We start from the raw sequence: 115343 nt of genomic DNA, 5'->3' as shown, positions 1-115343 counted from the left end.
ACTAGTCGAATAATCTACAATCTCATTGGGGTTTTCTATAGCTACTTCGCTATCTTCATTTGAGCTGGCGGCAGTTGTAGACGAGTTTGAAGATGAACAGGCAGAGAGAATCAGTAAAAGGGATACAGTCATTCCAAGAAAATAGAATTTCTTCATTGATGATATTCCTCCCTTAGTTAATGGTTTCGAAATCTTTAATGATTGTTTCATTAGGCACATGGCCAATTGTTGTCTTGGCAAGAATTCCATCAGATCCAATGAAGTATGAAGTAGGATAGGCAAGAATACCAAATTGCTTTGCCCATTTACCATCCATATCTAGTAAAACAGTGAGATTGTCGGCTGATAATTTCGGATACCACTTACTGAATTTAGATGCTGATTTCTCACCTTTGAAATCCGGGCTCACAATCGTGAGTATTTTAAAATCATTCTCTTGAGCTGCTAATGTGTTAAGTTCATCAAGGCCAGCCAGACATATCGAACACCAGGAAGCCCAATATTTTATATATACTTTTTCGCCTGCAAGATCTTCAAGGGCGATTTGGTTACCAGCTAAATCTTCAATTACAAACATAGGTGCTTGGTCACCTTTGTTTGTAATTGAAGAATTGGAATTTCCACAAGCAAAAAGGAATACGACGGAGATTAAAGTAAATAAAAATAATGTTAGTTTGTTTTTCTTCATACTTTCCATCTCCCATCTATTGTTAATTCAGTATATAAAAAATAGAGAGACTAGAGCAAGTACATAGGCTCTGTCCCTCTAACAGTTAATTTCGTTTAAACCGACTTTTCTTAGTCGATTTCAATCGTTCCATACGATTACCAATTTCTTGTTCCATTAAATTAGTTTTACTCGAGTCGATTGTGATGTTAGTTATTATATCATTATGTATTTCCACCAAAAACCACGTACCAACAACACTTTCAGATGGAAGTTGTGATTTATCCAATAAAAGTTCTTTTTTGAGCTCTTCAATAAGTAGAAGAGCCCTATTGTTATCAGTGAATCGATCTAAATATGCAGAATGCATCTTTTAACCTCCTGTGCACGCAAAGCCTTGCGCAATAATGTCTTTAATACGTGCAGGTCCAATTCCCTTAATTTTAGAAAGGTCATCAACAGAATTAAAAGGACGTAAGTTTATTAAATCCAAATGGCGGGAAGTTCCAATATGGATAATAGATTGAATCTCTGCATCAGAAGCTGTGTTTATGTCTATACATGAACTTGTGGGTTTTGTCTCTGTGTAAGTAATATCTTCTGCCTCATTATCTTCATCTGAACCGGTTGGAGAATGATGTTGAATTGTTCCTTGTTTACTCGTAAGGACAGTATACGTTTTTCCATCTGTTTCTACTAGTATCGTTCCATGAACATCGGTCCCATATAGGTGTGTACCACTTGCTTCGATACGTTCAATTGTTTCAAGATTTGGGTGTCCGTATGAATTTCCAGCACCAGCCGAATAAATAGCAGTTTCGGGGTCAACAGCTTGCAGAAACCTCTCCGTTGAAGAAGTACTTGATCCATGATGACCTACTTGTAAAATATGTGCCTTTAAGTTGACACCTATACTAACCATTTCATTTTCAGCTTGTCGTTCGGCATCTCCTGTAAATAAAAATATGATTTCTCCGTATTGTATTCTAAGAACAAGAGAGTTGTCATTTGTACTACGTAATAAAGTGTTTGGATGAAGGATTGAAACTTCAACGGGTCCAATGTCAAAGACGTCATCTACCTGAGGCTCGTAGTAATCCACATCATTGATTTTAATAGCAGCGATTGACGCGGCGAAAATTTGTGAATTTACTACTTCTCCATTCATCCATACTTCATCCACATTAAACTCATTGATAACTTGATCTAATTGTCCTATATGATCCGCATGAGGATGTGTGATAGCGATAATATCGATGTCTTTAATGTTTTGTGTGTGAAGATAAGAAACGACATCAGAGGAGCTCCAATTTCCAGTGTCTATAAGCATTTTATACTCTTCATTTCCATCGTTAAATTCAAGTAATGTGGCATCGGCCTGTCCTACGTCAATGTAATGTACTGTCATTTTTGAAAGTAGCGGGTCTATTTCAAGTACTTCTACTTTATCATCCTTAGAGGGATTTTCTATGATTTCTGGAGACTCCAAATTAGTGGTTATCTCGTCTTTGGAGGATGCATCAGTTTCTATAGTAGTTTCAATGTTTCCAGTGCCGCATCCAGATAAAAATAAAAGTCCTACCAATATGTATAAATAGGTGAATAATTTGTACCGCATTTTTATGCTCCTAACTCTAAATAGTTTCTATGAATCTGCAAGAATAACTTGTAATTAAATACTAACATGGGTAAAATAAAAGGTGTGGTATTCTGAATTATTAGTCTTCTGTTTCGGGATTGGAAAAAGAGGAACAGTGAAGTTTACCTAGAATTATAAAAGTCGGGGAGGGAAATAATGTTTAAATCAAAGGGGAAATTTCAACTACTTTTTATAATAGCACTAGTGCTACAACTCATTACTGTTCCTTTATATTCACTAGCAGATGAAACTGTATCGAACTCAATTCAAGTTGATTATTTGGCACTTGGAGATTCGCTTGCTTATGGCATTAACTCGGATAACACACCTGGGAAGAGCTATGCGGATTTTTTAGCAGAGTCATTGAAATCGGAAAACGCATTGTTGTCATTTAACAAGGGTTTCTCATTTCCGGGTTATACAGTAGCAGAAGTATTAACAGATATACAAGACAATGCAGTAAAGCCGGTCATGGGCGAAGGATATGAAGAGCTGAATGTCGAACTTCACGCATCTATTGAATCTGCAGAAATTATTACAATTACAGCGGGTGCAAACGATGTATTAAAACATCTTAATATCAATACGGAAACACAAGCGCTTGAAATTGATGAGGCAAATCTTAAAGCATCGATTGTACAAGTCGGAAAGGATTATTATTCAATCCTAACTGAAATTCGAAAAATCAACCCTACTGCACAAGTATATGTTATGGGGTATTACAATTCATTTCCATATCTAGCTGATAAGGTTCAGCCACAAATAAATCAATTGCTTATAGGTTTAAATGGATCTATCAATCAAGGGAGTGCTGATGCAAACACATTTTTTATACCAACTGCAGATGCAATCGCAGCGGATTTTAAAGTGAACCTGCCGAACCCTCAAAATATTCATTTAAGTGAAGCCGGATATAAAGTAATAGGCGAATTATTTATTCAATCGGTTTTAAAAAATTATCCATGGATTCCTGTCACTGAACCAGAGTATCCAGAAGAAAGTCCCGTACCTTTCAATGATATTGAGTCGAGTGAATTTAAAGATTTCATCTTGATGTCTGCAGAAATGGGGTTAGTGAACGGATACAAAGATGGAACGTTTAAACCAAATGCAAAATTGACACGTGTTCAAGCGGCGTCTATCATTGTGCGAGCACTTGAACTAGAAACGGACAAACAAGCCAACTTTACGGATATTTCAAATTACGCAAAAGAAACGCAAGCTGAAATTGCGGCTGCGGTAGAATTTGGAATTGTAAAACCAAATGATCAATTCAATCCAAGTAAAAGCGTAACACGTGCACAACTTGCATTGATGATGAAACGGACATATGAATTTATTTTAGGTCATCAATATACAGCTGGAGAACATGCACCATTCTCGGATATTGATCAATACGATGCAGAAACAAAGAATGCCATCACATTTGTTTATGAGTACAAAATTGCAAATGGTTCTAATGGAATGTATATGCCAAGTAAAGCAGCAACACGTGGGCAAGCCGCAAAAATGTTCGTGAATTTTGTACTTGTTGATTAAAATCATACTTTAAAAACAGCTTTGTACTTCTGAAATAGAAGTACAAAGCTGTTTTTCTATAAATAAAGATCGGAAATTGTAATGGATTAATTACAAATGTATAAATAATTGATTTGTTTCTATATAAAAGGTATTTTTCACAAAAAACAATAGAGCTTGTTCTTATAAACGTACTACTCACATATTTATATTATATGATTTACTCCGAATATACTGTTCTACGAAAGGGCAGCCCTATTTGGAAATAATATAAAATGCGAGGGGGATGAATATGGACCAAATGCTTGAAACGATTGTTGGGTGGTTATGGGGGTTGCCGCTGATTTTTACCGTACTGTTTGTAGGTTTGTATTTTACAATCGGAAGTAAATTATTTCAATTCGGCTTTTTACCGCATATCTTTAAAGAAACCTTCGGAAAGGTTTTTGCGAAAAAAGATAAAAATGCAAATACGAAAGGTATCTTAACACCCTTTCAAGCCGTAAGTACTGCAATTGGTGGAAGTGTTGGGGTTGGTAATATTGGCGGTGTTGCAACGGCAATTGCAATCGGGGGACCAGGTGCTGTCTTATGGATGTGGATTACAGCTCTTCTTAGTATGATGACGAAGACTGTAGAAGTGACATTATCTGTTTATTATCGAAATACTGATGAAAAAGGCGATCCATATGGTGGCCCGACGTACTATATGGAAAAAGGGCTTGGAGAAGAAAAGAATTTTAAGTTTTGGAAAGTACCTGCAATTCTATTTGGATTTGGTATATTTACTACATTTTTTATTACATTGCAAAACTATACAATTTCTGAATCGATAAGCTCCACATTTAATATTGGAATGATTCCAGCTTCTTTAATGTTCTTAACAGTTATATATATTATCATCTATGGTGGAATTAAGAGAATTGGGGAGATTGCTTCAAGACTCGTACCGTTTATGTGCATATTTTACGTACTCGCAGGATTATTTATTATCTTCAAAAACTACACTGAAATCATTCCTGCTTTCGCTTTGATTTTCAATAGTGCATTTGGAGGAATGGCAGCTGTTGGCGGATTTACTGGGGCAGTTATTGCGCAGGTAATTCGGATGGGTGTCGCTCGTGCAGTATATAGTAACGAAGCAGGTTGGGGAACTTCACCTATGATTCACTCAACAGCTCAAACGACTCATCCCATTAAACAAGGCATGTGGGGTACGGTCGAGGTGTTTGTGGATACAATGATTGTTTGTACGATTACTGCTTTAACAATTATTATTACGGGTGCATGGTCTTCGGGACTTGACGGTGCAACATTAACATTATCCGCATTTGAAATCGGAATTGGTCAATTTGGAAGATATATTATTACAATATCCATTTTCCTTTTTGGACTTACAACCTCTACCGGATGGTATACGTATTATGAAATTTTGTTGAGGCATATGTTTAATAATGAAAAGAAAATCACCCTGAAATATAAAATTCTTACATTATTTAAGTGGCTATATCCGATACCAGGTTCATTGATGGTAATTTATGCAGTATACTATGATCTTCCAGGAAAAGCAGTTTGGTATTTTGCAGACATCACGACAGCTATTCCGACATTCGTGAACTTAGTTGTATTACTATTTTTAAGCAAAAAGTTTTTTGAACTACTTCGCGATTACAAAGCGCGCTACATGAATATTGGAACAGTCGATCCCAATTTCAGCGTTTTTTATGAAGATAAATTAAAAAAGGATAAATTAAAATAAACTAATCTAAAATCAACTCCATTTATATCTGGAGTTGATTTTTTTACTGTGTCAAAATCATTAGCTTGAAAAAGAACTTTTAATGATGAATAATTGACAGTACAAACAAATATAGATATACCTTTTATGGGGATGTCTTTATTCAGTGAAACTCTCCGAAGGAATAGGTGTTAGCAATGAAACAATACATTATTATTGGTGCTGGGATATTAGGAACATCTGCGGCATATCAATTGGCGAAGTCTGGGGTAAGCGTCACAGTTATAGATAGAGAAGAACCAGGAAGAGCAACGGATGCAGCAGCAGGAATCATATGTCCGTGGTTGTCTCAGCGAAGAAACAAAGCTTGGTATGCACTTGCAAAAAGTGGAGCTGCTTACTATACTTCACTAATCGAACAGCTAAAAGAGGATGGAGAAACCGAAACAGGGTATCGGCAAGTAGGTGCGATCAGTGTGCAAAAGGATGCAGGAAAACTTGAGAAGATGAAAGAGCGAGCGATAACAAGACGCTTAGATGCACCCGAAATAGGTGTTATTGAAAAGCTCACTTCAACTGACACATCTGCATTATTTCCGCCATTATTAAATGATTTCGAATCTGTTTATATCAGCGGAGCAGCACGTGTGAATGGTCGTGCATTACGGCAGGCTTTAGTAAATGCAGCTGAAAAGCATGGCGCGCTCTTTGTAAAGGGGTCTGCTGAGTTAGAGTATGAGGATAGTATCGTAACGGGTGTACGACTAGAAAAAGAGTTTTATCCAGCGGATTGTGTTCTAGTAACTGCGGGTGCTTGGGCTTCCGAATTATTGAAACCACTCGGTATACATCTGGAAGTTAGTGGACAGAAAGCCCAGATAGTCCACCTTCAATTAAGCGATGAAGTGACAGAGGAATGGCCTGTCGTAATCCCACCGAACGATCAATATATTTTGGCATTCGATGATGGAAAAGTAATCGTTGGAGCAACACATGAAGATGGTATGGAGTTTGATGGAAGAGTTACAGCGGGTGGGTTACATGAGGTTCTAGATAAAGCACTAGCTGTGGCGCCAGGGTTAGTGGATAGTGAATTTATTGAAACGCGCGTTGGTTTTCGACCAATCACTCCAAACTTTCTACCGATTATTGGTGAGGTTCCAAATGTTAAAGGGATGCTCCTTGCTAACGGACTTGGTGCATCCGGATTGACAGTAGGTCCATTTTTGGGTGAACAACTAGCGAAACTTGTGTTAGGTCAACAAGTTGAAATTGATTTAGATCTTTATCCAGTTTCCGGCGCAATTCGACAGGATTAAGAATCTTAATTTTATAAATTAAAAAATGCCTACTTTTAAAATCATTATTTTTAAAAGTATGCATTTTTATTTACTATTTTAGATTTTTTATAAGGTTCACTATTGTGTGAAAGTTAACTCTACAACAATTACAATCTTATGATATGATAGAAGTCCCCATCTTGTCTGGAAGTTATCGGTATAATTTACAGTAAAATGTTTTGTAGAATGAATAAAGGTATAACAGTTGTTATGAAAAATATGAATAGAAGGAGTTTTTTTATGCGTAATTATGTATACATCACATTTGTTCTAGTCCTAAGTGTCGTTCTTAGTGCATGTAGTAATAACGATGAAAAAGTTACATTATATTCACATAACACTCAAGAAGAGATGCAAACATTTGTGGATGCATTGAAAGCGGATACAGGTATTGAGGCGGAATTTCTAACAATGTCGAGTGAAGAGATATGGAGTCGTATTAAGGCGGAGAAACCGAACGTTGGTGCTAGTGCACAATGGGGAATGTTACATAGTTTAGCATTTCTGGCGGATCAAGAAGATTTACTAGAACCATATGACTCGCCAGAATGGGAAGATGTTCCTGAACAATTTAAAGACCCAGAGGGAAAATGGTACGGTTGGTCATTTTGGTTTAATATTCTAGCTGTAAACACCGATTTATTGGAAGAGTTAGGACTAGATAAGCCTACTTCATGGGAAGATTTAATTGACCCTCAGTATAAAGGTGAAATTGTTATGCCTAACCCCGGTAACTCTGGAACGGGATTTTTAATTGTTTCTACTTTAATTCAACTCTTGGGCGAGGAAGAAGCATGGGCTTATTTAACAGAATTAGATAAAAACGTTGCTCTTTACACCCAATCTGGTACGCAACCTGCACAAATGGCAGCACAAGGCGAATTTGCAATTAGCATTACTTGGGATCAAGCTGCATTCGACCGAGCCGATGAAGGGTATCCAATTGAAGCAATCGTACCTGAAGAAGGTGTTGGATTCGACTTAGATGTTGCTTGGATTTACAAAGATGCAAAAAATATGGAACAAGCAAAAAAAGTGATAGATTATATTGGATCCGAAAAAGGAATGCAAGCCGCTGGAAAGCACCGTTCCATGGTAACGAAACCTGGAGTTGAAGGCGCAATTGATTTTGAACCAAATTTAATCGACTATGACGCAGTTTGGGCTGCAGAGAATAGAGATCGAATTATGGACAAATGGAGTGAAACATTTGATAAGTAAAGGGTGATCACGTGATCTCGGAGAATAATGAAAACGTTTTAATTGAACGTTTTAAAAATAGATGGAAGCAGTTTTGGTCTGAACCGGCATTTGCAATTGCGGCAATCATCATAGCTGTTTTACTCATCTTGTTTATATTAGCACCGGTAGTAGCTGTATTTTTAAAAAGTTTTGGTATTGGCTCTGGGGGATTTACACTTCAATATTATGAACGTTTTTTTCAGACACCAAACTATTTTCGTGCACTTAAAAACAGTGTTTCGGTCGGGTTGATTTCAACTTTAATTATTATACTTATAAGTTTACCTTTTGCATTGTATGTAACAAGATCTAAGAGTGTTGTATCGAAAGCATATCGAGGGATTGCGTTATTACCCCTTGTCGCTCCTCCATTTATATTTTCCTTAGCACTAATCATTTTATTTGGAAGAAGAGGGATTGTTTCTAGCTTTTTGAACGATACATTTGGAATCGAATTTAGTATTTATGGATTTTGGGGTGTTGTTATCGCCCAAGTCTTAGGTTATTTTCCAATAGCCTATATGATGATCGAAAGTTCACTTCGCTCAATCAACGCTAACTTGGAGGATGCTTCTCATGATTTAGGGGCGGGACAAGGACGTACGATACAGAAAATAACATTTCCGTTAGCAAGTGGTGGTATTTTGAAAGCCGCTTTGCTCGTATTTGTAATGGCTTTAGCTGATTTCTCAAACCCTCTTGTGATTGGTGGAAATGAACCCTTTTTGGCTTCAGAAGCATTTGCATTGGTAACCGGTAGACAAAATTTAGAAATGGCTGCGGTCTTAGGGATCTTCCTAATCGTTCCGAGTCTTTTGATATTCCTCTACCAAACTTATTTTATGTCTGCAATAGATACAACTTCAATTGATAGCACTTCTGGCAGTGAAAACTTGCCGTTAAATACTAAAATCAAATCAGTTACATTTGTTATTAGTTCTTTAATGGTGTTTTTTATAGTTACAATGTTTTTCATGGTAATAGCAGGTGCATTTGTAAAAATTATTGGCGTGAATAATACATTTACTTTGGAACATTTCTCAGATCGTTCAGGATGGAAATACATGTATAACAGTGTTATTGTATCTTTCTTTGCAGCAATATTAGCTGCAGGATTAGGTATGTTGCAAGGTTATTTAACAGCGAGAAAAAATATTCCTGCTATGAAGTTTCTTGAATTCATCGCACTGTTTGGACTAGCTGTTCCTGGAACAGTTATTGGTATAGGCTATATTTTAATATTTAACGGTCCGCCGTTCTTTTTAACCGGAACAGTGCTGTTACTCGTTATGAATATGACTTTCCGTAAAATAGGAGTTGGGCTAGAAGCGGGGATTAGTAAACTCGGTCAGATGGATGTAACGATGGAAGAAGCATCATCAGATTTAGGTGCAAGTCGTTTTTACACATTTAGAAAAGTTGTATTGCCACTACTAAGCCCAGCATTTATGGTCGGTTTTGTTTATACATTTATGACATCAATGATTTCAGTGAGTTCCGTTATCTTTCTCATTTCTCCGGGAACGAATTTGGCTTCCGTGTATATTTTAAATTTAGCAAACCAAGCCGCAATTGGTCGAGCATCCTCAATGTCCTTCATACTCATCTTAATTGTTGTGGCTTGTATGGGACTCACAAAATGGATAGAAAAGCGGAGTAATATAGGTATCTAAACAATGGAAAACGGAATGAGGGTGATATGTATGTTGGAAGAAAAAAAACCACTTCTTCAGTTGAAAAACATTAGTAAATCCTTCGGGGATGTCTCTGTAATAAAAAATATTTCACTAACGATTAATCAGGGAGAATTAATTACGTTTATTGGTCCTAGTGGGTGTGGAAAAACCACTTTGCTTCGAATTATTGGAGGATTTCATCCCCAAGACTCGGGTCAAGTATTATTAGAGGGAGAATCAATTGATCACCTGCCAACAGAGAAGCGTGCGACAGGAATGGTTTTTCAGAATTATGCTCTTTTTCCACATATGACAATATATGAAAATGTTGCTTACGGCTTAAACTTTCAAAAGAAGTCGAAAAATGAAAAAGAGGCTTTAGTCAAAGAAGTACTCGCGCAAGTTCGGTTGTCCGGGTATGAAAATCGTAAACCAAATGAATTAAGTGGTGGTCAACAGCAAAGGGTCGCAATTGCTAGGTGTTTGGTTCTTAAACCAAAAGTGTTGTTATTAGACGAACCTCTTTCTAATTTAGATGCAAATTTAAGAACAATAATGCGAGATGAAATTCGTCGTTTAAAAGAAGAGCTCAATTTAACAATTATATTCGTTACGCACGATCAAGAAGAAGCGTTAAGTATTTCCGATCGTGTTCTTGTTCTAAACGATGGTTCTTTGCAACAATTAAATATACCAAGTGTTATTTATCAAAATCCTGCAAATGAATTTGTTGCAAATTTTGTCGGTCATGCAAATTTATTAACGGGTCGAGCACATACGGAGAAAAATGAGTCTTTTTTTAGTACCGCTGATTTTCAATTTCCAATAGATCCTTCGATGGCAAGCAGCAGTGAGGAATTGCAATTATTGGTTCGTCCAGAAATGATCCAAATAGACCCAAACAGTAACATAAAAGGGGAAATTGTAAATGCCGTCTATCATGGAAGTTATATAAGGTACCAGATACAGGTTGGAAACCAACAATTGATTTTAGATGATCATAATGGTTTTGATGGTAGACTATTATCAAAAGGTGATAATATAGGATTAAGAATTCCAAAAAGACTTCATATTATTGAACGCGAAAAAGAATTGAGTATGACTTGAAAATTGTTTAGATATAATAGTACAGGAGGACGATAGAAATGGAATTAAAACGAATGGAAGATACGATGATGGGCGCTTTGGGAATAGAGATCATCGAATTATCCGCCGAACGTGCAGTGGCTACAATGCCGGTTCATGCGGCAACTCATCAACCTTTTGGATTGTTACATGGAGGAGCTTCTGTAGCGCTTGCTGAAACAATCGCAAGTGTAGCGACCTGGAATTTAGTTGACCAAGAAAATGAATTAGCGGTAGGACTTGAAATTAACGCTAACCATCTACGTGGGAAGAAAGACGGCATTGTAACTGCTATTGCAACACCACTTCATAAAGGTCGTACAACGATGGTATGGGATATAAAGATTGTTGATGAAGAAGAAAATCTTATATGCATTTCCAGATGTACGATGGCTATTGTGAAAAAGAATAGATAAAAAGTATATTGAGACATGTAAGTGATTTATTTCGCTTATGTGTTTTTTCTTTGAATTTGGAGTAATAAAATAAAGTAAAGGTGAATTGCTCATTCAGTTCTCTATAAGTATTCGAAGTAATGGAATCCATAAACGAAGAAATAAGTAATTATTCGGTTTATCTTCGGAGCTCTTTCATACTGACGGCTTCATGTGTTAAAGTAGGTTGAATATCCGAATAAAAGAGCGTGTAACGCTGTACTTATGAAAGGTTCTATACTCATTTATTCAGCCACTTATGGGTATAGGCTTAACTCGATTTTAGTAATAAATACGGATCTGACATTCCACTTCTTCATCTAGGTTTTTAGACACTAGCGGTTGGAGTTCTATTGAAAGATCCCCTCCATTTAGTAATTGAACTGAAAGCTTTAATTTAAATTGGGAAAATAGATATCTTATATCCAGTTCTCGCTTAAGTTGTTTAAGCTCTGTACTTGACTATGTACTCTTCTATTTTAAGAATCATCTCTGGTGGACCGGTTTTTACGACGATGGAGACATTCATAGTACCTTTCGTTTCCATTACATTAGCATCTCGGAATTACAATCGGTTTACCGCTCATTATTTTGAGCTCAGTTTTAATGAATTTACATACCTTTAAATTTAGAAATCAGATAAATCTAGGTAACCAAGTTGGATAGAGGAGTGAAATTAATGATTCTAGCTGAGAACAATAAGATTCGTAAAGAGTTGTTCCGCACAATCGAAGGAATAACAGATGAAGAGTTCAATAAAATCCCAGAAACAGGCGGTTGGTCTCCAAAACAAATTTTTGAACATCTAGCACGAATGGAAGTTGTCATTGCGACTAATATTTTAAAAGAATTGAAAAATCCCAACAGCCCAAAAGCGTTTAAAAAACCAGTTTTTATTTCAACAAACCGAATAATAAAAGTAGACGCACCTGGATATACTTTGCCAACTGACGAATTTAAAACGAAAATGGATATGAAAAAAGAACTGTATGATTCACGAATATTTTTATTGGATATATTTGAATCGGGTACAGATGAGATATTTCGTAACAAGTCGTTTAAACACCCCATATTCGGAAACATCCCTTTAGTTCAGTGGTTTCCGTTTGTTGGTCTTCATGAAAAGCGCCATTTAAAACAACTGAAAAAAACATTGAAATAGATTATTAAGATTTAAATTAGGACCTACGTGAATTTGAAGGCTACTGAAAAGCTCGCTTTAAGCTGTTGGTTTTCGCTGCAGGTGGACGCTTTCCACTAGCGAAGAATAAAATCCATTCTTCTTTGGGCCGGGCGTTGAGCCTCCTCGGTCGCTATCGCTCCACTGCGGGGTCTCAACTGTCCCGCTTATTGAGGCCACTGAAAAAGTCCAATTCTAAATTAAATCTTTAAAAAGTCCGATTTCTATCAGACTTTTTAAGGATTTTTTTGTCTAATAAATTTATTACATAACTTCGAGATGAGTACGAATGATTTCAATTCAAGATGAATTCAATTTAAGTCCACTCAGTGTGATTTACGATTTAATTGTTCCCGAAAACAATTTGTGGAGCAAATCAGAGATGGATGCCTTTGCGGCAAAAAATTATGTTAGTTTGAACTTTCACGATAGTTTCTTAAACAGGCACTTGTCACCAAAGTTAATAGAATATTAGAAAGCATGTGTGGTGTAATAGTGGTTCAATAGAATAGGTAACTCAAGGGTGGTCGGCTCACTCCTCTTTGAAAGGGGGTGACGCCAATGTCAGTATTCGAAGCATTAATGTTTGCGGTAACTTTTGCAGCATTAATTGTGGCAATATTGTCATTTAAAAAAAACAAAAATAACCCATCCTTGAGTTAGCGCTCAGATGGGTTATTCGACTTATTACAGCCGCCCCCTTGTAGGGACCTGCTATTGGTTTGACCGTCGATTTGGTAGATCGGCGGTCTTTTAGTCTATTCAGTATCTACATATATTATACAATTCAAGGATTGTTATTGTAAGAGGCACAATCTATTATGTCCGTCACTCACTCACACAACTTGTAAACTATTCCTACCTATAAACAAACAAAAGATTATTCCTGCGTGAGCACTACTGGCGCAAATTAAAATTTTGTTGTATTAAAATACATCAAGTGTTATAATTATAAGCATTATTGTAATTGTAGGAGGAAATAGAAATGAAGAGAAAAAACGTTATTATTATAGGTGCTGCAGGAAGAGATTTTCATAATTTTAATACGGTTTATAGAGATAATGAAGAGTATAATGTCGTTGCATTTACAGCAACGCAAATACCTGACATAGATGGTCGTAAGTATCCAAGTGAATTAGCTGGTGAGTTGTATCCTGAAGGAATTCAGATTTATCCACAAGATCAATTATCTGATTTAATTAAAGAGTTGGATGTTGATGAATGTGTATTTTCCTATAGTGATATCGGTTATGAGGATGTAATGGGTGTGGGTGCAATTGTGAATGCAGCAGGTGCTAACTTTACATTACTAGGACATAAAAGCACGATGTTGAAGAGTAACAAACCCGTTATTTCCGTTTGTGCTGTACGAACTGGAACAGGTAAAAGCCAAACGTCACGAAAAATTGTTGAGACGTTACTTCAGCAAGGTTTAAAAGTTATTGCTGTTAGACATCCAATGCCTTATGGGGATTTAAATGCGCAGCGTGTTCAACGTTTTGCTACAGTGGAAGATTTAAAAAGTCACAACTGTACAATCGAAGAAATGGAAGAGTATGAGCCACATGTTCAACGTGGAAATATCGTTTATGCTGGAGTAGATTATGCAGACATTCTAGCGGCAGCTGAAAATGATCCAGAAGGTTGCGACGTTATTTTATGGGATGGTGGAAATAATGACTTTTCTTTCTTTGAGCCGGATTTAGCGGTTACTGTTTTGGACCCACACCGACCGGGCCATGAACTGAAATACTATCCTGGAGAAGTTTGTTTAAGAACAGCTGATGTAGCAATCATAAACAAGATTGATAGTGCAACAGCTGAAGCGATTCAAATTGTAGAAAATAATATTAAGCTTGTAAGTCCAAACAGCACTCTTATTAAAGCTGAATCTAAGATTACGGTCGATCATCCTGAACTGATTGCTGGAAAGCGTGTGTTAGTTGTGGAAGACGGTCCTACGTTGACTCATGGTGAAATGAAGATTGGTGCGGGATCGGTTGCAGCTGAACGTCTGGGTGCTAAGGAAATCATTGATGCACGTCCATTTGCAGTGGGCACATTAGTAGATACGTTTAAAAAATACGATCATATTAAAAACGTACTTCCAGCGATGGGCTACGGAGAGCAACAATTGAGAGATCTTGAAGAAACAATAAACAATGCGGATTGTGATTCCGTGATAATTGGAACGCCGATGGATTTAACTCGAATCATTTCCATTAACAAACCAACTACACGTGTACATTATGATTTAGAAGAAGTGGGCACACCTGATTTAAGTACTATTTTAAAAGAATTTATTCAAAAGCATAATTTGGTTTAATAGATAACCAACTAATACTACTGTCCCAATTGTTTAAATTGGGACAGTAGTATTTATTTATCCTTTTTAAAAGGAAGTATACTTCATTCACTACAACACAATCCAAAGTTGTATACTGAATTATACATACCTATTTTCTGAAGGGGAAATTATGAATGAAAACAAAGTCGTTTTCATTACGGGAGCGGTACGGTAGACTGGATGTATTGGTGAATAATGCAGGTATGCATCAAGGCGCATTAATTGAAGACATTCCTACAGAAAGATTTGAGCTGATGACGAAAATTTTACTAGTCGTACCCTTTATGGCAACTAAACTTGCTCCTAATCGAAACGAATCCTAGGAGAATGCATTATAGGAGTCATTTATCCCTTGGTACCTCAAAAGAGACAACTGTCTGTCCAAGAAATTGCTGAAATTGCATTATTTATCGCAAGTGATAAAGGAAAAGGGATGACAGGTCAATCGATTATAATCGATGGTGGAAATGCTGCACAGTAAAATGAATAACTGATTTTTGGAACTGTAATTACAGAAACAATGGAACTACAACTAGGAGGAATAGACATGGAAACAAATAAAATTACAATGATGGAAGCATATAGAATCGAAGCACTTCGTAGTAATGATATATCGAATGACGAGATAATCGAACAACTTAATAGTAAAGAGGTAGATTTTGGAGACCGTGTCGAACCCGATATGGATTTCAGTGGAATTATTTCACTTTACGAACAAAATCCTCAGACATTTAAGTCGATTTTAGAGGACGGTTATACAGTGAAATTTATTACAATGAATGGGCTACAAAACTTACTGAAAATGAAATTTGATATCATTAAAGACCGTGATTATGAACTAGTAGAACATGGCATCTCTCAGTTATCCATTGACGAGAAGACATATACTGCACTAAAACAGATGCTTGGGAAAAATTGTAGAATTGAAGAACTTTCCAAGGATAATGATAAACAATTGTTAAATATTCTTTTCGTATAACTCATTTGAATAGAATAGGCGGTCGTTACTTCTCTTGTATGGAGATGATGATCGTCTGTTTTTGTTGAGTAGGAAACTCACTCGAAAGAATTATTCGACGCTCTCTAAAATCATTGTTAAGCTAAATTATCAATCCGTGTAATTTTTATTGTTTGGAGGAGAAGAAGAATTGAACTTTATTGCAATTGATTTTGAGACAGCAAACGATTCAAGAGCCAGCATTTGCTCAATCGGCCTTGTGAAAGTAGTAAATGGTTTAATAATTGAAGAAATACATACGTATATAGATCCACAGGATGAATTTACTTATCGCAACACAGAAATACACGGCATTACTGAAGAAATGGTAATAGGCGCGCCAACATTTGAAGAGTATTGGCCTACATTTAAAGGATTGATTGAAAATGAAATATTAATGGCACATAATGCGAGTTTTGATATGAGTGCACTTCGCTATGCCTTAAATGAATTCAATGAACCTTATGCTGTCTTTACATACGGTTGCTCATATGTGTTCTCCAAAAAGGTTTGGCCTTCATTATACAATCACAAGCTTTCCACAATGGCGGACCATCTAGGTATCCGTTTCAAACATCATGATGCTCTAGAAGATGCAAGAGTTTCGGCGTTTGTGACATTAGCTGCATTAAAAGCAAGTGAAGTACAATCACTCGAGGACTTATCGGAAATGTACAACTTGCAATTAGGTGTTCAAAAAAGCGATGGTTATACACCTGCGGGCGTAAAGAAGCGTAAGAAATCTACTAGGACGACAGCTCCCAAAAAAACGACAGTACAAATTAATAAATCTCATCGTTTTTATAATAAAACCGTTGTATTTACAGGAAAATTACAATCTATGACTCGGGCGGAAGCATCAGAAAAAGTGATGAATTCTGGTGGGAATTGTGCAAATCACATAACGATAAGCACCGACTTTTTAGTTATTGGAGATTATGACTTAACGAGCTATTCGGAAATATTTAACAGTACGAAAATGCAAAAAGTTGAGGAACTCGTTAATAAGGGATATTCTATAGAAATTTTAGGTGAGAGTGATTTTCTTAGAATAATTCGTAAGTAGCATGAAAGAAATACACGTTACAATCTTTTTTTATACAAGGAAGTTATTTAATTATCCCATGAGCCCTGAAACTTTTAAAATTGTCTCATATTCTATAAAGAGCAATTGGAAAGGGGGGGATAAGATGTCTTCAGAAAGATGTGAAGAGAAGAACGTTGGTAACGGAGTTGGTTTTACGTTAATTGTTGTATTATTTATCCTACTTATCATTGTTGGAGCTGCTTTTGCTGGAAACGGCTATGATGAAGGATATGGCCATGGTTATGGTGGCGGCGGCTGCTATTAGTGACCAATAACTATCTGGATTTACTAGCGAATTTTGGAATTGGCGGTGCACATCCAGGTGGATTTTTTCTAACGCAGTCCATATTGAATAAGGAACAAATTCAACAATTTGAAACTGTCCTAGATATAGGTTGTGGGACCGGACAGACAGCGGAATATTTGACTAAACGTTACGGATGTACTGTTACAGCAGTTGATAATCATCCTTTAATGTTGGAAAAAGCAAATACTCGATTTTTGAAAAGTGATTCTCCCGTTATTGTTATAGAGGGAGATATTCAACAATTGAATTTCCAGGAAAGATCCTATGATTTAATACTGGCTGAGTCTGTTATTATATTCACTACTATTTTTAGTACCCTAAAAAAACTCGCGGGGGTGCTGAAAATTGGTGGTCGAATGATATTAATAGAAATGGTAGCTGAACAATCACTAACCGAAGATTTGTATGAGAAAGCTTGTAGTTTATATGGTATTAAAGAAATTCTAGATGAAGCTGAATGGAAAGTGAAGCTGGGCCAAGCTGGTTTTACACAAATTGAAATAATTGATACACCACACGCACTTACGCAAACCGAAATTAAGGATATTAATCCATCTGACACAATAACTTTGGATTACTTTGAATTATGGGATGAACACAATCGTTTCATAACAGAGAACTCTGGAGTACTAGGCTATCGAGTATTTCGTTGTATTTTATAATAATATCAAAAGATTTTTCTTCTAAGGAACGAACTAGAAGAAAAATCTTTTTTCGTTATTAGAGTTGTCCTTAAGTAGGAAAGTCAGACCCCTTAATAAGTTCCTCAGAAGACATTTGAAGTAACTCTAGTGTAGTAAAGGGACCACAATTATTTTGGTAGGTATCTACAATTTGATAACCTATTGAATAGCCAATCCATTCAGGCAACGGGCTTTTCTTTTCACCATATAAAAATTTTCGATGATTTTTCAAACCTTTCAAATGTATTGAATGAATAAAAACAGTAAGCCATATGTTCAAAGCTTTTTCATAAGAATATAGATTATTCCATGGTCCAAGCCATCTTTCACCGTATAAATCCCTCACTGCGTATTCTGCTAGCCCTTCAATAATAAGTGAATCCATCAAAGGCATCCTATTTGGTTCCATAGCTAGAAAATGTAATCGACATATGTGATTGTATTCATGTGCAAATAATGCTCTTATTTCTTCTGATGAAAGGTTTTCAGACAAAAATAAAAACAAAGCGTTTTTATATGCAACGCCGTTTTTAGTCGGTGTGGCTCCAACAAAATCTAGGTTAGTAATAGGGAAGATGTAAATGGATACTTCTGGACCTTGCCAGACATTTTTTAAGAGCTGATATTCTAAATTAATAAACTCCCAAAACTTTCTACTTTTCATTTTCATCACACGCTTTTCTAAACCTTCCGATTCGGACGGATTAAATAAACCATAGTTTAAAAATTCATATTGCAATTCTTCGGAATTGTAATCAGGAAATTTATTTACGATAGGTGCACATAGTAGAGCGCACTGAAGAGTATAGGGGCTTTTAGTTAATTGTTGGTCATATGCTATTGAAAATTTAGAGAGCCATAAATACGTATCTATAACTGGCATATATACCTACCTTTCCAAGGGATTCGGCTAACGTTTTGGCAAGTAACTAGAGAATGTGAATAGGCTTAGACGGTTAGCTGTTGTCAAGTACTCCTATCATCATATGCTAGGAGTACATGCTTTTAGGATAGGAGGATAATAATGTCTCAAACGAATATGTTTAACTTATGTCATAGATATCATGGAAGAAATGTTCGGATTACATGTCATGATGGAAAGATTCATACAGGAGAAATTACTAGAGTGGAACGTGATACGGTTTGGATTCGACCTGAAAGTGATTTGGGAGGATATGGCTTTGGATATTGGGGATATCGTAGAAGAAGAAGTTTTGGAATAGGAATTGCGATTGGTACGATTGCAGGAATTGTTTTAGCTTCAGCATTTTTTTGGTAATAAGTCGCAAAAATAAACCGTGAGTCCTTTAAACTATAGGATTCCGGTTTATTTTTTTAAGACATTAATCCTACTACGATGACAGCTCCGATTAGAACCAGTGTTGTAAATAGGGCTCCCCATTGCTTACTGTCTGGTTGATCATTTCTGCTGTCGGCTTTATTAAGTTTCAAAATATCGCCCCTTTTCTTTGCTCTATTATACCCTTCTTAATTAATAATAATCAATTTTAAATTAAATGATAATTGGTCAGATAGTTCGTTTTTTGTGATAATATGAAGGTGTGGAAATAGTTAGAGTTATTAGAGGAATGAAAAATAGTATTGACATAGTGCTTACTTCGGAGGAACTTTATATGAATCGGAAAGCTTTTATTCTTGCATTGTTTACAGTTATTATTTGGGGTTCCGGATTTGCAGCGATACGGGCGAGTCTAATAGGGGGTTATGCTCCAGGACATTTGGTACTTACCAGATTCCTAATTGCATCCAGCGTGTTTGTTATTTATGCACTTTGGCCTGGAACGAATTTTAGACTGCCTAGGAAAGAAGATTTAGTGCAAATCATTCTACTCGGCTGGATAGGCATCAGTGTTTATCATTTGGGAGTTACTTTTGGGGAAGAGACGATCTCCGCTGGAACAGCGGGTATGTTAATTGGATCATCACCTATTTTCACAGCGCTAATTGCAGTTATTGTATTAAAAGAGCGTTTAAGTTCCTTGGAATGGTTTGGAATGCTCATTGGAATTATAGGAATCCTTTTAATTACAATTGGATCCGAAGGAGCATCATTTACTATTTCTAAAGGGGCATTGTTGGTTTTGATGGCATCTGTAGCTACTTCTCTATTCTTTGTTTTCCAAAAGCCGCTCCTTATAAAATATACCCCAATTGAATTAACCGCCTATTTTACATGGGCAGGCACATTGCCTTTTTTTATTTATTCTCCAGGTCTTCTGGAAGGTATTCAGGGTGCTTCTTTAGAAGCGAACTTATCTGCGGTATACATGGGTATATTTCCTGCAGCAGTTGCCTATGTTACTTGGGCTACAGCGCTCTCTATGGGGGCGACAGGACCCGTCGCAAGCATGTTGTATTTTGAACCGGTCGTTGCGATACTCATTGCTTGGATATGGTTAAAAGAATTTCCAAGCATATTATCGATCATTGGTGGGATTGTTGCGATTTTGGGAGTGGTAATTGTAAGTTGGATAGGGTCTAGATATCGTTTGAAAAAAGATAGGGAAATGGGTTTATTATAAAATGATTGTGTTTTGCGGCGCCTATCCAATTTTTGGATAGGATAATAAAATTCAAATTTGTTGAAATTGAGATGAAAAGGAGGTTATTTTATGAGCAACTGTAAAATTGATCATTCTTTAGAAGATGTATATTTGAAGTTGAAGGAACAAAAATCTTTTCTTCCGGAATCTTTATATTTGAGTAGCGGTAGATTACTAACAGAAAATCCGAATCAAGAAGTATTAAATGAACTCTTTCATTTGTTGAAAAAGTACGATTTATCTTCGAAAGAAATTAGAAACGAACGAAATATAAAACTAAAAGAATTGACTAGGGTGGAGCAATAAATACCTTGGTCAATTCTTTTGTTACGTATTTACCTAGGTAAATACGTAGTAAGCATAGATACTCTTTCCGTAGTTCTGGTGATTTTATAAAGTTTAATCGGAATGTCTAATCCATTAGAAAATAATTTCATATACATACCACAAAGAGAAAGTGGTGAGATTTATGAGACAACCGATTTTTCAAGATCAAACAGGAAAGCGTTGGAGAAGGATAAAAACTATATTCTTTTCTTCATTATTAGTAATAGGGGCGATTCTTTCTATTGATGTTCTTAATCATTATCAAATAATAGATGTTCAAATGATAAGTAATGTAAATTCAAGTATATTTTTAATTATAAAAAAGATGTTTATCTATTATTTAATCTTTGCTTTAATAATTGGAGTTTTACGGTTACTAATACTATTTTATTTTAGTTTCCGACATTGGCGGAAATACAAAAGGGGAAAGAAACTCGATTTTGATAATCAAAGACTAACTGTAACCGTTGTTATTCCAGCTTCTAATGAAGAGGTCGTCATTAGAAAAACAGTGGAAGCCGTTTTGCGTAGTAATTATCCTATTGAAGAGATTCTTGTAATTGATGATGGGTCAAAGGATTTTACAGCTGCAAGAGTCAAGCAGAACTTTTCGGATGAACCTAAAGTTAAGCTAATTCGAAAAAAAAATGGAGGAAAAGCGTCCGCATTGAACATAGGTTTTCAAAAGGCAGTCGGAGATATTGTAATTACTATTGATGCAGATACAGTAGTTCGACAAACCACAATATTTCATCTTGTGAGCCATTTTGGTAATCCAAAAATTGCGGCTGTTTCAGGGAATTGTAAAATTGGGAATATCAAAAACCAATTGACTTTATGGCAACACATTGAATATGTCACCGCAAACAACTTGGAAAAACGTGCTCTCCATGAACTCGATTGTATAACTGTTGTGCCCGGTTCAAATAGTGCTTGGAGAAAACAAGTCGTCGAAGAGGCTGGTTTTTTTCATAACGATACATTAGCTGAAGATACGGATTTGACTTTAAGAATCCTAAATGCGGGATATAGAATTGTTTTTGATGCGGAGGCTATTTCATATGAGGAATGTCCAGAAACAGCTCAAGAATTTCTTAAACAACGATTTCGTTGGTCGTATGGAATCGTACAAAGTCTTTGGAAAAACAGATGGGAAATCATTAAATCGGAAAATAAGAAGTTAAAATACTTTGCAATTCCAAGCATGCTCTTTTCGTATTTACTTTATTTAACATCTCCTATAATAGATGTATTATTTATTATTGCATTAGTGTTGGGAGTGAAATCCATTTATATATATGTCTTGTTTTTTTATCTAATTGATTTCTTAAGTTCTTTTTATGCATTTAAACTTGAAAGAGAAAATTTGAAGCCACTTAGATGGGTAATTGTGCAACGAATTGCTTATCGATATTTAATAGCTTACGTTACTTGGAAAAGTTTTATTGTGGTACTAAAAGGAAACGGTGTAGGTTGGGTTAAGTCGAATCGTTCTGGAAATAACAATTACCCATTATAGAGTTTTCTATAAAGGAAAACTTGTAATCGTTGGATTGTTCACCTAGACAAGCAACTAAATGTTTCATATATTGTAAAGATCGTCGAATCTAAACAGTAACTGTTGTTTTGTTTAAAAAGCGAGGTGTAAAAAAAAACTTTATGAAAATCGCAATTCATCAACCGAATTATTTACCATGGATCGGTTATTTTGATAAATTGGACCAAGTAGATAAATTTGTATTATTAGATACTGCAATTCATTCTAAAAGTGGATTTATTAACCGGAATAAAATAAAAACACCCCAAGGAGAATTATGGTTAACTGTTCCGTTAAAAAACAAAGAAATGCCGATAAATGAATTGCAAATAGCAAACGATCTTAATTGGCAAAGCAGACATTGGAAAGCGATTGAAAGTAATTATCGAAAAAGTTCGTTCTGGGCATTATATTCGGAGGGATTTGAACAAATCTATAACGAGAAATGGGACACTATTTCACTTTTAAATCTGGCGTTAATTATGCACATTAAAAGTTTACTGAATATAAAGACTGAACTGTTAATGGTCTCAGATTTTAAACGGGATTTTGGGAGTGGCAACACTAGGAATATGAACATCGTAAACTATTTAGATGGCACTATTTACGTTTCAGGTATTGGTGCTCGAAATTATAATAATGAAACCGAGTTTACAGAGAATGATATTAAACTTATCTACCAAGATTTCAATCATCCAAATTACGAACAACGTTTTGGAGAATTCCGTCCTAACCTTTCAATTATTGACATGCTCTTTAACTGCGGACCGGAAACGATGGAAATAGTCCGAAAGCAAAGAAATTATACAGAATAAGCGTAATAAAATAAATATACCAAAAGGAGGGGAGACGATGATCACTTCTGGCATGGAGCGGATATTAATCATTGCTCCTCATGCGGATGATGAAGTTCTTGGTTGTGGAGGCTTAATTGAAAAAGCATGTAGGTTTAATAATCATGTGAAAGTAGTTGTTATGACAGTTGGAGATGTAAAACATCCCCATAGTACGGAGATAGTAACTGGAGAAACCCGGAAAAAAGAATTGAAAGATGCAATGGGATTTCTAGGATGCACTGATTTTGGCGTAGTGTACAACGATAAAGATTCGATTTTGGATACCGTTCCCAGATTAGAAATCATCTCAAAATTAGATGAGATAATTACAAATTATCTTCCTACTATGATATTTATACCTCTACCGAGTTATCATCAAGACCATAACATTCTATTTGAATCGTGCTTTGCTGCTCTAAGACCAAAACCAAACCAACTTATAAAGTTAATAGCGATGTATGAATATCCACTGATTTCATGGCAATATCAAAAGTTTTGGAATACAGGTGAGTTATATGTTGATATTACGGATACAATCCAGAAGAAAATTGGAGCATTTCAGATGCACAAATCTCAGATGCGGCCCCCAAATCATTTAATTTCACCTGAGAATGTAAAAAAGTGGGCAGAAATGCGCGGAATGGAAATTGGAGTGGCCTATGCAGAAAAGTACTATATATTACGTTCACAAATTTTATGATTAAGAAGGGATAGATAGGAAAAAGAAAAGGTGGATGTCAGTGATGAATAATAATAAAATGTCATCCAATCTGAAACATATACCACATAATCGACCAACAATTGGTCATGTGGAAGAGATGATGGCATTAAAAGTTTTGAAATCGGGTTGGCTTGCACAAGGGTGTGAAGTGGAAAAGTTTGAAAATGAGTTTTGCGATTATCTAATGATTCCGAGAGGTTCTGCTGTTGCTGTCTCAAGTGGGAGTGCTGCACTATTTTTGGCATTATTAGCATTAAAGGCAAAAGGAAAAAATGTTTCCCTTCCAACGTATTCCTGTTCTGCACTAAGGAATGCAATTTGCTTAGCTGGTGGTAACCCCGTTTTTGTGGATAGTATGCTTGAATCTCCCAATATTGATCTTGCGAGGATAGACCATTCCACACGTATAGCAATTGTTCCACATATGTTCGGTATGCCGCAAAATATATTAAATAATAAATCTGCGATTAGTGTAATTGAAGATTGTGCACAGGCGTTAGGGGCTTTAAATAATAAAATCCCGATTGGTTTACAAGGAGATGTTGGTATATTCTCCTTTTATGCCACAAAATTAATGACAACTGGTGGACAAGGTGGAATGGTTGTCTCAAGAAAGTCTCCAATTATTGATTATGTAAGAGACTATCGATTGTTCGATGGAAGAAAGGACGAAAAAAATCGATTTAATTTTCAAATGACGGATATACAAGCGGCAATTGGAAGGGCACAACTTATAAAACTTCCAATGTTTTTAGATAGACGTTCAGAAATTTACAATCAATATAAAGAAGCAGGATTTCAACTTCTAGACTCGGAGGTAGGACTTCAACCTGTTCGATTCCGCTCTATTATACGAACAGAAAAACAAGTGGAATTAATAAAAGCTTTAAGTTTGGAAAACATTTCAGCCACTATTCCGGTTCAAACTGATGAGTTACTAAGTTCTAACATACAATTTCCAAATGCATTATATTGGACAGAAAACACTGTTTCTTTACCTATTTATCCTTCATTAACAGATGAGGAAGTAAAACGAATTATAAAAGTAGTTAAAACAGTTTTGTGATCCCTAGTTAAATAAAAACGATTGCCAACACAATTTACTATTCTGTTGGCAATCGTTTTTTTGAGTAGAGTTAGTTCTAAACCACCTACTTTGCACCTAAAGTAAACGACTACTTAGAAAAAGGAGATTATAGAGGATGCTGATCGATGGTGTTTTTTCAGGAGGGGGTTTGAAAGGATTTGCGTTAGTAGGGGCATTGCAGGTTTTGGAAGAAAAGGGTTTTCGGTTTAAAAGAGTTGTAGGTACGAGTGCTGGTGCAATATTGGCTTGTTTCATTGCTGCTGGATATACAGGTAAGGAAATCGAAGAAATGTTAAGTGAACAAAACTTCGAAGAACTGCTGGATCCACGGAAAACGATTATACCTATACCATTCATGAAATGGATACGACTCTATTGGCAGTTAGGATTATACCAAGGAATAGCATTAGAGAGTTGGTTTATGGAAAAACTTGCTCACAAAGGAATATACACATTTTCCGATTTGCCTGCTGGAACCTTAAAATTCATTGCTTCCGACTTAACAAACGGGAGAATAATTGTCTTACCAGATGATTTGGAACGATACGATATATCAGCCGGCTCATTTCCTGTATCTCGAGCATTGCGTATGAGTTGTGGAATTCCATTTTTCTTTGAGCCTGTAAGATTGAAGACGGGTTCCGGTGAGACGATTGTTGTCGATGGTGGTGTTTTAAGTAATTTCCCAATGTGGCTATTTGAGGATATGAACGGCAAGAAGGAACGTCCAATTCTAGGTGTGAAGTTAAGCCGTCAAGACGAGGAAATACCTGGTCATAAAATTGATAATGCACTGCATTTATTTGAAGCACTTTTTTCTACAATGAAAAACGCCCATGATGAAAAATACATTTCACGAACACACGAGAAGAATATCATATTCATTCCAGTAGATGATACAAGTTCTACGCAATTTGATATCGATGAAGCAACAAAAAATGATCTGTTGGAAAGAGGACGTTTTCGTACAACTCAATTTCTGAAAATGTGGTAGTTATTATGTATGGTTCAAATGAAAGTAGGACAATGTGCATAAAAAAAGATTGTGTTGTCGTGTGACTAACCCATGCAGTTGAGGCAGACAACAGTTGAAATAAAGTGTCAAATATCATCAAATATGAATAACAATTAGCATCGCATATTTTTAGCGATGCTTTTATTGATTTAATAAACGTAATAAGAGTCTAGTTTTAATGGATACCTATAGTTAGAGTAACTGAGAGGATGAAATAAGAAAGTCGAAACATAAATACTTGGATTTACAACCTTCGGAGGAATGAAACCTTTCGCACATTATGAACGTGTAATATAGTAGAATTATGCTCGTACCGCAATCGGGCCAAAAACGAATGTAGAAAAACTGTTGCTTTGCGTTCCGGTGGAGAAGAATAAAAACCATTCTTCTTTGGGCGTGGCTTGAGCCAAGTGAACAGCGAAGTGTTCGCTTTGCCGTATTTCTGTGGTTTTGCAGAAATTAAGGCAGACTTAATGTTCCTGCGCTACGGTCCAGGGTCTCAAAGCGAGTGCAAAGATATGCTCGAAAAGCTAACGCTTTATCTCGCAAAAGCCGTTCTTCGTAACGACTTTCGCTGATTCTCTCGGAGTCGACGCCTGCACTCCAAGCAACGGAGTGTGTTATCTAAAAAAGCATCTTATGCTAACGGGCCATTATCTGGATAGAGGTGTATTTTAATGGGGACTAAAAAGGTATCCAAAAACGAAAAAAAGAAAGTTTATAAAACGGTTTTTATGACGATTTGAACTGAACTCCAATGGTAGACACTTTTAAAAAGTTATCTGAAAAGAGGAGGAATTATAATCAATAATATTATCAAAAAAGAACGCGGACTGAAAATCATTTTATTATCTTTAATCACATTTTTACTTTTCTCTGTCGTAACTCCGGGACTAGTACAAGCAGATTCTGTAGACAAAAATGCAAGTCAATCCAATTTTATTATCGTTGAAAATGAAGAGTTTACTACATCAGAAATAGAAGAAATCGAGAATTCATTAGGACAATTTTCTTTTAACAACGATGAAAAGTTAAAGCCTGGTGACATAACCACTTATTCATTACCTAGTTATGCTGTAAAAAAAGGTCTAAAGTGGGCAGTAAATAATACAACTACAATCACAAATCTCATAGGAAAAACTCTTGGTAAAAAAACTGCCGCGAAATTTGGAAATGTCATGCATGGTACTGTAAAACCACTACTTAGAAAATTAGAGAAGATGGACAATGTAACTTATGGTAAAGTTCAAACAGAACTCACAAAAGCACTTACAAAACCATTAGGTAATAAGTCAACAGCTAGTAAAGTCTCAAGCTTTATTGTAGAGTTAATGAAAGTATTCGGACCTTAAACTATACAAAAAAATATAGAACCCCGAGGTGATTAATAAAATGGAAAAAAGAATTCTTTTTTTAGAAAAAGAAAGAGAAGAATTAATTAATACAATTGAAATTATGGATAAAAACCTTTTTGAAATACAAGAAACAGTATCAAAATTAGAACATGTACTAATTAAAATAGTAGAGAATTCTTATACCGAAGAATTCAATTCGGATTTAGAATATATTTTATTAAAACACGATGTTAATACCGAGGATTCTTATAACGCTAAAATGTTACCTTTACGAATGCAAAAAGCTTATAAGGAAACAGGTATAGCTCCTACGTTCCAAGAATTTCATAATGAACTTCTTGAAATTATAGGTATTGAAGCGGATGACAAAGAAAACATACCGACTACGTTAACTACTAAACTACTTAAAAGTTATCATGATGATAAAGATGTCAGTGATTTATTAACAGTGATACCTGCAATACTGTTAAATAAATGAAAAAAGGCGCCACTCAATTGGCATAGTAGGATTGCTTTTTAACGAATTACTTGGTTACGGCGTATATTGGGCATTTTTTGATATGAATAGGTAACCGAAGGGTGAATATCTCACGGAAGAAAGTTCACCTGATGGTAAGTTTACGGTAAAAGCATATGTTGCTAACGGTGGAGCTACAACGTCTTATACAGTTCGTGGTGAGTTGGTTTTCAATAAAAAAAATAAAAAAATAAAAAAACTAAGAATGTTTACTGGAATCCCAAGGAAGATGGTTCTGATAAAAAGTGGTTTGATAATGACACGGTAATAATTAATGGGCATTCTCTAGACGTGCCAGAGGATAAGTTTGATTTTAGGGATCAGTAATTCACTGCACTGTTAACGGGTGCGATTAATGCATAAGAGTTACGCTATAATCGGGCTATTTAAGAAGTTAAGGAGCTGACAATGTGGTGTTCTTCAAAAAGATGAGCGATAAAGAATCATTCAACTCGAGAAAAGGAATGATTTTCGGTTTTTATACTTACATGCTAGTGTCAGCAGTGAACTTTTTTTATTATTTATCTACAGAAAGCGTCTTGTTCTCTCCGAGTTATATTTTTTGGAGTGGTTTATTAGCTTTCTTTTTGTTTGAGTTTATTTTAAATCTTAAAGACAAATTCATTAGAAAAAATATAGATAATTGAGTTGATCCTTTTTATTCTAGAATAGTGCGCAATTGTTGCACAGGGCTTGCACCTTATAACAAACGGGCCAAAGAATTGAAGAAGAATGATTATATAAAGTAATGACCTTATCAACTTACTTGATAAGGCAAAGGTTCACTCTATTTCAGACTTTTCACGTTCATTTCTTTGTTTTGTCTGCAACCAAAAATCGGGTGATTCATAACGAATTAAAGAATAATCAAGTTCTTCTTCATTAGTTGCTACCTGAACTAACAAAAGCTTCTCTTTATTACTCGGGTGTATATCTGCTGTTTTAATGTTTATAACCTCTACTCCTGTTCGTTTAGGTGTTCCAACAACAACAACTTGATTTCCTTTTGTATAAACATCTGTGATATTTGTTTGAAACACAACTATATACAGGTCAAGGTCAGTTTCATTCATTGCAGTATTAGCAGCAATACCTACATTCTGTGTAAAATGTAATTCTTCTGAAATCCCAATGGAATAATAAGGGAACATTCGGTGGAGAGAATAGTGTATTCGAGAAGGAATATAGCTCCATCTTCCAGTCGTGCTATGCCAGTGTTCTTCGTAAATTGGTCTAATATAGTTTGGTTCGCTTTTTATTACTTTGAAAGGGATTTTTATTCCTTCTTTTAACACTTCTGAAATAGGGATGGCATCGGTAGGATAATTCACATCGGTTCCCTCTTCAAAAGGGAAAGGTGAATCAAGAATGGTGGTAGGTTCAGGTGGTTCAAGGCTGTCTAAACGTTGTTCCAATTCCTCAATCCGTTTGTGTTCACTTTTAATATTATTCGGTTGCGAGATGGATAACTCCGTTAGTTTTGTATTTAAGGACTTACTATAAACAAATAAGCTTAAAATAATTAAAAAACAAATAATATAACCAATCCTTGTTTTTAACATGATCTGATCACCTCAGCATATTATCTGCTTTTATGAGGGATTTATGCGGAAGATTAGTTATTTTAGCAGTCTTGGCGATAATATCAATTAACAAATTGATTGTAGCAATCAAAAGTTAAATACAATCGAGTATCTTCAGTATTAGGATGTTTTAATCGTTTAGCATTGTGCAAAAAAAGGGGTGCGTCCGTCTGGAACGGAAATCAACGTGTGAAGAAATCTCCACTTGGGTGCGTTTGCCGACAAAAATTACTTCCAGACACTTAGTTGATTAGAGTACCAATAGCCTATCTAAAGCCTGTTGTGTATAAATACTAAAGTTTATTACATTAGAAAAATGAAGAGTCCCAATTCATAATCGAATTAGGACTCTTTTTTGTATTTAATTTCGTTTATTATACCGGTTCCCTTTATAAGCTACACCATTTTCAATAAGGCATCTTTACCAATCATACCTGCATGAATCCCGAGACTTTCTGCTTCAGTTGTAACCATTTCGAGTGGGGCATTAAGCAATTGGTCAATTGTTTTAACGCCAACTGCTCTGCCCGCTATAATTTTGCGGTCACTCAAATGCCTATTCAATAGGCCTACATCTAGTGCACCACACATTATATACCCATTTTCGTTTGAAACAGTTAACAATGTAGTCTTTGGTAAATGAACCGTTACTGCAGTAAATGAATACCCATCAATAATAACAGTCGTCAATGACACCATTTAATCTACCCCTTTCACTTATATATATTTAGGGGAGTAGCAATGGGTTACTCTTCTTCAGAAACGACAGTAGCATTTTCCAGATGTTTATCTAAATCAGCAGTAAAGTCCTTTTTTTGCTCAATACTCCATTCGAGTTTTTCAGACATTAAATCGATTACAAGTTCTTTCCACTTATGTACCCAAGCGATATCAAACAGAAGAGCTCCGGTACGTCTCCAAAAGAAATCGACAGGAGTACAAGTGAATTCATCTTCAATCGAATAGACGACCTGAGCATAGATATCTACAGGCATTCCAAACTCTTCTGCGTCGGTTTTATAGTTCTCGATTAACGCGAAAATACGATCGATGTTGGAACCGTAATTTTGAACAAGAGAATAGGCGACTTCTTTTGATAAACCATGATCCATACCTAGGCGAACTTTGGAATACTTGTATGCTTCAAAACGCTTAGAACCACCTACGTGACCGCCCGAAATGGGCATGTTTTTTGTATTGCATGGAGAATATATTTTATCGTCCTCTTTTTGGTATTCGGATGTTATTAAGTCTACAATCGTTTCCGCCATTTTTCGGTAACCTGTTAGTTTTCCACCAGCTATCGTTATGAGTCCGGTTTTCGATTTCCAGATTTCATCTTTCCTTGAAATTTCGGAAGCATCTTTTCCTTCTTCTTGGATTAAAGGTCTCAGTCCTGCCCAACTAGATTCAATATCAGATTGCGAAATCTCTAAATCCGGGAAAATAAAATGAATAGCATCCAGTAAGTAGTTTTGATCCTGTTCAGTGGTTTTGGGGTTTTTTAAATCGCCGGCATAATCAGTGTCTGTTGTTCCGATATATGTTTTACCATCTCTTGGAATTGCCAAAACCATTCGGCCATCAGGAGTATCAAAGTAAATGGTCTGCTTCAATGGAAATACACTTTGATCGAAGACAATATGCACACCTTTTGTTAAGTGTAATTTTTTATTGTCCAAAGGAAGGTCTTTTTCTCTTACTGTATTAACCCATGGACCGGCAGCATTCACAATCTTTTTGCCATGTATTTCATAAGACTCGCCGTTCAACTGATCCACAACTTTTATTCCAACAATTTTTTCGTCTGTATAAAGAAACTCTTCAACTTTAGTGTAATTGAGTACTGTTGCTCCTTGTGTTTTTGCCTCTTTCATAACTTCTATTGTTAACCTGGCATCATCTGAACGGTATTCAACGAAACGCCCTGCACCTAATAATCCTTCCTGCTTGAACTTGGGCTCAGCTTGCAGCGTTTCCTTTACAGTAAGCATGCTTTTTCTTTCATCTTTCTTAACACGCGCAAGCATGTCATAAACTCTCAAACCGATTGATGAACTGAACTTTCCAAATGTACCATTTTTGTAAATAGGTAAAATAAGCCACTGTGGAGTGGTAACATGCGGACCATTTTCGTAGACGATAGCTCGTTCTCTTCCAACCTGCGACACGATTTTTATTTCAAAACTTTTTAAATAGCGCAAACCACCGTGAATCATTTTTGTTGAACGACTGGAAGTACCACCAGAAAAATCTTGCATTTCTACGAGAGCCGTTTTCAATCCCCGGCTTGCTGCATCCATTGCAATACCGGCCCCGGTTACTCCGCCACCAATGATTAATACATCAAATTCTTCTGTTTGCATTTTTGCAATCGTTTCATGCCTATGAGAATTAGAAGTTTGTTTATTCATAAGATGTGTGCACCTCCGTTGATAATTTCTGTGATTTACTTAAATGATACTATAATACCGTGGGCTATACCTATTGAAATTACTTGAATAACCAGATATAGTTAAGCAATATGTATGTATTTATACTATTTAACAGGTTGCTAATATATTGACAATATTAATCTTTCATGAAATAATTCAAGTACTATTTTTATAGACAAAAAAATCACATATACTCTTATCCAGAGCAGGCGGAGGGAAAAGCCCAATGAAGCCCGGCAACCGACTCATTTTGAGCACGGTGCTAATTCTTCTAGCTAATAGAGCTAAAAGATAAGAAGTTGTTTGAAAAGACCTCTTCTTAATTGATAGGGTCTTTTTTAGCGTTATGGTAAACAGATAGATAGTGTTAGAGGTGAAATTAAGTTTAACTCTAGATTGAAACAGTTCAAAATCTATGAAAGAGTTATAGAGTAAACATTTTCAACCGAACTAATTATTAGATTTATCGAGGAGGATGCAATATGGGTTTAACAGCTACTTATTTATTTCCAACAGATGCAAATCAACAAAAGATTGCTGAGCAACATGCGCTTGGACTGACAATTGGATCTTGGACGGACATTCCACATCTTGAACAGGAGCAATTGAAAAAACATAAAGGTGAAGTAATTTCAGTGGAAAAGGGCGAATTAAAAGATACGGTGAAAATATTTTATCCTTCCGCAAATTTTTCTGCAGACTTACCAGCAATTTTAACCACAGTTTATGGTAAATTATCTTTCTTTGAGGGATATGAGTTAATCGATATGGATTTCGATGCAGATTTACTTGGTAAGTTCCCAGGTCCCAGATTTGGTACAAAAGGTATTCGTGAACAATTAGGTGTATACGATCGTCCTTTGTTAAAAGCCATTTTCAAAGGTGTCATGGGTAAAGATTTAAAGTTTTTCTCTTCACAATTGGAAGATTTACTGGCTGGCGGCATTGATTTAATAAAAGATGATGAGATTTTATTTGAAAATGAATTGACGCCATTTTTGAAAAGAATTACGACTGCAAAAGAAATTATTCATAATCATTATGAAAATACCGGAGCACGAGCACTGTATGCCGTTAATTTATCTGGAAGAACGCATGAATTGCATGAAAAAGCGGAGCAAGCTGCTGAATTAGGAGCAAATGCATTATTATTTAATGTGCATGCGTATGGTTTAGATGCACTGCAAGGATTGCGTGAAAATAATAATGTTGGGTTGCCAATATTGGCACATTCTGCTTTATCCGGCGTTCTTGCTGGACAAGCAGGACATGGATATTCGTACTCGTTGCTCGTTGGAAAGCTTACACGTCTTATAGGTGGGGATCTTTCCTTGTATCCAAGTCCGTATGGTAATGTTGCTATACCGCTCTCAGATGCTTTGGCTATTAATCAAGCACTAACGGAGGAGAATGGATTTGAACAAACGTTTTCCGTACCATCTGCTGGAATTCATCCCGGAATGGTACCCCAATTAGTGAATGATTTTGGTGATAATCTTGTAGTCAATGCAGGTGGGGGTATTTTTGGTCATTCTGATGGTCCAACTGCTGGAGCACAAGCCTTTAGAGCTGCAATCGATGCAAGCGTTCAAAAGATATCTTTACAAGAAGCTGCAAAAACATCTAAACCATTGCAACAGGCAATTACCCAATGGGGCGTAATTGAACCGAATTAAAGTAGCATTCTCAAATTCACAATTGAGTAGTGATTATGACAAACATATCTTCAAGTACTGATTGTAATTTGATTATTATAGTTAGAACTATGAATTATCGGTGATCGGTAATATGTAGAAGGGGGTTGAGAAAATTGGGTACATCAATAAGACCCGTTATCTTTTGTGATTTTGACGGGACCATTACAATGAAAGATAACATCGTTAATATAATGGAGAAGTTTGGACCACCTGGTTGGGAAACAATTAAAGACGCGATATTAGCACAAGAAATTTCCATTCAAAAAGGTGTTAAGGAAATGTTTTCTTTGCTCGCGACATCTCAAAAAGAAGAAATCATTTCATTTGTATTGGAAGATGCAAAAATTAGAGATGGCTTTGCTGAATTTGTACAGTTTACAAAAGATCAAGACATTCCTCTTTATATAGTAAGTGGCGGCATCGATTTTTTCGTTTATCCACTGATTGAACCATTTGGTCCTTTCGATAAAGTCTATTGTAATGAAAGTGACTTTTTGGGTGAGAATATTAAAATTGAATTTCCACATTCATGTGATGCGAATTGTACAAACCAAGGATGTGGCTGTTGTAAACCAACAATTATTCGCAACTTAACAAACGAACAACAAACGAGTATTGTCATTGGAGATTCTGTGACAGACTTTGAAGCGGCGAAACTTGCTGATGTTGTGATTGCAAGGGACTACTTAATCGAAAAGTGTAAGAAGTTAGGAATTCCTTACCACCCTTTTGAAACGTTTTACGATTGTATACGAATCGTAGAAACAGAATTTAATAGTAAGCAATAACTTAAATTAGAGAGGAAGATGAAAATGGCGACGATTACAATTCAAGGAACGGACATAGTAATTGAATCAGAAAAAGAGGTTGCAGCATTTTTAGAACAGCAAGAAGTTATCTATGAACACTGGGATATAAACAAGGTTCCTGAAAATCTTCGAGAAAAGTTCGACTTATCTGATGAAGATAAACAAGGTATTTTAAATGCATTTAAAACTGAAATTGACACGATTTCAGAGCTGCGCGGCTATAAAACTGCAGATATCATTTCTCTGTCGGAAACGACACCTAATTTGGACGAGTTGCTTGTAAATTTCCAAAAGGAACACCACCATACGGACGATGAAGTACGACTTATCGTGAGTGGACACGGCGTATTTGTAATCCAAGGAAAAGACGAACAATTTTTTGAAGTACATCTCGTTCCTGGAGATTTAATTTCCGTGCCGGAAAACATTCGCCATTATTTCACTCTCGCGGAAGATCGCAAAGTAGTAGCCGTTCGTATTTTTGTTACACCTGAAGGTTGGGTAGCAGTCTATTAATAGTTCGTTTCAAAACAAAACCGACATCCTTTAAGGAATGTCGGTTTTGTTATGGAAAAATTTAAGCAAAGGATGAGTATTTGCAAATTAAAATTAATGTACACCCTTCATAAATCTTGAAATTATAGGGGAGATAAGGAACAAAATGATACTAAGAACAATCGCAGTTCCACCAATAATTCCAAAATACAGCAATTCAGTTTCTTCAGAATAGAGTTTTACAATTTGTGCGTTTAACCCTTGTGCTGCAGCATTGGATAAGAACCAAAGGCTCATTGTCTGTGCCGAAAAAGCAGCAGGTGCAAGTTTTGTTGTCGCGGATAGTCCGACGGGTGATAAGCAAAGTTCACCGAGAACAACTATAAATATACTGAGTATAAGCCAAAATGGACTTACAAGTGTATTTGCATCTCCGAAATATCCAGGAATTAATATAACAATAAAGGATAGACCGGCAAAGAGTAATCCTAAAGAAAACTTCCTAGGAATGGATGGCTGACGATCTCCTAGCTTCATCCACATCCATGCAAACATTGGAGCAAGAACGATTATGAATAATGGATTTACAGATTGGAACCAAGCAGGGGATATCTGCATACCCATTATATTCAAATCAGTTCTTGTATCCGCGTATAGTGCAAGAATTGTTGACCCTTGTTCCGCAATTGCCCAAAACATAATAGATGCAATGAATAATGGGATATAGGCAATAATTCGAGATTGTTCTACCGGAGTTGTTTTTGGACTTCTGTACATTACAATAAAATAGGCAGTTGGAATTAGGAATCCAAGAACCCCGACAGCTGCAATGAACGACTCAAATGTGAGCCAACCTTTTGGAATAGCATACGCAATGAAACCGGCAAGCACGACGGCCGTCACGGTAAAGATTGAAAATGTTTTCTTTTTTTCTGCAGGTGAAAGTGGGTTTGCAATTTGTGTACCTGCAAGTCCAAGATTTTTCTTCTTAGTAAATACAAATACTAATAAACCTATAAACATACCAAGTGCAGCAACACCGAATCCAAGATGGAAACTTGTCTTCATCAATTCACCGACGATAAGTGGTGAAATAAATCCACCCATGTTAATACCCATGTAGAAAATACTGAATCCAGAGTCACGTCGATTGTCACCTTCAGCATATATATCACCGACAACACTAGAAACGTTAGGTTTCAATAACCCTGTTCCAATTACAATTAAAACCATTGAGACAAAGAATAACGTAATGCTTCCTGGAATAGCTAGAGCAATATGCCCGAACATAATAAATATTCCACCAAAGAATACCGCCCTAGAGGTACCAAGTATTCTATCCGCTAACCATCCACCGATGATTCCAGACATATATACAAGAGAACCATATATAGACATGATTGAAAGGGCCAAGGTTTTATCAAGCCCGAGTCCGCCTTGTGATAATTCATAATACATATAGAAGACGAGAATGGCTCTCATACCATAGTAGGAAAAGCGCTCCCAAAATTCAGTGAAGAATAATGTGAATAACCCTTTTGGGTGTCCAAAAAATCCTTTTTGTGGCACGCTTTTTACAATTTGTTCTTTGGTTAAGTTTGACACTATGAAACCTCCTCGTTCTGATTTCGGATACTAAAGAATTATACGTCTAATTAATACCCTATTATTTTTAATTTACACAAATAAAAATGTCTGAACAATAAAAATAGACTATCTCAATATAATACGTAAAATCCAAAGATGCAACAAGAAATGACTGAAAAAAAGGGATATCCCTATAGTAGGAATACCCCTTTTATTGCAACAATTCTGTTACCTAACCCATCTTTGAATTCACTGCAGTTATTAATGATGAATTATAATGTCGAATCAATACAAGTTTAATATAATTTTAATTATTGAAAATACTATTAATTAAATAGTGAAATTTAGTATATAGTGGTGATAATTAGTTTTGCAAAAGCTCTTCTAAGAAGATGTTACATCTTCTTAGAAGAGCTTTTGTGAGCTGTTATTAAACTTACAATATATATAACAACAAGTGCTGTTAACGCTCCTAGCATATCGAGAAAAACATCTTGTAAAGACGGTGTCCTACCACCCGTTAAGTATTGATGAAATTCATCTAGAAAGGCTAAAACTAATGTAATGACTGCTGCAATTTGTAAACGAAATCGAAGTTTTGGTAAAACAGCGTATACTGCGGTAGCGATAAAGGCAAAGATGAAAAAATGAGCACTCTTTCGAATTAAGAATTCGATGAAGTAATAATATCCTCTCTCTTCAATGGAAACTTTTATTCCCCAATATGGAAATTCAAGTTTCATGAGCAAGGATTCAAATGGTTTGTTTGGAAGCCATTTTTGAAGAGTGGGTATGATTGATTGTTGTTCATACGTTTGACCTGAAGATATAAACAGAACACTTAGCAATAGTAAAAGTACGATTAGTTTTCTCATAAGAAAATTTTAACATATAAAATGCGACTTTTCATTAAATAAGCAGGTGCACTAAGGTATAATTTGAAGTAACAATATACTATAGAAAGTGGGAAAACTAATGATGCTATCTAGATTACCAAGAAGAAGTTACACATATGCTGAAACGCCGATAGAAAGGCTGGATCGACTTACGGACTTATTGGATGGACCAAACATTTATATTAAACGGGATGATTTATTGGGATTAGCTGGCGGAGGTAATAAAACAAGGAAATTGGAATTTCTTATTGCAGATGCTCTCGAAAAAGGAGCGGATACAATTGTAACTTGTGGTGCGCTACAATCGAACCATTGTCGTTTAACATTAGCGGCAGCGGTGAAGGAAGGCTTAAAGTGTCAACTTGTTTTGGAGGAAGGGCCATCCACTTCTTATGATGCCGATGCAAACGGGAATAATCTATTATATAATTTACTCGGGGTAGAACATATTAAAGTTGTGGAAAACGGTACGAATGTCATCGAGGAAATGAATATCTTAGGTGAAGAACTAATTGCTTCTGGAAGAAAACCGTATTTAATTCCAATTGGTGGGTCGAATGTTTTGGGGTCTGTTGGTTATGCCGCTTGTGCACAGGAGATTCTACACCAAACATTTAAGAGTGGCTTAGTTATTGATCACGTAGTAGTCGCGAGTGGTAGTGGTGGCACGCAGGCAGGTTTAATTGCAGGTTTTCATGGCAACAGTGCATCCGTTAAAGTAAGCGGGATAAATGTGTCTCGGTCTAACGAACATCAAATTCCAGTAATTCAAGATTTGGTTCAAAAAACAGCTAAATTTTTGAATGTGCCATTTACTATTTCTGAGGACAGTGTCAATTGTTATGATGATTACGTCGGCGGGGGTTATACAATACCTACGGATGGAATGATTGAAGCGGTACAAATGTTAGCGAGAACAGAAGGTATTCTTTTAGATGCAGTTTATACAGGAAAAGTAATGGCGGGGTTGATTGACTTAGTTCGACAAGGAAAATTCGCAAAAGATGAAAATGTTTTATTTATTCACACCGGTGGATCGCCTTCATTATATGCCAATCATACTTTGTTCAATAAGGACTTATTTAAAATATAAATAGGAAGTTATTTCTTATACTACACGAAATGAAAAGACGATAATTAGTCGTCTTTTCGATTTTTAGACATGGCATCATTCCGAAGAAGTTTAATGGATTGCGGATTTAAACTTACCTCCATGGGTTTCTTGAGTGTTCATAATTGTTACGAAAGCTGTAGGATCAATATCGTGTGTAATTAGTTTCAACTTAGAAATTTCAAGACGTGTGACTACGACGTAAATTACATCTTTTTCACTATCGTTGAATCCGCCTTTTCCATGGAGTTTCGTTACGCTCCTTCCTAAACGTTCATTAATTGCAGTTGATAATTCTTCATATTCATCCGAAACAATAATTACTGCTTTAGTTTCATCTAAACCTTGGATAACTGCATCAATTGCTTTTGAAGCGATATAGTATGTAATGATTGAATACATCGCCTTTTCCCAAGTTAAAACAAAACCGGCCCAGGTAAAAATAAATATATTGAAAAACATTACAAATTCTCCTACTGAAAAGGGGATTTTTTTTGTAAGTAAAATACCTAAGATTTCAGTACCGTCTAAAGCGCCGCCGTGACGTATGACAAGTCCGACACCTGCACCAAGTATTAGTCCGCCAAAAACAGTAGCAAGTAAAGGGTCGGTTACAAATGGTCCTACAGACTTCAGTGGAAACTCAATGATTGCCAATAATGTAATTGCATAAGAGGAAGAGATGAAAAAGTTTTTGCCGATATGCTTGTAGCCAAAAAACAGAAAAGGCAAATTGATAATTAGGATGAGGACACCAAAGGGAATACCAGTCATAAAATTTAAGATTAAAGAAACACCAATAATACCTCCGTCGATTACAGAGTTGGGAATAAGAAACAGCTCAAGTGATACCGCTGCAAGTGCGGCTCCTATTGAAATGAGTATATAGCGACCAATAAAATGCCGAATCGATTCTTTTTTATGAATTTTTTTCAATGCACCAGTATACCTCCTTTTATTAAAGTATAGGAATAGCCGATTTATTCAAACAAGAAAAAAGTTGGGTCATTCCAATACTTAATGTATCTAATTGTACTTTAATATAAAAAGCGCTCATGTGAAAGTTTTAGTTATATATATAATACTGTCTATTGAACATATAGATAGATTGTAGTCACCATTAATAACGATTTAGTAAGTGGTTTTAGTATAATCAATCGTAATGTAGTAAAGTGTGAAGTGAAGGAACATTTTGAAAGGGGATATATAAATGAAGTTCAAAAATACAGAGGTAACTGAAATGCCAAAAATGAAAGTAAATGATATCGATAAAAAAATAATAGAAATTCTTATAGAAGACGCTCGGATATCCTATACCGATCTTGCAAAAGAGGTAGGCCTTTCTCGTGTAGCTGTGCAAGCGCGGATTAATACGTTGCTTAAAGATGGTGTCATTGAGCGATTTACTGCTGTTATTAACCCAGTGAAAGTAGGTATTCATGTTTCAACATTCTTCAATATTGATGTTGAACCGAAACAGTTAAATGAAGTTGCTGAGAAATTAGCACTGCATCCTGTTGTTACGAATCTTTATCATATGACGGGACCAAGTACTTTACATATGCATGCGGTTTTTACAAGTATGACGGAAATGGAGCGTTTTCTTATGGAGACTGTTTATCCAACGTCCGGAATAACAAGTGTAGCATCCGAAGTGTTAATAAAGAGATATAAAAGCCGTACGGGAATGAAACTTTAAATCTGGAAAGAATCTTGTCAATAAGAAAGAAAAACTGTTTTTCATAATAAATGGATTAGTAATGAGAAACTGTGATTACAATAGTAGTAATTGTAGTTCTTTTAGTCGGCACAGGATTCTGTCCATTCAGAAAGTAATAAAGGGTTTTAAATACGAATTGTCGAATCATAGCTGAACATACAAATACATAATAATCAGGAGGAGAAGAGATGGAATTTAAAATTGAGCAAGTAAAGGATTTACAATCAATCGACGTTTCTCATTTGGTAAAAGAGAGCGAGACAGAAGGGTATCGATTTTTAACTCGTTTAGTGAATGATTATCAAGATGGAACGAATACTTTCAGTGAGGACGGGGAAGCCCTGTTCTGTGTTCGAAACAAAGCAAATGACGAAGTTGTAGCCATTGGCGGCGTTAACCAATCTCCTTTTTCAGATGATGTGAAAACTGCTCGGTTGCAAAGGTTTTATGTATTGGATGAAGCAAGACGTAAAGGTGTAGGTTCGCTTTTACTCGAGAAAATTACAGAACATTCAAAAGGTACATTCGATGAATTAACTGTAAGAACGGAATCTTCAAAAGCGGATGCGTTTTATCTTTCAAATGGATTTAAGTTTGATGACTCCGTATCCGAGACAACTCACGTGAAGAAGTTGAATTGAAGAAACTAAACATCGTGTAGATTTTTAGTTAATATCATTGTCTGGTTCCACCACTTATAGGCATGGATGCCAAAGTGATGGGGCCTTTTTATCATCAAATAGTAATTTTATAAAAGAGTAAGAGTAGCGAGCCTGTAGTTCAGGTTAGGAATAATATAAAAAGTCTTATTTGCTTTATGCGAATAGAGTAGGAAGGTTTTGTGTGAGATTGAAAGAAAAAGAGAAAGTTACAAGCAAAGGAAACTATTTAATTGAAATACTACCTGGAATTATTATTTGTTTAATTGTCATTTTTATTGGTATTTATTTAGCTGAACTCATTGGAGTCGTCTTAGTGATGTTGAACGTTTTACCGGAGGGCAGTTCAAGTCCGGTTTCAGGTATATTTGTAGCGATACTCATTGGAATACTTATACGAAATTCAGTGGGATTACATAAAATGTTTTTCAAAGGGGTAACATTTTCCGTAAAATATGCACTACGGGCGGGTATTATTTTACTGGGATTACGTCTAAGTCTCACGGAGGCATTAAAACTAGGGGCATGGGGACTTCCACTTATTATAGCTTGTATTTCTTGTGGATTAGCCGTAACCCTTTATTTCACGAAAAAACTAAACCAATCGAATCGTCTGGGAACATTAATTGCATGTGGGACTGGGATTTGTGGAGTAACGGCCATAATGGCTACGGCCCCAGTGGTGAAAGCAAAAGATAATGAAATATCTTACGCGGTTGCAAATATTACGATTTTTGGTTTAGTAGGTATGCTCTTTTATCCTTATCTAGCGCACACTTTCTTCGCGAGTGATCCAGTAAAGGCAGGTCTGTTTTTAGGAACCGCTATCCACGATACAGCACAGGTCACTGGTGCGGCTCTAATTTACAATCAGATGTATGATATGGAAAAAGTAATTGATGTCGCGACTGTAACGAAGCTAACTAGAAATCTTTTTATTATTGCAGTTATTCCGTTTGTGTCTTATCTATTCTTTAAAACAGAAGGTAAAAGAGAGGGAGAAATAGCAAACGCCCTTCCAAAATGGTATAAACTAATTCCTCTTTTTGTTATAGGTTTCTTACTCCTGGCTCTTTTAAGAACAATTGGGGATATGACCGTGGCGAATACTGGTTCAGCTTTTGGATTTCTAGCACCTTCTACGTGGAAAAGTTTTTATGAATCTTGGAGTTCATTCGGATCTACTTACATGCTTGGATTGGCTATGGCAGGGGTCGGATTATCTACTAATTTTAAAATGTTTAAAGGTCTTGGACTAAAGCCGTTTTATATCGGATTTATAGCAGCCATATCTGTTGGAATCGTAAGTCTTACACTGATTTCGTTATTTGGTCATTTAATTACGATTTAAGAGTAGATAATACTTTTTATCAAAAAGTATCCAACCATGGAACATTAGTTGGATACTTCAGGTGGAATAGATGAAGTTGTTATTTAACCGGTATGCACTTGGTCGTAAGGAAATTTATAGGATTCTTTTTTAGGTTTCAACAGCAAATAGAATAAAGTTAATGGACCGATTCGTCCCATGAACATAACTAAGCACACTATTAACTTTCCGATACTACTCAGATCTCCAGTTATTCCCATCGATAAACCTACAGTACCAAAAGCAGAAAACACTTCAAATGCTAGTGGGAAAAGTGGAATTGACTCAGTAATTGTGAGTAAAAACAACGAGCTAATGATAGTACTGAGACTAACGGTAGTAATTGCTAAAGATCTAAGAAGTATTTCCGTTTTAATAGTTCTACCAAATAAATGTGGTTCGGAAATTCCCCTGAAATATGCAATCGTTGCATAAACAATGACCATGAAAGTTGTTAGTTTAATGCCCGAAGCAGTCGAAGCAGTTCCTCCGCCTATAAACATTAAAAGCATCGTAAATAATAAGGAGGGTTCTTCCATGTTTCCAGTTGGAATCGTATTGAATCCAGCAGTTCGGGGGGACACCGCTTGGAAATAAGAGGCTAGTATTTTATTACCAACTGAAAAATCCCCAATAGTATTCACATTATTGTATTCAAGCAAGAACAGGGTAATCGTAGCAATTACATTTAACAATAAAGTTCCGGTAATCATCATTTTCGTATGAAGTGTCCAGTGATGAAAAGATTTTTTATTCCATATATCCATTACAACAAAGAAGCCGAGCCCTCCAATTACGAATAAAGAGGATAAAATAATAGTAACAATTGGATCACCAACAAACGGAATGAGATTCTCAGGGAATATTGAAAATCCCGCATTATTAAAAGCGGATATAACATGGAAGGTGCTGTAATAAATTCCATCACGCCAACCAAAAATAGGTATCCAATGAATGGATAGCAGTGTAATTGCTAAGGTCTCAATGCTCAGGACAAATAGTAAGATGAGTCGGACATATTTCACCATTCCACCAACCGTTTGTTGGTTATAGGAATCACGAATATAAATGCGGTTTTGGATTCCAATCTTCTTACCAAAAAGCATTAGAATTGCAACGGCAAACGTCATTATTCCCAATCCACCAAGTTGAATCAAGGTTAATAATATAATTTCACCAAAAGTTGTTAATGTAGAGCCGATATCAAAAACTCCAAGTCCGGTCACTGTCGAAGCAGATGTAGCGGTAAAGAACGCATCCGTCCACGAAATTGAGTGTTCTGTTGCAATCGGTAACTTTAGTAGCAATGTGCCGAAAATGATTAGTAAAAGAAAGTTTCCTGAAATAATGATCGGTGGAGACAAACGCCTTCTGAAAAACCTTGATTTTTTCATCATCATCCCCACAATTCTTGAAAAATAGTGTACTACTATTTGGAAAATCTATTTAATAAGATATGTCGACATAACGTTTTTATTCTATATATTAATAATATTCCTATTTCAAGAATATATCAATTTAATCTGTTGAATTGTCGCAAGGGTCAGAGTACTTTCTCAAAGTCTTTTAAGTTTTACCGCGAATTAATTTATAAGCGTATAGAAAGTGTATTTAGGGAATTATCTTCTTCTACTTATTGGCATAGAATCTATTGAACTACAGACAAAGTTAAGAAAGGCGGAAGGAAATGTATTATCCATATGTTCAACAAATACCTAAACAAGACCGTCGTGTTATGACGGTCACAGGAATTGGGAACCAATCCATTGCACCGGATACCGCTAATATCCAGTTTGAGGTACGTACCGAAAATATGGTGCTCACTCAGGCGCAACAGGAAAATGCATATGTCATGAATCAGGTAATTGAGTCTCTTTTAAATCTTGGTATCAGCGCGGAAAATATAAAAACAGTCTCTTATACTGTTTTTCCACAGTATGACTATGTTGAAGGCAAACAAGTATTCAGAGGTTACGAAGTAATAAATGCGATTTCTGTCAAAGTGCCTAGCATCGAACAAGTTGGAAAAGTAATTGATGTAGCTGTACAAAACGGTGCAAATAGTGTGTCGAATATTCAGTTCACCGTAGATAATGAGGAACTATATTATGAAAAAGCATTAAGCTTGGCACTTGGAAATGCTGTATCCAAAGCGCAAGCAATTGCGAATACAATGCAACTGCAACTAGACCCAACCCCCACCACCATTACTGAAGCTCATAGAGATGAACCTATTGGACCCCGACCTTTTATGGCCAAAGAAATGGCAGCATCTACGCCGATTGAACCGGGACAAATAGAAATTACCGCAACAGTAAAAGTACAATTTCAATATTGAAAGTTAAGTCAAAATGAATTGTATAATAGTGCACCAAAATTATTTGAAAAAGTTGAGGAGTAGAATAATTATGGAAATCGAAAAACCACCAGTGTATCAATCACCTATTGGAAGGATTTTTGATAAATTTTCACGTCATAAAGATATCACTTTGATATATGGAGATCTAATTGAGTTCGAAAACAAAAAAGTACTGCCCGTTGCTAAAGTGAAATATATAGTTGGAGGTGGAGGAGGGTATTCCGGAGAAACAGCCAATACTCCAGTAGGCCAGGGTGAAGGTGGCGGAGGTTATATCTCCGTAAGACCAATAGGCGTTTATGAGATAAATACTAAGATAGTGAAGTTCAAACCTGCTTTTGATTTAAAATTTATTTCAACTCTATCTCTAATTTTTACATTCGGCTTGATTTTGCTGTTTAAGAAAAATAAATGAAGTTTTAAAGAAAGCACTTGCAGTATATGTCCTCAATTGCTTATGTGGATTTGTAACGAAACGTGAAGTCAACGCAAAACAACACAGAATATCCACCGCCTCAGCTTTAAAAAGACTGTTATAATTAAAACTGAAATGATGATAAGGTGCGGAACATGCCTTCGAGGCGAGAGAGCGGCAATGGCCAGCTCAATGAAACGAAAAACATATTTAGTATGTATCAGCTTGAGTAGAGCCCTTTAGTGAACTTAAAGGGCTCTACTTATGTAGATGCTCGGCAATTCATTGCCGTGAGGTTTACAAGAGGTTAATAATTAGGAGGAACATTTCATGAAGAATTTATTTCATCTTTGTGTGCAAGGTGATGTGAATGATATTTATAAAAAAATCACTGGTTTGAGTCATAAAACAGAGGTGCAAGTAAAGCTAGAGAAACAATATTATAATCGGTTTTTCAAAGGAAATCCGGACTATAAGACTTCAAATGAAGATTCATGGATAGAAGATATCATAAATACATATCGTTCTTATTTTGTGGATGTATTAACAAATAAGGTGGATCGTTCTGTTGCAGAATCCACATTATTAGAGAAATTAAACAACCACTTACCTTTTGATTTGAAAGGAACAAACATGTTTACTACAGAAGAAAACATCAAAGAGATTTTTAAGAAAAAAGGATTTAAATTTATAGGTGGGAGGGTTGCACCGCACTACGGTCCTTTTATTTGGGGGAAATCGAATACTGAGACTTACACTGTTGAAATCCCTGATTTTAATGGGAAAGTTCAAGTCTGTTTTTTGGATGATTTCCTTATGTTAAGTTGGCTACACTTCGCTACATTTGGTGAATTATATGCTGGTGGTTGGGCTAAGAAAGATGTTATATATTGTGTACTATCTAATTATCGTGACAAATTAGATACGGATGTTTTTCAAGTATCCTTCCTTAAACACGAGGCACAACATATCAGTGATTATAAGAAATTTCCCAATTTAATAGGTACAGATTTAGAGTATCGAGCAAAACTTGTAGAGCTTATTTATTATTCGGATTTTGGTTTCTTTGAAAAGCTAATTGTTCAAGCAATAAATAATACGAATCCACATAATCATTCGGCATTTATCATTTTAAAGAAATTTTCTAATCATTTTTTTAATAAAGAAGCAGATAAAGATATAATAAATTGGAAAAAATTCCATTATGATGAGATCAGTCAATTTGCTTTAAAACTTTTTAATGAACATACCGCTAAACTTAAGTCATTAGGTGCGGCTACAGTGAAGAGTGTTATTTAGTTGAATTGCTTGAAACAATGTTTTCTGCTTCCCAAGACAAAACAGTTATTTGGCTGACACATCACTTAGCTGGGATTGAACAAATGGATGAAATTATCTTTTTGGAAGACGGAGGCATACAACTTCAAGGAAGTCATGAAGAACTGTTTGCTACATCGGAAAAATACCGGGCTCTATATGAAATGGATAAAGGAATTTAAAAACAGCGTCTAAGTGGGAAGCCCCAATCTTAGACGCTGTTTTTTTATGTTTTTTCCGCCACATTTGCACTTGCAAACGTGGCCATTTCTTTTATCATATTCACAGCAGACAGTAGAATTGGATAGGCTACTGCCGCGCCTGTACCTTCGCCAAGGCGCATATTCAAATTCAATAAAGGTTCTATTTGTAAATGCTGGATCGCAACGAGATGACCTGGTTCAGCCGACTGATGCGACAACGTCATATAATTTTCGACTCCGGGTGCAAGTAACTTGGCGACACAAGCCGATACCGTAGAAATAAAACCATCTAATAGAATAGGAGTTTGTTTTTGAGCTGCAGCAATCATTGCACCAACCATGGCGGCCATTTCCAATCCGCCAACTTTCGAAAGGATATCAATTGCGTCCTTTGAATTTGGCTGATGGAAGGCAATCGCTTTTTGAACAACTGCTATTTTGTTTTCATGTTGTTCCTTAGAAATACCTGTACCAAATCCAACAATTGAAGCTGGATCCGCACCTGTAATAGCTGCTAGAACAGCACTACTTGCAGTCGTATTTCCAATGCCAACTTCACCAATAATTAAACACTTTACACCACTTTCCATAAACAGGGTGGCTTCTTCAAATCCAATTTGCACTGCTTTTTCGACTTCTTCTTTTGTCATGGCTAATTCAACTGCGAAATTACCAGTGCTTTGTCGGATCTTCCTATTAATCACTTCTTTTTCACTAACATCCGTTACTACACCGATGTCCACGATTCTGAATTCAGCTCCAATTTGCCTACCGAACACATTAATCGCTGCTCCGCCATCCACCATATTTGTAACCATTTGTTTCGTTACGTCTTGTGGGTAGGCGGAAACACCCTCATTTACAATTCCGTGATCTGCCGCAAATACAAGGATGCCAGGGGGCGTAATATTTGGAAACTCATTCCCAGTCATTTTTGCAAGGTCGATTGCAATTTGCTCCAGTCTACCTAAACTTCCTGAAGGTTTTGTTAAAGTTTCGATATAGTTTGCTGCTGATTCTCCTACATTTTTATGTACTGACGGAATTTGTAAATCTATCAATAAAATCTCCTACTCTCTATTTTGTATTCGATCATTTCACAACACCTTATATTTGAATCCCAAAAGTACTCCGTAATATCTGATCTTTTTCATCTGAAGATAAATCCTTTTTTTGCTGAACACCATTTTCCGTAATGATGAACTGTGCGTCGGATATTGTTTTTCTGCCTAAGGGAGTTGCAACAGTAATAATATCGGTATGTGTGAAAGAGGATTCTTTTGCAACTTGGTTAAAGACACAGCCTTCATGAAAATCAATCAGCTTTTTAGGCTGTGTAGTGAAACGATATAAAATTCTCTCTACATCATTTCTTTTTTGAATCAAATCATAAAAATCATTTTCTTGTTTTTCAATTTTATACGCACCACTCACATCTGTGCGTTCCAATCCGCTAAGTGGTATCGGTAATATTGTGGAATCACCAAATCCAACATCTACTAAATAAGGTTTATCGAGCTGTACGATAATTGCTGCATGAGTATCTTTTTTTGCCCACACTCCATTCATTCTTCGAACAGTTGCAGATACTAACGAAGCTTCATAGCCTAGCTCTGTTAATAACCAGTGGAAGAGACCGTTTAATTCGTAACAATAACCACCACGATTCCTAGAAACCAGTTTGTCATATATTGTATCCAAGTTCAGATAAATGGGGACTTTTCTGATGACATCTAAGTTTTCAAAAGGAATATGTTGCATATGTAACGATTGGAGTTCTTCCAAATTCTGAAGTGAGCAGGTCGTATAATGCGATGCACTAATTCGTTTTAAGTAATTCTTCATGTTTAACATAAATAGATTCCCTTCCACAGCAATTGTATTGGTGATTCTAGTTTAGCATGTATGATTATCTTTTGTATTTCTATAAAAAAACACCGTAATCTAATGAATTAGATTACAGCATATATATTGATTTTTGAAAAGAATGTTTTCATATTGAAGGGTCTTGTATTGGTAGGAACACCTTTCGATTATTTAAGACAGACGACAATTGTTTGTTAATCTCATCTACTGGAATAGGTCTACCAAAATAATATCCTTGCATATCTAAACAGCCCAGCTCTTTTAATCTCTCGCTCTGGAGTTTAGTCTCTACACCCTCGGCAATTAATTGCAAGCCGAGTCTGTTTCCAAGCTCAATAATGGTTCTAACAATCGCTTCACTTTTAGGGTCTTCGTTTATCCCGGAAATAAATTGTTGATCTATTTTAATTTGTTGAACTGAGAAATGTTGTAAGTAAATAAAAGCAGAATATCCAGTTCCAAAATCATCAATTGAAATCTCAAAACCTAAACAATTAAGCTCGTTCATTCGTTTTTTCACTGCCTGAAAGTCTTCTAATGCAACATTTTCAGTAATTTCCAAAACTAACTTTTCTGTATCGACACCTGTTTCTTGAGCACATTTAATTAAGTATGAAGGAAGGTCGGGATGAAGGAAGTGTCTTGGCGATAAGTTAATAGAAATAGTCAAATGGCTTTCAAATATCAATTCCCATCTTTTAAGTTGAGTAAAAGCTTCTTTAATTACCCATTCACCTAAGGGTATGATAAGACCTGTTGACTCGGCAAGCTCAATAAAATCTCCTGGGAAAATTAAGCCCCGTTCAGGATGTTGCCAACGAATTAAGGCTTCAAAACCTACAAGTTCCCCTAACAATCCATTTACTTGAGGTTGGTAATAAAGATGGAACTCATTTTGATTGAGTCCATTTCGTAAGTTCATCTCCGAAAACATTGTTTTCTCCATATTAACTTGCATATCAGGATTAAATATACCTTGTGCTTCTCGTGAAGAATTTCTTGAACTTGTTTCAAGTGCAACTTGTGAGGTTTGAATACCTTCTCTTGCAGAGGTAAAGTTATCGGGATAAAAAGATATCCCATAACTGTAGGTTACAAAAATTTCTTGCCCACAAATATCCATAGGTTGTTTTAGAACATTCAACAATTGAGTCATATACAAATCTTCGGTAACGTTGTGAAATTCAACAGGTGAAAAGATAATGAAATGATCGAATCCTAACCTTGCAGTAATCGCTGGTTTAGGAAATAAATTCCGCAAACGCTGTGCAGTTACTTTTAGAACCTGTTCTCCAATTTCGTGGCCAAGAACACCTTGTATATGTGTGAATTGGTCAATTTTAAAATAAATAATAACTCCTTGATCAGAGTGCTTAAAATCGTTGATTTGTTGATTTACTAGATTTGTGTAAGAATACTGATTATGTAGTTCGGTTAATGTATCCGTAAAAGCGAGTGCATAAATATGTTTATCCATTTCAATCCTATGCAATCGATTAAAAACGAACGCAATCATGTCTGTTATGGATGCAATAATAATTTTGTCTAAAGATGACCATGTTCTATCCTTCTTAGTTTCACAGCAAAGCATACCTCCAATGCCTCTACTTAAAATAATAGATGCATCCAACATCGAGTGGATACCTTCATCTTGAAAATAATGTTTTTTAAGTTCCCGAACAACTGAGTTTGTATGCACATTTTCAACAGCTAGCGTGCGTTCTTGCTGAATGGCTTTAAAATAACTCGGAAAATCGCTCGAATTCAGCTTTTGTCCATGTTTATGACTTCTTGTTCGGGTACTGAAAATATTTTGTGCTGTGAGAACAGTCCAATCTTCATTAAATAGCCATATACTAACTCTTTCACAATCCATAATTGTGGAAATTCGTTCACATAAATCTTCTAAAACAGACTTCATTGAATCAACGGATAAATGCAATTGCTTTGCGTGAGAAAAGAGTAGTTCTTGTTGAACTAACATATTTTCAAGCATAATAGTATCCATATTCAACTTTTCTTTCATATATAGTTTGACCCCTTTATTCTATATTTATATTTGGAACAACCCCTACAATTTAATATCGGTTGAAGAATAGTAATTTCAATAGATTTTTAGTCATTAGAACTTTAAAGAGAGCTAAATTTTTAAATGAAAAATAGCTAGAGTTCTATAAAAAAGAATCCTTCCGTAATGAATTACTTTATTACATTCAATGTAAGCGCTTAACCCTTAGTGTTATTAAAATCTGAGTTGACTAACTATTGTTGCCGGTGTAACATTACGATAAATTATTAATTGAAATGGATTATTTCAAAAAATAGTTCTTTTAAATATAAGGGGGAAATCGAATGAAGAACAAATGGAAGAAGTTCGCAATTATTGTTTTTAGCTCTGCATTAATCCTTGCTGCATGTGGAGGAGATAAGGAGAAAGAAGAGTCTTCATCTACAGCAACAGGAGATGAAAAAACGTATAAAATTGGTATTACACAAATTGTTGAGCATCCATCTCTAAACGCAGCTACGGATGGCTTTAAAAAAGCACTAGAAGACGCTGGATTGAAAGTGGAGTATGATACTCAAATTGCGCAAGGGGATAATAGTGTTAATACGACAATTGCTGAAAACTTAGTTGGTGCAAATGTAGATTTAGTATTCGCAAACTCGACTCCTAGTGCACAAGCGGCAGCTAGTAAGACAACTGATATACCAATCGTTTTCACTTCAGTAACGGATGCAGTTGGAGCTGAACTCGTTAAATCTAACGAAAGTCCCGGAGGCAACATCACGGGTACGATCGATGCTCATCCGGATGCAATTCCGAACACGATGAAATTCCTAAAAGAAGAATTAGGAGCGAAAAATGTTGGGATGGTTTTTAATGCAGGTGAACAAAACTCAGTAGCACAAGTAAATGCTGTTAAAGAAATGTTGAAAGACATGGATATGACTGTTGTGGAAGCTGCAGTAGCAACTTCAGCGGATGTTAAGCAGGCAACAGAGTCATTAATAGGAAAAGTAGATTCATTGTATATCATTACTGATAATACTGTTGTATCTGCACTTGAGTCGGTTATCGATGTTGCAAATGCAAACAAATTACCAATGATGGTCGGTGAGTTCGACTCTGTTAAACGAGGCGGTCTTGCAGCATACGGATTTGAATACTTCGACATTGGATATGAAGCGGGGGAAATGGCTGTTAAAATTTTGAAAGACGGCAAAAAACCAGCGGATATTTCAGTTCAAGTTCCACAGAAATTATTGTTTGTAATGAATAAAGATACGGCAACTACAATTGATCTTGAAATTAAAGATGAGTGGAATGCCGATTTAATTGAATAATTAGGAGATGATTCTATATGTTTTCAGCTGTTTTTGGCTCCGTGGAGCAAGGAATCATCTATGCAATTATGGCGCTCGGAGTGTATTTATCATTCCGGGTGCTTGATTTTCCAGATCTAACAGTTGATGGAAGTTTCGTTACAGGTGCGGGTGTTGCCGCTACAATGATTATATTCGGATATCATCCAATACTTGCAACAATAGTTGCTATTGTAATAGGTTTTCTTGCTGGTTGTGTAACGGGGTTACTGCATACAAAAGGGAAAATTAATGCCCTTCTTTCAGGAATCTTAATGATGATCGCCTTGTATTCCATTAATCTACGTATTATGGGACTGACCTCCGAAAATTCGATTGGGCGTCCAAATATTCCACTTCTAAATGCGGAGACTTTATTTACAAAGTTTCATACGTTTTGGGGATCTTTAGGTATCGACGAATCCATCAATAAGTTCTTTAGTATGCTTGGGTTCGAACATTTACCTTCTACATGGGGTACCTTAATCATTATGGCGATTATTGTGCTACTTATTAAGTTTGTTGTGGATTGGTTCTTAAAAACGGAAATAGGGTTAGCAATAAGGGCAACTGGTGACAATAAGAAAATGATTCGAAGTCTGTCCGCAAATACGGATAATCTAGTAATTATTGGGCTAGGTTTTTCAAATGCTCTCGTAGCATTCGCCGGTGCATTAATTGCCCAATATAGTAAGTTCGCAGACATTGGTATGGGAATTGGTATGATTATTATCGGTCTTGCTTCGGTCATTATTGGAGAAGCTATTTTCGGTACAAAAACAATTATGAGAACAACGCTTGCAGTAATTGCCGGTGCAATTATTTATCGAATCGTACTTGGACTAGCTCTTAGAGTGAAGTTTTTAGATACTGGCGATATGAAACTAATTACCGCTATTATTGTAATTGCTGCACTTGTATTACCGCAGTTCTTTGATAAAAGACGAGAAAAGAAACGAAAAGCAAGGCGGCATGCTGAGCGTTTAGCTGAACTTCAACATTCACTGAAGAAGGAGGGGAATACCCTTGCTTAAGCTCAATCAGATTAATAAAGTTTTCAATGAAGCGACACCTGATGAAAAAGTTGCATTAGATCAAATCAATTTAGAATTAAAAATGGGCGATTTCGTAACAGTGATTGGAAGTAACGGAGCTGGAAAATCGACGATGTTGAACATGATTTCAGGCACACTTACCCCAGATTTTGGTGATATTATAATTGCCGAAAAAGATGTTACAAAATTACCGGAATATAAACGTTCGCAAATGATTGGTCGTGTGTTTCAAGATCCGATGGCAGGAACTGCACCAACAATGACTATTGAGGAAAATCTAGCAATGGCCTATTCTCGCGATAAAAAACGATCCTTCAGACGAGGTGTGGATAAGAAGCGTCGGGAACTTTTTCGCGCATCTCTTGAAACACTTCATTTGAATCTTGAAAACAGATTGAATGCGAAAGTAGGCATGCTTTCAGGAGGAGAAAGGCAAGCTCTATCGTTACTGATGGCGACTTTTACACAGCCATCGATTTTACTTTTAGATGAGCATACAGCTGCCCTAGACCCTTCACGAGCGGAATTAATCACAAATATAACGAAACAACTCGTTGAAAAAGACAAGTTAACAACATTAATGATTACTCATAATATGCAACAAGCTTTAGACCTTGGAAATCGTTTAATCATGATGGATAAAGGCCAAATTATATTAGAAATCGAAGCAGAAGAGAAAAAAGGGTTAACAATTCCAAAGCTAATGGATGAGTTCGAAAGAATCCGAGGTGAAAAGTTAACAAGCGACAAGGCTTTGTTAGGAGTGTAGTCTAAGATATTAATATCAAAAAGGCGTAATCAGTGAATTTAACAGAGCTGGTCACGCCTTTTTTCGCAAGGTGTGTGAAAAGACTATGGCTGATAAAAAGAAGAAAAGATATGAAATCGATTTATATAATCCGATTAAAGAGCATTTCACAAATCTTGGTTTTGTCGTGAATGCAGAAGTGATGGATTGCGACGTGACTGCATTAAAAGATGATGAGTTGATCATTATAGAGCTGAAACTATCGTTATCAATTGAACTTCTTATTCAGGCATCAAAAAGACAGCGATTAACCGAAAAAGTCTATATCGCAATACCTAAACCCAGTTATAATTTACGCTCCAAGAAGTGGAAGGATATATGCCATTTAATGAGACGACTAGAGCTCGGTTTAATAACGGTTTCATTTTCAGATAATAATGTGCATATGGACGTTGTTTTGGAGCCTGACCCTTTTGATAGGGACAGAAGTATGAGACGAAGCAGAAAGAGAAGGACGAAGCTCGTAGAAGAAATTCAAGGTCGATTCGGAGACTATAATGTAGGGGGAAGTCATAAAACCAAACTTATGACCGCATATAAAGAAAATTGTATTCAAATTGCATGTTATTTGAAACATTACGGTCCATTGTCAGCAAGGAATTTACGTGAGTTAGGTACTGGAGAAAAAACCTATTCCATTTTATACGACAACCATTACAGTTGGTTTGAAAAGATTGAACGAGGAATTTACTCCATTTCAGAAAGAGGCTTGTCCGAATACAATGAGATTCCTGAAATAACAAACTTCTATATGAAAACGATTGAGGAACATATTATTGAAAAGTTATAATTAGTTGTTTTCAGGTGTTTTATAGAGTGAGATCTAATTAGTCACACTAATTGTTATCCAAAAAATGTGTGTAGCAATTACTATGCTGTATAGGAATAAAGTGGAAATAATTAAAATGCGTAAATACGGTTTTGGTTTTATTTGTGTAAGGATATACAACATGAGTAGTGGAAGAGCTATTTTAATGGAATAGAAAGCAATAAGGCTTTGGTTGTAAAAGTAGTACATAATTGGATTTGCCTCATCGATGATGTTGTTTCGAAGACCTATATCGGTGAAAATAGAATCTAGAACAGCTAATAGTACTAAAAGTAGGCATGGTTTAACCAAACTTCCTTTAATAGGCAACTGGTTCGTTAAACTCCACACGCAGCTCCACCACCTTTCAATGGTAATTTGTCTAGGATACCAATACATGTAGAGTTAGCTTATGGAGTTTGATGGACTTATATACTATGGGCATTCAAATTATTTCCGGAATTTGATATTATACTATGCAAATAAGCTGTTAATTCGTTATTTAAGTTGTATAATATGGGTTAAGTCATATATCATATAAGGTATTGATTCATATATATTTTTCAGCACTATAATATAAAAATTCAATCTAAGGGGATAGAAACATCATGACAGCACTCAAGATCCAAGTGAATTTAACAGATTCTAAAAAAGAAAAACCATTATCAGATCATTTGGAGTTTGGAAGAGTTTTTACAGACCATATGTTCAGTGCAGATTATATTGAAGGACAGGGTTGGACGAATCATAGAATTGAACCTTATGCACCTCTTCAATTAGATCCGGCTTCTATTATTTTCCATTATGGTCAAACTGTTTTTGAGGGATTGAAAGCATATTCTTCGAAAGATGGAACAATAAAACTATTTCGTCCAGAACAAAATATGAAACGTTTAAATCAATCAAGTGAACGCTTATGTATGCCTCTAGTGAATGAAGAGTTAGCACTTGAAGGACTGAAAAGACTGCTTGAAATCGATCAAGAGTGGATACCTACTGCGGAAGGAACGTCACTCTATATTCGACCTTTTATTATCGCGACTGAAGCATATCTAGGTGTATCTCCATCTAAGAAATATAAATTCATGATTATTTTATCTCCAGTTGGCTCGTATTATAAAGAGGGTATCCACCCTGTTAAAATTCTAGTTGAAAATGAATACGTTAGAGCAGTAGCGGGCGGAACAGGAATGGCCAAAACTGCTGGAAATTATGCATCCGGTCTAAAAGCGCAACAGGTTGCTGCAGAAAAAGGATATGCACAAGTTTTATGGTTGGATGGGATCGAAAGGAAGTATATTGAAGAAGTAGGTGCGATGAATATCTTCTTTAAAATCAATGGTGAAGTAATTACACCAGCTTTGAATGGCAGTATTTTAGAAGGTATCACTCGTAAATCTGTAATTCAATTGTTACAGCATTGGAATATTCCAGTTACTGAGCGAAAGATTTCCATGGAAGAAATTCGTACGGCACAAAAGAATGGATTGTTAGATGAGTCATTCGGAACGGGAACAGCTGCTGTTATTTCTCCAATAGGCGAATTCAATTGGAAAGATGAAAAGTTGGTTGTAAACAATGGCGAAATGGGCGGACTTTCTGAAAGATTATACAATACGCTCACGGGTATTCAAACTGGTAAAATTGAGGATCCGTTTGGTTGGGTCATTGAAGTAGAAAAACCAATTAACCAATTATAATTAAGATGGTTTGATGGACTGATATTATATAGTAAAAGTAAAAAGCTAACCGTGTAAGCGGCTAGCTTTTTACATAAAATGAATTTTCGATTTGCTGGTATAGTAAATCAAGTACTATCTATATTCCACGAGTATAGATACTTTAGGAGGAAGCAATAATGGAAAAATTAAATTCAATAGAACAGTATGAGTTGCTGAAAAAGAGCGAACGTGTCATTTTTATGTTTACTGCCGATTGGTGTCCAGATTGTAGAGTGATTGAGCCAATACTACCAAGGATTGAAGTGGATTATCCAGAGTATGAATTTATATCTGTAGACCGTGATGAATTCATAGATTTATGTGGAGAACTGGATATATTTGGGATACCAAGTTTTATCGCATTTCATGAAGGTGTAGAAGTTGGACGGTTCGTCAGTAAAGACCGGAAAACTCAGGATGAAATTGAAGGATTTATCAATAGTTTGTCAAATTAAAAAAATACCAAAAGGACTAAGTCGTCCTTTTGGTATTTTTTAATTTATATAAGTAGATTGAATAAGGTACTTCCTTTTTTTACATCTGTAAATGTAAAATCACTCTGTCCCATTCTTTTTAGAAGTCCTTCATAATCTTCCCTGTTTTTTAATTCAATTCCGACTAATCCAGGACCGCTTTCTTTATTGTTTTTTCTAGTATATTCAAAAGTAATAATGTCATCATCAGGACCAAGTATCTCATCTAGAAATTGTCTTAATGCACCGGCACGTTGTGGAAAATCCACGATGAAATAGTGCAGCAATCCTTCAAACATTAATGATTTTTCTTTAATCTCCTGCATTCTACTAATGTCATTGTTTCCACCACTAATTACACATACAACAGACTTTCCTTTAATTTCTTCCTTATAAAAGTCTAGTGCGGCAATCGGAAGGGCACCTGCAGGCTCCGCGATAATTGCATGTTCGTTGTACAATTCTAAAATCGAAGTACACACTTTACCTTCGGGAACGACAACAATATCGTCTAAGTACTTTCGACAAATATCATAAGTAATTTGACCTGAACGTCCAACAGCTGCCCCATCAACAAACTTATCGATTTTTTCAAGTGAAATTAAGCCTTTATTATCTAACGCGGCTTTCATACTTGCAGCACCTTTTGGTTCAACGCCGATCATTTGCGTGTGTGGAGATACATTTTTAATAAACGTACATAATCCAGACATGAGTCCACCACCACCGATGCTCGAAAATACAAAATCAACGGATTCTTCAATATCATTCATAATCTCAACAGCCACAGTGCCTTGCCCTGCAATGATGTCATAATCATCGAATGGGTGGATGAAGATTCTTCCTTCAGTTTCAGCACAGTTTGCAGCGCTAATGGAACATTCGTCAAATGTATCCCCGATTAAAATGATTTCAATACGATCTTTACCAAACATCTTTACTTGATTAATCTTTTGTTTGGGGGTTGTTTGTGGCATGAAGACTTTTCCGTTTATCCCTAAATGTGCACAAGCATAAGCAACCCCTTGTGCATGATTACCTGCACTAGCACAGACAATCCCTTGTTTTCGTGCACTTTCTTCAATCGTTTTAATTTTATAATAAGCACCACGTAATTTAAAGGAGCGGACATGTTGCAAGTCTTCTCTTTTAATATATACATGACAATCGTATTTTTCGGATAAACGATCATTTTTTTGTAAAGGTGTGTGTGCGACCACATCTTTAAGCATTTGATAAGCAATTAAAATGTCTTCGACTTGTAATTTCTTGGTCTGTGGATTTTCTGCTTGCATGGTCATTTTCACTACCTCCTATATTAATTGAACATCTTTTTATTATAGCATAAATCAGACGCAACGTGTGAATATTCTAAACCTTATATATAGTAGTGTGTTCCATACATCGTCTATATTGCATATAAATATTGAGGACGGTTTGCATAAAAGATCATATGCATTATAGATGAAAAATACGAAAGGGGATAGTATGAAGAAATCCTCAGATGGATTGGAACATAGGGAAAATAGTAAAGACAAACAGTTGGAACAATATCGTGTAAATAATTATGGAGAGAAAATGACGACGAACCAAGCTTTGAAAATTTCGAACGATGAATTTTCCTTAAAAGCCGGCGTTCGTGGGCCGACATTAATGGAAGATTTACATTTACGAGAAAAAATCACGCATTTTGATCACGAACGAATTCCGGAGCGTGTAGTACATGCGAGGGGATATGCAGCGCACGGTGAATTTGAATTGTATAAGTCAATGAAGGATTATACTAAAGCAGGATTCCTTCAAGTGCCCGGAACAAAAACACCGATATTCACAAGGTTTTCAAATGTAGCCGGAAGTAAAGGTTCAGCTGATACTGTGAGAGATGTAAAGGGTTTCGCTATAAAGTTTTATACGGAAGAAGGAAACTATGATTTAGTTGGGAATAATATGCCTGTATTTTTCATACAAGATGCGATTAAATTTCCTGATTTGATTCATGCAGTTAAGCCTGAGCCACATAACGAAATTCCGCAAGCATCTTCTGCACATGATACATTTTGGGATTTCGTAGTCAGCAACCAAGAATCAGCTCATATGGTCATGTGGCTTATGTCTGATCGGGCTATCGCTAAAAACTTTCGTGTGATGGATGGATTTGGTGTGCATACGTTTCGACTCGTCAATGAAGAAGGAATCGCTCATTTCGTGAAATTTCATTGGAAACCAAAGTTAGGCGTACACTCACTTGTATGGGATGAAGCACAAAAGATATCTGGTAAGGATCCTGATTTTCAAAGGAGAGATCTTTGGGATTCAATTGAAAAAGGACATTTTCCTGAATGGGAATTTGGAGTTCAGATGATTAAAGAAAAAGATGAATTTATGTTCGATTTTGATATTTTGGATGCAACGAAAATTTGGCCAGAAGAAACTGTACCTGTACAGATTTTTGGTAAACTAACGCTGAATAAAAATGTCGATAATGTGTTTGCAGAAACTGAGCAAGTCGCATTTCATCCTGGAAATGTTGTACCCGGGATTGATTTTACTAACGATCCCCTTCTCCAAGGTAGGTTGTTTTCTTATTTAGATACACAGCTCATTCGTTTAGGTGGACCTAATTTCGCTGAAATTCCAATTAATCGTCCAGTGTGTCCATTTCATAATAATCAAAGGGATGGCTATAGTAGACAGCGAATTGATGTAGGCCAAGTAAGCTACCATAATAACACCCTTGCAAATAATACCCCTGCAACGTCAACAGCAGCTGAGGGGGGCTATGTTCATTATGCGGAAAAGGTTGAAGGTAAAGTGATTCAAGCCCGAAGTGAATCTTTCAAAGATCATTTCTCTCAGGCAAGACTTTTTTGGAATAGTATGTCTGGCCCAGAAAAACAGCATATCATTAATGCCTTTACATTCGAGGTTGGAAAAGTCAATAGCAAAGATATTAGGCAAAGAGTAGTAGATATGTTTGTAGAAGTAGATAAAGAAATGGCTACAATTATTGCAGTGGATGTTGGCGTCAACCGACCAAGTGGAGAACAAGTACCCGTAACAGCTTCGTCGCCAGCATTAAGCCAAGAGAATACGATTTATACACCACAAACACTAACAGTAGGGGTACTAGTAGGTAATGGTTTTAAAGGGACTGAAGTATTAGCTACAATTAGAACGCTTATGAATGCTGGAGTCATCGTGAAAATTGTAAGCGGAAAACTAGGTACTATTAGAAGTTCAGATAACTATCAAGTTGCTGTCGATGAAACATTTCTAACCTCAGCTCCAGTCTTATTTGATGCACTATATATCGTAGGTGGAAATTCTGAAAATGAAGCAAAATTTGAAAGTGACATTACCTATTTTATAAATGAATCCTTCAAACACTACAAACCTATCGGAGTTGCTACAACAGGCCAACGTTTCTTCAAAGCCTCAAATGCAAAAGAAGGCCCTGGTATTGTAATCGATAGTCCGAAATCAGATTTCGGAAATACATTTGTAAAAGCGATTGCCAAACAACGTTTTTGGACTAGAGACATCTATTAAAATTAATAGGTCATTATCCAGTTTAATTCATGGATAATGACCTTTTCGAATAAATACAATATTTACGTAAAATAAAGTGTCCTGTATATATCTAATTCAACTCCAAACAAACTTCTATCACAGAAAAGTGAGCATTTCTTACAAAGATAAACACATCTGACAGAACTATCGCCCATACGAAACCGTTATGATATAATGGACATATTCAAATTAATTAGATAAATTAGAATGAAATTAAATAGGGAGAGATGATAAGGTGCCAATTAATATACATAAGCAATTGCCAGCCAGACAACTGCTAAAAGAAGAGAAAATATTTGTAATGGACGAAGATAAAGCAATATTGCAGGACATTCGTCCCTTAAGCATACTTATCGTAAATTTAATGCCTGAAAAAGAACGAACTGAATTACAATTATTAAGATTGTTAGGAAACACGCCATTACAAGTCAATATTACTTTTTTAAATATGGCTTCACATGAATCTAAAAACATCAGTAAAAACCATTTAGACGAATTTTATAAAACATTTGAAGAAGTAAAACATAGAAAGTTCGACGGAATGATCATTACAGGTGCCCCTATTGAACATTTACCATTTGAAAAAGTAAACTACTGGGAAGAATTAGTTGCGATTATGGATTGGTCAAAAAAAAATGTGACTTCTGTATTACATATATGCTGGGGAGCGCAAGCAGCACTTTATCATCACTATGGAATTGATAAACATGAATTATCGAAAAAATGTTTTGGTGTTTTCTCTCATCAAACATCTGATTCAACTGTTAAACTTGTCCGTGGTTTTAATGATGAATTCAATGCACCCCATTCTCGTTATACGTCCATTTCAGTAGAGGAAATAAACAACAATCCTGAACTCACATTGCTGGCCGTTTCAGAAGATGCAGGTGCATTTATCATTTTATCAAACGATGAAAAACATATAATGATCACAGGGCACCTTGAATATGATGCAACAACATTAGCTGAGGAATATCAACGGGATCATGCCAAAGGTGTAGAAGTGGACATCCCTGAAAATTATTTTCCGAATGATGATCCGAGTCAAGCCCCACTAAACACGTGGCGGTCACATACTCACTTACTGTTTTCAAATTGGTTGAACTACTATGTTTACCAAGAAACACCTTATGAATGGGAATAATGCCTCAACGAGCTAAGACTGAAAATAAGTATAGGATTGAGTGATACAGATTAATGGGGAAAAAAATGAATCTGAGAGCACATCCAAGAATGTTTGGAATTGTTCTTGTTTTAATTGCTGCGTTAATGTGGGGTGTTTCGGGAACAGTTGCCCAGTTCTTATTTGAGCAGCGCTCATTTAGTGCTGAATGGCTAGTTGTTATTCGATTACTGATTTCCGGGGTAGTCATGCTATTGATTACAAATAGAAAAAAAGAAATAAATGTTTTTGATATTTGGCGTCATAAATACGATGCTCTAGGTCTAATTTTTTTTAGTATTATGGGAATGCTTACAGTCCAATACACTTTTTTTGCCGCTATTAAACACTCGAATGCTGCTACTGCGACAGTTATTCAGTATTTAGCACCTGTATTGATTGTTTGCTATATGGCTTTTCGTGTTAGGAAAGCACCATCCAAAACTGAAACTTTCGCCGTAATTCTAGCACTCTTTGGTACATTTTTATTAGTTACAGAAGGAAATGTGAGCAGTTTGGCAATCTCCAAACCAGCTTTGTTTTGGGGCATAGCATCGGCATTTTCTTTGGCCTTTTATACGTTGTATCCACTTAAGTTATTAGCTAGATGGGGTTCAGGTATTGTTGTTGGTTGGGGAATGTTAATAGGGGGCGTTGCATTTAGTTTTGTACATCCTCCTTGGAATTTTGTTGGTGATTGGGACTTGCAATCCTTTTTTGCTCTTATATTTATTATTATAGGTGGTACAATCATCGCGTTTTTTTGTTATTTAGAAAGCTTAAAATACATAACTGCTTCTGAAACCAGTTTACTAGCATGTGTAGAACCACTTTCAGCTGCATTTCTATCCGTTGTGTGGCTTCATGTAGCGTTCAGTTTAGAAGAATGGCTAGGAACTGCATGTATATTAGCAACAATCATGATTTTGTCTCTGTCGAAGAAACAAGAAAAGTATTGATGTTTAAATAAAAAACCCCCTTCTTTATGTAATTGCATAAGCTGAAGAATACGCAAACTAAAGGGGGATATGTATGTCGTTATTTATGAACGAGAGGGAACATCCTGGAGTCTATCAGAACAGTGTGAATAGAATTGAACCAAATCAAAATTCTTTTAAATCAGATGTAGTCACAGAATTACTAAAAGAACAAAAGAGTGAGAATGACAACTTACAACATTATTTGCGGAAGCTTGAAAAAGATATGAAGAAAACGGAGCAAAGACTTTTAAGACAGTCGGATAGAATTGGTAATCAGTTTGATAAACTAGAAGATTTGGATTATCGTCATGAAGTATTTGAATCGAACACTTCAACATGGATCGAAAAAATAAATATTGAAAATAAAGTCCAACAAGATGTCCTATCTAACTCGCTTTTACTAGAGGAGGATTTAGCAAGTAAAATAGATGAACAATCTAATACTCAGAAAATGATAGTCAAACAACAAGAAGAACAAGAAGTCGAGCTAGTTGAAATCGGAAAACGTCTAGTAAATCAAGAAGCATTGTTGGAAAAAGTTTTGAGGCAAATTGACTATTATAGATCCATTTTATTTGAACGTACACAACTTTTTGCTGGGAAAATAGAACAAGGTTATACAAATTCAACATCTTATGTTTCCAGACTGGTAAAAGGTGAAAACAAGAATGTGAAAGATGCAGAAGATATTTAATTCGATACAAAAAAGTCTGACTCTAAAGGGTCAGACTTTTTTTCATTTCTATTCTAGTAAGGCTACTCTTTTTCAAATATGAAATCGCTTACAAATTAAATAAAAAAAGGATTGACAATATTGCGATAACAGACTACTATTTATTTAACGACCAATTAACGACGCGAAATGGGGATGAGATTTTATGAAACAGAATGCCGAGAAAGATATAAAATTTTGGATGGTATTAGTTCCGCTCTTTGTTATGATTTTTGTAATGATTGTTACAGTAGTTAAGTTAGAGCAGGGGCCTCATATGCCGTTAATTGTCGGTACAATTACTGCCGCTTTAATTGCTTGGAAGGCAGGATTTACTTGGAAAGAAATTGAGGAAATGATGTATAAAGGAATTCGGTTAGCTCTACCAGCAGTTGTCATTATTATGCTCGTTGGTTTGACAATAGGTGCATGGATGGGCGGCGGAATTGTTGCAACAATGATCTATTATGGCTTGCAAATAATTACACCTTCTTGGTTTCTAGTTACAATCGCAATAATATGTGCAATTGTCTCATTAGCAATTGGTAGTTCTTGGTCTACGATGGCGACAATTGGTGTTGCCGGAATGGGAATAGGTTTGAGTATGGGAATACCTGCAGGAATGATAGCGGGTGCGGTTATATCGGGGTCCTATTTTGGAGATAAGATGTCACCTCTATCCGATACAACTAATTTGGCGGCAGGTCTGACGGGTACCGATTTATTTGATCATATTAAACATATGTTGTTCACAACAATACCAGGATTAGTAATTGCACTGGGTGTGTATGCTTTTTTAGGAAGAAGATTTGCTGGGGAACAAATGGATGCAATTGGAATTGAACAAACAGCACGAGTTTTACAGGAAAGTTTTCTAATTACTCCTTTCCTATTGCTAGTACCTCTTGCGGTAATCGTAATGGTTGCGCTTAAAATACCAGCGATACCGGCACTTATTGTCGGAATAATACTCGGTTTTTTTGCCCAAATCTTTATACAGGGTGGATCTACTGTAGGTGCAATAGAAGCATTACAAAGTGGTTTTGCTATTGAAACAGGAAATGATATGGTAGACGGTCTTTTTAATGGCGGTGGTTTAGATTCAATGATGTATACGGTTTCAATGGCAATAGTAGCTATGACATTCGGGGGAATACTTGAGTTTTCTGGTATGCTGCAATCCTTAATGAACCAACTTTTGAAAGTAGTAAAATCAACTGCAGGTTTAATTTCATCCACAGTAGCTGCGTGTGTTCTAACGAACGCAACTTGTTCAGAACAATATGTATCAATTGTCGTTCCTTCAAGAATGTTCAGTAAAGCATATAAAGACAAAGGGTTAAACTCTAAAAATTTATCTCGTGCACTAGAGGACGGCGGCACATTGACCTCTGTATTTATACCTTGGAATACATGCGGAGTATTCATATTAGGGACATTAGGCGTCGGTGTTGTCGAATACGGACCATATGCGATTTTAAATTTAGTTGTACCATTTATATCAATCTTCTATGCGGTAACTGGGTTTACGATTGTAAAAATGACCCCTGAAGAATTAGTGCAAAGAGATCTGGAAGCGGCTTTGGAAAAAGAAGTGGTAAGTTTAAACTAATAAAATAAAAAAGGAAAGTTCACTTTATAGTGGACTTTCCTGTCGTTTTATTAGTAGATTGGGAATTTAAGTTCGTAAAGTGAACGAGGTCTTCCTTGACGGTAGGCCATCTCTTCTCCAACAATTTTGGCATAATCGCATTCGACGAGCTTTTTTAACGTACGCTCTGCGGTTCTTCTAGACACATTTAAATGCAATGAAAGATCATTTGTGGTAAATTGTTTGGATTGTCTGCCTTGGCTAAATGTCATTAGCTTCGAAATATTAGCAGAACTTAAAGTGGTTTTTTTAGCCATTTCAACAAGAACTGGATCATGTAGTTTTAGTTGGATGGAGCCATCTGAATGCGGAAATGGACCCAGTAACTTTTTGTTTGAATCTAACACATAGAAGGAAAAATCATTACTTTTTTTGTTAAAATTCAGTGCGAAATGAGCATTTTCTTTAGCATCCATTATTGATTCACCACAACCAAATGCAATTTGAACTTCATTTTGCATGGATTTAAATAAAGCTAGAAATTCACTATTTGTTAACGCAAACTCGATGTTTCCCATCGTAGTATAGATTGTATATTCTCCGTTTAACTCACTAAATTGTGCTCGTAAAAGGGCTGTAAGATTTTCAACGAATTCTACGACTTTAGATGATTTCTTTAGGACAGTCACTAAACCAACTGCCGTTTGGGCAGAGTTGCTTCTCTTTAAAAGGGCTTCGTGTTTTGCATATTCAATATTACGCAAAATAGCACTTTCCGGATCAATTATTTTTTGTGTAGGAATATTGTGTAGTTTTAATTGTTCATAAACTGCGTGCACACTCGTAATTGCCAAATCAGTTTTTCCTGCTTGTGAAAGGCTTTTATGGAACATTGTAATTTCATTAATGAGCTCGTCTTCACGTAATAAATGAACAAATGGAGATTTTGTTGTCTCATTTAAGTCTTTCAGAATATGGTCAATATGTTCTTTTTCGCGAATATCAATGGAGATTTTGTTGAAATCCAGTTCGTTTTGTAATGCGATATGTAGTAATGTTATGGCAACAGCGGATTCGTCTTGCTTCATGTAAAGTACAGGAATGGAAATGTTTGAAAGTGAATCTGTAGCATGTAAATAGGAAAGCGATCCGGAAAAAAGAATGACATCACATGGTTGGATCTCGTGTATTAGTTGCGCTGATTCCTTCGGTTCTTGATACCGATATAAATCCAGTTCAATATCGTTTCGTTTAGCAACAATTTTCTCGGCACGATTGCAAAATTCATCAGGACCAATAATTGCGATTTTTATAATCATTAAAATACCTCCTTTATATAGCGACTATTTAACGACAATGATACAATTAAATATAAGAAATACCAACCGAAAGGATTGATTTAAATGAAAATTACTGAAATTGAGATTTTCGCATTGCATTTTCCCTTATACGAACCGTTTGTTGTGAGCTATTGTTCGTACGATTATATGCCGTCCATTATCGTGAAAATGACAACAGACACAGGACATATTGGGTATGGTGAAGCCGTATCAGATGAACATGTAACTGGCGAAAGTTTAGAAAGCACTTTTGCTGTTTTGCAACATACACTTGCTCCAAAATTGATTGGTGAAAGCCCTAGAAATATGGAACGTATTCACGAGTTAATGGATTCATTAATACTTGGTGTTCCAAGTGCGAAAGCCGCATTGGATATCGCTTGTTATGATGTGGTCGGTAAGAGTTTAGGCGTTCCCGTTTACGATCTTATAGGCGGTAGATATCATGATGAATTTCCAATAACACATGTCTTAAGTATTGCATCACCTGAAAAAATGTCAACTGAAGCTTTAGAAAAAGTGTCAGAAGGATATCGATCATTGAAAATGAAGGTTGGTACAAATGTTATGGAAGACGTGAAGCGAATTGAAGCTGTCCGAGCCAAAGTGGGGGAGGATATAGCGATTCGTGTAGATGTGAATCAAGGTTGGAAAAATAGTGCAAACACGCTACAAGCCCTTAAAAAGTTGGAACATTGTTCACTCGATTGGTTGGAACAGCCTGTTGTTGCAAATGACATCGACGCAATGGTAGAAATCAAATCTAAATCATCGATACCTATAATGATTGATGAGGGAATGTGTGGGGTTCCTCAAATGAGAGAAATAATTGCGAAACGAGCTGCTGATAAAGTAAATATCAAACTTATGAAGTGTGGCGGTATTTATCCCGCTACAAAACTTGCAAATATGGCGGAAATGGCTGGAATAGAGTGTCAAGTTGGTTCGATGGTTGAGTCATCTATTGGTTCAGCAGCTGGATTTCATGTTTCATTTTCAAAGAAAATAATTACAAGTGTCGAACTGACAGGTCCACTAAAGTTTAGTAAAGATATTGGTAATTTACATTACGATGTTCCTTTCATTCGTTTAACGGAAAAACCAGGACTCGGAATTGATATCGACGAGACTGTTTTAAAGGAATTAACAATTTACTCTGAGAAGGTCATCGGATGAAAATGAACCATATTTTAAAAAATGGAACCGAAATCAGTTTCAAGCGACTGAATGTGCAGCATTTAGATGAAATCATGTCCTTGCAACAAAAGGTAGTAAATGATTTACTAACAGGATCTTTTTTACAACCATTAGATGAAGAGGAATTTCTATATATTCTAGAGGGTAAAGGTTTAATGATTGGTGCATATTATAATGAAGAGCTAATCGCTTTCCGAGCGATGATGGAGCCTGAATTAGATGAAGAGCATCTTGGTAAAGGAGCAGGATTAGATAAATCTGTGTGGTCGGAAGTATTGTATTCTGAAATTACGAATGTGAATCCTGAATTTCGTGGGAATGGGCTTCAAGTGTTACTAGGAGAACTTATTATGAATGAAGTGGATGTAGAACGATTTCGTTATATTCTAACTACAGTCGCACCATTTAATATAGCGAGTTTAAAAGATAAGTTTGCACATGGAATGAAAATTGTTTCGCTTGGAGAAAAATATAACAATAAGTTGCGATATACGATGATGAAGGACTTGAAAAAGTCTGATATTACATTTAAAGTGGCAGATCGAAAAAGTATTGCGATGGCTCATACAAACGAACAACAATTACTAATGAAAAAGGGTTTTGTTGGAACGAAAATCGAACTCGTAAATGACGAATGGATTGTTCATTATGAAAAAAATGAATAACTGGATATAAAAGGCATCCTTAACCGAAATTGGTTAAGGATGCCGCATTTTTTGAGCTATTCAAATTGGGACTAAACTACTTTTTTTCTTGTGTACTCTTCTTTCTTGCGTTTGGGGTAATTGGCTCATGCTTTGGTTTTATATTACCTAATTCAGATAACTCTAGAGAGATTTCTTCTTTCATAGATCCAGGTTTGATTTTCTGGTTTTTGGGTGTTTGAGGCAATGAAGAAGAGTTGTTGCTTGCACCTTTATGATTATCTTTTCCCAAGTATGTGACCTCCTTTCACTTAAAGAATTGCACTTTCTTATCATGGTCCAAAAACTACTTTTTCATGTGTTTTATAAAAATGGAAAAAGAATATAGAAAATATACAGACAACTTTCTATTGAATAGAAGGTACTACTCCGATATACTAATAGTAATTACTCTTACTATTTTGAAGAGGTAATTAGGTTGAGTTGGATTTAAATAAAATAATTGGGGGGATTACTTTGACAAAAAGAAAGCGCTTACTTACGTTGGGAGCGATACTACTAAGTTTTAGCTTGGTAATGGCTGGATGTGGAACGAAAGACGAAGATTCGAAAACAGGAACTGCAGGGGAAGACGGAAAAATAACAAAACTTATTGTTGGAACAGATGCCACGTACGCACCAATGGAATCTATGGATGCTAGTGGGAATATTGTTGGGATTGATATTGATATCGTGAATGCAATAGCAGAAGAATTGGGTATTGAAGTAGAATACAAAAACTACGGATGGGAGCCTTTATTCCCTGCTGTAGATAGTGTTGAAGTAGATTTTGCAGTATCTTCAATTACAATCACTGAGGAACGTCAAAAGTCGTATGATTTCACTGATCCCTATTTTGTTGCAAATCAATTAATTCTAGTCCCTGAAGATTCTACAGTAGAAAACTTCCAAGATTTGAAAGACCTTCGCGTAGCAGTTCAAATTAATACTACTGGACATATTGTTACTCAAGGGCTTCAAGGGGAAACAAGTACTAATATTCGTGCAATAGAAACAATGCCTTTGGCAATTACTGAAATGATTAATGGAAATGCTGACGCAGCGGTAGGAGATAATGCTGTAGTTATCGAGTACAAAACTCAAAATCCAAACGTAAAAGTAAAAACAGTAGAAGACGATAGTTTTGAAAAAGAGTTCTATGGATTGATGGTTAAAAGAGGAAATAAAGAAGTCTTAGACTTATTGAATAAGGGGATTCAAGCAGTAAAAGACAATGGGAAATTAAAAGAAATCACTGGATTTGATGTAGAATAATTATCTTTCTCCCTCAAATCATGAAATAGGAGTGATGGTTTTGGATTTTCTAAATATTCGTTGGGACATGTGGGAAATGATATGGAATTATCGTTCTATGTTTATTCGTGGAATTGGGATTACACTTGCATTAACCGCGATTGGTTATGTTCTCGGACTTTGCTTAGGTTTGTTTGTTGGAATGGGTAAACTATCTAAGAGAAAGTGGATCTTTTATCCCGCGAAATATTACGTAGATTTCTTCCGTGGGACACCCTTACTTGTACAAATTTTATTAATTCATACTGCTATAATACCTGGAATTTTCGGACACTCCTTAGGGTATTTTGTATCTGGTATTATAGCGCTAACATTAAATAGTGCCGCTTATAACGCGGAAATCATTCGTGCAGGAATCCAGTCAATTGAAAAGGGTCAGAATGAAGCGGCTAGATCTTTGGGTATGACATCAGGTACTGCAATGAAATTGATAGTTTTACCACAAGCATTTCGACGAATGGTTCCACCGCTAGGAAATGAGCTTATTGCACTAATGAAAGATTCCTCATTACTAATGGTTATCGCTGCACCGGATTTATTATATGCAGGAAAGATAGTTGCCGGAGCCTCAAGTAGATTCTGGGAACCTTACATTACTGTAGCGGTACTTTATTTATTGCTCACGTTTATTTTTGGTAAATTAATAGGTTATATAGAAAATAGATTTAGTAATAGCTATATACCTTCGCCAAGAAGAGGAATCTTTAAATTTGGACGAGAGTCAGCAGGAAGGTGAATAAATGATTAAAATCCAAAACTTGCACAAATCATTTGGTGAGTTACAAGTCTTAAAAGGAATTGATTACGACGTAAAAGAACGAGAAGTTATATGTGTGATTGGACCAAGTGGTTCAGGGAAAAGCACTTTCCTACGATGTATAAACTTGTTAGAAGAGATTACATCAGGTGAAATTTTCATTGATGGGGTTAAAGTGAATGGTGAAAAAACAGACATTAATGAAATCCGAAAAGAAGTAGGCATGGTGTTTCAACAGTTCAATTTATTTCCTCATATGCGTGTATTGGATAACATCACTGCCGCACCAAAAAAAGTACGGAAAATGAATAAGGCAGATGCGGATATACTTGCACACTCATTGTTACAAAAAGTAGGCTTAAGTGATAAAGCGAATGCTTATCCCGAACAATTGTCTGGCGGTCAACAACAACGAGTTGCAATTGCTAGAGCATTGGCTATGCAACCCAAAATTATGTTGTTTGATGAACCAACATCTGCACTCGATCCAGAAATGGTGCAAGAGGTTTTAGATGTTATGAAAGCTCTGGCATTAGAAGGTATGACAATGGTAGTCGTAACACATGAAATGGGTTTTGCACGGGAAATGGGTGATCGTGTATTGTTTATGGATCAAGGATATATTGTAGAAGAAGGCCCACCTGATCAATTATTCAATCATCCTAAAAATGAGCGAACAAAAGGTTTTCTAGGTAAAGTACTTTAATATATAAGGAAATCATCCAATCGAGAAAACTTTCTCACTCAGTGATTGGATGTTTTTTAATTTAAATAATAATACTTATGAAATATACTTGTTAGTTTATTATACTAATAGGGAAGGAGTAGATTATGATTATAAAAAGAATATTTGCCGTTTATTTTCCGCTAGTACTAGTTTGTGTGTTTTTTTTCCAACAGCATGTGTACGCTGAAAACAGTAGTTTTAAAGATGTGTTACCAAGCCACCCGAATTTTGATATCATTCATGAAATGCAGGAATTAGGAGTAATAAATGGATACGGGGATGGGACGTTTAGACCGCAGTTATCGATTAGTCGTCAACATGTTGCTTTGTTATTAACAAGGATATTGCCGTTAGAGCCTATTAGAGGTCAAAAGTACTTTAATGATCTTCCGGAGACGAATGTTTATTACGATGCGATACAACAAGTCCAACAGGCCGGAATTATGGATGGAGACAAAAATGGGAATTTCAATCCTACAGCACTGCTTACACGTGTTCAATTGGCAAAGGTACTCCATTTAGCCTTTGACTTGGAAATAAAAGCGACTTATGATTTTCAAGATGTTCCAGAAAGTCATTGGGGCAATAGTCATGTCCGCGCACTGTATTCTAACGGGATTACGACAGGCGATGGTGGATTATTTATGCCTCAAGGAACTGTGACTCGTTTGCATTATGCAGTATTTCTACATCGCTTGATGAATATAGATGAACGTTTTGTTGCTCTTCCGATTGAAAAACCAAAACCAACTAAACCAAAGCCGGATGCGTTATCGCCGATTTATGTAGAGGGAATATTAATTGCAAGTAAAAATTACCCTTTACCAGCTAATTATTCACCTGGTGAAAATGCGGAAGCGAGAAAAGCGTTTACTGAATTTAATAAACATGCGAATAAGAATGGCTATAATTTCACTGCATTTAGTACATACAGGTCTTACTCTTATCAGGAAAAGTTATTTGAAGACTATGTGAAAAAAGATGGTCTTGTTGAAGCAGCAAGGTATAGTGCACGGGCGGGAGAATCGGAACATCAATCAGGGTTAGCCTTTGACGTGGGACTCGTGGGACAAAGTAGTAAATGGTTTTTAGAAACGAAAGCTTCTGAGTGGATGGGTAAGAATGCACATCATTACGGATTCATTGTTCGATATCCTAAAGAAAAAGAAAAAATTACCGGATACATCTATGAGCCTTGGCATTTGCGTTATTTAGGTGTTGACCATGCCGAGAAAGTTTATGCTAGTGGTAAAACATTAGAAGAATACTTGGGGATAGAATGAGTGGGATATTCATAAAGATGTGTGTTCAATGGTATTTACAGTTACTTTTAATCCATAAAAAAACCAGTTTCCGATTGGAAACTGGTGAAAACATAAATGTTTTATTAAAGCCACCTTTGCCGTATTACATAAGAAAGTTTCAAACCACCACTCCTCAAAGTGGGTGTTTGCAGAAACTATCTTGTCTGTCCTTGTTGGATAAATCGAACAAGGCTTGCCATTCGAGTTTCGATTAAAACTCCCTATTACAGTATAAAGGTTGAAACTAATTATCGATACGTACAACGCAGCTTCTATTAATAGTGTACACCAACTTATTCAAATGTACAATAGAAGTAATATCCAGTTTAAAAAGGGAAGGAGTAGATTGAAGTGAAACTTTATCAAATGATTATTAATGGGGAAGAAGTGGGGCATGATCTTCCGAGAGTAGACGTTCACAACCCTGCGACTGGAGATGTATTTGCATCTGTTCCTTTAGGAGGAACAGATGAGGCGATACGAGCTGTAGATTCGGCATATAATGCATTTGAGAAATGGTCGAGTCTTTCTACTTACGAAAGAAGCGATCTGATTCGGAATTGGTATGATTTAATTAAAGAACATACAGATGAGCTCGCTAAAACAATGACAGAAGAACAGGGAAAACCTTTTTTAGAGGCAAAGGGCGAAATTAATTATGCAAATGGTTTTATTTCATGGTACGCAGAAGAAGGAAAAAGGATATATGGGGAAACGATTCCTGCAACACAGCAAAATAAACGATTATTTATTCATAAGCAACCTGTTGGCGTTACTGCAGTCATTACACCGTGGAATTTCCCGGCAGCCATGATTACGAGGAAAGTTGGCCCTGCGCTCGCTGCGGGATGTACAGTAGTCATTAAACCTGCTAGCCAGACACCACTCACTGCTATAAAACTCGTGCAGTTAGCTTTAGAGGCTGGTATTCCAAAAGGTGTAATCAATGTTGTAACAGGAAACTCGAAACTAATAGGTGAAGCGTGGCTTGCGGATACTCGCGTTCGAAAACTTACATTTACGGGTTCTACAGAAGTGGGTAAAGAATTAATGAAGGGTGCTGCAGAGACTGTAAAAAAAGTGTCGCTCGAACTTGGAGGTCACGCACCAGCAATTGTAATGGATGATTGTGATATTGACAAAGCTGTCGACGGAGTCATTGCAGCGAAATTTAGAAATGCTGGGCAAACATGTGTCTGTGTGAATCGTGTTTACGTTCATGAATCGATTGAAAAAGAATTTACTAAGAAGCTCGTTGAAAAAGTAAAATTGTTGAAACTCGGAAATGGAATGACCGAAGGCGTTACGATTGGACCGTTAATAGACATTTCTGCAGTTCGGAAAGCTCTAAACCATGTAAACGATGCCATTGAGAAGGGCGCTACTTTAGAGATAGGTGGAAATAGAAAAGAAGGCCTCTTTTTTAATCCGACAGTGTTAACAAATGTCACGGATGATATGATTTGTATGAAGGAAGAAACATTCGGCCCCGTTACACCTATTACCGTCTTTAAAACCGAGGAAGAAGCGATTAGGCGAGCGAATGATTCTATATATGGACTAGCTGCTTATGTTTTCACAGAGAATATATCTAAAGGAATACGGATTTCTGAAAAGCTGGAATATGGAATTGTAGGATTAAACGACGGCAGTCCTTCAACACCACAAGCGCCGTTTGGTGGGTTTAAACAAAGTGGATTGGGTCGTGAAGGTGGCCATCACGGTATCGATGAATATTTAGAAGTGAAATATATATCTTTAGGATTATAAGAATTCTGCAGTTCAAATTAAAGTGAAGCTATCCAAATTACTTGGATAGCTTCACTTTTAAAAATCCCAATTATCCATTTGCTCTTCTTCGGCAAGCACTTGTAAATCATCAGCCGTAATTGTGAGAACTATATACTCCGATTTTTCTGCATAGCGATCCGCTGCTCTTTTAATAAATTTTGGTGAGCCTTCATTTTCGGAATCATAAAGGATGAGAATACCGTCTGAATTACGCATCAGGAATTTGTCTTTTTCGATGAATTGCCAAGGTGCTTCATATGGTGTATTTGTTATTGTGTTATAGTAGTCTGCTCGTGAAATCAGCGAACGATACGTTTCTTGTCTCATCTCATTCCAATTCTTTTCTTGCTCTAGAAAAGGGGGAAGAACCGCATATTTTAAGTTGGGATACGTACTTTTTAGCGCAAGAACGACTTCTATAGCCCAAGTCTCGACACCAAGTTGTCCACTAACAATCACCCATTCGAGCCCATCATCTAATAATGCAACAAGGCGGTTTTCTAACGCTTTCTTGATATAGACAATCCCAGGATGTTTATCATCAAAGATACCTAATTCATGTTGTTTATATCCAGTAACCACTAATCGTTTTAAAATAAAACTCACCTCTTTATTACTTTTACTCTGTAGTACTTATTGTACTAGTCTTCGTAATAAAATGCCTAATAATCTAGGTAAATTAATAATTCAGACAAGAATTGTTCAAATCTATGCAAAGACTTTAACAAGTTGAAAGAAAACATTGAAATATAAAATTCTTGCTCGTATAATAAAGAAACGAAAGAGGTGGATATTCATTGAAAAAAGACTTAAGAATTAATAGTAAAGTATTTAGTGAAGGAACAATGAGAGCACCTAACCGTGCTATGCTAAGAGCTGTGGGTGTCACGGATGAAGATTTTAAAAAGCCGATGATTGGTATCGCTAGTACTTGGAGTGAAGTAACTCCATGTAACATACATATTGATAAGTTAGCGATCGCCGCTAAAGAAGGCGCTCGAGAAGCAGGCGGTGTTCCGTTTATTTTCAATACAATTACTGTTTCAGATGGTATTTCTATGGGAACTGAAGGTATGCGATACTCTTTACCAAGTCGTGATGTTATCGCGGATTCAATTGAAACAGTTGTAGGCGGAGAAAGTTTGGATGGTCTTGTAACAATTGGTGGCTGTGACAAAAACATGCCAGGTTGTATGATCGCTATTGCGAACTCTGAAGTACCGTCTGTCTTCGTTTACGGAGGAACAATCTCTCCAGGTAATCATGAAGGACAAAAATTAGATATTGTTTCTGTATTTGAAGGTGTTGGACAATTAAATAACGGAACGATTGACGAAGAAACACTTAGAGCTATTGAGTGTAAAGCTTGTCCCGGTGCAGGTTCATGTGGCGGTATGTATACTGCTAATACAATGTCATCGGCAATTGAAGCTATGGGAATGAGCTTGCCATCAAGTTCATCGAATCCGGCAACATCATCTGCTAAGTTAGAAGATTGTAAAGCAGCAGGACATGCTGTATACAACTTGCTTGAAAAAGATATCTATCCAAAAGATATCATGACGAAAGAAGCTTTTGAGAATGCGATTACAGTAGTAATGGCGCTTGGTGGTTCTACAAATGCGGTTCTTCATTTACTTGCAATTGCACATGCAATTGAAGTGGACTTAACAATGGAAGACTTTAATAGAATCCAGAAAAAGACACCACATATTGCAGATTTAAAACCAAGCGGACAATACGTAATGGAAGACTTATATCGTATTGGAGGCGTTTCTGCAGTTATGAAGCGCTTGTTTGAAGCAGGGTATCTGCATGGAGATTGTATGACTGTTACGGGTAAAACAATTGCTGAAAACTTAAAAGATGCACCAGATTTAGCAGAAGGTCAAGAAATCATAATGCCATTTGATAAAGCATTCAGTAAAGATGGTCCACTTGTAGTTCTTAAAGGCAACTTGGCACCAAGCGGAGCTGTTGCTAAGGTTTCGGGAGTTTCAGTTACTACACATACAGGACCTGCTCGTGTTTATAATACCGAAAAAGAAGCAACACAAGCAGTTATGGATAACAAAATTAACGATGGCGATGTACTCGTTATTCGTTATGCTGGTCCAAAAGGTGGGCCTGGTATGCCAGAGATGCTTTCAATTTCAGGAATTCTTATTGGTAAAGGGCTAGGAGAGAAAGTAGCCTTGCTAACCGATGGTAGATTCTCTGGAGGAACGCATGGTTTAGTTGTTGGTCATATTGCGCCAGAAGCACAAGTTGGCGGACCGATTGCATTACTTAAAGAAGGCGATATGGTTACGGTTAGTTCTGCTAAACAAGAGATTTCTGTAGATGTTTCTGAGGAAGAATTAGAGAACAGACGTAAAGAATGGGTTGCACCACCACTTCATAAACGTGGCGTTCTTGGAAAATATGCACACAACGTTTCATGTTCATCTATCGGGGCTGTAACGGATAACTTTAACAGATAAGTGAACGGATACCGAGAGTAACTCAATTCGTAATTAGAGTTGAATGAATACTCGGTATCCGTTTTTATTTTGGACAGTTCTACAAAATTGAAGTATATTAGTAAAATAGCGTATTAAAGTATATATAGGAGGTAATTTTTATGGCATTTGTTATAACATCGGCTTGTATACTCGAACAAGCAGCAGATTGTGTTACGGTTTGTCCAGTTGACTGCATCGAGCTCGGTGAGGATCAGTATTTAATAGATCCTGATACTTGTATTGATTGTGGAGCGTGCGTGGCTGCGTGCCCAGTAGAAGCAATTTATCATGAAGAAGATTTATTAACTGAGGACTTACCATTCTTGGAAAAAGCAAAAACATTTTATAATATTGCTTAATAGAAAAGGGATACTCTCATTAAATGAGAGTATCCCTTTTGATTTATTTTAAGATAACAAAAGTTTTGATTTAATTTTTCATCCCGATTGAACGGGGGAATAATTTCCTTAGAAAGCCTATACTTTCCGTACCGCGGTCATTGTTCCACTGGGTGTTCTCTATACCTAAGCAACGTAAACCCTACCTACTTTTACGTCCTTACGACCCTATAGTCGCGCCAGTGTGAATAAGTGTTCTCAAAAACATTACGTAGAATGCCAGAATATCAAGTCTTGCCTGCTACCTTAATTTATCACTTATGTATTATCTCACATCTATATTTCTTTGTCAACTTGTAAAAAAACTGCTGTATACAGATGAATATTTTTTGGTAAGATATAAAGGGGTTGATTGAAGGGGGAAATAAGTAATGGCGTTAAATAAATTTAAAAAGACAGCGATTTATGAATATATTCAAGTTCTAATTGGTTCTGCTCTAGTTGGGCTCGCATTTAATATGTTTTTGCTCCCATCTAAACTTGCCGCTGGAGGAATATCAGGAATTAGTACAATTTTATATGAGCTATTCCAATTCAATCCAGCGTATGTACAATTAGCGATTAACATACCATTGCTTATTTTTGTTGTTCTAATTATTGGTACTGATTTTAGTTTGAAGACTTTAGTAGGGACTACTTTTCTACCGTTTGTTATTTGGCTTACAGCGGATATGAAATTGTCGATCGATAATCCTTTATTAAGTGCAATCTATGGTGGAATTATGCTTGGTGTAGGACTTGGCATTGTTTATCGAGGCAATGGGTCAACGGGTGGTACTGCCATGATCGCTCAAGTCTTGAAGCGATATACGGGGCTTTCAAGTGGTTATTCACAGCTTCTTGTCGATGGGTTAGTTGTTGTTACTTCTGCCTTTGTTTTTAATTTTGAACTTGCACTTTATGCTATGATTTCAATTTACGTAACAAGTAAGGTCATCGACTTTGTACAGCTCCAATCTTCATCTACAAAATTGATACTTATAATAACTGAAAAAGAGGAAGAAATTCAGTCCATTATACGAAATCAATTAAATAGAGGCTCGACAAAGATGACAACACTGGGTGGCTATTCCAATGAAGAAAAAACAATGATATTATGTGTCGTTGAACAATCGGAAGCTGTCTATTTTAAGAAAATTGTACAAGAACAAGAACCAACTTCATTTGTTATTTTTATAAATGCATCAGAAATACTTGGACGTGGATTTTCAAAAGCACAATTTGATAATTAAATTCCAATTATTTATCAACCCATTTCAAAAATGTATGTTTAATTTTTGAATGGGTTATTTTGTTTAAAAAGACAGTTGTACAGATGTGGTGTATAATTTTACTACTAGCACCCATTCGGGAAAAAGAGGAGCAATCGTAATGAAAAGAGAAACAAACAACTCAGTTATATATGCAGTTAAAGAACCGGGAGAATTATTGCCATTCTTATTAGAAAGCATGAAAAATAGCAGTCGAAATTCAGTAAAATCAATATTAACGCGCGGACAAGTTACGATTAACGGAGAAATGATTAAACAACATAATCATCTACTGGAAATCGGAGATAAGGTAGAGATATTGAGCAATCAGGTTGCAGAGAGTATTTCTAAAATAGAAGGGGTAACCATTCTACATGAAGATGACGATATCATTGTAATCAATAAAAATGCTGGGATTTTATCTGTCGCTTCTGAAAGAGAGAAAGAATTTACTGCATATCGTCAAATTACAGAATATGTGAAGAGGTTAAATCCGAAAAATAGAATCTTCGTAGTTCATCGTTTAGACAAAGCTACATCTGGTATTATGTTGTTTGCGAAGAGTGAGAAAGTACAACAAGCTCTTCAAAATACATGGAGTGATACTGTTAAAGAACGCATGTATACAGCACTTGTTGAAGGGAATATCAAGAAAACGGAAGGCACAATATCGTCATGGTTAACTGAAAACAGTTCATTTAAAGTGTATTCAAGTCCAGTTGATAACGGTGGACAACATGCAATAACACACTATAAAAAGATTCAGTCAAACAAGAACTTCTCACTACTAGAAGTTCAGCTTGAAACAGGACGTAAAAACCAAATACGTGTCCACTTAGAAGAAATTGGCCATCCTGTAGCTGGCGATAAGAAGTACGGTTCAACAGGTAATCCGCTCCGTCGACTTGGTCTTCATGCAACGGCCTTGTCTTTAATTCATCCAAAAACTGGGAAGCTGGTACGATATACAGCTGATGTTCCACAAGCATTTTTAATAAAGTCAAAATGAGTAGAAGAACGTAACCGAAATAATGAGAGGTTGATTTAGAATGACATTTCAAAGTTATCAATTAAATAGTGATATTGTACGTGCGCTTGAAGGGCTTGGTTATAATGAGCCGACAGAAGTACAAGCGAAAGTAATACCCGAGGCACTTAAAAAGATCGATTTAGTAGTGAAATCTCAAACGGGTAGTGGGAAGACTGCGGCATTTGGTATACCAATATGTGAAATGGTGGATTGGGAAGAAAATAATCCACAAGCACTTATATTAACACCTACACGCGAATTGGCAGACCAAGTGAAAGAAGATATTACGAATATTGGTCGCTTTAAGCGAATTAAAGCAGCAGCTGTTTATGGAAAACAACCGTTTGCTTATCAAAAGGCCGAACTGAAACAAAAATGTCATGTTGTTGTAGGAACACCAGGCCGTGTGATGGATCATATTGAACGCGGAACGCTGGTTTTAGATGCGATTGAGTACCTAGTTCTTGATGAAGCCGATGAAATGTTGAATATGGGTTTTATCGATCAGGTAGAAGCAATTATTAATAAATTGACGAAAAAGCGTACAACAATGCTATTTTCCGCTACAATTCCAGAAAATATAAAAAAGTTAAGTCAGAAGTATATGAATGACCCAAAGAATATTGAAATTGCATCAAGTACAACTTTAATAGACCAAATCGATCATTCATTGTATGTTGTTGCTGAGCACAAGAAGTTCGAGTTGTTGCGTTCTATAACAATTATTGAAAATCCGGATAGTTGTATATTATTTTGTCGAACGAAAGATCAAGTCGATCAACTTACAGAGCAACTTGAAAATATCCATTATGCGGTCGACAAATTGCATGGTGGAATGATGCAAGAAGATCGTTTTGATGTAATGGATGAATTTAAACGTGGTGAATTCCGTTATTTAGTTGCGACTGATGTTGCTGCAAGAGGAATTGATATTGACAACATAACACATGTAATTAATTACGATATTCCTTTAGAAAACGAAAGTTATGTGCATAGAGTTGGTAGAACTGGACGCGCTGGCAATAAAGGGACAGCAATCACATTTGTCACTCCTAATGAAGATAAGTTTCTAAATGAAATTGAAGAATTTATTGGATTTGAAATTCCAAGACGTACTGCTCCATCACAAAAAGCGGTAGATGAATCAATGGACGCATTCAATGAAAAAATAGAAAAACTTCCAAAACTGAAGAAAAGTAAAAGCGTAAATATTGATAAAGACATATTGAAATTGTACTTTAATGGTGGTAAAAAGAAAAAATTACGTGCCTTTGATTTTGTTGGTACAATTACAAGTATTCCAGGAATAGATGCAGAGGATATTGGTATTATTAAAATTCAAGATACTGTAACCTATATTGATATTTTGAATGGCAAAGGACCGCTTGTCTTAAATGAAATGAAAAATAAAACAGTAAAAGGCAAACAGTTAAAAGTGCATAAAGCAAATAAGTAAAGATCAATCGGTCAATTTGAAAGGTGGCTAGGATAGATGAAAACATTGTTGCTTACAGGTTTCGAACCATTCCTGAAATTCACAATCAATCCTACCATGCAAATTGCTGAAGAATTGCATGGGGAAGTAATCGGTGCGTACAAAATTCATAGCCAAGTTTTATCCGTCGATTTTGAGTCGTCTGGAAAACAACTCTTAAAACATATTGAGAAAATTCAACCAGATGCAGTTGTTTCACTAGGGCTTGCAGGAGGTCGTTATAAAATAACGCCGGAGCGTATTGCGATCAATGTGAAGGACGGAGAGCCTGACAACGAAGGAAATAGACCAGTGGATGAAATCATTCGCGAAAACGGTAAAGATGGTTATATGTCAACACTCCCGGTAAGGATGATGGTGAACCGTCTGCTTGAAATAGGTCTACCTGCTGAGGTTTCAAATTCAGCAGGTACTTACTTATGCAACAATGTCATGTATGAAGCTCTACACTATGCAGCAACACAAAAACCGAGTATGAAATCTGGATTTCTGCATATTCCTGCTTCTCATGAATTGGCCGTTCAAAATGGGCGAATTCCAAGTTGGTCCCATGCGGATTTGAAAAAAGGAGTAACTGCTTGTATTCAAGTGCTTTCGGAAAATGAATAAGAGTAAGATTATAATTTAAATATAATACGTAGAAAAGCCAAGTAAATGATAATTCATTTACTTGGCTTTCTTAGTTGAAATTGAAGTTTAAGTTTTAAATAATTGTCCATTTTCGTTCAACTGCAATTTTTTTAAGTTTAGTATCTGGATTTACTGCAACTGGATTTCCTACGAGTTCCAAAACGGATAAATCAGAAAAACTATCTCCATATGCAAAACTATTATCCCAATCTATTGTTTCCCCTTCTAATGCTGCAAAAATTTTCTTGTTTTTACGATTACCTTGAATATGTAAGATGGGTACTTGACTGTCAATTGTTTGACCTATTATAGGAATGTCAGTGCCGATAATTGTATTGAAAGGCAAGCCTTTTGTAACAGAGTGTAGTAAAGGTGTATATGCACCGGAAACAAGCATAATGTGAATATCCTCATTTGAGTGTTGTTCGAGTTTTGAAAGCACAAGTGGGTTAAAGTCTTTTTTCATTTTTTCAGCTAGTTCCTCAAAATAAATATCGAGTTCCGCAGTAGAAAAATTCTTAAATACTTTTAAATAAAATTGCATGGAACGTTCTTTGAGCATGTTTTCTGGATACACTTTTAATTTGTAACCGATATACAAAGGTAAGATTGCTCTGAAAAACTTCTTATATCGATTAGAGTATAGAGGATGATTTTTTAAGTGTTTCATTAATAGTTGAAAAGTTTCATTGGCGTATAAGGTTCCGTCGAAGTCGAATATTGCAACGCGCATAGCTCTCACCTTTTCCTGTATTTTACATTAGCTTACTATAAACTATACAGTGTTTCCCATACAGAAGCAATGCGAGGATTGGTGTAAAAGGGGAGCATTGGTGAAGAACGTGGAAATGAACTAGATAAAAAATAGACCTACATAAATACGTATGTGTAGGTCTACTTTAAATGTTATTGAATTTTATCGTTTGGAATTGTTGTTTCTGCTGTAGCAAAAGAATTTAGCATTTGTTGCATATCTTGCTGAGCTAGTTGCGGGACTTGGTAATAATGATGTTTGTTTTGATATATAGAAAGTTCGTAAGCCATTTCGATACAGTTGGGGACAGAATCTGCTAGAACGCGTCGTACAACTGGGTTGGCTGTTTCAAGTGCGGACATTGTTTTTGATGTTGCACCCGCTTTTGCAGCCCCAAGTAAAAAACCTGAAATAATTTCATCTGATATTTCTGTTTCAGATTGAATTGGTTTTTTCGGAGGGCTCTGCTTAAGACCGTAAACAAAGTCGTTTCCAGTCTTCATTTGATATTTCCCAGTAGGTTGTGAAGGGTCTCGACCTGTTTTAAATGCCTCAACTGTAATATTGTATTCGTTTAAAGTAAATTGAAATTGTCGGTTCAAAATATCAAGTAATTCTGGATCTTTTACTTTTGTTCTAAATAGAATCGCCTGATTGAGTCCGGCAACTGTTTCAGATAAGGTTTCATGTAAATCAAATAATTCATGAGCTCCATGATTCATTTGCGCCGAAACATCACCAGTTTGCATGTTTTGATGTGTTTGGTTGTTCTGTTGTCCAGGTTTTTGACCAAAGGGATTTTGCGTCATTTTACAACTCCTCCTAATTATCGAGCATTTTCTGCATCGACACTAGTATGGATTAAATCATTAATGATATTCATTTTTATGTTAATCTTTGTTTATATAGTTAAGAATTGCTTGGAAGGATTCCAAATCCGGATTGAATAAAAGGACTGGCAGAAAAGTAAAAGAAAATAATAAAAGAAGATTTGCACCTATAAGTGCACGTGCGATTTTTTTGATTTTCATTGATATACCATCCTCCACAATCATATTTTTTGATAATAAATCATTATCGAATCATCATTGAATGACTACTCCGAATAATTAGATAATACTCCTTTCTTCGCTAAATTAAAAGCTTTTTTTTTAATAAAAGCAATATTTTAATAATAGTATGCGTAAATCCAGGTGAAATTAGTCTGTAAAATACATTTTTAAACGTAGGTTTAGCTATTAACATTCTATGCTTAACAAGTAGAACTTTCTTGTATTCTGTAAAAAAGGAATGGAGTGGTTACTTTGAAAAAGAAAAATGCAGGAAAGAAAATAATAATGATTGTAATCATTATAGTGGTGATTTGTGTAATATCTTTGTGGATGCTAACAGGTAAATGGATAAAGGATGGTATTAAAATAGAAGCCGATGGAACAAATGAGTATGCAATCATACTCGGGGCAAAAGTAAATGGAGATACACCTTCATTGTCTTTAAGGTATCGACTAGATGCAGCTTTGGACTATGGCAATAAATATAGCCATGTACTATTCATTTTATCGGGTGGACAAGGTCCTGATGAAAATACTACGGAAGCAGAGGCAATGAAACGGTTTCTTGTTGCGAATGGGATTGGTGAAGAGCGACTTATTTTAGAGACAAAGTCGACTTCTACTTATGAGAACATCCTATTGTCGAAAGAGTTGTTGCCAGAAAAAATTACGAGCGTAACAATTATTACGAGTGATTATCATATTGCCAGAACGAAATTCATTGCTCGTAAATTGGGTTTGGATACGGATTCAGTAGCCGGAAAAACACCCGGAGTAGTTGAATTAAAGTTAAACACACGAGAACGACTAGCTTTAATTAAGACGTATATTGTAGGGAAATAATTATTTGTTATGTTTGCTGATTCTATTGAAATGTTTGCGTCAAATTCTGATATATGACTAATTGTATGCATATCGGGCTTGTCACAAAAGTAAACTTAGATAAGAATATTTTATCTATGAAAGGCAGCTGATTTTATTGCAAATTCACGTTGTTCAAAGAGGACAAAGTTTGTATGGTATTTCCCAAGCTTATGGGCTTACTTACCAAGAAGTAGCTTTAGCGAATGAAATACCTGATCCATCCCGACTTGTAGTAGGCCAGGCATTAGTAATTCCGATTACCGGAAAGTATCATTTAGTTCGATCTGGTCAATCGCTTTATATCATATCTAAACTGTATAATATGACACCGGAAAATTTAGCAAAGATTAATGGAATAACAACTTCTCAAATATTGCATGTAGGGCAACGTCTTTATATTCCACAAACGGCCAAACCACCGCTTGAAGTATTGCTTTACGTGGAGCCTCGAAATCCGGTCACAGAAACGATGATTGAAGAAGTTAAGGCCCGTGTCCATTCACTAACGTATCTTGCTATGTTTAGCTATCAAGTTAACCGAGATGGATCTCTTACAATGCCACCAAAAAACGACATTCCAACTATTGCTACTTCAGCTGGTGCCGCTAATGCTATGGTAATCACTAATTTAGAAAACTATGCATTTAGCCCAGAATTGGCACATGATTTATTCAGTACCGAGAGTGCCCAGAATAAGTTGTTTGATACTATTATTCAAATAGCAAATGAGGTTGGTTTCAAAGATATTCATTTTGATTTTGAATTTATAAATCCTGAAGACCGGCAATTATATAATGCCTTTCTTAGGAAAGCTCGTGACCGATTTCATCCGGTTGGCTTAACATTATCTACAGCAGTGGCTCCTAAAACAAGTGATGTAACAACGGGGATTTACGGTGCTCATGATTATGCTGTTCTTGGAGAAATAACCGATTTTGTTGCGCTTATGACGTATGAATGGGGATATACTTATAGTGAACCGCAAGCTGTAAGTCCAATTAAGCCTGTTCGCAATGTTGTAGAGTATGCTCTAACTCAGATACCAGCAAATAAGCTTTATTTAGGGCAAAACTTGTATGGATATGATTGGTCCTCACCATTTCCACCTCAAGGAGGAGTGGCGGCTAAGGCGGTTAGCCCACAACAGGCGATTGCCATTGCATTAAAAGAAAATGCTGAAATTGAATACGACTACATTGCACAAGCACCTTTTTTCAAGTACTGGGATGATGAAGGTGTATATCATGAAGTATGGTTTGAAGATGCACGAAGCATTCAAGCAAAATTTGATTTAATAAAAGAATTAAACTTACGCGGAATTATGTATTGGAAACTCGGTTTATCATTTCCACAAAACTGGTTATTATTGAACGATAATTTTACAATAACGAAAATTACTTAAAACTTGAAAGAATAAAAAAGGTTGAGAGATCTCCCAATGTGTTGTCTGTTATAAACAATTTTATAAACCCAGCAATCTTCACATTAGAGGATGAGCTGGTTTTTTAAATACCTCATAACATAGACTTCCCATAATTGTGCTCATTCAGCAATTCTTATCCTGAGCAGGAAAATAGCTAATCTATGTTAAATGTGATAAATAGTAAGTAGGTTTAATTATAATATTGCACTCTATCCGTAGGAGAATCGTTTATAATTTCATACTATTTTTTGAGATCCCTTTTTGACTAAAAGGATCCTGCTCTTAATTTTTAGGGCAGTGCACATTCCCTAAGTCTGAAAAGGAGTTGGTTTAATGAATAATAATAAATATGGTCAGCATAAAAGTTACAATCAAGTTCTTTTAATTACCGCAGTAATACTCGTTGCATTTAATTTACGAGCCGCAATCACCTCTGTAAGTCCTCTTATTGGTCTACTACGCGAAAGCCTTTCTATTTCAAATTGGAGTATAGGTATATTAACGAGTTTACCGTTAATTGCCTTTGCAGTTATGTCTCCAATTGTCCCCAAGTTAAGCTCCAGGTTTACGAATGAAATTACACTAATTGCTGGGATGTGTATCCTCTCTCTTGGGATTGTCATTAGATCCATCCCGTTTATATCTCTACTTTTTATTGGTACCATTTTAATAGGAATTGGAATTGCGATTTCAAATGTATTGCTACCTGGAATTATTAAAGAGCGTTTTCCAAATCAAGTTCCACTGATGACGAGTATTTACACTACTGCGATGAGTTTATTTGCCGCTATCGCTTCCGGGGTTAGTATACCGCTTGCTATCGGTGCAGGATTAGGATGGGAAATTGCGTTAGGAATCTGGATTATACCAGTTCTGGCGTGTATTGCGATTTGGGTTTATTTCGTTAAATATCGAAAATCTACCGATGAAGTTAAACTGTATTATGTGAAGGCAGATGATATTAGAATGTGGCGCTCGCCGCTCGCTTGGCAAGTAGCGATCTTTTTAGGTTTGCAAGCTTTTTCATATAACGCATTAATCACATGGCTTCCGGAAATATTAATAGATTATGGTGTAACGAGTGAGTCTGCTGGTTGGATGCTCTCATTTAATCAGTTTATAGGTTTGCCTGCGAGTTTAGTAATTCCAATCATTGCTGGCAAGTTTAAATCACAACGAGGTATAATATTAATACTATGTATATCCGCAATTGGTGGGTATATCGGTCTTTTAAGCGGTGAGAGTTACAATGTAATGCTTTGGAGTGTTGGATTGATAGGTGTTGCATATGGTGGATTATTCCCGCTTTCCTTGGCATTCCTGGCTATGCGAACAAAAACCGCAATGCAAGCAGCGAAGTTATCCGGAATGGCACAAGCAATCGGGTATTCGCTGGCCGCTATAGGACCGATTCTGTTGGGGTCACTCGTAGACGTTACGGGTACTTGGACTTATTCCTTATTCATATTGTTATTCGTTACGGTATTAACCGCGATTGTCGGTTTTGGTGCTGGTAGAGATCGAGTCGTCACAAATGACTTTGAAAAGTATGAACGGAAAGTGGAAATTGAAGGGCAAAAAAACAATAGTAAATAATATTGAACTATTCCAGATTAATTAATGGCGTCCGTATTGAGGGAGAAAATATATCAAACGGACGCTAATTCTTTTGTAAGGGATGAGCGAAAGGCCAAATTTTTGAATAAGAAAAATTACAAAGGAGGGGTTCGCATGCTTTTACTTTGGTACGCCTCATTTATTGTCTTTATTGCAACGTTAGGATTCGGTGTCATAAACAAGTCTTGGATCTTATTGCTTGTAAGCGCTATCACTTCTACGCCTATTGCGTTATATTTCATAGGAGCAGTCAACGCTTGGAAGTACGTAGGTTTTACTCCAATCGTTCTGTTAATTCTTACACTATATTTATGGTTTTTAGGAAGAAAAACCGAAGCTTTATAATACCGTCAACTGGTATGCTTCGTGAATTCGAATTGCATTAGATTTGTGCTTTAAACGGACCATTTTAATGAGTAGGGGGGGACGTATATGACAATAACTTATGTAAACTGGGGAGAAGCAAAAGTAAAACTAACTTGGAGACCTGAAAGCAACTATCCACAAAATCATTTAATTACAAGTGTTCATGGATTTTGCTTTCATAAGAATAAGTTGTTATTGGTAAATCTAAATCATAGAGGCTGGGACTTTCCAGGAGGCCATATCGAATTAAATGAAACTCCAGTGGAATGTCTGAGACGTGAAGCCATGGAAGAAGGTTATGTTGAAGGAGAGTGTCATTATCTTGGCTATATTGTAGTAGACCATAATGAAAACCAAAATTGGAACAAAGACAGTCCATATCCAAAAGTTGGCTATCAATTATTTTATCGAATGGATGTTAAGAAATTACATAGTTTTGCAGGAGAGTATGAAGCTGTGGAAAGAATTTTTATAGACCCTAAAGAAATTTCTGATTACTACCGTGACTGGCATGAACTATATCAAGATATACTGAATTACGCATCTATCACAGAATGAATGCTTATTTCGGAAATTCGTGCGATTAATGTATAAGGGCTATGCTATAATCGAGCCATTTTCTGGTATATGGGGATTGTTGAATTTGTAGTAATTTGAACTAATTGTTATTAAATTTAAGGACCATTTTCAAGTATTAAATAAAGGGGGGATTCAAAGTTTCCTACATTAGAGACGGACAGATTAGTATTACGAGAATTAACAAATGAAGATGCAGAAGGTATTTTCGCTTGTTTTTCTAACAACGACGTAACACGTTTTTACGGACAAGAAACATTAAAGAGTATTGAGGAAGCAGAAAAAATTGTAGATTTCTTCTCAAAAAACTATGGTGAAAAAAAAGGCATACGATGGGGCATTGAGAGAAAAGGAACCACTGGCATAATTGGAACATTCGGCTTCAATGTTTGGTCTCCAAAACATAAACGAGCTGAAATTGGTTACGAAATTCATCCAGAACAGTGGAGAAAAGGATATACTTCAGAGGCTGTATCTAAAGTTCTTTCATATGGCTTTGATGTTATGGGTTAACTCGTATAGGTGCCGTTGTATTTATTGATAATGAAGCATCGAATAAATTATTGGAAAAAGCAGGGTTCCAAAAAGAGGGAATTTTAAGAGACTATATGTACCAAGATGGAAAACTATATGATACATATATTTACTCTCTCCTTAAGAAGTAATCTTCTAGAATCGGGTGCACTTCTAGGAGAAGTGTTGCTCCTAAAGTGGGCCATTTAATTCGATAAAGATCAAATTAACGGAGGTAAGAATTATGAATCAAGCTACGCAGACATACTGGAATGAATATTGGAGAAATCAAGAGAAACCACAATCCGTTACTGCATGGCAATTTGGGGTTACACCTGATTACCTTGCCCAGTTAGTAGTGGACGGCATTAAAACTGCAACATGCTCAGGTCACATTTTTTATGAGCTTGAGAATGATCCAATTCCAACAACAGAAGATTACAATATTATTTTAAACAGTGATGATAAACCCGTAGCAATCACTAAGACTGTAGGGGTTACGATAACTCCAATGAATAAGGTCAGTGAAGAGTTTGCTATTGCGGAAGGGGAAGGAAATCTGACGTACCGATACTGGTGGGATGCACATGAGAAGTTTTTTAGAAAAGAACTAAATTCGATTGAACGTGAATTTTCGAAGGATATGCTTCTTGTTTGTGAACGCTTTGAAGTGGTGCATGTAAAAGATGAACAGCCGGTCAAGACTTAAGTAATGGGGTGCAATCCCAGCATAAACGATTGCTAGCAGATCCCGCGAATAGGCCAGATTCGTTAATAGTTACCTCTTTTTTTAAGAGAGAAATGGAACAGCTATCTACTGAGTTGATTGATTATTCAAACGCTTGATATTCTAGTGAAACCTAGAATACCAACTATCCTTAGTAAACTAAGAAGAGGTGATTTAAAATGAAATTTAAACTTTTGGGTATTACAGCACTTGTATTACTGACATTTTTAATGATTTATGATTTTTTCCCTAAGTTCATCTCTTATATTTATATACCAAAATCAATGCTTCTGGGACTCATATTACTGACTTTTCTTATAGGTATCTTTATGAGCCATTTCGACAAAGGCGACTCCTCAAAGGTTACTCTTATATGGCAAGTTGTGTCTCTTGCGTATTTGTTTGCATTAATCATGATTTTTACTTTAGTAGGTGGTGTTTCACAAGTAGGTTTATCTTTAACAGATCCTTTCTTATGGATTGTATTCTTTATTAGTATTTTCGACATTGTAAAAGGATATAAGAAAATGAAAGTTAGTCAGCTTAACTCTGATATCTAGAAAACAATTACTAATATAAAAATGAACGAATGCAGATGTGAAATATGAGCTGTTTCTGAAACGGATCATTTAACTAATGAAACTAGCTTCTGGGGAGTGATATTAATGGAAACTCAAAAACTAAATGTTTTTCTCAACGAGCTAGAGGAAAGAAAAATCTATTATAAACTGAATAAAGTCAGGAGCGAGGCAATTATGGTCGAAATTGCGCTTCCAGGTCAGCGTTGGGAGGTAGAGTTTATGGACGACGGTTCAATAGAGATTGAAAAATTTATTAGTGATGGTGGCGTCTTATATGATGAAAAAGAATTAAAGAATCTTTTTGACGAATTTAGTGATTAATAAAGCTAATAACTTCGTCACAATAAGGTGTAAAGACAGTATAAGGGCTACCCTTCAAACGACGCGATTGTTTAATAAGTGATTGCTGACATATTTTTAAATCGGGCCACATTGTTGGCAAATAAAGTTATGAATACATAAGGGGAGATGTAAATGATTATTGGATTGCATCACGCGCAGATCACTATTCCAAAAGGTGCGGAAGTGGATGGTAAAGATTTTTATTGTGATTTTTTGGGGTTGGAAGAAGTAGAAAAGCCAGATGCACTTAAAGCTCGTGGGGGATTTTGGTTAAAAGTTGGAGATAGAGCCGTTCATGTAGGTACTGAGGACGGTTTTAACCGATTAACAACAAAAGCACATTTAGCTTATTTGGTAAAGGATATCACATATTGGAAAAATGTATTAGAGCAAAAGGGCATTCAAATAATTGAAGGAGTTCCGATTCCAGGTTTTGACCGATTTGAGTTTAGAGACCCCTTTGGGAACAGAGTGGAAATGATTCAAGAATTATAAGATTAAGATTCAGAAAGTCGAGAAGGTAAAAGTGGTTTTTAAAAATAATCAGGTCATTTTGTTAAAGGAAAAAAGTATGGGGGAAACTTGCATGATACATGTAAATGTTAGAGCAATCATTGAAAGAGATGGGACAAATGGAACTGAAATCATTATACAAAAAAGGGTTAAATCGAATGAAAACAAAACACCTTATGAGCTACCAGGAGGAAGGTTAGAGAAATTCGAGTCCTTTGTAGAAGGACTTAAAAGGGAAGTGAACGAAGAAACAGGACTGCATATAACAAAGGTATTTGGGGAAGAAACTAGAATTGAAACCAATGATGTGGACTCAAATGTTGAAGCTATGAAGCCTTTTGCTGTTTATCAAACGACAAACGGTCCAGTAGATTCATTAGGTATTTATTTTCGATGTCAAGCCTCTGGTAATTTAGTTAAAGAAGGTGACGGTACTGAAGATATAAAGTGGGTTTCAGTAGATGAGCTACACCATTTACTAGAGAAGGATTTAATAGACTTTAGTTGGGTGGACAAGTCTGGAATAATGTATTATCTGAAATGGTATTATGCAGAAAAACAACAAATTGATTAGTATACTGCCTAATTTATAATATTGGAGTGATCATATTGAAAAACGTTTATATTGTGAGGCATTGTGATGCAGAAGGACAATCCACCAATGCAAAACTTACGGAACAAGGTTTTAAACAAGCAATAGACTTATCTGGTTTCTTTTCTGAAATTGAAGTCGATCGCATTATTTCAAGTCCGTATGAAAGGGCTATTCAATCTATCCAACCTCTTGCAAAGCAATTGAATATCGAGATTGAGATTGATGGAAAATTAACAGAACGCGTGCTGAGCACTAAAGATATTTCAGACTGGAAGGACAAGCTAAGAACATCATTTGAGGATGATGAACTGAAATTTGAAGGAGGAGAGTCCAGTAAAGAAGCAAGGGAACGAATAGTGGATGTTGTAGAACAAATTTTCAACGATGTATCTGAAAATACAATTATAGTTACACACGGGAATCTGATGTCATTACTTCTAAATAATTATAATAAAAATTTTGGTTTTGAGGGTTGGCAAAATCTTACTAATCCAGATGTGTATGTTTTAAGAAAGATAGATAATAAAGTAACTTATGAACGATTATGGTATTGAGCTCGGATTTTATGTAATAGTGGCGGTTCTAGATGAAACACTGTGCCCAAAATGGGACGAGTTTTTGTCGAAAAGTATATTGAAGAATGTGAAGTTTGTGAGGTCGTCCAACCGCTAAGACATCTATCTTAAAGTGACGACCTAAGAAAGAGTAAAGTCCGTTTTTCTGTTATACTATTTATACATCAATTTATAGAATAAAAGAAAAGAGGCTTCAATCATTGATAAAAACAATTATATTCGACTTAGACGACACATTATTATGGGATAAAAAAAGTGTCGAAACTGCTTTTAAAAGAACTTGTGAAAAGGCTGCAGTAACGTACAAAGGACTGAATCCGAAAGTGTTAGAGGATGCTGTGAGGAACGAAGCAAGAGATCTTTACGCGACATACGATACATATGAGTACACGCAAATGATTGGCATAAATCCCTTTGAAGGTTTATGGGGAACATTTGATGATTTAGGTAGTGATTTTCAAAAAATGAAAAAGATTGTACCAGCATATCAACAAGAAGCATGGACAAAAGGATTGCTTCGTATCGGAATTGATGACGCAAAATTAGGATTGGAGCTCGCTCAAACATTTCCGCTAGAAAGAAAAAAAAGTCCATTTGTTTATGAAGAAACGTTTAAAGTTCTAGATGCATTAAAAGGTAAATACCAACTCATTTTGTTGACGAATGGTTCTCCTAGTCTTCAACAAATAAAATTAGATATCACACCAGAAATCGCACCATATTTTGACCATATCATCGTTTCTGGAGCTTTTGGAAAAGGGAAGCCTGATCCATCTATTTTTCATCATGTACTTGAACGAAGCAATACATCGGCTGAAGAAGCCTTAATGGTAGGGGATAACTTAATGACAGATATATTAGGAGCATCCCGAGTAGGTATGAAATCCGTTTGGATAAACCGTGAAAACAAAGAACCTATGGAAGACGTACAACCAACATATGAAATAAAGAATTTAGAAGAACTTTTCACGATTATAAAATAAGAAGTTGTACAATTTAAGACGTTGGTAAAATTTTTATTTAATATATACTGAACTAAATAGTTCTGTTGCAACTCGCTAATTTCCGTTAGAGGTACTCAGACTTTTAAAACCATATTTTTTTAGACTTTAGGGTAAAATCATTCACTAAAGCAATGTAATCCCATTTTTGTATAATTCCTATATATTCCTTGTTTTTCAATGTACATTCTTAGTTGCTTGGAGTGCAAGGCAGTCTAAAACCACGACGTCCTGTCGTAACGACTGCATGACCCACTTCGTGTGGGCCCGCGGCTAAAGATGACTCGGGGAGGATTTAGGAAGAATGAATTTCAATTCTTCCCGAGGACAGGTGAAACAACCAACGGTAGTGTAGCGAGAGCCGTCACGAAGAACGGCTTTTGCGAGTAAAAGCGAAGCGTTATGAGCACATCTTTGCTCTTCGGTTGGTCCACCGCCCGCCCTCCCGAACGCGTCCGCCTGGAACGGAAAGCAACGTGGGACTTGGAAACCCATATAAAAATACTGTCCAAAAAGTCAGTTTTCACCGACTTTCTGGACAGACCTGCAGCAAAAAAAACGGTTATTGCAGGTTAGAATTCTTCATCAACGTCATTAGTCAAAGAACCAAAAAAAAGAGGCCATTTAGGCCTCTTTTTTTTACTTGAAATTATAAGTCAATCGCAATTGCTTCATAAATATCATCAAGTTCTACTAAATCTTTCACATCATAATTATCAACATATTTATCAATCGTTAGCATCATAATAGCTTCTCCGCCAATGATTGTTCTACCAACTTGCATTGCTGCAATATTAATATTTTCTTTTGCTAAAAGTGTACCGACGCGGCCAATTGCACCAGGTTGGTCTTTATGTTTAATGTAAAGTAAATGTCCTTCTGGAACAACGTCAACTGGGTAATCATCTACTTTTACAATACGTGCGCCCATGCCATTTAATAAGGTTCCGGCAACACGTCGTACTCCATTTGTAGTCTTTACCTCAACCGTTAATAAGTTCAAGAAACCTTTGGTAGTTGAAGATTTATTTTCAACTACTTTTATTCCAATGCGATCTGCTAAGAATTTTGCATTCACATCGTTTACGTGATCACCAAGATTGCGTTTGAGTAGTCCTTTCAACGTGTTACGTGTTAATGGACGTACATCATTGGTTGCAACTTCTCCAGAATAAAAGATGTTGACTTCCTCTATAACGCCATCCGACAAACTAGACAAGAACGCACCAAGCTTTTCAGATAAATCGAAGAATGGAGCAATCTTAAGCATTACTTCTTTTGATACCGAATGTAAATTTACAGGGTTTTGAACAAGTCCTCCATTAAGAAAACTCACAACGTCAATACTAACATCAACTGCAACACTTTCTTGTGCCTCAAATGTACTTGCGCCTAAATGTGGTGTTGCAATGACTTCGGGAAGTGTTAGTAATTTATGATCTAAAAAGGGCTCTTGTTCAAAAACATCAAGTGCTGCGCCGGCGACTTTTTTAGAGACGATTGCATCGTATAAAGCATCCTCATCAATAATTCCACCACGAGCACAGTTAATAATTTGAACGCCGTCTTTCATTATTTCAAAAGCTTCTTTATTAATCAAATGACGTGTTTCTTTCAATAAAGGCGTATGTACTGTAATAAAATCCGCTGCTTTTAGTACATCTTCTACAGAGCCGAAATCAATTCCCAGTTTTCGCGCTTTTTCTTCAGTCAGGAACGGATCATAAGCAATGACATTCATTCGTTGTCCTTTTGCCCGTGCCGCAACTTCCGCACCGATACGACCAAGTCCAACAACACCTAATGTTTTATTTTTCAATTCGACACCAATAAATGCTTTACGGTCCCATTGTTGGTTTTTTAGTGAATTGAAAGCCTGAGGTATTTTACGTGCCATTGACATTAACATAGCCATCGTGTGTTCGGCAGCAGAATTAGTATTTCCATCAGGAGCATTTACTACGATGATTCCTCTTTCAGTAGCCGCATCCAAATCAATATTATCGACACCAACACCAGCGCGTCCAATAATTTTTAAGTTTGTTCCTTTTTCAATAATTTCACGTGTGACTTGTGTTTGACTGCGGACTAGAAGCGCGTCATAGTCACCGATTTTCATTGCTAATTCTTCTGGTGTACTGTTTGTGTCAATGACAATATTCATACCTTCAGCCTGTCTTAACGGGTAAATACCTTCTTCACTAAGCGGGTCGCTAATTAATATATTAAAGGTCATTTAAACGATCACTCCTTGTTCTAAATAGATTTTTTGAGCAGCTGCCGTTCCTTTTCCAAGTTCCGTTTTTCTTCCAACAAGATTTAAGCCGATTTCGATCGCGCTAATTGTTTGGAGGACGTCAGCGGGAGAACAATATCCCATATGTCCTATGCGGAATATCTTTCCACTCAAATGTTGCTGGCCACCAGCAACTGTAAGTCCGAATTGCTTTTTGAGTACTTTACGGAAATCTTCAGAGTTAAAATCATTCGGTTGTACAGCAGTTACTGTTGGAGACGCAAATTCATCACTTGTAAGAAGTGGAATATCAAGTGCCTTAAATGCTGCACGAGTCATATTCATCATTAATTGATGTCTCTTGTAAACTAGATCCAAACCTTCTTTTTCCATTAAGTTTAGAACTTGTTCAAGACCAAATATAAGGGACAAGGCAGGTGTGAAAGGCGTTGTGTCTTTTAAAATATTGTCTTTGTACTTAACTAAATCAAAGTAAAATCGTGGTCTACTATTTGTCTTAATTTTATTCCATGCTTTTTCACTTACAGCAATGAAGGCAAGACCCGCTGGGAGCATGAAAGCTTTTTGTGATCCAGTAACCATTACATCAATGCCCCAGTCGTCCATTTTCGTTTCTACTCCACCCACACAAGAGACGCCATCTACTACAAAAAGTGCTTCAGACGCTTCATGTACAGCCTCGGAAATCTCTTTTATTGGATTTAAAATACCTGTTGAAGTTTCACAATAAGTCGAAAAGACGGTTTTTATTTCTGGATGATCTTTTAAATACTTTTTAACGTCTTGTGGATTAATTGCTTGTCCCCACTCCACATCAATTTGGTGTGTTTTAATTGAGTACGCATCGCAAATTTTTGCAAAACGTTCGCCGAAAGCACCCGAAATTAAAATTAATACTTCTTCATTAGGTTGAACGATATTTACAACTGCGGCTTCTAAACCTGAAGTACCACTACCAGTTAAAATAAGTACATCTTGTGACGTTCCTAAAACTTTTTTCAGTTTTGATGAAATTGTTTGTAGCATTGCAGACGTTTCTTGTCCACGGTGGCCAATCATCGGTTGACTCATTGCTCTTTGAACGCTTGGCGGAATTGGACTAGGCCCTGGAATTCTAAGTATTTGCTGGTCTTGTAACATATTTCATTCTCCTCCCAATTTTGAAAAATAAAAAAAAGCATTCCTCCCCTTACAAAATGTAAGGGGCGAAAAGCTGAAATACTCACGCGGTACCACCCTTTTTTGCTCATAAAAATAGAATGAGCCTGGTTCTCATGCGTAACGTGCATGTTTCGAATAGGTGTACTAAAAGGGTTCGACCTATCTATTCCAGAGTGCTACTCTACGCTAGAAAACACTGATTCACACCAACCATCAGTTCTCTAAAGAATTCTTAATCGCAAAGTGTATCTCCTTCAAAATATTTAGAACTAATATAGAATTAGAATTTATCATACCAAATTATTTACGAAAGTCAAAGGCCTTATATAAATTAATTGTGAACATTATGTTCGGAAATTTGATGTTATATGAAAATAATTTTTGATATTGAGTTGTTAATATTCAGTATTTCGTATAAAATACATAGAATCAAATAAATTAGAAAATAAGTAAAGAGTACAGTCTTCAACTTGTTGTTGATCTATTGTTCTTTTGCTGACTATGAATGTATGTATATATATGTGAATGAAGGAAGGGACTGGACCTATTATGAAAAATATAAACGATACTACTCGTGATTCAAAGAAACTAGCAAATGATTATGTTCATGAAGTATATGAGTTGTTAAAAAGAAGAAATTCTGACGAAAAAGAATTTTTACAAGCTACAAGAGAAATTTTTGATTCATTGAGACCGGTCTTTGCACAACATCCTGAATATATTTCAAACGGTGTATTGGAGCGTTTGACAGAACCAGACCGAATCATTACATTTCGTGTTGCTTGGGAAGATGATCAAGGTAAAGTACATGTAAATAGAGGATACCGTGTTCAGTTTAATAGTGATTTAGGGCCGTATAAGGGGGGGATTCGTTTTCATCCTTCCGTCAATACAAGCATAATGAAGTTTCTTGCATTTGAACAAATTTTTAAAAATGCATTAACAGGACAGCCGATTGGCGCGGGTAAAGGGGGTTCGGACTTCGATCCTAAAGGGAAGTCCGAACGAGAAGTTATGCGCTTTGTTCAAAGCTTTATTACTGAATTAAGTAAATATATAGGACCAGATATGGATGTACCTGCTGGTGATATTGGCGTTGGTAAACGGGAAATCGGCTATATGTTTGGTCAATATAATCGTTTAAAAGGCGGCTATGAGGCGGGTGTTTTCACTGGGAAAGACCCTGAACACGGGGGAAGTCTTGGAAGAAAAGAAGCAACGGGTTATGGCACGGTATATTTTGTAGAAGAAATGTTGAAAGATAAAGGTCTAAGCTTTTCGGGAAGTACCGTCGTTGTATCGGGTTCAGGAAATGTCTCGACGTATGCAATTGATAAGGCAATTCAACTTGGCGCAAAAGTAATTGCATGCAGTGATTCTAGTGGATATATTTACGATGAAAAAGGAATCGATTTGAAGACAATCAAATACTTAAAAGAAGAAAACAATTTCCGCATAAGAGATTACGTTAAAGTACACCCACATGCAGAGTTCAATGATGATTGCACAAAAATATGGACAATTCCATGCGATATTGCCCTGCCATGTGCAACTCAAAACGAGATAGATGAAAAGTCAGCAAGAATTCTAGTTCAGAATTCTGTTAAGGCGATTGGTGAAGGTGCCAACATGCCTTGCACAATGGAAGCAATCAATCGATTCGTTGCTAATGATGTTTTGTTCGCACCGGCAAAAGCTGCAAATGCTGGCGGTGTAGCGGTTTCTGCTATGGAAATGTCACAGAATAGTATGAGACTGAGCTGGACAACTGAAGAGGTGGATGAGAAGTTGCTTCAAATTATGAAGGATATTTATAGTAGTTGTTTGTACGCTGCCGATACGTACGGAAAACCCGGAAACTTAATTGTAGGTGCAAATGTTGCAGGTTTCTTAAAAGTTGCGGATGCGATGGTTGCTCACGGTATCCGATAAGAGATTGATATAAGAATTTTTGATAAAGGTAGGGCTTTGCTAAGCATATTAGCAAAGCCTTTTTATATTTTTTTTGTATTCGAATAAAAAAGGTTGTGATTTTTTTCATATGTGTTATTATAAAAATACTATAAGGTGCATAAAGATGCATCAGCGTTTGGAAGGGGATTTTATTAATGACAAAGAAAAAAGTGGTTTTAGCATATTCAGGCGGTTTAGATACATCAGTGGCAGTACAGTGGCTTACAGATCAGGGCTATGCAGTTATTGCATGTTGCTTAGATGTTGGTGAAGGAAAAAATTTAAAAGAGATTCAAGAAAAAGCGATTAAAGTTGGGGCTGTCAACAGCTATGTAATTGATGCTAAAGAAGAATTTGCAAATGAGTACGCATTATTAGCTTTACAGGCACATGCATATTATGAGGATAAATATCCACTAGTTTCTGCGCTTTCTCGTCCTTTAATTTCAAAGAAACTCGTAGAAGTTGCTGAAAAAGAAGGAGCAACGGCTGTTGCACATGGTTGTACAGGTAAAGGAAATGACCAAGTACGCTTTGAAGTGGCCATTAAAGCTTTAAATCCTTCGCTTGAAGTGATTGCACCAGTACGTGAATGGGCGTGGTCTCGTGAAGAGGAGATTGAATATGCAAAAGAGAAAAACATACCAATTCCCATCAATCTTGATAGCCCGTACTCAATTGACCAAAACTTATGGGGACGAAGCAATGAGTGTGGAATATTAGAAGATCCATGGGCAACACCACCAGAAGGTGCTTATGGATTAACCGCTGCACTTGAAGATACTCCCAATACACCTGAAATTATTGAAATTGACTTCGAAAAGGGTGTGCCAGTAAGTATAAATGGTGAAAAGTATAAACTAAGCGACCTAATTATACATTTAAATGACATTGCTGGTAAGCATGGTATCGGTAGAATCGATCATGTTGAAAATCGTTTGGTTGGTATCAAATCACGTGAAGTTTATGAATGTCCAGGTGCAATTACTCTTTTAAAAGCTCATAAAGAATTGGAAGATATCACTCTTATAAAGGACATCGCACATTTCAAGCCTGTTGTTGCTAAAAAGCTAACAGAACTTATTTATGAAGGATTATGGTTCTCTCCACTTCGTAATGCGTTAGAAGCATTTTTGAAAGATACACAGCAGTATGTGAATGGGACTGTTCGTGTAAAACTATTCAAAGGTCATGCGATTGTCGAGGGAAGAAAGTCACCAAACTCTCTTTATAACGAGAAACTAGCCACTTATACTGCTGAAGATGCATTCGACCAGTCTGCAGCTGTTGGATTCATTAAACTTTGGGGGTTACCCACGGAAGTTCACAGTATGATTCATAGAAAAGAAAGTGTGAAAAAATAAATTAAAAAACACCTCTATTCCAATCATTAGCGACTGGGATAGAGGTGTTTTTTAAATCAAACTTTTAATTGAATGGAATGTCGGTTGTTGTTTATCGAATGTTGCGATATGTTTAAAGCCTATAGACTGTAGTAATTGAAGGGACTCTTTAAACTCAAATGCCAACTCAGATACTCTATGTGCATCAGAGCCAAGTGTAATAATCTCTCCACCACATTGTTTGTATAGTTTTAGAATGTCATCACTTGGAAGATTGTTTGGCATACCGTACCGGACACCGGATGTATTCAATTCAATTCCTTTACCTTCTGGGATAATTACATTGAAAATTTCTTTGAGAATATCATGGAAGTTATTATCGCAATGTTCTAAAAGGGAATATCTTTTTACTAAGTCTACATGGCCCAGTATGGAATATTGTTTAAAGTTTTTCACACAGTATAGAAGTTCTTCATAATAGACTTGAAAGGCTTGCTCAATGGTTTTGTTTTTGAATAAATCCCCAGAATGCAAACCTTTCTTTTCTGTTGTATGCATTGAACAAATTACAAAATCAAATTCATTTGCATCCATTAATGCATCATACTTATGTAGTATATGAGGTTGAACACCGAGCTCAATGCCTTTTTTTATACGAATTCTTCCGCCGTATTTAGCTTGTAATTCATTGATCTTTTGTTCATATAGATTTAAATCAAAATCGAAAACTATGGTTTTATCGGGATATTCGTAATCGATATGTTCTGTAAAACAAATTTCTGTTAGCCCTTTTTCAATTGCACCCAAAACCATACTTTCCATTGAAACGGAACAATCGGCTGAAAAGTCACTATGCATATGGTAATCGAACATAATCATTTGCCTCCTTATGTTGACATTTCTCGTATACACCTTTATAGTACTAAATAACTTCACTACGGTAAAGCATTAAAGTTTATTGATGAAAGGCGGAATTTAACAAGTGTCAACTAATTATAGAATGAATGATGAAAATGTGAAAGCTTTTGAAAAACACGATCGAATTATAAAAACAATTAATAAGCGGTTTTTAACATATGGGTACAAAAGAATTAAAACATCAACGTTTGAACAATACGATTTATACTCTAAAGTAAATGGTGCTATTAATCAAAATGAAATGATTAAAGTAATCGACTATACAGGACAAGTTTTAGTTCTTCGACCTGATGTAACAATACCAATTACACGGAAATTAGCCGAAGATTTTTCAGAACTGCCAAATGAACTTCGTTACTTTTACGTACAAGATGTCTTTCGTCAATCCTTTGACAAAATAAAAGGGATTGAAAGCACACAAGCAGGCGTTGAATATTTTTGTAAGAGTTCACCTGAAGCAGATGCAGAAGTAATTGCATTAGCTTGTGACACATTAAAAGATTTAGGATTTATTGATATTAAAATCGAAATAGGTCATGCAGGTTTTTTTAAAGAGCTTGTTGAGCAAATACATTTAACAGATAATCAGTTGAATCAACTTAAAAATAGAATTCAAGCAAAAAGTGTTGTAGATATTGAGTCCTTCTTAAGTGGCTTGAATATTGATGAAAAGTTAAAAGATGCAATTTCTATGATACCTTTTCTTTACGGTAATTCTATTGAAGTTAGTGAAAGAGCAAAAAAGATTTCATTCACGGAAAAAATGAATGAAAAACTGGACTATTTACTAAAGGTTTATGAACTACTTATCGCTTACGGTTTGGAAGATAATATTGTTATGGATTTAGGACTCATTAACCATATGGGCTATTATTCTGATTTAATGTTCCAAGGATTTGTGGAAAAGTACGGTAAACCGGTATTAATGGGTGGAAGATACGACGAGTTGGGAAATGAGTTTGATGCAACTCTTCCAGCAATCGGATTTGCTTGTGAAGTGGATTCACTTGTTGAAGCTTCGGAGAATCAAATTAGAAAACCGAGCGTGCTTGAGGATGTAGAAGTGTATTATGAATCCACTTGTTTTGGTAGAGCATTAACGCTTGTGAAGGATCTTAGAGAACGAAACTATAGCGTTCTTTCATATCCAATGGATAAAAAACAACTATGCAGCGTTTGGATTCAAGTTACTAATGAACAATTTGTTTTCCACAATAATGGAATTGAAACGTCATTTACACATATCACCGAATTGCTGAAGTTGCTGAGTGATTTCGAAGGAGAGAAATAAATAAATGAGTTATTTAACATTAGCAATTGGATCTGGGCGAACTGCAAATAAGGCAATGAAGCTCCTTTCCAAAGCAGGAATTGAATTCCCAGATTTTCACAACAATAGTCGAAAACTTGTAATTTTTGATGAGAAGAAAAGGTTGAAACTTATTTTTGTGAAAGCCGTAGACTTACCTACATACGTGGAAAAAGGTGCAGCAGATGTTGGCATTATTGGTAAAGATACGATAATGGAAGAACGTCCTGATGTCTATGAATTACTCGATTTAGATGTTAGTAAGTGTAAAGTCGTAGTAGCCGGTTTTGCAGATAGAGAATATGAAACTGCAAAATCTTTGACGGTAGCTTCCAAATATCCTGAAATTACGAAAGCTTTTTTTGAAGAAAAAGGGATTCGTATTGAAACGATTAAATTAAATGGTTCAATTGAACTTGCACCTTTAATTGGTATGTCTGACGTAATCGTTGACATTGTAGAAACAGGAACAACTTTGAAACAAAACGGCTTAATTATATTGGATGAAATTGCAGATGTAAGTGCCAGATTAATAGTAAACAAAGCAAGTTATGCAACAAAAACAAATCAAATCCAACAATTTATTAATGAAATTAAAGAAGTATTGGAGTGATTCGTATGAGATTATTAACAGCTCAACAATTTAATGCGGAAAGCCAGCAATATATAGATCACAACGATGAAAACATTGATCGTGCAGTTCTCGAAATTATACGTGATGTTCGTGAAAATGGAGACGCGGCACTATTAAAATATACGAAGCAGTTTGATAAAGTTGAGTTGGAAAGTTTACTTGTATCTAAGGAAGAGTTCTTAGAAGCAAAAGCACAAGTTTCGCTTGAGTTTGTTGTTGCGATACAGAAAGCTAAAAAAAATATACAGGAATTTCATGAAGTCCAAAAGGAACACTCGTGGTTTGTAAACGGAGAGAACGGCATTTTATTGGGACAGAAAGTAACGGCTTTAAACAGTGTCGGAATTTATGTGCCGGGTGGAAAGGCATCTTATCCTTCAACCGTCTTAATGAATGCAATACCAGCAAAAATAGCCGGTGTTAAAAACATTGCCATTACAACACCCCCACAATCCAACGGAAAAGTAAGCCCATATGTCCTTGTAGCAGCAATGGAAGCTGGCGTGGACGTTGTATACAAAGTTGGGGGAGCTCAAGCGATAGCGGCTCTTGCATATGGTACGGGGTCTGTTCGAAAAGTCGTGAAAATTGTAGGACCTGGGAATGCTTATGTGGCACGAGCAAAAAAATGGGTTTTTGGCGATGTAGCAATCGACATGATTGCAGGTCCAAGTGAAATTTGTGTTGTAGCAGATGATACGGCAATTCCACGTTTCGTAGCTGCAGACTTATTGTCACAAGCAGAACATGATGAGCGTGCAACAGCGATTTGCATTACAACGAGTTCAGCATTTGCTGAGCAACTACAAGAAGAAGTAGAAAAACAAATGCAGACTTCAGAGAGAAAAGAAATAATTGAGCAATCCATAACGGATAACGGGAAAATTGTTTTAGTAGGGTCCATGGATGAAGCTTTTGAGATTGTAAACAACTTGGCACCTGAACACTTGCAGTTAATGATAGAAAACCCATTGGAACAAATGCATCGTATTGAGAACGCTGGTGCAATCTTTTTAGGGAATTATTCACCTGAGGCGTTAGGAGATTATATTGCAGGCCCTAATCATACGCTTCCAACGAGTGGCACAGCTGCATTTTCATCACCACTTGGTGTATATGACTTTCAAAAAAAGTCCAGTATTATTCAGTATTCGAAAGAAGCACTACAAGACGTGACGGAAGATATTATTACACTCGCAAATGCTGAAGGTCTACAAGCACATGCCAATTCGATTCAAATAAGAAAGGTGGATGACTAACGATGCGTAGGAAACAAATTTCAAGAACGACTGCAGAAACGGCAATAGAAATGGATTTTTCAATTGACGGAACGGGTGAAACAAATATTCAAACAGGTGTTGGTTTTTTTGATCATATGTTGACGTTATTTACGAAGCATGGCTTATTCGATTTAACAGTGAAGTGTGATGGGGACGTAGAAGTGGATCAGCATCACTCTGTTGAAGATATTGGCATCGTTTTAGGACAAGCTTTCTATGAGAGTATTGGAACTAAAGAGGGAATCGACCGTTATGCAACAATTTCAATCCCAATGGATGAAGCATTATCAACTGTCTCGATTGATATTAGTGGAAGACCATTTTTCGTATACAATGTTGAAGGACTAAAAGATAAAGTTGGAGAATTTGATACTGAACTTGTTGAAGAATTTTTTCAAGCTTTTGTCAGCCATGCAAAAGTAACTTTGCATATCAATTTACAATACGGGAAGAACAGTCATCATATAATCGAATCTATTTTTAAAGCGTTTGGTCGTTCATTAAATGCAGCAAGTACAATAAATCCAAATATAAAAGGGATTCCGTCTACTAAAGGGATGCTCTAAAAAGGGGTAGTTTAGATCATGATTCTATTTCCAGCGATTGATATTCGAAACGGTAAGTGTGTACGCCTCATTCAAGGTGATTACGATAAGGAAATAATTTACGGAGATTCACCAACTGAAATGGCTTTAGAATGGGAACGCCAAGGAGCGGAGTATCTTCATTTAATCGATTTAGATGGTGCTAAGTCCGGAAATTCGTCAAATCGACTGGCGATTCAAGCGGTAGCGAGGGGCGTTTCAATCCCTGTCCAAGTGGGTGGCGGCATTCGTTCAATGGAAATCATTGAGGATCATATTGAAAATGGTGTAAGTCGTGTCATTATTGGGACAGCGGCAATCAGTGATAAAACATTCCTTAAAGAAGCAGTCAAGAAATATGGTGATAAAATTGCGGTTTCGATAGATGCTCGTAATGGTTTTGTTGCAACTGATGGTTGGACAGAAACAAGTGATATACAAGCAATTGATCTTTTGAAGGAGTTAGAAAATCTCGGTGTGAAAACAGTGATTTATACAGACATCTTTAAAGATGGAATGATGCAAGGACCGAATTTTGTGGAATTGAAAGCGATTGATGAAGCTACGTCAATTGATGTAATTGCATCTGGTGGCGTATCTACAACAGAAAATATTGAAAAGTTAAGAGCAATGAACTTATACGGCGCAATTATTGGAAAAGCACTGTACGATGGTAATTTATCCTTAGAAAAGCTAATGGAGGCTAAAAATAGTGGGAAAAACTAACCGAATCATACCTTGCATGGACATCGACAAAGGAAAAGTTGTAAAGGGTCAAAAGTTTCTGAACGTCAAAGAAGTAGCGGATCCATTCGAGTTGGCCAAAAAGTATGTCAAAGATGGCGCGGATGAACTTGTTTTTTATGATATTACAGCGACAACAGAAAACAGGGGGCTCATGTTCGATTTAATCGAAAAAATTGCAAAAGAAGTTCCGATTCCTTTCACTGTTGGCGGTGGAATACGGACACTTGACGATATTCAAAATTTACTAGACATTGGTGCAGATAAAGTATCGATTAATAGTATCGCGATTAAGGATCCCTCATTTATTCAAAGTGCAGCCGAAAAGTTTGGTTCAGAACGAATCATTTTATCAATGGATGTACAAAAAGTCGGGGAATCAAAATGGTCCATTTTTGTTAAAGGCGGAACTGTTGACACAGGCATGGATGCAATCGAGTGGGCTGTACGTGGCGAACAACTCGGTGCTGGTGAACTTGTAGTCAACAGTATTGACGGAGACGGAGAGAAGGACGGCTATGACCTTGAGCTGACGCGTACGATTGCGGAAGCTGTGCGTATTCCTATTATTGCAAGTGGCGGTGCAGGAACCATGGAACATTTCCAAGCCGTTTTAACAGAAGGAAAAGCCAGTTCTGCATTAGCGGCATCAGTATTCCATTTTGAAGAAATTAACATTGCCGAACTAAAATCATTTTTGAATAAAGAAAATAACAAATAAGGAATGATACTGATGAATTTGCAAATAGAAAATGTACTGTTTGATGAAAAAGGACTTGTTCCAGCGATTGTACAAGACGACAAAACCGGAAAAGTTCTAATGCTTGCATACATGAATAAAGAATCTTTACTCAAGACGATTGAAACAAAAGAAACATGGTTTTACAGTCGCTCAAGACAAGAACTATGGAATAAAGGAGCAACTTCTGGAAACCGACAAATAGTCAAACGCCTTTCACTCGATTGTGATAATGACTCCGTTTTAGTGCAAGTAACTCCAATGGGACCCGCGTGTCATACGGGCGTAGAAACATGTTTTTACAACACAAAATTCGAAGAGGAAACACCAAATAGAGCAATTATCCAAGAACTAATTGTAGAAATTAAAAACCGACGTGAAAACCCAATCGAAGGATCCTATACCTCATATTTATTCAAGGAAGGCATCGATAAAGTATTGAAAAAGATTGGTGAAGAATCCAGCGAAGTAATTATTGGTGCAAAAAATGAAGACAAGTCGGAATTAACAAGTGAATTAGCCGATTTAACATATCACTCACTAGTTCTTATGGAAATTGCCGGTGTTAGTATAGAAGATGTAAAAAAAGAGCTCTTAAAAAGAAGTGGTAAAAAAGATGAGTAAGTTCTGGAGCTCAATGGCAAAACGTGCAGAACCTTACGTCCCTGGTGAACAAATTGAACAAGCCGATTTAGTGAAGTTGAATACAAATGAAAATCCGTATCCTCCAAGTCCAAAGGTACTGAAAGCAATTGAGGAAGAGTTGGCGGGAAGTTTGCATTTGTATCCCTCACCTACGGCAGATAAACTTCGTAGTACAATTGGATCTTACTACAATATGACTGCTGATGAAGTATTTGTTGGAAACGGATCAGATGAAGTATTGGCATTTTCATTTATGGCATTTTTTGAGCCCGGTAAGGTAATTCGGTTTCCATACGTAACGTACAGCTTTTACCCTGTGTACGCAAAGTTGTTCGATATTCCTTATGAAGAAGTAAATTTGGAGGAGGATTTTTCCATTCAGGCAGAGGATTACTTTGATTCTGAAGGTGGAATCATCATTCCGAATCCAAATGCACCTACAAGTTTGTATGTAGGACTAGATCATATTGAGGAAATTGTGAAAAACAATCCAAATCAAGTCGTAATTATTGATGAAGCCTACGTTGATTTTGCAGAGCAATCCGCAGCAAGTCTCATTCGAAAATATGATAATTTACTTGTTGTACAAACGACATCTAAATCCAGGGCTCTTGCGGGGCTTAGAGTTGGATTTGCACTAGGTAATGCCTCATTAATCGATGCATTGATTCGGATGAAGGATTCATTTAATTCCTATACTGTTGACCGATTGGCACTTGTTGGCGCACAGGCGTCTTTTGAGGATGAAGCTTATTTCAAAGAAATCACTGCTCGAATTGTATCAACACGTGAAACCGTAAGCAAAAAAATGAAGCAACTTGAGTTTACTGTGCTTCCATCAAAAGCTAATTTTGTTTTTGTTTCTCATCCACGAGTTGCTGCGGAAGTATTATATACAGAGTTAAAAAAAGAGAATATAGTCGTTCGATTTTTTGACAAAGAACCTATAAACAACTTTTTACGAATTACAATTGGTACGGATACTCAGATGGAAGAACTTCTATTAACGTTGGAAAAGATTTTAGCAAAATAAAGAGTATTCGAAAGATACTTACCCCTGTTTAAAGTAAAACTGGTATACTGAAAATATACCGGTATACGAAAAGTAGGAGGGTAATAAATTGAAGTCACTGTACATTGATATCGCTTTAATAATATTCATGGGATACTTTGCAATTACACGTTTTGCAAATGAGCAGTATGGTTTTGCAACGATGTTTGCAGTTTTATGTGTTCTAAATATATTTACGGCGATAGTGAAATATAAAAGAACTAAAGAAAATGAAAAAACAAATATAAATTAATCGGAAATTGCTTAATGCGAGAAATCGTTTTAAGCAATTCATATTGGTTTGAATTAACGAAATATTTACCATCTTGCAAAAGTGGCTTAGGAGGTTTGAAATTGGATATACCTTTTGTGAAAATGCATGGTTTGGGAAATAATTATATCTATTTGAATTTATTTGAAAAGAATTACGATGAAGATCTTTTTTCACCTCTTGCAAAAAGTATTTCTAATGTGAATACGGGAATAGGTTCGGATGGGCTAATCCTCATTCAGCCAAGTGAAGTAGCAGATTTGAGAATGAGAATTTTTAACAAAGACGGTTCTGAAGGTCAAAACTGTGGAAATGGTTTACGTTGCGTTGCAAAGTACGTTTATGAAAATAATCTGGTATCTAGTACTCTATTTACAATTGAAACGAAAGCCGCCATTGTGTCTGCTGAGGTTTTTGGGAACAGGAATAAAATACATAAAATCACAGTGGATATGGGTCCTCCATTATTAAAAAGAAGTCAGATACCTATGCTTGGAAGTCCAGATGAACACGTAGTTGGTGAAAAATTTATCGTCAATGGTGAACAACTATTAGTAACTGCATTATTTTTAGGCAATCCGAATGCGGTATTCTTCGTAGATGAAATAGAAGAAGCACCCCTTTATGAGTTGGGTGCTATTATCACAGACGATAAACGTTTCCCAAATCGGGCAAATGTTGAATTCGTTGAGGTTATCAATGAAAAGGAGATTAATTTCCGAGTATGGGAAAGGGGTTCAGGAGTTACGGAGGCTTGTGGTACAGGTGCATGTGCGGCTGTTATTGCTTCAGTTTTAAACGGTTTAGTGCTGAAAAATGAAGATATCATTGTGCATTTAAAGGGAGGGGATTTAACGATAAAATGGGCGGATGATGATCATGTTTGGATGACGGGGCCAGCGGAAGTTACAGCAACAGGAATTTTCCACTGGGAAGAATAGATAGAAAACAAATGTTTAGCATATGCTAAACAAACAAAAATGTGACTGGGGGGAATAAAAATGTCTAAATTGAAAGCGTATCGGTTTCCATTAATTTTGATATCTTCTATTATTATCGGTTCTATTATTGGTCTTATATTTGGAGAAAAGGCGAGTGTTATTAAACCTTTTGGTGATTTGTTTTTAAATTTATTGTTTATGGTAGTTGTACCTTTAGTGTTTTTTTCAATTACATCTGCTGTAGCGAATATGGACAGCATGCGTCGTCTAGGAAAAATAATGGGATCTATGATCACTATTTTTATTATTACTGGAATTATTGCTTCTGTAACAATGCTTGTTGCTGTAATCATTATTCCTATAGGCGTAGGTGCTGATATCCCTCTTGAAACCCCTGAAAATGTAGAAGCTTTAACGCTATCTAATCAGCTTGTTAGTACATTTACAGTTCCAGATTTTGTGGATTTATTTTCACGTAAAAACATGCTGGCTTTAATTGTGTTTTCAGTCTTAATTGGTGTCGCGACTGGTTTAACAGGTGAAGCGGGTAAACCGTTTGCGCGTTTTTTAGAAAGTGGTTCAGAAGTTTTTATGAAAATAATTCAACTCATAATGTACTATGCACCAATTGGTTTAGGAGCCTACTTTGCTGCACTTATAGGTGACTTTGGCGGAGAATTAATAAGTGATTATGCACAAGCTTTCATTGTGTATTATCCAGTAGCATTTTTATATTTTGCTATTGGCTTTACACTCTATGCGTTTATTGCAGGTGGTAAAAAAGGAGTTAAACGTTTTTGGACGAATATTTTAACCCCTGCCGCTACGGCTCTTGGAACAGGAAGTAGTTTTGCAACGTTACCTGTAAACTTACAAGCAGCCAAGAAAATTGGCGTTCCTAAGGATATACGAGAGACGGTTTTGCCGCTTGGAGCAACGATTCATATGGATGGTTCTTGTCTATCATCCATGCTGAAAATTGCCTTTGTTTTCGGAGTGTTTAATATGGAGTTTAACGGAATAAGTACTTTCCTTACCGCAATCGGAATTTCATTAATGGCTGGTGTTGTTATGAGTGGGATTCCAGGTGGAGGTTTTATTGGAGAAATGGTTATAGTCACATTTTACGGATTACCAATTCAAGCACTGCCAATCATCTCTGCGATAGGCGTAGTTGTAGATCCTCCGGCTACAATGGTCAATGCTACAGGTGATACAGTAGCGAGTATGCTCGTCACAAGACACTTGGAAGGTAAGGATTGGATGGATGAAATAGTAGATTAATTATATGAAAATGCCTATCTCATCCCGATAATTTTGGGATTTGATAGGCATTTTTTTATTCCTTCTTATTTTTACGTATGAGATAGGTAACGAATTCTGCAATAAGTGCAATACCTAAACCGAAAGATGTAATAATAAAGAGTGATAGTATTCCCATTAACTGTCCGAAGCCATCCGTATCGGATAAAAAGTTGCGGAATAATTCAAAGAAGCCAAGGACTACAGCGATGAGAAATATGGGGAAGGCAATTCTTAATTTATAATAAAGAAGTGCCGCAATTCCAACACCAATAATGAGCCCGAATATTGTGAAGGCAATAATGTTTTTTATCTCAAGCGTAATTCCCAGAACGTTACGAACACCAAATATTAACAACATAAACGTTAATAATCCTACTATAGCGCCGAACTTACCATAATGTCTTTCCATAAAGCACCCACTTTCTTTAGTATCATACCGAATTATGTGAAGTAGTGCCAATGATTAAGTAGGAACAACGGACAAAAAAGAATCCCAATCTTTCAAACAAGAAAGGTTGGGATTCTTAAATTTATTGTAATGCGTTTTATAAGTAGTTATTTTTTAGCAATAATGATTAGCTTACCCGTATCCAGTTCTTCTTCAGCATTAGCTGCTTCTTCAGATGATAAACCAGCGGCTTCCATCTTGCTGCGAAGTTCATCGCCGCGTGAAGTAAACATGTTTTTCATACTTTCAACAAAACCTTGTTCCTTCATTCCAACTTCTTCAGTATCCAATGCATCTGAAATATCGTCACTTCTTTTTTTATAATGGGCGAAAATATAAATATCATCACGTGTAAATCCTTCAGTTTCCAAACGTTCCACTTCTACCTTAGCTTGTACTACGTTTTCAACAGTTAATTTTACCGTCATACTAAATTCCCTCCAATTATAATAGTTGTACACTTTATAATTGCCCTTACGAACACATTTAAAACATAATAACTAGAAATCAGTTGATGGTAAAATATCTTAATAAGTAGACAAAGAACCTTTTACTCATTATAATTCTTCTAGTCTTCAAATTGTGAAAAAAAAGAAGACGTGGAGGATTTAGTTGAACAAAACAAAGGATAAACAATTGAATAGGCCTAGAGTAGGCTTTTTTATTATTGGAATTATATTATTAGCATCTAGCTTAAGAGCGCCTGTAACGTCTGTGGGGCCATTGGTCGGAATGATTCGTGAAGGTTTGGGGATTTCCAATACAACAGTAGGCATGTTAACAATGTTACCGTTGTTGGCATTTGCTCTAGTCTCGCCAATGGCAGCAAAAATCTCTCGCAAATTCGGTAGAGACCGTACAATATTTTTTTCACTAATCGTGCTAACGTTTGGGATAATACTTCGATCGATGAATGGCATAGAGACATTCTTATTAGGAACTGTACTTCTTGGTTTTGCAATTGCGATTGGGAATGTGCTTCTACCGGCTATCATTAAAGAAAGTTTTGTTACTCGCATTGGATTAATGACGGGTGTTTACGCAGCCTCAATGAATTTAAGTTCTGCAATAGCTTCTGGTATTACAGTTCCCCTTGCTTCAATATCTTGGCTAGGTTGGCAAGGAGCATTAGGCGCCTTTGGTTTATTATCTTTGACTGCACTTCTATTTTGGATACCAAAAGGTGAAATTAAAGCTACTAATGAAGAGAATAGTGATATGAATACAAAAAAATCAAGCGGTTTGTGGAAATCTACACTTGCTTGGAAAATAACATTATTTATGGGACTTCAGTCTCTGATCTTTTATTCCATTATCGCTTGGTTTCCTGAAATACTGCAACAAAAAGGTATGACTGCAGCATCTGCGGGTTGGATGATTGCTCTTATGCAATTCACACTTTTACCATTCACATTCATTATCCCGATTATTGCGGGGAAAATGGAAAGCCAGCGTTTGTTAGTAGCAATGACTGCCGGCTTGTTTTTCTTAGGAATAAGTGGTGTCACTTTTTCAAGTCCGGTTCTCATACCGCTATGGATGATTTCGATTGGTATTGCAAGTGGATCTGCGTTTAGTTTATCGATGATGTTTTTTGGACTTAAAACAAGAAATTCAAATGAAGCAGCTGAAATGTCAGGAATGGCACAATCAGTCGGTTATTTACTAGCAGCGTTTGGCCCATTATTATTTGGTTTATTAAAAGATGTGACTGGGGATTGGACTACACCACTCGCTTTCTTAATGGCAACATCAGTACTGCTGTTCATTTTTGGAATGGGTGCTGGAAAGAAAATTGAAATATGAAGTAAAAAAGTTGTTTCAAAGTAAGAAATAAAGTAGTATAATGAATGAATTGCATTTTTTTGAAATGAGGATAATTAGTAAATGAGAAATTCTATATATGGACTTACAATCGACAAGTTGACTGAATGGTTATTGGAACATGGGCAGAAAAAATTTAGAGCCGAGCAAGTTTGGGACTGGCTTTACAAAAAACGAATAACAGAATTTGCAGAAATGAAAAATATAAATAAAGAGTGCATTCAGTTGTTAGAAGAGCACTATTATATCCAATCATTAGAACAATCTATTAAACAAGAGTCAGAAGACGGTACAATTAAGTTTTTATTTAAGATGAAAGACGGGAACTTAATTGAAACTGTTCTTATGAAATTCCCATACGGTTATTCGGTTTGTGTTACTACGCAAGTTGGGTGTAACATCGGCTGTAGTTTTTGCGCAAGCGGGTTACTAAAGAAAAGCCGCGATTTATCAGGCGGAGAAATTGTAGAGCAAATTATGAAAGTTCAGCACCATCTTGATGCGAAAGAACTTGACGAGCGGGTAAGTCATATTGTTGTAATGGGAATTGGTGAACCGTTTGATAATTACGCTAACTTAATGTCCTTTCTACGTGTTGTAAATGATCCAAAAGGACTTTCTATTGGTGCAAGACATATAACCGTCTCAACGAGTGGTTTGGCACATAAAATCATTGAATTTGCGGATGAAAATTTGCAAGTGAATTTAGCTGTGTCCTTACACGCTCCAAATGATGAGTTACGAACAAGTATTATGAAAATAAATAAAGCATTCCCAATCGAGAAGTTAATGAAATCGATTGATTATTATTTAGAAACTACGAATCGTAGAATTACGTTCGAATATATACTTCTAAATGATGTTAATGATCATGTCGAAGAGGCAAGAGAACTCGCAAGACTATTGCAAAACAAACGCCATTTATCGTTTGTTAACTTAATCCCTTATAATCCTGTCGATGAACACGGTCAATACAGTCGAAGTACTCCTGAAGCTATTAAAGCTTTCTACGAAACGTTAAAAGGAAAAGGTATTAATTGTGTTGTTCGAATGGAGCAAGGAACGGATATTGATGCTGCATGTGGACAGTTAAGAAGTAAGCAGATTAAGAAAGCCGAAACAGTTTAAAATATAAGTTGTTCACAATTATTCACTTTAAATGGTGAGTAATTGTGGACTTTTTTATTTTGTTGAAAATACTTAACGAACTAGTCAGACAAGGGCATCTAATTATGATAGAGTGGAGTAAAGGTTTTCAAATAGTTAGATTTCTATTCGGAGACTGAATAGTCCATTAAAGGGGAGATCCAAAGTGAGTGTAGTAAAAGAGAGCGAAGGTATAAAAGAGTATATTAAAAAAACACCAAAATCAAAAGAATTCTCTGAAAAGTCGAGTCTTATCATGCCTGGGGGAGTGACTGCCAATATCAAGTTTTTTGAACCTTATCCAATCGTAATGGAAAAAGGAAAAGGTGCGTATTTATTTGATTTGGATGGAAATGAATACGTCGATTATATGCTCTCTTATGGTGCTTTAAAGCTTGGACACGGTCATCCTAAAGTTCTACAAGCAGTACAAAATCAACTTCAAGATGAAGGTACAATGCTTTTTGGAACACCACATAAATTGGAAGTGGAAATGGGTACAAAAGTGATGGAATTATATCCGAGTATGGAAAGAATTCGTTATACAAACTCGGGAACAGAAGCAACACTTTTAGCGATTCGACTGGCTTATGGATATACCGGGAAATATAAAATTGCTAAGTTTGAAGGTCATTATCATGGGGGATATGACCAAGTCTTACAAAGTGTTAATCCTAAAGTAAACGATGCTGGACCTGCAAATAACCCAATAGGGATTTCTGAATCTCGAGGGGTAGATCCATATATTGCAGAGCAGACGATTATATTGCCTTTCAATAATCTAGAAGCAACGATAGAAATTTTAACAAAATGGAAAGACGAGTTAGCAGGTGTCATATTAGAACCAATTCAAGGAGGATTTATTCCGGCGGATCAAGACTTTATGGATGGTTTACGTAAAGTGACTGAGGAATTAGGCATCTTACTGATTTTTGATGAAGTGAAAACAGGTTTTAGAATTAGTATGGGTGGTGCTCAACAAATTTACGGCATAAAACCAGATATCACTGCACTTGGAAAAGTTGTAGGAGGCGGTTTCCCATTTGGAATTGTGGGTGGGAAAAAAGAAGTTATGGATATTAGTGCTCCTTCTGCTTTTTCAGATGTATTTGACAGTAGTCAAAGCAAACATTCAAATGCACAGGACGTTTTATTTCACAGCGGTACTTATAATGGACATCCAACAATATTGGCAGCGGGTTTAGAAACGATTGCAGTTTTAGAAACAGAAATAGCGAGCGTTTTTGAAAACACTGAAAAACTAAAAAAAGGCATTGTAGAGTTGTTTGCTTCTAAAAGTATTCGTGCACAAACCATTGGTATTGGTTCTATTTTTAATGTTGTCATTACTGATCTAGATGAAGTGAAAAATTACCGAGATCTACAGCAATCGAATTTTGCCCTAAGGAAAGAAATCGATTATCACTTACTTGTTGAAGGAATTTATATGAAACCTTTAAACCGCTACAGTCTATCTACTGTTCACGGAGAAACAGAAATAAATCGGACATTAGAAGCGTACGAGACTGTCTTAAATAAACTTTTTTAAACTATATTCAGAAACTGAAGCTCGGTTACGAAATCCAACCCAAACAGTTGAGCGATAGAAAGTTTAAAGAACAAGCCAATTAAAATCGAATTAGTCTGTAAATGAGCATCGCATTTAGCGGTGCTTTAATTCTAGTAATAAATTCTGCCGAAGTCTCCATTTTCTATCAACTGAATCCTTATCAACTAGATAAACGTATCATATGGTAGTAATAATCTTGTACTACAATCGGTCGATCTAGTAAATTAAAGGGGGGCATAATTTGAAAAGAATAATATTAATACTTGTAAGTATTATCGCATTATCTGGATGTAGTAAAGACTCATCTTTGTCGGTTTCAGAAGTTAGTCAACAAAATATGAATACGGATATCCAATCTTTTTTTCAAGAAGTTAAAGAAGAAAATGGTATCCATCTATATTTTGATAAACAAAAAGGTAATGCATATGTATATTTGAATGGATCAAATGCTATTCTAGGAGACACGTCTGTATACTTTACTGGATTTGAAGGAGAGTGTAAAATATCTTGTGTAAATGAATAAATACAAAAAGGAAGACCTTTTCTTGGTAGAATTAAGTCACCACAACCAATCCTAGAAAAGAGGCCTTCCCTA

117 protein-coding genes, 1 other RNA gene, 4 pseudogenes, 1 riboswitch and 1 other annotated feature (1 of these 124 running past the window's edge) are annotated in these 115343 nt (G+C 36.1%); of the genes and pseudogenes, 92 read left to right on the top strand and 30 right to left on the bottom strand.

The genetic code is table 11. The annotated features are described in order from the left end of the window. The 4 genes from msrB to ACFSFY_RS10600 form a co-directional block, all read right to left on the bottom strand. A protein-coding gene (gene msrB / locus ACFSFY_RS10615; RefSeq protein ID WP_381537904.1) for a peptide-methionine (R)-S-oxide reductase MsrB crosses the window boundary here: on the bottom strand, nucleotides 1–156 show its 5' end (the start). Its footprint begins 948 nt before the window's first position; 156 of the gene's 1104 nt are visible here — the first part of the coding sequence; the start codon lies at nucleotides 154–156; the stop codon falls past the left edge of the window. Between the two features lie 16 nt (nucleotides 157–172). After that, the gene (locus ACFSFY_RS10610) at nucleotides 173–688 is read right to left on the bottom strand and encodes a redoxin domain-containing protein (protein ID WP_381537903.1); all 516 of its coding nucleotides are present in this window, start codon (nucleotides 686–688) and stop codon (nucleotides 173–175) included. Between the two features lie 85 nt (nucleotides 689–773). After that, a complete protein-coding gene (locus ACFSFY_RS10605; RefSeq protein ID WP_381537901.1) occupies nucleotides 774–1037 on the bottom strand; it encodes a DUF3006 family protein in 264 nt (87 codons plus the stop codon). Nucleotides 1038–1040: 3 nt separating this feature from the next. Continuing rightward, nucleotides 1041–2285, bottom strand: coding sequence for an MBL fold metallo-hydrolase (locus ACFSFY_RS10600; RefSeq protein ID WP_381537899.1), 1245 nt, complete (start codon nucleotides 2283–2285; stop codon nucleotides 1041–1043). Nucleotides 2286–2462: 177 nt separating this feature from the next. Here ACFSFY_RS10600 and ACFSFY_RS10595 point away from each other — a divergent pair, with 177 nt between their 5' ends. The 16 genes and pseudogenes from ACFSFY_RS10595 (at nucleotide 2463) to ACFSFY_RS10520 (ending at nucleotide 17959) form a co-directional block, all read left to right on the top strand. Beyond that, a complete protein-coding gene (locus ACFSFY_RS10595; RefSeq protein ID WP_381537897.1) occupies nucleotides 2463–3845 on the top strand; it encodes an S-layer homology domain-containing protein in 1383 nt (460 codons plus the stop codon). Nucleotides 3846–4116: 271 nt separating this feature from the next. Then, entirely contained in the window at nucleotides 4117–5583 is a 1467-nt protein-coding gene (locus tag ACFSFY_RS10590) for an alanine/glycine:cation symporter family protein (protein WP_381537895.1), read from the top strand. A gap of 176 nt (nucleotides 5584–5759) precedes the next feature. Beyond that, entirely contained in the window at nucleotides 5760–6881 is a 1122-nt protein-coding gene (locus ACFSFY_RS10585; RefSeq protein ID WP_381537893.1) for an NAD(P)/FAD-dependent oxidoreductase, read from the top strand. A gap of 261 nt (nucleotides 6882–7142) precedes the next feature. Next, nucleotides 7143–8123 carry an ABC transporter substrate-binding protein gene (locus ACFSFY_RS10580; protein ID WP_381537891.1) on the top strand — a complete coding sequence of 327 codons (981 nt, stop codon included), beginning with the start codon at nucleotides 7143–7145 and terminating at the stop codon, nucleotides 8121–8123. An 11-nt stretch (nucleotides 8124–8134) separates the two neighbouring features. Further along, the gene (locus ACFSFY_RS10575; protein ID WP_381537889.1) at nucleotides 8135–9817 is read left to right on the top strand and encodes an ABC transporter permease; all 1683 of its coding nucleotides are present in this window, start codon (nucleotides 8135–8137) and stop codon (nucleotides 9815–9817) included. A 30-nt stretch (nucleotides 9818–9847) separates the two neighbouring features. Further along, nucleotides 9848–10927, top strand: coding sequence for an ABC transporter ATP-binding protein (locus ACFSFY_RS10570; protein ID WP_381537887.1), 1080 nt, complete (start codon nucleotides 9848–9850; stop codon nucleotides 10925–10927). A 38-nt stretch (nucleotides 10928–10965) separates the two neighbouring features. After that, nucleotides 10966–11361: a hotdog fold thioesterase gene (locus ACFSFY_RS10565; protein ID WP_381537886.1), complete on the top strand. Its 396-nt coding sequence runs from the start codon at nucleotides 10966–10968 to the stop codon at nucleotides 11359–11361. A gap of 697 nt (nucleotides 11362–12058) precedes the next feature. Further along, entirely contained in the window at nucleotides 12059–12541 is a 483-nt protein-coding gene (locus tag ACFSFY_RS10560; protein ID WP_381537884.1) for a DinB family protein, read from the top strand. Nucleotides 12542–13120: 579 nt separating this feature from the next. Beyond that, complete coding sequence (locus ACFSFY_RS10555; RefSeq protein ID WP_381537882.1) at nucleotides 13121–13222, top strand: putative holin-like toxin; 102 nt, start codon at nucleotides 13121–13123, stop codon at nucleotides 13220–13222. A gap of 322 nt (nucleotides 13223–13544) precedes the next feature. Further along, nucleotides 13545–14885 carry a cyclic 2,3-diphosphoglycerate synthase gene (locus tag ACFSFY_RS10550; RefSeq protein WP_381537880.1) on the top strand — a complete coding sequence of 447 codons (1341 nt, stop codon included), beginning with the start codon at nucleotides 13545–13547 and terminating at the stop codon, nucleotides 14883–14885. 155 nt (nucleotides 14886–15040) lie between these two features. Beyond that, nucleotides 15041–15229 (top strand): SDR family NAD(P)-dependent oxidoreductase, encoded by a 189-nt coding sequence (locus ACFSFY_RS10545; protein WP_381537878.1) that lies wholly within the window; start codon nucleotides 15041–15043, stop codon nucleotides 15227–15229. Nucleotides 15230–15246: 17 nt separating this feature from the next. Further along, nucleotides 15247–15387: pseudogene (locus tag ACFSFY_RS10540) on the top strand (SDR family oxidoreductase); the annotation flags it as partial. Between the two features lie 66 nt (nucleotides 15388–15453). Beyond that, complete coding sequence (locus ACFSFY_RS10535) at nucleotides 15454–15885, top strand: phosphatidylinositol phosphate kinase family protein (protein WP_381537875.1); 432 nt, start codon at nucleotides 15454–15456, stop codon at nucleotides 15883–15885. 169 nt (nucleotides 15886–16054) lie between these two features. Beyond that, a complete protein-coding gene (locus ACFSFY_RS10530; protein WP_381537873.1) occupies nucleotides 16055–16969 on the top strand; it encodes an exonuclease domain-containing protein in 915 nt (304 codons plus the stop codon). 124 nt (nucleotides 16970–17093) lie between these two features. After that, on the top strand, nucleotides 17094–17255 hold the full coding sequence (locus ACFSFY_RS10525) for a YjcZ family sporulation protein (RefSeq protein ID WP_381537871.1): 162 nt from the start codon (nucleotides 17094–17096) through the stop codon (nucleotides 17253–17255). After that, nucleotides 17255–17959 (top strand): class I SAM-dependent methyltransferase, encoded by a 705-nt coding sequence (locus tag ACFSFY_RS10520; protein WP_381537869.1) that lies wholly within the window; start codon nucleotides 17255–17257, stop codon nucleotides 17957–17959. Before ACFSFY_RS10525 ends, ACFSFY_RS10520 begins: the two co-directional genes overlap by 1 nt. A gap of 70 nt (nucleotides 17960–18029) precedes the next feature. On the opposite strand, the gene ACFSFY_RS10515 is transcribed toward ACFSFY_RS10520, so the two are convergent. After that, complete coding sequence (locus tag ACFSFY_RS10515; RefSeq protein WP_381537867.1) at nucleotides 18030–18863, bottom strand: DUF2268 domain-containing putative Zn-dependent protease; 834 nt, start codon at nucleotides 18861–18863, stop codon at nucleotides 18030–18032. A 141-nt stretch (nucleotides 18864–19004) separates the two neighbouring features. Here ACFSFY_RS10515 and ACFSFY_RS10510 point away from each other — a divergent pair, with 141 nt between their 5' ends. The 11 genes and pseudogenes from ACFSFY_RS10510 to ACFSFY_RS10460 all read left to right on the top strand — a co-directional run bounded on the left by ACFSFY_RS10510 (nucleotide 19005) and on the right by ACFSFY_RS10460 (nucleotide 28266). Next, entirely contained in the window at nucleotides 19005–19259 is a 255-nt protein-coding gene (locus tag ACFSFY_RS10510) for a hypothetical protein (RefSeq protein ID WP_381537865.1), read from the top strand. Between the two features lie 355 nt (nucleotides 19260–19614). Continuing rightward, nucleotides 19615–20523: a DMT family transporter gene (locus ACFSFY_RS10505; RefSeq protein WP_381537864.1), complete on the top strand. Its 909-nt coding sequence runs from the start codon at nucleotides 19615–19617 to the stop codon at nucleotides 20521–20523. A gap of 90 nt (nucleotides 20524–20613) precedes the next feature. Next, the gene (locus tag ACFSFY_RS10500) at nucleotides 20614–20850 is read left to right on the top strand and encodes a hypothetical protein (protein WP_381537862.1); all 237 of its coding nucleotides are present in this window, start codon (nucleotides 20614–20616) and stop codon (nucleotides 20848–20850) included. A 163-nt stretch (nucleotides 20851–21013) separates the two neighbouring features. Next, the gene (locus ACFSFY_RS10495) at nucleotides 21014–22390 is read left to right on the top strand and encodes a glycosyltransferase family 2 protein (protein WP_381537860.1); all 1377 of its coding nucleotides are present in this window, start codon (nucleotides 21014–21016) and stop codon (nucleotides 22388–22390) included. A gap of 140 nt (nucleotides 22391–22530) precedes the next feature. After that, on the top strand, nucleotides 22531–23223 hold the full coding sequence (locus tag ACFSFY_RS10490) for a WbqC family protein (RefSeq protein WP_381537858.1): 693 nt from the start codon (nucleotides 22531–22533) through the stop codon (nucleotides 23221–23223). 37 nt (nucleotides 23224–23260) lie between these two features. Continuing rightward, nucleotides 23261–23944 (top strand): PIG-L deacetylase family protein, encoded by a 684-nt coding sequence (locus ACFSFY_RS10485; protein ID WP_381537856.1) that lies wholly within the window; start codon nucleotides 23261–23263, stop codon nucleotides 23942–23944. Nucleotides 23945–23987: 43 nt separating this feature from the next. Next, complete coding sequence (locus ACFSFY_RS10480; protein ID WP_381537855.1) at nucleotides 23988–25031, top strand: DegT/DnrJ/EryC1/StrS family aminotransferase; 1044 nt, start codon at nucleotides 23988–23990, stop codon at nucleotides 25029–25031. Nucleotides 25032–25167: 136 nt separating this feature from the next. Continuing rightward, nucleotides 25168–26046 carry a patatin-like phospholipase family protein gene (locus ACFSFY_RS10475; protein WP_381537854.1) on the top strand — a complete coding sequence of 293 codons (879 nt, stop codon included), beginning with the start codon at nucleotides 25168–25170 and terminating at the stop codon, nucleotides 26044–26046. 1199 nt (nucleotides 26047–27245) lie between these two features. After that, on the top strand, nucleotides 27246–27419 hold the full coding sequence (locus tag ACFSFY_RS10470; protein ID WP_381537852.1) for a hypothetical protein: 174 nt from the start codon (nucleotides 27246–27248) through the stop codon (nucleotides 27417–27419). A gap of 40 nt (nucleotides 27420–27459) precedes the next feature. Next, complete coding sequence (locus ACFSFY_RS10465; protein WP_381537850.1) at nucleotides 27460–27900, top strand: hypothetical protein; 441 nt, start codon at nucleotides 27460–27462, stop codon at nucleotides 27898–27900. Continuing rightward, nucleotides 27893–28266: pseudogene (locus tag ACFSFY_RS10460) on the top strand (DUF5412 family protein). The gene ACFSFY_RS10465 and the pseudogene ACFSFY_RS10460 overlap by 8 nt, the downstream one beginning before the upstream one ends. 455 nt (nucleotides 28267–28721) lie before the next feature. Here ACFSFY_RS10460 and ACFSFY_RS10455 read toward each other — a convergent pair. The 3 genes from ACFSFY_RS10455 to ACFSFY_RS10445 form a co-directional block, all read right to left on the bottom strand. Then, entirely contained in the window at nucleotides 28722–29354 is a 633-nt protein-coding gene (locus ACFSFY_RS10455; RefSeq protein WP_381537848.1) for a hypothetical protein, read from the bottom strand. A gap of 564 nt (nucleotides 29355–29918) precedes the next feature. Beyond that, nucleotides 29919–30221 (bottom strand): YunC family protein, encoded by a 303-nt coding sequence (locus ACFSFY_RS10450; RefSeq protein WP_381537846.1) that lies wholly within the window; start codon nucleotides 30219–30221, stop codon nucleotides 29919–29921. Between the two features lie 47 nt (nucleotides 30222–30268). Further along, a complete protein-coding gene (locus ACFSFY_RS10445) occupies nucleotides 30269–31936 on the bottom strand; it encodes a glycerol-3-phosphate dehydrogenase/oxidase (protein ID WP_381537844.1) in 1668 nt (555 codons plus the stop codon). 214 nt (nucleotides 31937–32150) lie between these two features. Then, nucleotides 32151–32255: riboswitch (SAM riboswitch) on the top strand. Between the two features lie 184 nt (nucleotides 32256–32439). Here ACFSFY_RS10445 and ACFSFY_RS10440 point away from each other — a divergent pair. From ACFSFY_RS10440 to ACFSFY_RS10430, 3 genes are all read left to right on the top strand, one after another. Then, entirely contained in the window at nucleotides 32440–33633 is a 1194-nt protein-coding gene (locus ACFSFY_RS10440; protein ID WP_381537843.1) for a 2,3-diketo-5-methylthiopentyl-1-phosphate enolase, read from the top strand. 134 nt (nucleotides 33634–33767) lie between these two features. Next, nucleotides 33768–34442, top strand: a complete 675-nt coding sequence (locus tag ACFSFY_RS10435; RefSeq protein ID WP_381537841.1) for a 2-hydroxy-3-keto-5-methylthiopentenyl-1-phosphate phosphatase — start codon at nucleotides 33768–33770, stop codon at nucleotides 34440–34442. 24 nt (nucleotides 34443–34466) lie between these two features. Further along, a complete protein-coding gene (locus ACFSFY_RS10430; protein WP_381537839.1) occupies nucleotides 34467–34979 on the top strand; it encodes a cupin domain-containing protein in 513 nt (170 codons plus the stop codon). 93 nt (nucleotides 34980–35072) lie between these two features. On the opposite strand, the gene ACFSFY_RS10425 is transcribed toward ACFSFY_RS10430, so the two are convergent. Together ACFSFY_RS10425 and ACFSFY_RS10420 are read right to left on the bottom strand one after the other, a co-directional pair. After that, entirely contained in the window at nucleotides 35073–36563 is a 1491-nt protein-coding gene (locus tag ACFSFY_RS10425) for a peptide MFS transporter (protein WP_381537838.1), read from the bottom strand. Between the two features lie 377 nt (nucleotides 36564–36940). Next, nucleotides 36941–37420 carry a VanZ family protein gene (locus ACFSFY_RS10420; RefSeq protein ID WP_381537837.1) on the bottom strand — a complete coding sequence of 160 codons (480 nt, stop codon included), beginning with the start codon at nucleotides 37418–37420 and terminating at the stop codon, nucleotides 36941–36943. 100 nt (nucleotides 37421–37520) lie between these two features. Between ACFSFY_RS10420 and cuyA the strand changes: the two genes are divergently transcribed. Further along, nucleotides 37521–38534 carry a D-cysteate sulfo-lyase gene (gene cuyA / locus ACFSFY_RS10415; RefSeq protein WP_381537836.1) on the top strand — a complete coding sequence of 338 codons (1014 nt, stop codon included), beginning with the start codon at nucleotides 37521–37523 and terminating at the stop codon, nucleotides 38532–38534. Nucleotides 38535–38624: 90 nt separating this feature from the next. Here cuyA and ACFSFY_RS10410 read toward each other — a convergent pair whose 3' ends face one another. Then, entirely contained in the window at nucleotides 38625–39488 is an 864-nt protein-coding gene (locus ACFSFY_RS10410; RefSeq protein WP_381537835.1) for a YitT family protein, read from the bottom strand. A 274-nt stretch (nucleotides 39489–39762) separates the two neighbouring features. Here ACFSFY_RS10410 and ACFSFY_RS10405 point away from each other — a divergent pair, with 274 nt between their 5' ends. From ACFSFY_RS10405 to ACFSFY_RS10395, 3 genes are all read left to right on the top strand, one after another. Beyond that, entirely contained in the window at nucleotides 39763–40251 is a 489-nt protein-coding gene (locus tag ACFSFY_RS10405; RefSeq protein WP_381537834.1) for an Lrp/AsnC family transcriptional regulator, read from the top strand. 209 nt (nucleotides 40252–40460) lie between these two features. Beyond that, nucleotides 40461–40913 carry a GNAT family N-acetyltransferase gene (locus ACFSFY_RS10400; protein WP_381537833.1) on the top strand — a complete coding sequence of 151 codons (453 nt, stop codon included), beginning with the start codon at nucleotides 40461–40463 and terminating at the stop codon, nucleotides 40911–40913. A gap of 202 nt (nucleotides 40914–41115) precedes the next feature. Further along, nucleotides 41116–42282 carry a YeiH family protein gene (locus ACFSFY_RS10395; protein ID WP_381537831.1) on the top strand — a complete coding sequence of 389 codons (1167 nt, stop codon included), beginning with the start codon at nucleotides 41116–41118 and terminating at the stop codon, nucleotides 42280–42282. An 83-nt stretch (nucleotides 42283–42365) separates the two neighbouring features. On the opposite strand, the gene ACFSFY_RS10390 is transcribed toward ACFSFY_RS10395, so the two are convergent. Then, nucleotides 42366–43694: a TrkH family potassium uptake protein gene (locus tag ACFSFY_RS10390; RefSeq protein WP_381537830.1), complete on the bottom strand. Its 1329-nt coding sequence runs from the start codon at nucleotides 43692–43694 to the stop codon at nucleotides 42366–42368. Nucleotides 43695–43987: 293 nt separating this feature from the next. Between ACFSFY_RS10390 and ACFSFY_RS10385 the strand changes: the two genes are divergently transcribed. The 4 genes and pseudogenes from ACFSFY_RS10385 to ACFSFY_RS10370 form a co-directional block, all read left to right on the top strand. After that, complete coding sequence (locus ACFSFY_RS10385; protein WP_381537829.1) at nucleotides 43988–44638, top strand: SIMPL domain-containing protein; 651 nt, start codon at nucleotides 43988–43990, stop codon at nucleotides 44636–44638. Between the two features lie 70 nt (nucleotides 44639–44708). Then, nucleotides 44709–45074: a hypothetical protein gene (locus ACFSFY_RS10380; protein WP_381537826.1), complete on the top strand. Its 366-nt coding sequence runs from the start codon at nucleotides 44709–44711 to the stop codon at nucleotides 45072–45074. A gap of 330 nt (nucleotides 45075–45404) precedes the next feature. Continuing rightward, nucleotides 45405–46373 (top strand): hypothetical protein, encoded by a 969-nt coding sequence (locus ACFSFY_RS10375; RefSeq protein WP_381537824.1) that lies wholly within the window; start codon nucleotides 45405–45407, stop codon nucleotides 46371–46373. Continuing rightward, a pseudogene (locus ACFSFY_RS10370) lies at nucleotides 46373–46573 on the top strand (thiol reductant ABC exporter subunit CydC); the annotation flags it as partial. The gene ACFSFY_RS10375 and the pseudogene ACFSFY_RS10370, both read left to right, overlap by 1 nt. A gap of 44 nt (nucleotides 46574–46617) precedes the next feature. Here ACFSFY_RS10370 and cobT read toward each other — a convergent pair. The 3 genes from cobT to ACFSFY_RS10355 all read right to left on the bottom strand — a co-directional run bounded on the left by cobT (nucleotide 46618) and on the right by ACFSFY_RS10355 (nucleotide 50486). Then, on the bottom strand, nucleotides 46618–47655 hold the full coding sequence (gene cobT / locus ACFSFY_RS10365; RefSeq protein ID WP_381537822.1) for a nicotinate-nucleotide--dimethylbenzimidazole phosphoribosyltransferase: 1038 nt from the start codon (nucleotides 47653–47655) through the stop codon (nucleotides 46618–46620). Nucleotides 47656–47701: 46 nt separating this feature from the next. Then, nucleotides 47702–48448, bottom strand: coding sequence for an arylamine N-acetyltransferase family protein (locus ACFSFY_RS10360; RefSeq protein ID WP_381537820.1), 747 nt, complete (start codon nucleotides 48446–48448; stop codon nucleotides 47702–47704). A 139-nt stretch (nucleotides 48449–48587) separates the two neighbouring features. Next, nucleotides 48588–50486, bottom strand: coding sequence for a sensor domain-containing phosphodiesterase (locus tag ACFSFY_RS10355; RefSeq protein ID WP_381537818.1), 1899 nt, complete (start codon nucleotides 50484–50486; stop codon nucleotides 48588–48590). A 326-nt stretch (nucleotides 50487–50812) separates the two neighbouring features. On the opposite strand from ACFSFY_RS10355, the gene ACFSFY_RS10350 reads away from it, so the two are divergent. The 4 genes from ACFSFY_RS10350 to ACFSFY_RS10335 all read left to right on the top strand — a co-directional run bounded on the left by ACFSFY_RS10350 (nucleotide 50813) and on the right by ACFSFY_RS10335 (nucleotide 54479). Continuing rightward, complete coding sequence (locus ACFSFY_RS10350) at nucleotides 50813–51808, top strand: ABC transporter substrate binding protein (RefSeq protein WP_381537816.1); 996 nt, start codon at nucleotides 50813–50815, stop codon at nucleotides 51806–51808. 17 nt (nucleotides 51809–51825) lie between these two features. Next, the gene (locus tag ACFSFY_RS10345; protein ID WP_381537815.1) at nucleotides 51826–52860 is read left to right on the top strand and encodes an ABC transporter permease; all 1035 of its coding nucleotides are present in this window, start codon (nucleotides 51826–51828) and stop codon (nucleotides 52858–52860) included. Next, entirely contained in the window at nucleotides 52853–53650 is a 798-nt protein-coding gene (locus tag ACFSFY_RS10340; RefSeq protein WP_381537814.1) for an ABC transporter ATP-binding protein, read from the top strand. The genes ACFSFY_RS10345 and ACFSFY_RS10340 overlap by 8 nt, the downstream gene beginning before the upstream one ends. Nucleotides 53651–53735: 85 nt before the next feature. Further along, nucleotides 53736–54479 (top strand): DUF2161 domain-containing phosphodiesterase, encoded by a 744-nt coding sequence (locus ACFSFY_RS10335; protein ID WP_381537813.1) that lies wholly within the window; start codon nucleotides 53736–53738, stop codon nucleotides 54477–54479. Between the two features lie 33 nt (nucleotides 54480–54512). Here the strand turns inward: ACFSFY_RS10335 and ACFSFY_RS10330 are convergent, their stop codons facing one another. Next, entirely contained in the window at nucleotides 54513–54848 is a 336-nt protein-coding gene (locus tag ACFSFY_RS10330; protein ID WP_381537812.1) for a DUF5658 family protein, read from the bottom strand. Nucleotides 54849–55105: 257 nt separating this feature from the next. Here ACFSFY_RS10330 and ACFSFY_RS10325 point away from each other — a divergent pair, with 257 nt between their 5' ends. Further along, nucleotides 55106–56197, top strand: coding sequence for a branched-chain amino acid aminotransferase (locus ACFSFY_RS10325; protein ID WP_381537811.1), 1092 nt, complete (start codon nucleotides 55106–55108; stop codon nucleotides 56195–56197). A 158-nt stretch (nucleotides 56198–56355) separates the two neighbouring features. After that, nucleotides 56356–56673: a thioredoxin family protein gene (locus tag ACFSFY_RS10320; protein ID WP_381537809.1), complete on the top strand. Its 318-nt coding sequence runs from the start codon at nucleotides 56356–56358 to the stop codon at nucleotides 56671–56673. Nucleotides 56674–56717: 44 nt separating this feature from the next. Here the strand turns inward: ACFSFY_RS10320 and ilvA are convergent, their stop codons facing one another. After that, the gene (gene ilvA / locus ACFSFY_RS10315) at nucleotides 56718–57986 is read right to left on the bottom strand and encodes a threonine ammonia-lyase IlvA (RefSeq protein WP_381537974.1); all 1269 of its coding nucleotides are present in this window, start codon (nucleotides 57984–57986) and stop codon (nucleotides 56718–56720) included. A gap of 193 nt (nucleotides 57987–58179) precedes the next feature. Between ilvA and ACFSFY_RS10310 the strand changes: the two genes are divergently transcribed. The 5 genes from ACFSFY_RS10310 to nhaC all read left to right on the top strand — a co-directional run bounded on the left by ACFSFY_RS10310 (nucleotide 58180) and on the right by nhaC (nucleotide 64727). Next, nucleotides 58180–60240 carry a catalase gene (locus ACFSFY_RS10310; protein WP_381537808.1) on the top strand — a complete coding sequence of 687 codons (2061 nt, stop codon included), beginning with the start codon at nucleotides 58180–58182 and terminating at the stop codon, nucleotides 60238–60240. A 256-nt stretch (nucleotides 60241–60496) separates the two neighbouring features. Beyond that, the gene (metA, locus tag ACFSFY_RS10305; protein ID WP_381537806.1) at nucleotides 60497–61405 is read left to right on the top strand and encodes a homoserine O-acetyltransferase MetA; all 909 of its coding nucleotides are present in this window, start codon (nucleotides 60497–60499) and stop codon (nucleotides 61403–61405) included. Between the two features lie 65 nt (nucleotides 61406–61470). Beyond that, nucleotides 61471–62382, top strand: coding sequence for a DMT family transporter (locus tag ACFSFY_RS10300; RefSeq protein ID WP_381537804.1), 912 nt, complete (start codon nucleotides 61471–61473; stop codon nucleotides 62380–62382). A 73-nt stretch (nucleotides 62383–62455) separates the two neighbouring features. After that, nucleotides 62456–63097, top strand: a complete 642-nt coding sequence (locus ACFSFY_RS10295; RefSeq protein ID WP_381537803.1) for a hypothetical protein — start codon at nucleotides 62456–62458, stop codon at nucleotides 63095–63097. 184 nt (nucleotides 63098–63281) lie between these two features. Next, nucleotides 63282–64727, top strand: coding sequence for a Na+/H+ antiporter NhaC (nhaC, locus tag ACFSFY_RS10290; protein WP_381537801.1), 1446 nt, complete (start codon nucleotides 63282–63284; stop codon nucleotides 64725–64727). A gap of 50 nt (nucleotides 64728–64777) precedes the next feature. Here the strand turns inward: nhaC and ACFSFY_RS10285 are convergent, their stop codons facing one another. Continuing rightward, entirely contained in the window at nucleotides 64778–66025 is a 1248-nt protein-coding gene (locus tag ACFSFY_RS10285; protein WP_381537799.1) for a hypothetical protein, read from the bottom strand. Between the two features lie 84 nt (nucleotides 66026–66109). Between ACFSFY_RS10285 and ACFSFY_RS10280 the strand changes: the two genes are divergently transcribed. Further along, on the top strand, nucleotides 66110–67222 hold the full coding sequence (locus ACFSFY_RS10280; RefSeq protein ID WP_381537797.1) for a mandelate racemase/muconate lactonizing enzyme family protein: 1113 nt from the start codon (nucleotides 66110–66112) through the stop codon (nucleotides 67220–67222). After that, the gene (locus ACFSFY_RS10275) at nucleotides 67219–67908 is read left to right on the top strand and encodes a hypothetical protein (protein ID WP_381537795.1); all 690 of its coding nucleotides are present in this window, start codon (nucleotides 67219–67221) and stop codon (nucleotides 67906–67908) included. Before ACFSFY_RS10280 ends, ACFSFY_RS10275 begins: the two co-directional genes overlap by 4 nt. A 76-nt stretch (nucleotides 67909–67984) precedes the next feature. On the opposite strand, the gene ACFSFY_RS10270 is transcribed toward ACFSFY_RS10275, so the two are convergent. After that, a complete protein-coding gene (locus ACFSFY_RS10270; RefSeq protein ID WP_381537793.1) occupies nucleotides 67985–68179 on the bottom strand; it encodes a hypothetical protein in 195 nt (64 codons plus the stop codon). 224 nt (nucleotides 68180–68403) lie between these two features. Here ACFSFY_RS10270 and ACFSFY_RS10265 point away from each other — a divergent pair, with 224 nt between their 5' ends. The 4 genes from ACFSFY_RS10265 to ACFSFY_RS10250 all read left to right on the top strand — a co-directional run bounded on the left by ACFSFY_RS10265 (nucleotide 68404) and on the right by ACFSFY_RS10250 (nucleotide 72007). Further along, nucleotides 68404–69201 (top strand): basic amino acid ABC transporter substrate-binding protein, encoded by a 798-nt coding sequence (locus ACFSFY_RS10265; RefSeq protein ID WP_381537790.1) that lies wholly within the window; start codon nucleotides 68404–68406, stop codon nucleotides 69199–69201. Nucleotides 69202–69241: 40 nt separating this feature from the next. Further along, nucleotides 69242–69976 (top strand): amino acid ABC transporter permease, encoded by a 735-nt coding sequence (locus tag ACFSFY_RS10260; RefSeq protein ID WP_381537788.1) that lies wholly within the window; start codon nucleotides 69242–69244, stop codon nucleotides 69974–69976. A gap of 4 nt (nucleotides 69977–69980) precedes the next feature. Then, a complete protein-coding gene (locus ACFSFY_RS10255; protein ID WP_381537786.1) occupies nucleotides 69981–70703 on the top strand; it encodes an amino acid ABC transporter ATP-binding protein in 723 nt (240 codons plus the stop codon). A 125-nt stretch (nucleotides 70704–70828) separates the two neighbouring features. Continuing rightward, nucleotides 70829–72007, top strand: coding sequence for a D-alanyl-D-alanine carboxypeptidase family protein (locus ACFSFY_RS10250; protein WP_381537785.1), 1179 nt, complete (start codon nucleotides 70829–70831; stop codon nucleotides 72005–72007). Between the two features lie 103 nt (nucleotides 72008–72110). Here the strand turns inward: ACFSFY_RS10250 and ssrS are convergent. After that, a non-coding RNA gene (gene ssrS, locus ACFSFY_RS10245) (6S RNA) lies at nucleotides 72111–72303 on the bottom strand. A gap of 76 nt (nucleotides 72304–72379) precedes the next feature. On the opposite strand from ssrS, the gene ACFSFY_RS10240 reads away from it, so the two are divergent. Next, a complete protein-coding gene (locus ACFSFY_RS10240; protein ID WP_381537784.1) occupies nucleotides 72380–73798 on the top strand; it encodes an NAD-dependent succinate-semialdehyde dehydrogenase in 1419 nt (472 codons plus the stop codon). Nucleotides 73799–73855: 57 nt separating this feature from the next. Here the strand turns inward: ACFSFY_RS10240 and ACFSFY_RS10235 are convergent, their stop codons facing one another. Then, nucleotides 73856–74416, bottom strand: coding sequence for an SLOG family protein (locus tag ACFSFY_RS10235; RefSeq protein ID WP_381537972.1), 561 nt, complete (start codon nucleotides 74414–74416; stop codon nucleotides 73856–73858). A 200-nt stretch (nucleotides 74417–74616) separates the two neighbouring features. On the opposite strand from ACFSFY_RS10235, the gene ilvD reads away from it, so the two are divergent. The 6 genes from ilvD (at nucleotide 74617) to ACFSFY_RS10205 (ending at nucleotide 81105) form a co-directional block, all read left to right on the top strand. Further along, on the top strand, nucleotides 74617–76302 hold the full coding sequence (gene ilvD, locus ACFSFY_RS10230) for a dihydroxy-acid dehydratase (protein WP_381537783.1): 1686 nt from the start codon (nucleotides 74617–74619) through the stop codon (nucleotides 76300–76302). Between the two features lie 140 nt (nucleotides 76303–76442). Continuing rightward, nucleotides 76443–76682 carry an indolepyruvate ferredoxin oxidoreductase subunit alpha gene (locus ACFSFY_RS10225; protein WP_381537782.1) on the top strand — a complete coding sequence of 80 codons (240 nt, stop codon included), beginning with the start codon at nucleotides 76443–76445 and terminating at the stop codon, nucleotides 76680–76682. A 410-nt stretch (nucleotides 76683–77092) separates the two neighbouring features. Then, nucleotides 77093–77953, top strand: a complete 861-nt coding sequence (locus ACFSFY_RS10220; RefSeq protein ID WP_381537781.1) for a YitT family protein — start codon at nucleotides 77093–77095, stop codon at nucleotides 77951–77953. Nucleotides 77954–78092: 139 nt separating this feature from the next. Next, nucleotides 78093–78980, top strand: coding sequence for an RluA family pseudouridine synthase (locus tag ACFSFY_RS10215; protein WP_381537780.1), 888 nt, complete (start codon nucleotides 78093–78095; stop codon nucleotides 78978–78980). Between the two features lie 40 nt (nucleotides 78981–79020). Then, the gene (locus tag ACFSFY_RS10210) at nucleotides 79021–80457 is read left to right on the top strand and encodes a DEAD/DEAH box helicase (RefSeq protein WP_381537778.1); all 1437 of its coding nucleotides are present in this window, start codon (nucleotides 79021–79023) and stop codon (nucleotides 80455–80457) included. Between the two features lie 36 nt (nucleotides 80458–80493). After that, complete coding sequence (locus ACFSFY_RS10205) at nucleotides 80494–81105, top strand: pyroglutamyl-peptidase I (RefSeq protein ID WP_381537776.1); 612 nt, start codon at nucleotides 80494–80496, stop codon at nucleotides 81103–81105. Nucleotides 81106–81199: 94 nt separating this feature from the next. On the opposite strand, the gene ACFSFY_RS10200 is transcribed toward ACFSFY_RS10205, so the two are convergent. The 3 genes from ACFSFY_RS10200 to ACFSFY_RS10190 form a co-directional block, all read right to left on the bottom strand. Next, nucleotides 81200–81859: an HAD family hydrolase gene (locus ACFSFY_RS10200; RefSeq protein WP_381537774.1), complete on the bottom strand. Its 660-nt coding sequence runs from the start codon at nucleotides 81857–81859 to the stop codon at nucleotides 81200–81202. 173 nt (nucleotides 81860–82032) lie between these two features. Beyond that, entirely contained in the window at nucleotides 82033–82689 is a 657-nt protein-coding gene (locus ACFSFY_RS10195) for a spore coat protein (protein ID WP_381537772.1), read from the bottom strand. A gap of 81 nt (nucleotides 82690–82770) precedes the next feature. After that, nucleotides 82771–82911 carry a hypothetical protein gene (locus ACFSFY_RS10190; RefSeq protein WP_381537770.1) on the bottom strand — a complete coding sequence of 47 codons (141 nt, stop codon included), beginning with the start codon at nucleotides 82909–82911 and terminating at the stop codon, nucleotides 82771–82773. A 273-nt stretch (nucleotides 82912–83184) separates the two neighbouring features. On the opposite strand from ACFSFY_RS10190, the gene ACFSFY_RS10185 reads away from it, so the two are divergent. The 13 genes and pseudogenes from ACFSFY_RS10185 (at nucleotide 83185) to ACFSFY_RS10125 (ending at nucleotide 92607) form a co-directional block, all read left to right on the top strand. Further along, nucleotides 83185–83775 carry a YdcF family protein gene (locus tag ACFSFY_RS10185; protein WP_381537768.1) on the top strand — a complete coding sequence of 197 codons (591 nt, stop codon included), beginning with the start codon at nucleotides 83185–83187 and terminating at the stop codon, nucleotides 83773–83775. Nucleotides 83776–83911: 136 nt separating this feature from the next. Further along, nucleotides 83912–85198, top strand: coding sequence for a glycosyl hydrolase family 18 protein (locus ACFSFY_RS10180; RefSeq protein WP_381537766.1), 1287 nt, complete (start codon nucleotides 83912–83914; stop codon nucleotides 85196–85198). Between the two features lie 354 nt (nucleotides 85199–85552). Next, nucleotides 85553–86815, top strand: a complete 1263-nt coding sequence (locus tag ACFSFY_RS10175; protein WP_381537764.1) for a CynX/NimT family MFS transporter — start codon at nucleotides 85553–85555, stop codon at nucleotides 86813–86815. 135 nt (nucleotides 86816–86950) lie between these two features. Then, nucleotides 86951–87181 carry a hypothetical protein gene (locus ACFSFY_RS10170; RefSeq protein ID WP_381537763.1) on the top strand — a complete coding sequence of 77 codons (231 nt, stop codon included), beginning with the start codon at nucleotides 86951–86953 and terminating at the stop codon, nucleotides 87179–87181. A gap of 87 nt (nucleotides 87182–87268) precedes the next feature. After that, nucleotides 87269–87760, top strand: a complete 492-nt coding sequence (locus tag ACFSFY_RS10165) for an NUDIX domain-containing protein (RefSeq protein ID WP_381537761.1) — start codon at nucleotides 87269–87271, stop codon at nucleotides 87758–87760. Nucleotides 87761–87919: 159 nt separating this feature from the next. Continuing rightward, a pseudogene (locus ACFSFY_RS10160) lies at nucleotides 87920–88443 on the top strand (GNAT family N-acetyltransferase); the annotation flags it as partial. Nucleotides 88444–88535: 92 nt separating this feature from the next. Continuing rightward, nucleotides 88536–89000 (top strand): ASCH domain-containing protein, encoded by a 465-nt coding sequence (locus ACFSFY_RS10155; RefSeq protein ID WP_381537759.1) that lies wholly within the window; start codon nucleotides 88536–88538, stop codon nucleotides 88998–89000. Between the two features lie 197 nt (nucleotides 89001–89197). Beyond that, complete coding sequence (locus ACFSFY_RS10150) at nucleotides 89198–89578, top strand: hypothetical protein (RefSeq protein WP_381537757.1); 381 nt, start codon at nucleotides 89198–89200, stop codon at nucleotides 89576–89578. 105 nt (nucleotides 89579–89683) lie between these two features. Continuing rightward, on the top strand, nucleotides 89684–89920 hold the full coding sequence (locus ACFSFY_RS10145) for a hypothetical protein (RefSeq protein WP_381537756.1): 237 nt from the start codon (nucleotides 89684–89686) through the stop codon (nucleotides 89918–89920). A 153-nt stretch (nucleotides 89921–90073) separates the two neighbouring features. After that, the gene (locus tag ACFSFY_RS10140) at nucleotides 90074–90436 is read left to right on the top strand and encodes a VOC family protein (protein WP_381537754.1); all 363 of its coding nucleotides are present in this window, start codon (nucleotides 90074–90076) and stop codon (nucleotides 90434–90436) included. 91 nt (nucleotides 90437–90527) lie between these two features. Then, nucleotides 90528–91028, top strand: a complete 501-nt coding sequence (locus tag ACFSFY_RS10135; protein WP_381537753.1) for an NUDIX hydrolase — start codon at nucleotides 90528–90530, stop codon at nucleotides 91026–91028. 26 nt (nucleotides 91029–91054) lie between these two features. Continuing rightward, nucleotides 91055–91603 carry a histidine phosphatase family protein gene (locus ACFSFY_RS10130; protein WP_381537750.1) on the top strand — a complete coding sequence of 183 codons (549 nt, stop codon included), beginning with the start codon at nucleotides 91055–91057 and terminating at the stop codon, nucleotides 91601–91603. Between the two features lie 221 nt (nucleotides 91604–91824). Continuing rightward, the gene (locus ACFSFY_RS10125) at nucleotides 91825–92607 is read left to right on the top strand and encodes an HAD family hydrolase (RefSeq protein WP_381537748.1); all 783 of its coding nucleotides are present in this window, start codon (nucleotides 91825–91827) and stop codon (nucleotides 92605–92607) included. Between the two features lie 329 nt (nucleotides 92608–92936). On the opposite strand, the gene ACFSFY_RS10120 is transcribed toward ACFSFY_RS10125, so the two are convergent. The 3 genes from ACFSFY_RS10120 to ACFSFY_RS10110 form a co-directional block, all read right to left on the bottom strand. Next, nucleotides 92937–93059: a hypothetical protein gene (locus ACFSFY_RS10120; protein WP_381537746.1), complete on the bottom strand. Its 123-nt coding sequence runs from the start codon at nucleotides 93057–93059 to the stop codon at nucleotides 92937–92939. 215 nt (nucleotides 93060–93274) lie between these two features. After that, complete coding sequence (serA, locus tag ACFSFY_RS10115) at nucleotides 93275–94861, bottom strand: phosphoglycerate dehydrogenase (RefSeq protein WP_381537744.1); 1587 nt, start codon at nucleotides 94859–94861, stop codon at nucleotides 93275–93277. Further along, complete coding sequence (locus tag ACFSFY_RS10110) at nucleotides 94862–96022, bottom strand: pyridoxal-phosphate-dependent aminotransferase family protein (protein WP_381537742.1); 1161 nt, start codon at nucleotides 96020–96022, stop codon at nucleotides 94862–94864. A gap of 58 nt (nucleotides 96023–96080) precedes the next feature. After that, nucleotides 96081–96310, bottom strand: a binding site (T-box leader). 282 nt (nucleotides 96311–96592) lie between these two features. Here ACFSFY_RS10110 and gdhA point away from each other — a divergent pair. Further along, nucleotides 96593–97975: an NADP-specific glutamate dehydrogenase gene (gdhA, locus tag ACFSFY_RS10105; RefSeq protein ID WP_381537741.1), complete on the top strand. Its 1383-nt coding sequence runs from the start codon at nucleotides 96593–96595 to the stop codon at nucleotides 97973–97975. Between the two features lie 176 nt (nucleotides 97976–98151). Beyond that, complete coding sequence (locus ACFSFY_RS10100; RefSeq protein ID WP_381537739.1) at nucleotides 98152–99360, top strand: argininosuccinate synthase; 1209 nt, start codon at nucleotides 98152–98154, stop codon at nucleotides 99358–99360. A 51-nt stretch (nucleotides 99361–99411) separates the two neighbouring features. Here ACFSFY_RS10100 and ACFSFY_RS10095 read toward each other — a convergent pair whose 3' ends face one another. Beyond that, nucleotides 99412–100212, bottom strand: coding sequence for a histidinol-phosphatase HisJ family protein (locus tag ACFSFY_RS10095; RefSeq protein ID WP_381537738.1), 801 nt, complete (start codon nucleotides 100210–100212; stop codon nucleotides 99412–99414). Between the two features lie 109 nt (nucleotides 100213–100321). Between ACFSFY_RS10095 and hisZ the strand changes: the two genes are divergently transcribed. The 11 genes from hisZ (at nucleotide 100322) to ACFSFY_RS10040 (ending at nucleotide 109739) form a co-directional block, all read left to right on the top strand. Beyond that, the gene (hisZ, locus tag ACFSFY_RS10090) at nucleotides 100322–101548 is read left to right on the top strand and encodes an ATP phosphoribosyltransferase regulatory subunit (protein WP_381537736.1); all 1227 of its coding nucleotides are present in this window, start codon (nucleotides 100322–100324) and stop codon (nucleotides 101546–101548) included. A 4-nt stretch (nucleotides 101549–101552) separates the two neighbouring features. Next, nucleotides 101553–102179, top strand: coding sequence for an ATP phosphoribosyltransferase (hisG, locus tag ACFSFY_RS10085; protein ID WP_381537734.1), 627 nt, complete (start codon nucleotides 101553–101555; stop codon nucleotides 102177–102179). Between the two features lie 5 nt (nucleotides 102180–102184). Beyond that, nucleotides 102185–103459: a histidinol dehydrogenase gene (hisD, locus tag ACFSFY_RS10080; RefSeq protein ID WP_381537732.1), complete on the top strand. Its 1275-nt coding sequence runs from the start codon at nucleotides 102185–102187 to the stop codon at nucleotides 103457–103459. A 2-nt stretch (nucleotides 103460–103461) separates the two neighbouring features. After that, the gene (gene hisB, locus ACFSFY_RS10075; RefSeq protein ID WP_381537730.1) at nucleotides 103462–104046 is read left to right on the top strand and encodes an imidazoleglycerol-phosphate dehydratase HisB; all 585 of its coding nucleotides are present in this window, start codon (nucleotides 103462–103464) and stop codon (nucleotides 104044–104046) included. 18 nt (nucleotides 104047–104064) lie between these two features. Further along, a complete protein-coding gene (hisA, locus tag ACFSFY_RS10070) occupies nucleotides 104065–104790 on the top strand; it encodes a 1-(5-phosphoribosyl)-5-[(5-phosphoribosylamino)methylideneamino]imidazole-4-carboxamide isomerase (protein ID WP_381537728.1) in 726 nt (241 codons plus the stop codon). Between the two features lie 16 nt (nucleotides 104791–104806). Beyond that, nucleotides 104807–105529 (top strand): imidazole glycerol phosphate synthase subunit HisF, encoded by a 723-nt coding sequence (gene hisF / locus ACFSFY_RS10065; protein ID WP_381537969.1) that lies wholly within the window; start codon nucleotides 104807–104809, stop codon nucleotides 105527–105529. A 6-nt stretch (nucleotides 105530–105535) separates the two neighbouring features. Next, on the top strand, nucleotides 105536–106171 hold the full coding sequence (gene hisIE, locus ACFSFY_RS10060; RefSeq protein ID WP_381537967.1) for a bifunctional phosphoribosyl-AMP cyclohydrolase/phosphoribosyl-ATP diphosphatase HisIE: 636 nt from the start codon (nucleotides 105536–105538) through the stop codon (nucleotides 106169–106171). Beyond that, entirely contained in the window at nucleotides 106164–107225 is a 1062-nt protein-coding gene (hisC, locus tag ACFSFY_RS10055; RefSeq protein ID WP_381537726.1) for a histidinol-phosphate transaminase, read from the top strand. The genes hisIE and hisC overlap by 8 nt, the downstream gene beginning before the upstream one ends. Before the next feature lie 88 nt (nucleotides 107226–107313). Beyond that, the gene (locus ACFSFY_RS10050; protein WP_381537724.1) at nucleotides 107314–107496 is read left to right on the top strand and encodes a hypothetical protein; all 183 of its coding nucleotides are present in this window, start codon (nucleotides 107314–107316) and stop codon (nucleotides 107494–107496) included. 101 nt (nucleotides 107497–107597) lie between these two features. Continuing rightward, nucleotides 107598–108455 (top strand): diaminopimelate epimerase, encoded by an 858-nt coding sequence (gene dapF / locus ACFSFY_RS10045; protein ID WP_381537722.1) that lies wholly within the window; start codon nucleotides 107598–107600, stop codon nucleotides 108453–108455. A 60-nt stretch (nucleotides 108456–108515) separates the two neighbouring features. Further along, nucleotides 108516–109739 carry a dicarboxylate/amino acid:cation symporter gene (locus tag ACFSFY_RS10040; protein ID WP_381537720.1) on the top strand — a complete coding sequence of 408 codons (1224 nt, stop codon included), beginning with the start codon at nucleotides 108516–108518 and terminating at the stop codon, nucleotides 109737–109739. A 55-nt stretch (nucleotides 109740–109794) separates the two neighbouring features. Here the strand turns inward: ACFSFY_RS10040 and ACFSFY_RS10035 are convergent, their stop codons facing one another. Continuing rightward, a complete protein-coding gene (locus tag ACFSFY_RS10035; protein WP_381537718.1) occupies nucleotides 109795–110169 on the bottom strand; it encodes a hypothetical protein in 375 nt (124 codons plus the stop codon). A gap of 146 nt (nucleotides 110170–110315) precedes the next feature. After that, nucleotides 110316–110636, bottom strand: coding sequence for a YflT domain-containing protein (locus ACFSFY_RS10030; protein ID WP_381537716.1), 321 nt, complete (start codon nucleotides 110634–110636; stop codon nucleotides 110316–110318). 184 nt (nucleotides 110637–110820) lie between these two features. Here ACFSFY_RS10030 and ACFSFY_RS10025 point away from each other — a divergent pair, with 184 nt between their 5' ends. The 4 genes from ACFSFY_RS10025 (at nucleotide 110821) to ACFSFY_RS10010 (ending at nucleotide 115271) form a co-directional block, all read left to right on the top strand. Next, nucleotides 110821–112014 (top strand): CynX/NimT family MFS transporter, encoded by a 1194-nt coding sequence (locus tag ACFSFY_RS10025; RefSeq protein WP_381537714.1) that lies wholly within the window; start codon nucleotides 110821–110823, stop codon nucleotides 112012–112014. Nucleotides 112015–112095: 81 nt separating this feature from the next. Then, nucleotides 112096–113160, top strand: coding sequence for a dual-specificity RNA methyltransferase RlmN (gene rlmN / locus ACFSFY_RS10020; protein WP_381537712.1), 1065 nt, complete (start codon nucleotides 112096–112098; stop codon nucleotides 113158–113160). Between the two features lie 184 nt (nucleotides 113161–113344). Further along, nucleotides 113345–114727: an aspartate aminotransferase family protein gene (locus ACFSFY_RS10015; RefSeq protein WP_381537710.1), complete on the top strand. Its 1383-nt coding sequence runs from the start codon at nucleotides 113345–113347 to the stop codon at nucleotides 114725–114727. Between the two features lie 262 nt (nucleotides 114728–114989). Beyond that, nucleotides 114990–115271: a membrane lipoprotein lipid attachment site-containing protein gene (locus tag ACFSFY_RS10010; protein ID WP_381537708.1), complete on the top strand. Its 282-nt coding sequence runs from the start codon at nucleotides 114990–114992 to the stop codon at nucleotides 115269–115271. Nucleotides 115272–115343 lie beyond the last annotated feature (72 nt).

Origin of the sequence: Sporosarcina siberiensis (genome assembly GCF_042681925.1) — a bacterium.
Taxonomy (GTDB): Bacteria; Bacillota; Bacilli; order Bacillales_A; family Planococcaceae; genus Sporosarcina; species Sporosarcina siberiensis.
The sequence above is the reverse complement of the archived record's forward strand: the minus strand, read 5'-3'. Positions and strand labels throughout refer to the sequence as shown.

Coding starts and splice junctions, on each gene's coding strand:
- ACFSFY_RS10170 (WP_381537763.1), top strand. CDS start 86,951: ATGCTTTTACTTTGGTACGCCTCATTTATTGTCTTTATTGCAACGTTA.
- ACFSFY_RS10465 (WP_381537850.1), top strand. CDS start 27,460: ATGGAAAAAAGAATTCTTTTTTTAGAAAAAGAAAGAGAAGAATTAATT.
- ACFSFY_RS10570 (WP_381537887.1), top strand. CDS start 9,848: ATGTTGGAAGAAAAAAAACCACTTCTTCAGTTGAAAAACATTAGTAAA.
- ACFSFY_RS10555 (WP_381537882.1), top strand. CDS start 13,121: ATGTCAGTATTCGAAGCATTAATGTTTGCGGTAACTTTTGCAGCATTA.
- ACFSFY_RS10495 (WP_381537860.1), top strand. CDS start 21,014: ATGAGACAACCGATTTTTCAAGATCAAACAGGAAAGCGTTGGAGAAGG.
- ACFSFY_RS10580 (WP_381537891.1), top strand. CDS start 7,143: ATGCGTAATTATGTATACATCACATTTGTTCTAGTCCTAAGTGTCGTT.
- ACFSFY_RS10490 (WP_381537858.1), top strand. CDS start 22,531: ATGAAAATCGCAATTCATCAACCGAATTATTTACCATGGATCGGTTAT.
- ACFSFY_RS10175 (WP_381537764.1), top strand. CDS start 85,553: ATGAATAATAATAAATATGGTCAGCATAAAAGTTACAATCAAGTTCTT.
- nhaC (WP_381537801.1), top strand. CDS start 63,282: ATGAAACAGAATGCCGAGAAAGATATAAAATTTTGGATGGTATTAGTT.
- ACFSFY_RS10390 (WP_381537830.1), bottom strand. CDS start 43,694: ATGAAAAAATCAAGGTTTTTCAGAAGGCGTTTGTCTCCACCGATCATT.
- hisD (WP_381537732.1), top strand. CDS start 102,185: ATGAGATTATTAACAGCTCAACAATTTAATGCGGAAAGCCAGCAATAT.
- ACFSFY_RS10585 (WP_381537893.1), top strand. CDS start 5,760: ATGAAACAATACATTATTATTGGTGCTGGGATATTAGGAACATCTGCG.
- ACFSFY_RS10135 (WP_381537753.1), top strand. CDS start 90,528: ATGATACATGTAAATGTTAGAGCAATCATTGAAAGAGATGGGACAAAT.
- ACFSFY_RS10560 (WP_381537884.1), top strand. CDS start 12,059: ATGATTCTAGCTGAGAACAATAAGATTCGTAAAGAGTTGTTCCGCACA.
- gdhA (WP_381537741.1), top strand. CDS start 96,593: ATGAAAAATATAAACGATACTACTCGTGATTCAAAGAAACTAGCAAAT.
- ACFSFY_RS10595 (WP_381537897.1), top strand. CDS start 2,463: ATGTTTAAATCAAAGGGGAAATTTCAACTACTTTTTATAATAGCACTA.
- ACFSFY_RS10035 (WP_381537718.1), bottom strand. CDS start 110,169: ATGGAAAGACATTATGGTAAGTTCGGCGCTATAGTAGGATTATTAACG.
- ACFSFY_RS10375 (WP_381537824.1), top strand. CDS start 45,405: ATGAAGAATTTATTTCATCTTTGTGTGCAAGGTGATGTGAATGATATT.
- ACFSFY_RS10385 (WP_381537829.1), top strand. CDS start 43,988: ATGTATTATCCATATGTTCAACAAATACCTAAACAAGACCGTCGTGTT.
- ACFSFY_RS10225 (WP_381537782.1), top strand. CDS start 76,443: ATGGCATTTGTTATAACATCGGCTTGTATACTCGAACAAGCAGCAGAT.
- ACFSFY_RS10220 (WP_381537781.1), top strand. CDS start 77,093: ATGGCGTTAAATAAATTTAAAAAGACAGCGATTTATGAATATATTCAA.
- ACFSFY_RS10565 (WP_381537886.1), top strand. CDS start 10,966: ATGGAATTAAAACGAATGGAAGATACGATGATGGGCGCTTTGGGAATA.
- ACFSFY_RS10195 (WP_381537772.1), bottom strand. CDS start 82,689: ATGACGCAAAATCCCTTTGGTCAAAAACCTGGACAACAGAACAACCAA.
- ACFSFY_RS10475 (WP_381537854.1), top strand. CDS start 25,168: ATGCTGATCGATGGTGTTTTTTCAGGAGGGGGTTTGAAAGGATTTGCG.
- ACFSFY_RS10350 (WP_381537816.1), top strand. CDS start 50,813: ATGAAGAACAAATGGAAGAAGTTCGCAATTATTGTTTTTAGCTCTGCA.
- ACFSFY_RS10150 (WP_381537757.1), top strand. CDS start 89,198: ATGAAATTTAAACTTTTGGGTATTACAGCACTTGTATTACTGACATTT.
- ACFSFY_RS10140 (WP_381537754.1), top strand. CDS start 90,074: ATGATTATTGGATTGCATCACGCGCAGATCACTATTCCAAAAGGTGCG.
- hisA (WP_381537728.1), top strand. CDS start 104,065: ATGATTCTATTTCCAGCGATTGATATTCGAAACGGTAAGTGTGTACGC.
- ACFSFY_RS10445 (WP_381537844.1), bottom strand. CDS start 31,936: ATGAATAAACAAACTTCTAATTCTCATAGGCATGAAACGATTGCAAAA.
- hisG (WP_381537734.1), top strand. CDS start 101,553: ATGAGTTATTTAACATTAGCAATTGGATCTGGGCGAACTGCAAATAAG.
- ACFSFY_RS10470 (WP_381537852.1), top strand. CDS start 27,246: ATGCATGGTACTGTAAAACCACTACTTAGAAAATTAGAGAAGATGGAC.
- ACFSFY_RS10190 (WP_381537770.1), bottom strand. CDS start 82,911: ATGAAAATCAAAAAAATCGCACGTGCACTTATAGGTGCAAATCTTCTT.
- ACFSFY_RS10380 (WP_381537826.1), top strand. CDS start 44,709: ATGGAAATCGAAAAACCACCAGTGTATCAATCACCTATTGGAAGGATT.
- cuyA (WP_381537836.1), top strand. CDS start 37,521: ATGATGCTATCTAGATTACCAAGAAGAAGTTACACATATGCTGAAACG.
- ACFSFY_RS10500 (WP_381537862.1), top strand. CDS start 20,614: ATGAGCAACTGTAAAATTGATCATTCTTTAGAAGATGTATATTTGAAG.
- ACFSFY_RS10345 (WP_381537815.1), top strand. CDS start 51,826: ATGTTTTCAGCTGTTTTTGGCTCCGTGGAGCAAGGAATCATCTATGCA.
- ACFSFY_RS10505 (WP_381537864.1), top strand. CDS start 19,615: ATGAATCGGAAAGCTTTTATTCTTGCATTGTTTACAGTTATTATTTGG.
- ACFSFY_RS10210 (WP_381537778.1), top strand. CDS start 79,021: ATGACATTTCAAAGTTATCAATTAAATAGTGATATTGTACGTGCGCTT.
- ACFSFY_RS10300 (WP_381537804.1), top strand. CDS start 61,471: ATGAATCTGAGAGCACATCCAAGAATGTTTGGAATTGTTCTTGTTTTA.
- ACFSFY_RS10285 (WP_381537799.1), bottom strand. CDS start 66,025: ATGATTATAAAAATCGCAATTATTGGTCCTGATGAATTTTGCAATCGT.
- ACFSFY_RS10605 (WP_381537901.1), bottom strand. CDS start 1,037: ATGCATTCTGCATATTTAGATCGATTCACTGATAACAATAGGGCTCTT.
- ACFSFY_RS10355 (WP_381537818.1), bottom strand. CDS start 50,486: ATGAAAGAAAAGTTGAATATGGATACTATTATGCTTGAAAATATGTTA.
- serA (WP_381537744.1), bottom strand. CDS start 94,861: ATGACCTTTAATATATTAATTAGCGACCCGCTTAGTGAAGAAGGTATT.
- ACFSFY_RS10310 (WP_381537808.1), top strand. CDS start 58,180: ATGAAGAAATCCTCAGATGGATTGGAACATAGGGAAAATAGTAAAGAC.
- ACFSFY_RS10480 (WP_381537855.1), top strand. CDS start 23,988: ATGAATAATAATAAAATGTCATCCAATCTGAAACATATACCACATAAT.
- ACFSFY_RS10100 (WP_381537739.1), top strand. CDS start 98,152: ATGACAAAGAAAAAAGTGGTTTTAGCATATTCAGGCGGTTTAGATACA.
- ACFSFY_RS10335 (WP_381537813.1), top strand. CDS start 53,736: ATGGCTGATAAAAAGAAGAAAAGATATGAAATCGATTTATATAATCCG.
- ACFSFY_RS10440 (WP_381537843.1), top strand. CDS start 32,440: ATGGGTTTAACAGCTACTTATTTATTTCCAACAGATGCAAATCAACAA.
- ACFSFY_RS10545 (WP_381537878.1), top strand. CDS start 15,041: ATGAAAACAAAGTCGTTTTCATTACGGGAGCGGTACGGTAGACTGGAT.
- hisC (WP_381537726.1), top strand. CDS start 106,164: ATGAGTAAGTTCTGGAGCTCAATGGCAAAACGTGCAGAACCTTACGTC.
- rlmN (WP_381537712.1), top strand. CDS start 112,096: ATGAGAAATTCTATATATGGACTTACAATCGACAAGTTGACTGAATGG.
- ACFSFY_RS10525 (WP_381537871.1), top strand. CDS start 17,094: ATGTCTTCAGAAAGATGTGAAGAGAAGAACGTTGGTAACGGAGTTGGT.
- ilvA (WP_381537974.1), bottom strand. CDS start 57,986: ATGCAAGCAGAAAATCCACAGACCAAGAAATTACAAGTCGAAGACATT.
- ACFSFY_RS10280 (WP_381537797.1), top strand. CDS start 66,110: ATGAAAATTACTGAAATTGAGATTTTCGCATTGCATTTTCCCTTATAC.
- ACFSFY_RS10205 (WP_381537776.1), top strand. CDS start 80,494: ATGAAAACATTGTTGCTTACAGGTTTCGAACCATTCCTGAAATTCACA.
- ACFSFY_RS10095 (WP_381537738.1), bottom strand. CDS start 100,212: ATGTTCGATTACCATATGCATAGTGACTTTTCAGCCGATTGTTCCGTT.
- ACFSFY_RS10030 (WP_381537716.1), bottom strand. CDS start 110,636: ATGACGGTAAAATTAACTGTTGAAAACGTAGTACAAGCTAAGGTAGAA.
- ACFSFY_RS10110 (WP_381537742.1), bottom strand. CDS start 96,022: ATGTTACAAGACCAGCAAATACTTAGAATTCCAGGGCCTAGTCCAATT.
- ACFSFY_RS10165 (WP_381537761.1), top strand. CDS start 87,269: ATGACAATAACTTATGTAAACTGGGGAGAAGCAAAAGTAAAACTAACT.
- ACFSFY_RS10430 (WP_381537839.1), top strand. CDS start 34,467: ATGGCGACGATTACAATTCAAGGAACGGACATAGTAATTGAATCAGAA.
- ACFSFY_RS10360 (WP_381537820.1), bottom strand. CDS start 48,448: ATGTTAAACATGAAGAATTACTTAAAACGAATTAGTGCATCGCATTAT.
- ACFSFY_RS10510 (WP_381537865.1), top strand. CDS start 19,005: ATGTCTCAAACGAATATGTTTAACTTATGTCATAGATATCATGGAAGA.
- ACFSFY_RS10275 (WP_381537795.1), top strand. CDS start 67,219: ATGAAAATGAACCATATTTTAAAAAATGGAACCGAAATCAGTTTCAAG.
- ACFSFY_RS10145 (WP_381537756.1), top strand. CDS start 89,684: ATGGAAACTCAAAAACTAAATGTTTTTCTCAACGAGCTAGAGGAAAGA.
- ACFSFY_RS10295 (WP_381537803.1), top strand. CDS start 62,456: ATGTCGTTATTTATGAACGAGAGGGAACATCCTGGAGTCTATCAGAAC.
- ACFSFY_RS10405 (WP_381537834.1), top strand. CDS start 39,763: ATGAAGTTCAAAAATACAGAGGTAACTGAAATGCCAAAAATGAAAGTA.
- ACFSFY_RS10550 (WP_381537880.1), top strand. CDS start 13,545: ATGAAGAGAAAAAACGTTATTATTATAGGTGCTGCAGGAAGAGATTTT.
- ACFSFY_RS10485 (WP_381537856.1), top strand. CDS start 23,261: ATGATCACTTCTGGCATGGAGCGGATATTAATCATTGCTCCTCATGCG.
- ACFSFY_RS10255 (WP_381537786.1), top strand. CDS start 69,981: ATGATTAAAATCCAAAACTTGCACAAATCATTTGGTGAGTTACAAGTC.
- ACFSFY_RS10040 (WP_381537720.1), top strand. CDS start 108,516: ATGTCTAAATTGAAAGCGTATCGGTTTCCATTAATTTTGATATCTTCT.
- ACFSFY_RS10155 (WP_381537759.1), top strand. CDS start 88,536: ATGAATCAAGCTACGCAGACATACTGGAATGAATATTGGAGAAATCAA.
- ACFSFY_RS10610 (WP_381537903.1), bottom strand. CDS start 688: ATGAAGAAAAACAAACTAACATTATTTTTATTTACTTTAATCTCCGTC.
- hisF (WP_381537969.1), top strand. CDS start 104,807: ATGGACATCGACAAAGGAAAAGTTGTAAAGGGTCAAAAGTTTCTGAAC.
- ACFSFY_RS10200 (WP_381537774.1), bottom strand. CDS start 81,859: ATGCGCGTTGCAATATTCGACTTCGACGGAACCTTATACGCCAATGAA.
- ACFSFY_RS10600 (WP_381537899.1), bottom strand. CDS start 2,285: ATGCGGTACAAATTATTCACCTATTTATACATATTGGTAGGACTTTTA.
- ACFSFY_RS10590 (WP_381537895.1), top strand. CDS start 4,117: ATGGACCAAATGCTTGAAACGATTGTTGGGTGGTTATGGGGGTTGCCG.
- ACFSFY_RS10400 (WP_381537833.1), top strand. CDS start 40,461: ATGGAATTTAAAATTGAGCAAGTAAAGGATTTACAATCAATCGACGTT.
- ACFSFY_RS10215 (WP_381537780.1), top strand. CDS start 78,093: ATGAAAAGAGAAACAAACAACTCAGTTATATATGCAGTTAAAGAACCG.
- hisB (WP_381537730.1), top strand. CDS start 103,462: ATGCGTAGGAAACAAATTTCAAGAACGACTGCAGAAACGGCAATAGAA.
- ACFSFY_RS10420 (WP_381537837.1), bottom strand. CDS start 37,420: ATGAGAAAACTAATCGTACTTTTACTATTGCTAAGTGTTCTGTTTATA.
- ACFSFY_RS10320 (WP_381537809.1), top strand. CDS start 56,356: ATGGAAAAATTAAATTCAATAGAACAGTATGAGTTGCTGAAAAAGAGC.
- ACFSFY_RS10535 (WP_381537875.1), top strand. CDS start 15,454: ATGGAAACAAATAAAATTACAATGATGGAAGCATATAGAATCGAAGCA.
- ACFSFY_RS10325 (WP_381537811.1), top strand. CDS start 55,106: ATGACAGCACTCAAGATCCAAGTGAATTTAACAGATTCTAAAAAAGAA.
- ACFSFY_RS10450 (WP_381537846.1), bottom strand. CDS start 30,221: ATGGTGTCATTGACGACTGTTATTATTGATGGGTATTCATTTACTGCA.
- ACFSFY_RS10250 (WP_381537785.1), top strand. CDS start 70,829: ATGATTATAAAAAGAATATTTGCCGTTTATTTTCCGCTAGTACTAGTT.
- ACFSFY_RS10515 (WP_381537867.1), bottom strand. CDS start 18,863: ATGCCAGTTATAGATACGTATTTATGGCTCTCTAAATTTTCAATAGCA.